The organism is Streptomyces sp. NPDC012510, from assembly GCF_042955065.1.
In the GTDB taxonomy this organism is placed as follows: domain Bacteria; phylum Actinomycetota; class Actinomycetes; order Streptomycetales; family Streptomycetaceae; genus Streptomyces.
In genome coordinates this window covers 57,672-172,513 of the sequence record NZ_JBIBEN010000001.1, presented here as the reverse complement: position 1 = coordinate 172,513, position 114,842 = coordinate 57,672, and the positions used below count along the sequence as shown (strand labels likewise).

General features: G+C 70.8%; 102 protein-coding genes, 2 tRNA genes and 2 pseudogenes (1 of these 106 only partly in view). 57 read left to right on the top strand and 49 right to left on the bottom strand.

Annotated elements, in window-relative coordinates; all coding sequences use genetic code 11:
- Positions 1-5, bottom strand: partial view of an extracellular solute-binding protein gene (locus tag ACFY9I_RS00755; protein ID WP_390994704.1) — the 5' portion only. Its footprint begins 1,282 nt before the window's first position; 5 of the gene's 1,287 nt are visible here — the first part of the coding sequence; the start codon lies at positions 3-5; its stop codon lies off the left edge, out of view.
- Positions 6-98: 93 nt separating this feature from the next.
- Positions 99-1,121: a PfkB family carbohydrate kinase gene (locus ACFY9I_RS00750; RefSeq protein ID WP_390994702.1), complete on the bottom strand. Its 1,023-nt coding sequence runs from the start codon at positions 1,119-1,121 to the stop codon at positions 99-101.
- Positions 1,122-1,248: 127 nt separating this feature from the next.
- Between ACFY9I_RS00750 and ACFY9I_RS00745 the strand changes: the two genes are divergently transcribed.
- The 3 genes from ACFY9I_RS00745 (at position 1,249) to ACFY9I_RS00735 (ending at position 6,622) form a co-directional block, all read left to right on the top strand.
- Positions 1,249-1,998, top strand: coding sequence for a DeoR family transcriptional regulator (locus ACFY9I_RS00745; protein WP_390995677.1), 750 nt, complete (start codon positions 1,249-1,251; stop codon positions 1,996-1,998).
- Between the two features lie 103 nt (positions 1,999-2,101).
- Positions 2,102-3,442: a 6-phospho-beta-glucosidase gene (locus ACFY9I_RS00740; RefSeq protein WP_390994699.1), complete on the top strand. Its 1,341-nt coding sequence runs from the start codon at positions 2,102-2,104 to the stop codon at positions 3,440-3,442.
- Positions 3,443-3,544: 102 nt separating this feature from the next.
- Positions 3,545-6,622 (top strand): glycoside hydrolase family 38 C-terminal domain-containing protein, encoded by a 3,078-nt coding sequence (locus ACFY9I_RS00735; RefSeq protein WP_390994696.1) that lies wholly within the window; start codon positions 3,545-3,547, stop codon positions 6,620-6,622.
- A 112-nt stretch (positions 6,623-6,734) separates the two neighbouring features.
- Here the strand turns inward: ACFY9I_RS00735 and ACFY9I_RS00730 are convergent, their stop codons facing one another.
- Positions 6,735-7,886, bottom strand: a complete 1,152-nt coding sequence (locus ACFY9I_RS00730; RefSeq protein ID WP_390994693.1) for an ATP-grasp domain-containing protein — start codon at positions 7,884-7,886, stop codon at positions 6,735-6,737.
- A 275-nt stretch (positions 7,887-8,161) separates the two neighbouring features.
- Between ACFY9I_RS00730 and ACFY9I_RS00725 the strand changes: the two genes are divergently transcribed.
- Genes ACFY9I_RS00725 through ACFY9I_RS00715 form a run of 3 tightly spaced genes read left to right on the top strand, consistent with a single transcriptional unit; the run spans position 8,162 to position 10,693 of the window.
- Entirely contained in the window at positions 8,162-9,073 is a 912-nt protein-coding gene (locus ACFY9I_RS00725) for a metallophosphoesterase (RefSeq protein WP_390994692.1), read from the top strand.
- Positions 9,018-9,725 carry a 4'-phosphopantetheinyl transferase superfamily protein gene (locus ACFY9I_RS00720; protein WP_390994689.1) on the top strand — a complete coding sequence of 236 codons (708 nt, stop codon included), beginning with the start codon at positions 9,018-9,020 and terminating at the stop codon, positions 9,723-9,725. The genes ACFY9I_RS00725 and ACFY9I_RS00720 overlap by 56 nt, the downstream gene beginning before the upstream one ends.
- Entirely contained in the window at positions 9,722-10,693 is a 972-nt protein-coding gene (locus ACFY9I_RS00715; protein WP_390994687.1) for a polyprenyl synthetase family protein, read from the top strand. Before ACFY9I_RS00720 ends, ACFY9I_RS00715 begins: the two co-directional genes overlap by 4 nt.
- Positions 10,694-10,745: 52 nt before the next feature.
- Here the strand turns inward: ACFY9I_RS00715 and ACFY9I_RS00710 are convergent, their stop codons facing one another.
- From ACFY9I_RS00710 to ACFY9I_RS00690, 5 genes are all read right to left on the bottom strand, one after another.
- A complete protein-coding gene (locus ACFY9I_RS00710) occupies positions 10,746-10,973 on the bottom strand; it encodes a hypothetical protein (protein ID WP_390994684.1) in 228 nt (75 codons plus the stop codon).
- Between the two features lie 99 nt (positions 10,974-11,072).
- Positions 11,073-12,500 (bottom strand): FAD-dependent monooxygenase, encoded by a 1,428-nt coding sequence (locus ACFY9I_RS00705; protein WP_390994682.1) that lies wholly within the window; start codon positions 12,498-12,500, stop codon positions 11,073-11,075.
- Positions 12,484-13,692, bottom strand: coding sequence for an MAB_1171c family putative transporter (locus tag ACFY9I_RS00700; protein WP_390994679.1), 1,209 nt, complete (start codon positions 13,690-13,692; stop codon positions 12,484-12,486). Before ACFY9I_RS00700 ends, ACFY9I_RS00705 begins: the two co-directional genes overlap by 17 nt.
- A 37-nt stretch (positions 13,693-13,729) precedes the next feature.
- Complete coding sequence (locus ACFY9I_RS00695; protein WP_390994676.1) at positions 13,730-14,260, bottom strand: toxin-antitoxin system, toxin component; 531 nt, start codon at positions 14,258-14,260, stop codon at positions 13,730-13,732.
- 31 nt (positions 14,261-14,291) lie between these two features.
- Entirely contained in the window at positions 14,292-14,948 is a 657-nt protein-coding gene (locus tag ACFY9I_RS00690; protein ID WP_390994673.1) for a helix-turn-helix domain-containing protein, read from the bottom strand.
- A 274-nt stretch (positions 14,949-15,222) separates the two neighbouring features.
- On the opposite strand from ACFY9I_RS00690, the gene ACFY9I_RS00685 reads away from it, so the two are divergent.
- Positions 15,223-15,906 (top strand): hypothetical protein, encoded by a 684-nt coding sequence (locus tag ACFY9I_RS00685; protein WP_390994671.1) that lies wholly within the window; start codon positions 15,223-15,225, stop codon positions 15,904-15,906.
- A 51-nt stretch (positions 15,907-15,957) separates the two neighbouring features.
- Here the strand turns inward: ACFY9I_RS00685 and ACFY9I_RS00680 are convergent, their stop codons facing one another.
- Genes ACFY9I_RS00680 through ACFY9I_RS00665 form a run of 4 tightly spaced genes read right to left on the bottom strand, consistent with a single transcriptional unit; the run spans position 15,958 to position 19,293 of the window.
- Positions 15,958-16,752, bottom strand: coding sequence for an ATP-binding cassette domain-containing protein (locus ACFY9I_RS00680; protein ID WP_390994668.1), 795 nt, complete (start codon positions 16,750-16,752; stop codon positions 15,958-15,960).
- Positions 16,753-16,778: 26 nt separating this feature from the next.
- Entirely contained in the window at positions 16,779-17,555 is a 777-nt protein-coding gene (locus ACFY9I_RS00675) for an ABC transporter permease subunit (RefSeq protein ID WP_390994665.1), read from the bottom strand.
- A complete protein-coding gene (locus ACFY9I_RS00670; RefSeq protein ID WP_390994663.1) occupies positions 17,552-18,325 on the bottom strand; it encodes an ABC transporter permease subunit in 774 nt (257 codons plus the stop codon). The genes ACFY9I_RS00675 and ACFY9I_RS00670 overlap by 4 nt, the downstream gene beginning before the upstream one ends.
- Positions 18,322-19,293 (bottom strand): ABC transporter substrate-binding protein, encoded by a 972-nt coding sequence (locus tag ACFY9I_RS00665; protein ID WP_390994660.1) that lies wholly within the window; start codon positions 19,291-19,293, stop codon positions 18,322-18,324. Before ACFY9I_RS00665 ends, ACFY9I_RS00670 begins: the two co-directional genes overlap by 4 nt.
- 285 nt (positions 19,294-19,578) lie before the next feature.
- Between ACFY9I_RS00665 and ACFY9I_RS00660 the strand changes: the two genes are divergently transcribed.
- Positions 19,579-20,517 (top strand): IclR family transcriptional regulator C-terminal domain-containing protein, encoded by a 939-nt coding sequence (locus tag ACFY9I_RS00660; protein ID WP_390994658.1) that lies wholly within the window; start codon positions 19,579-19,581, stop codon positions 20,515-20,517.
- Here ACFY9I_RS00660 and ACFY9I_RS00655 read toward each other — a convergent pair.
- The 3 genes from ACFY9I_RS00655 to ACFY9I_RS00645 are packed head-to-tail and all read right to left on the bottom strand — an operon-like array spanning position 20,468 to position 22,670.
- Positions 20,468-21,430 (bottom strand): 2Fe-2S iron-sulfur cluster-binding protein, encoded by a 963-nt coding sequence (locus ACFY9I_RS00655; protein ID WP_390994655.1) that lies wholly within the window; start codon positions 21,428-21,430, stop codon positions 20,468-20,470. The two genes, ACFY9I_RS00660 and ACFY9I_RS00655, sit on opposite strands and share 50 nt — an antisense overlap.
- Positions 21,430-21,609, bottom strand: coding sequence for a hypothetical protein (locus tag ACFY9I_RS00650; protein ID WP_390994652.1), 180 nt, complete (start codon positions 21,607-21,609; stop codon positions 21,430-21,432). The genes ACFY9I_RS00655 and ACFY9I_RS00650 overlap by 1 nt, the downstream gene beginning before the upstream one ends.
- A complete protein-coding gene (locus ACFY9I_RS00645) occupies positions 21,606-22,670 on the bottom strand; it encodes a Rieske 2Fe-2S domain-containing protein (protein ID WP_390994649.1) in 1,065 nt (354 codons plus the stop codon). The genes ACFY9I_RS00650 and ACFY9I_RS00645 overlap by 4 nt, the downstream gene beginning before the upstream one ends.
- Before the next feature lie 119 nt (positions 22,671-22,789).
- On the opposite strand from ACFY9I_RS00645, the gene ACFY9I_RS00640 reads away from it, so the two are divergent.
- Positions 22,790-23,218, top strand: a complete 429-nt coding sequence (locus ACFY9I_RS00640) for a hypothetical protein (protein WP_390994646.1) — start codon at positions 22,790-22,792, stop codon at positions 23,216-23,218.
- Between the two features lie 174 nt (positions 23,219-23,392).
- Here ACFY9I_RS00640 and ACFY9I_RS00635 read toward each other — a convergent pair.
- The 3 genes and pseudogenes from ACFY9I_RS00635 to ACFY9I_RS00625 all read right to left on the bottom strand — a co-directional run.
- A pseudogene (locus tag ACFY9I_RS00635) lies at positions 23,393-24,002 on the bottom strand (transposase family protein); the annotation flags it as partial.
- Positions 24,003-25,389: 1,387 nt separating this feature from the next.
- Entirely contained in the window at positions 25,390-26,349 is a 960-nt protein-coding gene (locus tag ACFY9I_RS00630) for a hypothetical protein (RefSeq protein ID WP_390994643.1), read from the bottom strand.
- On the bottom strand, positions 26,346-26,918 hold the full coding sequence (locus ACFY9I_RS00625; protein ID WP_390994641.1) for a phosphatase PAP2 family protein: 573 nt from the start codon (positions 26,916-26,918) through the stop codon (positions 26,346-26,348). Before ACFY9I_RS00625 ends, ACFY9I_RS00630 begins: the two co-directional genes overlap by 4 nt.
- A gap of 208 nt (positions 26,919-27,126) precedes the next feature.
- Between ACFY9I_RS00625 and ACFY9I_RS00620 the strand changes: the two genes are divergently transcribed.
- Entirely contained in the window at positions 27,127-27,741 is a 615-nt protein-coding gene (locus ACFY9I_RS00620) for a TetR/AcrR family transcriptional regulator C-terminal ligand-binding domain-containing protein (RefSeq protein WP_390994639.1), read from the top strand.
- Between the two features lie 186 nt (positions 27,742-27,927).
- Here ACFY9I_RS00620 and ACFY9I_RS00615 read toward each other — a convergent pair whose 3' ends face one another.
- Positions 27,928-28,968, bottom strand: a complete 1,041-nt coding sequence (locus tag ACFY9I_RS00615; RefSeq protein WP_390994636.1) for a DUF2510 domain-containing protein — start codon at positions 28,966-28,968, stop codon at positions 27,928-27,930.
- 809 nt (positions 28,969-29,777) lie between these two features.
- Here ACFY9I_RS00615 and ACFY9I_RS00610 point away from each other — a divergent pair.
- Positions 29,778-32,450, top strand: coding sequence for an AAA family ATPase (locus ACFY9I_RS00610; RefSeq protein WP_390994633.1), 2,673 nt, complete (start codon positions 29,778-29,780; stop codon positions 32,448-32,450).
- A 20-nt stretch (positions 32,451-32,470) separates the two neighbouring features.
- Here the strand turns inward: ACFY9I_RS00610 and pcaD are convergent, their stop codons facing one another.
- The 7 genes from pcaD to ACFY9I_RS00575 form a co-directional block, all read right to left on the bottom strand.
- Positions 32,471-33,646, bottom strand: coding sequence for a 3-oxoadipate enol-lactonase (pcaD, locus tag ACFY9I_RS00605; protein WP_390994630.1), 1,176 nt, complete (start codon positions 33,644-33,646; stop codon positions 32,471-32,473).
- Positions 33,643-34,998 (bottom strand): 3-carboxy-cis,cis-muconate cycloisomerase, encoded by a 1,356-nt coding sequence (gene pcaB, locus ACFY9I_RS00600; RefSeq protein ID WP_390994627.1) that lies wholly within the window; start codon positions 34,996-34,998, stop codon positions 33,643-33,645. The genes pcaD and pcaB overlap by 4 nt, the downstream gene beginning before the upstream one ends.
- Complete coding sequence (gene pcaG / locus ACFY9I_RS00595) at positions 34,995-35,600, bottom strand: protocatechuate 3,4-dioxygenase subunit alpha (RefSeq protein ID WP_390994625.1); 606 nt, start codon at positions 35,598-35,600, stop codon at positions 34,995-34,997. The genes pcaB and pcaG overlap by 4 nt, the downstream gene beginning before the upstream one ends.
- 6 nt (positions 35,601-35,606) lie before the next feature.
- Complete coding sequence (gene pcaH / locus ACFY9I_RS00590) at positions 35,607-36,380, bottom strand: protocatechuate 3,4-dioxygenase subunit beta (RefSeq protein WP_390994622.1); 774 nt, start codon at positions 36,378-36,380, stop codon at positions 35,607-35,609.
- A 117-nt stretch (positions 36,381-36,497) separates the two neighbouring features.
- The gene (locus tag ACFY9I_RS00585; protein ID WP_390994620.1) at positions 36,498-37,724 is read right to left on the bottom strand and encodes an acetyl-CoA C-acyltransferase; all 1,227 of its coding nucleotides are present in this window, start codon (positions 37,722-37,724) and stop codon (positions 36,498-36,500) included.
- Positions 37,721-38,368: a 3-oxoacid CoA-transferase subunit B gene (locus tag ACFY9I_RS00580; protein WP_390994617.1), complete on the bottom strand. Its 648-nt coding sequence runs from the start codon at positions 38,366-38,368 to the stop codon at positions 37,721-37,723. The genes ACFY9I_RS00585 and ACFY9I_RS00580 overlap by 4 nt, the downstream gene beginning before the upstream one ends.
- Positions 38,368-39,150, bottom strand: a complete 783-nt coding sequence (locus ACFY9I_RS00575) for a 3-oxoacid CoA-transferase subunit A (protein WP_390994615.1) — start codon at positions 39,148-39,150, stop codon at positions 38,368-38,370. Before ACFY9I_RS00575 ends, ACFY9I_RS00580 begins: the two co-directional genes overlap by 1 nt.
- Before the next feature lie 232 nt (positions 39,151-39,382).
- Here ACFY9I_RS00575 and ACFY9I_RS00570 point away from each other — a divergent pair, with 232 nt between their 5' ends.
- Positions 39,383-39,844: a MarR family transcriptional regulator gene (locus ACFY9I_RS00570; RefSeq protein WP_390994612.1), complete on the top strand. Its 462-nt coding sequence runs from the start codon at positions 39,383-39,385 to the stop codon at positions 39,842-39,844.
- 181 nt (positions 39,845-40,025) lie between these two features.
- On the opposite strand, the gene ACFY9I_RS00565 is transcribed toward ACFY9I_RS00570, so the two are convergent.
- Positions 40,026-41,003 carry a DUF3048 domain-containing protein gene (locus ACFY9I_RS00565; protein WP_390994609.1) on the bottom strand — a complete coding sequence of 326 codons (978 nt, stop codon included), beginning with the start codon at positions 41,001-41,003 and terminating at the stop codon, positions 40,026-40,028.
- Between the two features lie 253 nt (positions 41,004-41,256).
- Here ACFY9I_RS00565 and ACFY9I_RS00560 point away from each other — a divergent pair, with 253 nt between their 5' ends.
- A complete protein-coding gene (locus tag ACFY9I_RS00560; protein ID WP_390994607.1) occupies positions 41,257-42,447 on the top strand; it encodes an alcohol dehydrogenase catalytic domain-containing protein in 1,191 nt (396 codons plus the stop codon).
- Between the two features lie 253 nt (positions 42,448-42,700).
- On the opposite strand, the gene ACFY9I_RS00555 is transcribed toward ACFY9I_RS00560, so the two are convergent.
- Positions 42,701-43,765, bottom strand: a complete 1,065-nt coding sequence (locus ACFY9I_RS00555; protein ID WP_390994604.1) for an ATP-dependent DNA ligase — start codon at positions 43,763-43,765, stop codon at positions 42,701-42,703.
- 119 nt (positions 43,766-43,884) lie between these two features.
- Between ACFY9I_RS00555 and ligD the strand changes: the two genes are divergently transcribed.
- Positions 43,885-44,895, top strand: a complete 1,011-nt coding sequence (gene ligD / locus ACFY9I_RS00550) for a non-homologous end-joining DNA ligase (protein ID WP_390994602.1) — start codon at positions 43,885-43,887, stop codon at positions 44,893-44,895.
- Between the two features lie 43 nt (positions 44,896-44,938).
- Here the strand turns inward: ligD and ACFY9I_RS00545 are convergent.
- Positions 44,939-47,076 (bottom strand): annotated as a pseudogene (locus ACFY9I_RS00545) (OmpL47-type beta-barrel domain-containing protein).
- A gap of 14 nt (positions 47,077-47,090) precedes the next feature.
- The gene (locus tag ACFY9I_RS00540; protein WP_390994600.1) at positions 47,091-49,571 is read right to left on the bottom strand and encodes a ThuA domain-containing protein; all 2,481 of its coding nucleotides are present in this window, start codon (positions 49,569-49,571) and stop codon (positions 47,091-47,093) included.
- A 199-nt stretch (positions 49,572-49,770) separates the two neighbouring features.
- Here ACFY9I_RS00540 and ACFY9I_RS00535 point away from each other — a divergent pair, with 199 nt between their 5' ends.
- Positions 49,771-50,805: a multicopper oxidase domain-containing protein gene (locus ACFY9I_RS00535; protein WP_390995675.1), complete on the top strand. Its 1,035-nt coding sequence runs from the start codon at positions 49,771-49,773 to the stop codon at positions 50,803-50,805.
- Positions 50,806-50,809: 4 nt separating this feature from the next.
- Here ACFY9I_RS00535 and ACFY9I_RS00530 read toward each other — a convergent pair whose 3' ends face one another.
- Both ACFY9I_RS00530 and ACFY9I_RS00525 read right to left on the bottom strand, forming a co-directional pair.
- On the bottom strand, positions 50,810-51,325 hold the full coding sequence (locus tag ACFY9I_RS00530) for a hypothetical protein (protein ID WP_390995672.1): 516 nt from the start codon (positions 51,323-51,325) through the stop codon (positions 50,810-50,812).
- Between the two features lie 64 nt (positions 51,326-51,389).
- Entirely contained in the window at positions 51,390-52,448 is a 1,059-nt protein-coding gene (locus tag ACFY9I_RS00525) for a MerR family transcriptional regulator (protein WP_390995669.1), read from the bottom strand.
- A gap of 162 nt (positions 52,449-52,610) precedes the next feature.
- Here ACFY9I_RS00525 and ACFY9I_RS00520 point away from each other — a divergent pair, with 162 nt between their 5' ends.
- Positions 52,611-53,669, top strand: coding sequence for a substrate-binding domain-containing protein (locus ACFY9I_RS00520; RefSeq protein WP_390994597.1), 1,059 nt, complete (start codon positions 52,611-52,613; stop codon positions 53,667-53,669).
- A 68-nt stretch (positions 53,670-53,737) separates the two neighbouring features.
- On the opposite strand, the gene ACFY9I_RS00515 is transcribed toward ACFY9I_RS00520, so the two are convergent.
- Entirely contained in the window at positions 53,738-54,955 is a 1,218-nt protein-coding gene (locus tag ACFY9I_RS00515) for a beta-1,3-glucanase family protein (RefSeq protein WP_390994595.1), read from the bottom strand.
- 301 nt (positions 54,956-55,256) lie between these two features.
- Entirely contained in the window at positions 55,257-56,048 is a 792-nt protein-coding gene (locus ACFY9I_RS00510; RefSeq protein WP_390994593.1) for a VOC family protein, read from the bottom strand.
- A 221-nt stretch (positions 56,049-56,269) separates the two neighbouring features.
- On the opposite strand from ACFY9I_RS00510, the gene ACFY9I_RS00505 reads away from it, so the two are divergent.
- The 4 genes from ACFY9I_RS00505 (at position 56,270) to ACFY9I_RS00490 (ending at position 58,280) form a co-directional block, all read left to right on the top strand.
- Complete coding sequence (locus tag ACFY9I_RS00505) at positions 56,270-56,518, top strand: WhiB family transcriptional regulator (RefSeq protein ID WP_390994591.1); 249 nt, start codon at positions 56,270-56,272, stop codon at positions 56,516-56,518.
- A 110-nt stretch (positions 56,519-56,628) separates the two neighbouring features.
- Positions 56,629-56,705 (top strand) — tRNA-Gly (locus ACFY9I_RS00500).
- Between the two features lie 111 nt (positions 56,706-56,816).
- Entirely contained in the window at positions 56,817-58,178 is a 1,362-nt protein-coding gene (locus ACFY9I_RS00495) for an SDR family NAD(P)-dependent oxidoreductase (protein ID WP_390994589.1), read from the top strand.
- 26 nt (positions 58,179-58,204) lie between these two features.
- Positions 58,205-58,280, top strand: a tRNA-Trp gene (locus ACFY9I_RS00490).
- Between the two features lie 33 nt (positions 58,281-58,313).
- Here ACFY9I_RS00490 and ACFY9I_RS00485 read toward each other — a convergent pair.
- The 4 genes from ACFY9I_RS00485 to ACFY9I_RS00470 form a co-directional block, all read right to left on the bottom strand.
- The gene (locus ACFY9I_RS00485) at positions 58,314-59,294 is read right to left on the bottom strand and encodes an acyl-ACP desaturase (RefSeq protein ID WP_390994587.1); all 981 of its coding nucleotides are present in this window, start codon (positions 59,292-59,294) and stop codon (positions 58,314-58,316) included.
- 224 nt (positions 59,295-59,518) lie between these two features.
- Positions 59,519-60,295 (bottom strand): dimethylargininase, encoded by a 777-nt coding sequence (gene ddaH / locus ACFY9I_RS00480; protein ID WP_390994585.1) that lies wholly within the window; start codon positions 60,293-60,295, stop codon positions 59,519-59,521.
- 169 nt (positions 60,296-60,464) lie between these two features.
- Positions 60,465-62,096 carry an ATP-binding cassette domain-containing protein gene (locus ACFY9I_RS00475; protein WP_390994582.1) on the bottom strand — a complete coding sequence of 544 codons (1,632 nt, stop codon included), beginning with the start codon at positions 62,094-62,096 and terminating at the stop codon, positions 60,465-60,467.
- 358 nt (positions 62,097-62,454) lie between these two features.
- On the bottom strand, positions 62,455-62,871 hold the full coding sequence (locus ACFY9I_RS00470; protein WP_390994579.1) for an SsgA family sporulation/cell division regulator: 417 nt from the start codon (positions 62,869-62,871) through the stop codon (positions 62,455-62,457).
- A gap of 295 nt (positions 62,872-63,166) precedes the next feature.
- Here ACFY9I_RS00470 and ACFY9I_RS00465 point away from each other — a divergent pair, with 295 nt between their 5' ends.
- The 4 genes from ACFY9I_RS00465 (at position 63,167) to mmpA (ending at position 65,613) form a co-directional block, all read left to right on the top strand.
- On the top strand, positions 63,167-64,213 hold the full coding sequence (locus ACFY9I_RS00465; protein WP_390994576.1) for a WD40/YVTN/BNR-like repeat-containing protein: 1,047 nt from the start codon (positions 63,167-63,169) through the stop codon (positions 64,211-64,213).
- An 81-nt stretch (positions 64,214-64,294) separates the two neighbouring features.
- A complete protein-coding gene (locus ACFY9I_RS00460) occupies positions 64,295-64,621 on the top strand; it encodes a plasmid stabilization protein (RefSeq protein WP_390994573.1) in 327 nt (108 codons plus the stop codon).
- 46 nt (positions 64,622-64,667) lie between these two features.
- Positions 64,668-65,357 carry an endonuclease V gene (locus tag ACFY9I_RS00455; protein WP_390994570.1) on the top strand — a complete coding sequence of 230 codons (690 nt, stop codon included), beginning with the start codon at positions 64,668-64,670 and terminating at the stop codon, positions 65,355-65,357.
- Between the two features lie 109 nt (positions 65,358-65,466).
- Entirely contained in the window at positions 65,467-65,613 is a 147-nt protein-coding gene (mmpA, locus tag ACFY9I_RS00450) for a morphogenic membrane protein MmpA (protein ID WP_390994567.1), read from the top strand.
- Positions 65,614-65,700: 87 nt separating this feature from the next.
- On the opposite strand, the gene ACFY9I_RS00445 is transcribed toward mmpA, so the two are convergent.
- Positions 65,701-66,882 (bottom strand): saccharopine dehydrogenase NADP-binding domain-containing protein, encoded by a 1,182-nt coding sequence (locus ACFY9I_RS00445; RefSeq protein ID WP_390994565.1) that lies wholly within the window; start codon positions 66,880-66,882, stop codon positions 65,701-65,703.
- A 93-nt stretch (positions 66,883-66,975) separates the two neighbouring features.
- Here ACFY9I_RS00445 and ACFY9I_RS00440 point away from each other — a divergent pair, with 93 nt between their 5' ends.
- The 4 genes from ACFY9I_RS00440 to ACFY9I_RS00425 all read left to right on the top strand — a co-directional run bounded on the left by ACFY9I_RS00440 (position 66,976) and on the right by ACFY9I_RS00425 (position 72,278).
- Complete coding sequence (locus ACFY9I_RS00440; RefSeq protein WP_390994562.1) at positions 66,976-67,356, top strand: MmcQ/YjbR family DNA-binding protein; 381 nt, start codon at positions 66,976-66,978, stop codon at positions 67,354-67,356.
- A 179-nt stretch (positions 67,357-67,535) separates the two neighbouring features.
- Positions 67,536-68,777 (top strand): CoA transferase, encoded by a 1,242-nt coding sequence (locus tag ACFY9I_RS00435; RefSeq protein WP_390994560.1) that lies wholly within the window; start codon positions 67,536-67,538, stop codon positions 68,775-68,777.
- Between the two features lie 47 nt (positions 68,778-68,824).
- Positions 68,825-70,039: an acetyl-CoA C-acetyltransferase gene (locus ACFY9I_RS00430; RefSeq protein ID WP_390994557.1), complete on the top strand. Its 1,215-nt coding sequence runs from the start codon at positions 68,825-68,827 to the stop codon at positions 70,037-70,039.
- A gap of 64 nt (positions 70,040-70,103) precedes the next feature.
- Complete coding sequence (locus ACFY9I_RS00425; protein WP_390995667.1) at positions 70,104-72,278, top strand: 3-hydroxyacyl-CoA dehydrogenase NAD-binding domain-containing protein; 2,175 nt, start codon at positions 70,104-70,106, stop codon at positions 72,276-72,278.
- A gap of 309 nt (positions 72,279-72,587) precedes the next feature.
- Here ACFY9I_RS00425 and ACFY9I_RS00420 read toward each other — a convergent pair whose 3' ends face one another.
- On the bottom strand, positions 72,588-73,427 hold the full coding sequence (locus tag ACFY9I_RS00420) for a MerR family transcriptional regulator (protein ID WP_390994555.1): 840 nt from the start codon (positions 73,425-73,427) through the stop codon (positions 72,588-72,590).
- Positions 73,428-73,508: 81 nt separating this feature from the next.
- Between ACFY9I_RS00420 and ACFY9I_RS00415 the strand changes: the two genes are divergently transcribed.
- From ACFY9I_RS00415 to ACFY9I_RS00400, 4 genes are all read left to right on the top strand, one after another.
- A complete protein-coding gene (locus tag ACFY9I_RS00415; protein WP_390994553.1) occupies positions 73,509-73,988 on the top strand; it encodes a macro domain-containing protein in 480 nt (159 codons plus the stop codon).
- 49 nt (positions 73,989-74,037) lie between these two features.
- A complete protein-coding gene (locus tag ACFY9I_RS00410) occupies positions 74,038-74,514 on the top strand; it encodes a hypothetical protein (protein WP_390994551.1) in 477 nt (158 codons plus the stop codon).
- A gap of 266 nt (positions 74,515-74,780) precedes the next feature.
- Entirely contained in the window at positions 74,781-76,745 is a 1,965-nt protein-coding gene (locus tag ACFY9I_RS00405; RefSeq protein WP_390994548.1) for a Xaa-Pro dipeptidyl-peptidase, read from the top strand.
- A 169-nt stretch (positions 76,746-76,914) separates the two neighbouring features.
- Positions 76,915-78,639, top strand: coding sequence for a BCCT family transporter (locus ACFY9I_RS00400; RefSeq protein ID WP_390994546.1), 1,725 nt, complete (start codon positions 76,915-76,917; stop codon positions 78,637-78,639).
- Between the two features lie 157 nt (positions 78,640-78,796).
- On the opposite strand, the gene ACFY9I_RS00395 is transcribed toward ACFY9I_RS00400, so the two are convergent.
- Complete coding sequence (locus tag ACFY9I_RS00395) at positions 78,797-79,747, bottom strand: FAD-dependent oxidoreductase (protein ID WP_390994543.1); 951 nt, start codon at positions 79,745-79,747, stop codon at positions 78,797-78,799.
- A 66-nt stretch (positions 79,748-79,813) separates the two neighbouring features.
- Here ACFY9I_RS00395 and ACFY9I_RS00390 point away from each other — a divergent pair, with 66 nt between their 5' ends.
- A complete protein-coding gene (locus tag ACFY9I_RS00390) occupies positions 79,814-80,842 on the top strand; it encodes an oxidoreductase (protein WP_390994541.1) in 1,029 nt (342 codons plus the stop codon).
- A 45-nt stretch (positions 80,843-80,887) separates the two neighbouring features.
- On the top strand, positions 80,888-82,528 hold the full coding sequence (locus ACFY9I_RS00385) for an ATP-binding cassette domain-containing protein (protein WP_390994539.1): 1,641 nt from the start codon (positions 80,888-80,890) through the stop codon (positions 82,526-82,528).
- Between the two features lie 176 nt (positions 82,529-82,704).
- On the opposite strand, the gene ACFY9I_RS00380 is transcribed toward ACFY9I_RS00385, so the two are convergent.
- On the bottom strand, positions 82,705-85,101 hold the full coding sequence (locus tag ACFY9I_RS00380; protein ID WP_390994536.1) for a helix-hairpin-helix domain-containing protein: 2,397 nt from the start codon (positions 85,099-85,101) through the stop codon (positions 82,705-82,707).
- 156 nt (positions 85,102-85,257) lie between these two features.
- Positions 85,258-85,401, bottom strand: coding sequence for an LPFR motif small protein (locus tag ACFY9I_RS00375; protein WP_390994533.1), 144 nt, complete (start codon positions 85,399-85,401; stop codon positions 85,258-85,260).
- Positions 85,402-85,634: 233 nt separating this feature from the next.
- Between ACFY9I_RS00375 and ACFY9I_RS00370 the strand changes: the two genes are divergently transcribed.
- Positions 85,635-86,588: a DJ-1/PfpI family protein gene (locus ACFY9I_RS00370; protein WP_390994530.1), complete on the top strand. Its 954-nt coding sequence runs from the start codon at positions 85,635-85,637 to the stop codon at positions 86,586-86,588.
- A gap of 25 nt (positions 86,589-86,613) precedes the next feature.
- On the top strand, positions 86,614-87,249 hold the full coding sequence (locus tag ACFY9I_RS00365) for a DJ-1/PfpI family protein (protein ID WP_390994528.1): 636 nt from the start codon (positions 86,614-86,616) through the stop codon (positions 87,247-87,249).
- Positions 87,250-87,261: 12 nt separating this feature from the next.
- Here the strand turns inward: ACFY9I_RS00365 and ACFY9I_RS00360 are convergent, their stop codons facing one another.
- Positions 87,262-88,005, bottom strand: a complete 744-nt coding sequence (locus ACFY9I_RS00360) for an enoyl-CoA hydratase-related protein (protein ID WP_390994525.1) — start codon at positions 88,003-88,005, stop codon at positions 87,262-87,264.
- Positions 88,006-88,327: 322 nt separating this feature from the next.
- Here ACFY9I_RS00360 and ACFY9I_RS00355 point away from each other — a divergent pair, with 322 nt between their 5' ends.
- Entirely contained in the window at positions 88,328-88,843 is a 516-nt protein-coding gene (locus ACFY9I_RS00355; protein ID WP_390995665.1) for an ATP-binding protein, read from the top strand.
- A 97-nt stretch (positions 88,844-88,940) separates the two neighbouring features.
- On the opposite strand, the gene idi is transcribed toward ACFY9I_RS00355, so the two are convergent.
- From idi to galE, 4 genes are all read right to left on the bottom strand, one after another.
- Entirely contained in the window at positions 88,941-89,534 is a 594-nt protein-coding gene (idi, locus tag ACFY9I_RS00350; protein WP_390994522.1) for an isopentenyl-diphosphate Delta-isomerase, read from the bottom strand.
- Between the two features lie 124 nt (positions 89,535-89,658).
- Complete coding sequence (locus ACFY9I_RS00345; protein WP_390994520.1) at positions 89,659-90,177, bottom strand: GNAT family N-acetyltransferase; 519 nt, start codon at positions 90,175-90,177, stop codon at positions 89,659-89,661.
- Positions 90,168-91,106, bottom strand: a complete 939-nt coding sequence (locus ACFY9I_RS00340) for a cation diffusion facilitator family transporter (protein ID WP_390994519.1) — start codon at positions 91,104-91,106, stop codon at positions 90,168-90,170. Before ACFY9I_RS00340 ends, ACFY9I_RS00345 begins: the two co-directional genes overlap by 10 nt.
- Positions 91,107-91,262: 156 nt before the next feature.
- Positions 91,263-92,234, bottom strand: a complete 972-nt coding sequence (gene galE, locus ACFY9I_RS00335; RefSeq protein ID WP_390994516.1) for a UDP-glucose 4-epimerase GalE — start codon at positions 92,232-92,234, stop codon at positions 91,263-91,265.
- Between the two features lie 402 nt (positions 92,235-92,636).
- Between galE and ACFY9I_RS00330 the strand changes: the two genes are divergently transcribed.
- From ACFY9I_RS00330 to ACFY9I_RS00235, 20 genes are all read left to right on the top strand, one after another.
- Entirely contained in the window at positions 92,637-94,478 is a 1,842-nt protein-coding gene (locus ACFY9I_RS00330; protein WP_390995662.1) for a DUF5941 domain-containing protein, read from the top strand.
- Entirely contained in the window at positions 94,475-95,227 is a 753-nt protein-coding gene (locus ACFY9I_RS00325) for a sugar phosphate nucleotidyltransferase (RefSeq protein ID WP_215454109.1), read from the top strand. The genes ACFY9I_RS00330 and ACFY9I_RS00325 overlap by 4 nt, the downstream gene beginning before the upstream one ends.
- Complete coding sequence (locus ACFY9I_RS00320) at positions 95,215-96,279, top strand: iron-containing alcohol dehydrogenase (RefSeq protein ID WP_390994513.1); 1,065 nt, start codon at positions 95,215-95,217, stop codon at positions 96,277-96,279. Before ACFY9I_RS00325 ends, ACFY9I_RS00320 begins: the two co-directional genes overlap by 13 nt.
- A 28-nt stretch (positions 96,280-96,307) precedes the next feature.
- Complete coding sequence (locus tag ACFY9I_RS00315) at positions 96,308-97,036, top strand: CDP-alcohol phosphatidyltransferase family protein (protein ID WP_390994510.1); 729 nt, start codon at positions 96,308-96,310, stop codon at positions 97,034-97,036.
- Between the two features lie 8 nt (positions 97,037-97,044).
- On the top strand, positions 97,045-97,917 hold the full coding sequence (locus ACFY9I_RS00310; RefSeq protein ID WP_390995659.1) for a glycosyltransferase: 873 nt from the start codon (positions 97,045-97,047) through the stop codon (positions 97,915-97,917).
- A 95-nt stretch (positions 97,918-98,012) separates the two neighbouring features.
- On the top strand, positions 98,013-98,942 hold the full coding sequence (locus ACFY9I_RS00305; protein WP_390994508.1) for an ABC transporter permease: 930 nt from the start codon (positions 98,013-98,015) through the stop codon (positions 98,940-98,942).
- The gene (locus ACFY9I_RS00300) at positions 98,935-99,702 is read left to right on the top strand and encodes an ABC transporter ATP-binding protein (RefSeq protein WP_319362874.1); all 768 of its coding nucleotides are present in this window, start codon (positions 98,935-98,937) and stop codon (positions 99,700-99,702) included. The genes ACFY9I_RS00305 and ACFY9I_RS00300 overlap by 8 nt, the downstream gene beginning before the upstream one ends.
- A 416-nt stretch (positions 99,703-100,118) precedes the next feature.
- Positions 100,119-101,021: a squalene synthase HpnC gene (gene hpnC / locus ACFY9I_RS00295; protein WP_390994505.1), complete on the top strand. Its 903-nt coding sequence runs from the start codon at positions 100,119-100,121 to the stop codon at positions 101,019-101,021.
- The gene (hpnD, locus tag ACFY9I_RS00290; RefSeq protein WP_390994502.1) at positions 101,018-101,968 is read left to right on the top strand and encodes a presqualene diphosphate synthase HpnD; all 951 of its coding nucleotides are present in this window, start codon (positions 101,018-101,020) and stop codon (positions 101,966-101,968) included. Before hpnC ends, hpnD begins: the two co-directional genes overlap by 4 nt.
- Positions 101,965-102,108: a DUF6380 family protein gene (locus ACFY9I_RS00285; RefSeq protein WP_390994499.1), complete on the top strand. Its 144-nt coding sequence runs from the start codon at positions 101,965-101,967 to the stop codon at positions 102,106-102,108. The genes hpnD and ACFY9I_RS00285 overlap by 4 nt, the downstream gene beginning before the upstream one ends.
- A complete protein-coding gene (gene hpnE, locus ACFY9I_RS00280; RefSeq protein ID WP_390994497.1) occupies positions 102,105-103,532 on the top strand; it encodes a hydroxysqualene dehydroxylase HpnE in 1,428 nt (475 codons plus the stop codon). Before ACFY9I_RS00285 ends, hpnE begins: the two co-directional genes overlap by 4 nt.
- Positions 103,533-103,621: 89 nt before the next feature.
- Positions 103,622-104,674 (top strand): polyprenyl synthetase family protein, encoded by a 1,053-nt coding sequence (locus ACFY9I_RS00275; protein ID WP_390995657.1) that lies wholly within the window; start codon positions 103,622-103,624, stop codon positions 104,672-104,674.
- 138 nt (positions 104,675-104,812) lie between these two features.
- Entirely contained in the window at positions 104,813-106,807 is a 1,995-nt protein-coding gene (gene shc / locus ACFY9I_RS00270) for a squalene--hopene cyclase (RefSeq protein WP_390994495.1), read from the top strand.
- Between the two features lie 5 nt (positions 106,808-106,812).
- Complete coding sequence (locus ACFY9I_RS00265) at positions 106,813-107,451, top strand: 1-hydroxy-2-methyl-2-butenyl 4-diphosphate reductase (protein ID WP_390994492.1); 639 nt, start codon at positions 106,813-106,815, stop codon at positions 107,449-107,451.
- 5 nt (positions 107,452-107,456) lie between these two features.
- The gene (gene hpnH / locus ACFY9I_RS00260) at positions 107,457-108,488 is read left to right on the top strand and encodes an adenosyl-hopene transferase HpnH (protein ID WP_390994489.1); all 1,032 of its coding nucleotides are present in this window, start codon (positions 107,457-107,459) and stop codon (positions 108,486-108,488) included.
- Positions 108,489-108,492: 4 nt separating this feature from the next.
- Complete coding sequence (gene ispG / locus ACFY9I_RS00255) at positions 108,493-109,650, top strand: flavodoxin-dependent (E)-4-hydroxy-3-methylbut-2-enyl-diphosphate synthase (RefSeq protein WP_390994486.1); 1,158 nt, start codon at positions 108,493-108,495, stop codon at positions 109,648-109,650.
- A 39-nt stretch (positions 109,651-109,689) separates the two neighbouring features.
- Entirely contained in the window at positions 109,690-111,591 is a 1,902-nt protein-coding gene (gene dxs, locus ACFY9I_RS00250) for a 1-deoxy-D-xylulose-5-phosphate synthase (protein WP_390994483.1), read from the top strand.
- Complete coding sequence (locus ACFY9I_RS00245) at positions 111,592-113,001, top strand: aminotransferase class III-fold pyridoxal phosphate-dependent enzyme (protein WP_390994481.1); 1,410 nt, start codon at positions 111,592-111,594, stop codon at positions 112,999-113,001.
- 107 nt (positions 113,002-113,108) lie between these two features.
- Positions 113,109-113,741, top strand: a complete 633-nt coding sequence (locus ACFY9I_RS00240) for a helix-turn-helix domain-containing protein (protein WP_390994479.1) — start codon at positions 113,109-113,111, stop codon at positions 113,739-113,741.
- Positions 113,738-113,860, top strand: coding sequence for a DUF6126 family protein (locus ACFY9I_RS00235; protein ID WP_326574524.1), 123 nt, complete (start codon positions 113,738-113,740; stop codon positions 113,858-113,860). Before ACFY9I_RS00240 ends, ACFY9I_RS00235 begins: the two co-directional genes overlap by 4 nt.
- A 31-nt stretch (positions 113,861-113,891) precedes the next feature.
- Here the strand turns inward: ACFY9I_RS00235 and ACFY9I_RS00230 are convergent, their stop codons facing one another.
- A complete protein-coding gene (locus ACFY9I_RS00230) occupies positions 113,892-114,689 on the bottom strand; it encodes a tyrosine-protein phosphatase (protein WP_390994475.1) in 798 nt (265 codons plus the stop codon).
- Positions 114,690-114,842: the final 153 nt, after the last annotated feature.

The window sequence follows — 114,842 nt, the reverse complement described above, 5'->3', positions numbered from 1 at the left end:
CGCAACGCTCCCACCGCCTTTCGGATCTTTTCGACGTACGCGTTCGACGTACGAGGTGGATCAGGGGGACCAGCAAGGAGATGTGGGGGAGGGGTGGTTCAGCGGGGTGCGGGGTCCGGAGGAGTGACCGGGGCGTACCGCACGGGCGGGCCCGGGTCGCCCGGCAGACGGTCGGCGAGGAAGCCGTAGGCACGCCTGACATCGGGTTCCGTGAGCGAGCGCCACCACCGGTCGACGCCGTACCAGCCGGGGGCCGCCGACCCCCCGCCGTGGTGGCCCACGGACAGGCCGGCCGACAGCACGGCGAACCGCAGCCGTTCCGCCAGCGGCCAGCCGCCGAGCGAGGCGGCGACGAAGCTCGCGCCGAAGACGTCGCCGGCGCCCGTCGCGTCGAGCACGTCGACGTCCAGGGCCGGCGCCTCCGCGTACTCCCCGGTCGTCTGGTCCACCGCGATCGCGCCCTCGCCGCCGCGGGTGACCACCGCCACCGGCACCAGCTCGCTCAGTGTGCCGAGCGCGGCCACCGCGCTGTCGGTCCGCGTGTACGCCATCGCCTCGGTCTCGTTGGGCAGGAAGGCGTGGCACAGGGCGAGTTGGTCGAGCAGGTCGCGGGACCACCGCTGCGTGGGGTCCCAGCCGACGTCTGCGTAGATGTGTGTGCCGTTCGCGGCGGCCTTGGCGAGCCACTCGCGCGGCTCGGCCTCGATGTGCACCAGGGCCGTGCGCGACTCGGGCGGATCGCCCATGAGCACGTCCTGCGAGTACGGCGGTTCCTGGCCGTGGGTGACCAGGGCCCGGTCGTGACCGTAGGACAGGGAGACGGTGACGGGGGTGTGCCAGCCGTCCGCGGTGCGTGAGAGGGAGAGGTCGACGCCCTCCTGTCCGGCGAGGACCTCGCGGCAGTACGCGCCGTAGTAGTCGTCGCCGAAGACCGTGGCCAGCGAGGTGTTCAGACCGAAACGGGCGGCGGCCACCGCCAGGTTGGCGATACCGCCGGGACCGCAGCCCATGCCGTCGGTCCAGATCTCCTCGCCGGGTGTCGGCGGCCTTCCCAGCCCCGTGAGCACGAGGTCGTAGAAGAGCAGCCCGGTCAGCAGCACATCGGGCCGGTCGTCGTCCACGTGTGCACCTCTCGTCAGAACTCTTCAAATTCAATGCCGGGAATCGTGCGCCGATCCGAGAGATTGGTCAATACCCGAGCAGAAGTGAGCATGGAAATGATTGGGAATGACGAGTACTGTTCAGCGCGTGCTGGCAGAGAGACGACACCAACTCATCCTCCGGGCCCTGCGGTCAGGCGGCCCCGCGGCCGTCACCGACCTGTCCGAACAGCTCGGCGTGAGCCCCGCCACCATCCGGCGTGACCTCGTCCGGCTGGAGGAGGAGGGGCTGCTCACCCGTGTGCACGGCGGCGCGGTCGTGGAGGAGGGCGACCAGCCCTTCGCCGAGGTCGCCGAGGTGCGGGTGGCCGAGAAGGACGCGATAGCGGCGAGGGCCGCGTCGATGGTCCGCGACGGCCAGTCCGTCCTGCTCGACATCGGGACCACCGCGTACCGCCTCGCCCGGCAGCTGCACGGCCGCCGGCTCACCGTGATCACCAGCAATCTGGTCGTCTACGAGGAGCTGGCCGACGACGAGGGCATCGAACTGGTGCTGCTCGGCGGCATGCTGCGCCGCGAGTACCGTTCCCTCGTCGGCTTCCTCACCGAGGACAACCTCCGGCAGCTGCACGCCGACTGGCTCTTCCTCGGCACCAGCGGGGTGCGGCCCGGCGGTCAGGTGATGGACACGACCGTCGTCGAGGTTCCCGTCAAACGCGCGATGATCAGGGCGAGCGACAGGGTCGTCCTGCTCGCCGACTCCGCGAAGTTCCCCGGCACGGGGATGGCGCGGGTCTGCGGACCCGGGGAACTCGACGTACTGGTGACCAACGGACAGGTGGAGCCGGCGACCCGGTCTTCGTTGGAGGACGCGGGGGTCGACGTGGTCACCGCATGACCGCTCCCGGGACGGAAGGGCTGACACGTGTCGGAACGTCCCGCGCACTCCCCCACTCGGCTTCGTCCGGGGGACCCCACAGATCGACGAAGGTGGTACTTGCGTGAAGCTGACGATTCTGGGCGGCGGAGGATTCCGGGTGCCCCTCGTGTACGGAGCGCTCCTCGGGGACCGCGCCGAGGGCCGGGTCACCCATGTCGTCCTGCACGACCTGGACGCCGAACGGCTCTCCGCCGTCACCCGCGTCCTCGCCGAGCAGGCCGCCGACGTGCGGGGCGCCCCCGAGGTGACCGCCACCACCGATCTCGACGAGGCCCTGCGCGGCGCCGACTTCGTCTTCTCCGCGATCCGCGTCGGCGGCCTGGAGGGACGTGCGAACGACGAACGCGTCGCCCTCGCCGAAGGAGTCCTCGGCCAGGAGACCGTCGGCGCGGGCGGCATCGCCTACGGCCTGCGCACGGTCCCGGTCGCCGTGGACATCGCCCGGCGCGTGGCCCGGCTCGCTCCCGAGGCCTGGGTCATCAACTTCACCAACCCGGCGGGCCTGGTCACCGAGGCCATGTCCCGCCACCTCGGCGACCGCGTCATCGGCATCTGCGACTCACCCGTCGGCCTCGGCCGCCGCATCGCCCGCGTCCTCGGGGTGGCGAACCCCAAGGAGGCCTGGATCGACTACGTCGGCCTCAACCACCTCGGCTGGGTCCGCGGACTGCGTGTCGCCGGCCGGGACGAACTCCCGCGCCTCCTCGCCGACCGCGACCTCCTCGGCTCCTTCGAGGAGGGCAAGCTCTTCGGTGTCGACTGGCTCCAGTCCCTCGGCGCCATCCCCAACGAGTACTTGCACTACTACTACTTCAACCGCGAGGCCGTACGGGCCTACCAGGCGGCCGAGAAGACCCGGGGTGCCTTCCTCAAGGACCAGCAGGCCCACTTCTACGAGGAGATGCGCCGCCCCGACGCCCACGCGCTCAAGGCCTGGGACCGCACCCGTGCCGAGCGCGAGGCCACCTACATGTCGGAGAACAGGGAGACGGCCGGCGCCGGCGAACGCGACGCCGACGACCTCTCCGGCGGCTACGAGAAGGTCGCCCTCGCCCTGATGCGGGCCATCGCCCGCGACGAGCGCACCACCCTCATCCTCAACGTCCGCAACAAGGACACCCTCTCGGTCCTCGACACCGAGGCCGTCATCGAAGTGCCCTGCCTGGTCGACGCCAACGGCGCCCACCCGGTCTCCGTCGCCCCGCTGCCCGACCACGCCACCGGACTGGTCTGCGCGGTCAAGGCCGTCGAGCGCGAGGTCCTGGCCGCCGCCGAATCGAGTTCCCGTGCGACCGCCGTGAAGGCGTTCTCCCTGCATCCGCTGGTGGACTCGGTGAACGTCGCCCGCCGCCTGGTCGAGGGCTACACGGCGGTGCACCCTGGCTTGGACTACCTGAAGTAGGCTCGCGCCCGGAAAGCGCTTTCGGCGTCTCTGTCCCCTCCCTCCGCTCCCCTCCCTCCGCTCCTCCTGCTTTCTGCTCCGCCCTCTTCCTGGAGACCTCACATGCATGACGAACGCCGCCGGATCGAGGAACGCGTAGAGCGCGTCCACACCCAACGCATCAAGCCCGCGATCTACGCGGCCTCCGTCCCCTTCACCGTCGAGGCCTGGCAGGCGCCGGGGGAGCCCGTCCCCTTCGCGGAGGCCGCGGCCGCCTCGTACACACCGTTCGCCATGGACACCCCCTGGGGCCCGCCGTGGGGCACCACCTGGTTCCGGATGCGCGGACAGGTCCCCGCGGAGTGGGCGGGCCGCCGTGTCGAGGCGGTCATCGACCTCGGCTTCGTCGGCGACTGGCCCGGCAACCAGGCCGAGGCCCTGGTCCACCTCGCCGACGGCACCCCGCTGAAGGCGGTCAACCCCCTCAACCACTACGTCCCGATCGGCAACCCCGTCCGGGGCGGCGAAACGATCGACTACCTGGTCGAGGCCGCCTCCAACCCGGACATCCTCGCCGACAACTTCTCGAAGATCACGCCGCTCGGCGACATCCTCACCGCCGGCGACAAGCCCCTCTACACCTTCCGGCGCGCCGACATCGCCGTCCTCGACGAGGAGGTCTTCCACCTCGACCTGGACCTGCAGGTGCTGCGCGAACTGATGGTCCACCTCGCCGAGCACGAGCCCCGCCGCCACGAGATCCTGCACGCCCTGGACCGGGCCATGGACGCCGTCGACCTCGACGACGTCTCCGGCAGCGCGACGGCCGTCCGCGAGATCCTCGCCCCGGTCCTCGCCAAGCCCGCCCACGCCAGCGCCCACACCATCTCCGGCGTCGGCCACGCCCACATCGACTCCGCCTGGCTGTGGCCCATCCGCGAGACCAAGCGCAAGACCTCCCGCACCTTCTCCAACGTCACCGCCCTGGCCGACGAGTACGAGGACTTCATCTTCGCCTGCTCCCAGGCCGTGCAGTACGAGTGGGTGCGCGACAACTACCCGCAGGTGTGGGAGCGCATCAAGAAGGCCGTCGACAAGGGCCAGTGGGTACCGGTCGGCGGCATGTGGGTCGAGTCCGACGGCAACCTGCCCGGCGGTGAGGCCATCGCCCGCCAGCTCGTCCACGGCAAGCGGTTCTTCATCGAGCACTTCGGCATCGAGACCAAGGGCGTCTGGCTGCCGGACTCCTTCGGCTACAACGCCTCCTACCCGCAACTCGCCAAGCTCGCCGGCAACGAGTGGTTCCTCACCCAGAAGATCTCCTGGAACCAGACCAACAGGTTCCCCCACCACACCTTCTGGTGGGAGGGCATCGACGGCACCCGCATCTTCACCCACTTCCCGCCCGTCGACACCTACAACGCCCGCTTCAGCGGCGAGGAGATGGACCGCGCCGTCCGCAACTACCAGGAGAAGGGCGCCGGCACCCGTTCCCTCGCCCCCTTCGGCTGGGGCGACGGCGGCGGCGGCCCCACCCGCGAGATCATGGAACGGGCCCGGCGCCTCGCCGACCTCGAAGGCTCACCCAAGGTCGTCGTCGAACACCCCGACGAGTTCTTCGCCAAGGCCCGAGCCGAGTACGAGGACGCCCCCGTCTGGAACGGCGAGCTGTACCTGGAGCTGCACCGCGCCACGTACACCTCGCAGGCCCGCACCAAGCAGGGCAACCGACGCAGCGAGCACAAGCTCCGCGAGGCCGAACTGTGGGCCACCACCGCCGCGCTCCACGCGCCGGAGTACGCCTACCCCCACGAGAAGCTCGACCGCCTCTGGAAGACGGTCCTCCTCCACCAGTTCCACGACATCCTGCCGGGCTCGTCGATCGCCTGGGTGCACCGCGAGGCTGAGGCGGAGTACGCGCGGGTGGCGAAGGAACTGGAGGAGCTGACGGCAGAAGCGGTGGCGGCATTGGCGACCGCCGGTGCGGCGGCTACCGCTGTGCCGGGCGCCCATGTCTTCAACACCAGCCCCACGGCCCGCGCGGAAGTCGTCCGCACACCGGAAGGCACCCCCATCTACACCAAGGTGCCCGCGAACGGCATCGCCCCCCTGGTAGCCGCCGAGCCCGACCACCTGGTGACGGTCTCAGGCCGAGTCCTCGACAACGGCCTGGTCCGAGTCGAACTCGCCGAGGACGGCACTCTGGCGTCCGTACGGGACCTCGTCGCCGACCGCGAGGTCCTGGGCGACAAGGGCAACCTCCTCCGCCTCCACACCGACCTCCCCAACTACTGGGACGCCTGGGACGTCGACAAGCACTACAAGAACCGCTACACGGACCTGCTGGCCCCCGAGTCGATCACCGTGGTCGAGGACACCCCGCTCCTCGCCGCCCTCCGCGTAGAGCGATCGTTCGGCAAGGGCTCACGCGTCACCCAGACGATCACCCTCCGCGCCGGCAGCGCCCGGATCGACTTCGAGACGGACATCGACTGGCACGAGGCCGAGAAGTTCCTCAAGGCCGGTTTCCCGATCGACGTCCGCGCCGCCCACTCCTCCGCCGAGATCCAGTTCGGCCACATCCAGCGCCCGACCCACACCAACACGAGCTGGGAGGCGGCCCGCTTCGAGGTCTCCGGCCACCGCTGGGTGCACGTCGGCGAACCCGGCTACGGCGTCGCGGTCATCAACGACTCGACGTACGGCCACGACGTCTCCCGCACGGTCCGTGAGGACGGCGGTACTACCACCACGGTCCGCCTCAGCCTGGTCCGCGCCCCGCGCATCCCGGACCCCGAGGCCGACCAGGGCAAGCACCGCTTCACCTACTCCCTCCTCCCCGGCGCGAGCATCGAGGACGCGGTCGCCGAGGGCTATGCCCTCAACCTGCCGCTGCGCGTCGCGGACGCGGCGGGCGCCCCCGAACCGGTCGTGTCCGTGGACGGTGAGGGCGTCACCGTGGAGGCGGTCAAGCTCGCCGACGACGCCTCGGGTGACGTCGTGGTCCGGATCTACGAGTCGCGCGGCGGCCGGGCCCGGGGCGTCCTGCGCACCGGCTTCCCGCTCGCCGGAGCCCAGATCACCGACCTGCTGGAACGCCCGCTGTCGGAGGCGGCCACGGACGGCGACGGCGTCCCGGTGACGCTGCGTCCGTTCGAGGTGCAGACCCTACGGCTGGCGGTGGACCGGGCCGACGGCTGACCGCGGTTCCCCGCGCCCCCGCGCCCTCCAGGGGGCGCGGGGGCGCGGGGAACCGCGCGAACGGGGGCCGGGGGCGGAGCCGCGGGGACGGGAAAGGGCGGGGGCGAAACCCTCAGACGGCGAGCGGCCGGTCGGCGGCCGTGGGCTTGCAGGCCACAGGCGGCGCGACAGACACAGGCCGCGCATCCACGGCGACCGGCACCTCCTCGGCCGCCACCTCGGCAACCTGGTGCGGCAACAACACCGGCCGCACCGGCCGCGCCCCCGACACCACCGTGTAGTCCTGCCCCAGCCGCGCCGGCACGACATCCCCCGGCTCCTCACCCAGAGCCAACCGCACAGCGGCCCAGGGTGCGTTGATCCCGCACAGCGCGAGCTGGTGCAACCCGCCCGCCGGGCGCGTGTTGACGTCCATGAGGACCGGCTGTTCGCCGTACATCCGGAACTGGATGTTCGTGAGGTGGTGCAGCCCGAACCGCTCGGCGATCCGCCGCGCCGGCTCGATCCACGCGGGGTTGAGCGTAAAGCCGCGCCGTCGGCCGTTCTTGGTGCGGCCCACGGCCATCCGGACCCGCCCGTCGGGTCCGGTGAGACAGTCGACGGACACCTCCGGCTGTTCGAGGCGCGGCATCACCATCCAGTCGACGGGCTCCTCGGCCGCCCGGACCGCTTCGACGACCATGTCGAGCTGCACATACGGGGTCGGGAATCCACTGAGGTGCGCCAGCGAGAAGGGGGCGCGCGTGACGACACGGAAGCCCACACCCCCCGCCCCGGCCGCCGGCTTGAAGCACGCCCTGTGCCCGCCGTCTTCCAACTCCTCGACGGCGGCGACGAGTTCGTCGGCGTTCGTCACCCGGAACCACGGCGGCACGGGAACCCCGTGCTCCCGGACCGCCTCGTAGGCGGTCACCTTGTCCTCGAAGACCTCGATGGCCTCGGCGAGCGGCGCCAGCAGGGCCGTACCGACGGCCGCGAACTCCTCGCGGTGCGCGGCGATCGCCGCCTGGTGCAGCCGGGGCACGAACACGTCGATGCCGCGCCTGACGCACTGGTCGAGCGCGTACTCGACGTACGCGGCGGGGGAGAGGCCCTCGGGCTCCAGGTCGGCGGTGTCGGCGGCGGCCAGTACGGGGGAGTCGGCGTCGCCGTGCGTGGCATGGATGTCCACCGGACGAGCGTGCGGATTATGCCGCAGCTGATCCATGAAGAAGACGTTCTCCGCGTACGTGCGGTTGAGCCAGACGCGTACGCGAGAGACCATGCAGGCCGCCTTTCCAGGGTTCGCGGGCACGGCGGAGCAGGCCGTGCCCGGCCAGGGGGGATGGAGGTACGCCGAACCGCCGTACGCGAAGAAGGGGCGTGGCGGTGGTGTAGGACGGATCATACGGCCACCGGGGCCCATGTTTCTGTCACGCGCGTGTTAATCCTCGCGCGGCGCGTTTGCCGCGAGATGTCCGGAGCCCGGCCCGTCGGTCTTGTCCACCGGCGCGCACCTGTGTTCTCGTGTTGACGTTCGGAGTTCAGGAGGGAGTGCGGGTGGAGTCGAGGGCCGGCCGTCACGGAAATGTGCTGGCCATCAGTGATCTGCACATCGGGTATCCCGAGAACCGCGCCCTGGTGGAGAACATGCGCCCCGAGACGGATGACGACTGGCTCCTCGTGGCCGGTGACGTCGCCGAGACCGTCGCCGACATTCGCTGGGCCCTGGAGACCCTCGCCGGCCGCTTCGCCAAGGTCGTGTGGGTGCCGGGAAACCACGAGCTGTGGACCCATCCGAGTGAGACCGTCCCGTACCGGGGCGTCGAGCGGTACGAGCACCTCGTGGCCCTCTGCCGGGAACTGGGTGTCGTCACCCCCGAGGATCCGTACCCCCTCTGGGAGGGGCCTGGAGGCCCGGTGGTGATCGCGCCGTTGTTCCTGTTGTACGACTACTCGTTCCTGCCCAAGGGCTGCACCACGAAAGCCGAGGGACTGGAGTACGCGTACGGCACGGGTGTGGTGTGCACCGACGAGCACGTGCTGTTCCCCGACCCCCATCCGAGCCGCGACGACTGGTGCCGGGCCCGGGTCGCCGAGACCGAACGCAGGCTCGCCGAACTGCCGGCCGATGTGCCCACGGTGCTGGTCAACCACTATCCCCTGGACCGGCACCCGACGGATGTCCTGCGCTATCCCGAGTTCGCGATGTGGTGCGGTACCGAGCTGACCGCCGACTGGCACCGGCGGTTCAACGTCGAGGTCATGGTCTACGGCCATCTGCACATTCCGCGGACGACCTGGCTGGACGGCGTGCGCTTCGAAGAGGTGTCCGTGGGTTACCCCCGCGAATGGCGGCCGCGCCCGGAGCCCCCGGGCAGGCTGCGCCGTATTCTGCCGATGGAGGTCGGAGCCGGTGATCGAGGAACTGCTCCCGGGAGCGGTCGTGGTCGTGGAGGCGCACGCCCATGAAGCCGCTGCCGCCGTCGAGGGGGTCGAGCTGTACCCCGAGGAGGAGGCGGTCGTCGCCCGGGCGGTACCGAAACGGCGCCATGAGTTCACCCTCGTCCGTGCCTGCGCCCGGCGTGCCATGGAGAAGCTCGGGGTCGCCCCGCGGGCGATAGTGCCCGGCGAGCGCGGCGCCCCCGGATGGCCGGACGGCCTGACCGGCAGCATGACCCACTGCGAGGGGTACGGGGCCGCCGCGCTGGTCCGCGCCACCGACCTCGCCTCCCTGGGTATCGACGCCGAACCCCACGACGCCCTGCCCCGGGGCGTCCTCGCGGCGATCGCGCTCCCCGCGGAGGAGACCCGACTGCGCCGTCTGACCGCCGACCACCCCTCGGTCCACTGGGACCGGCTGCTCTTCAGCGCCAAGGAGTCCGTCTACAAGGCGTGGTTTCCGCTCACCGGACGGTGGCTGGACTTCTCGGAGGCCGACATCGAGCTGTCGGTCGACCCCGGCGGCCGCTCCGGCGGACTGCGCGCCGAACTCCTCGTGCCCGGACCGGTGGTGAACGGTCGTCGCCTGGGCGTCCTCACCGGACGCTGGACCGTCCGGGGGGGACTGGCGGCGACGGCGGTTTCGGTTCCCTTCCCCACGGAAGACGAGGGCGCCGGATGAACTCCCTCTCCTATGTGGATCTGCACCGACGGGTCTCGTCGGACATCGACGCGGAGATCACGGCCGCCCTGGAGAGACTCGGGCCGTCGGCCGCGCAGGTCCGGCGGTCCATTTCCGGGCTGCTGGGACATCAGCAGATGAAATACCCGCTGTCCGTACTTCCGCTCCTCGTGCACGCCGCCGAGACGGGTGCTGTGGAGCCGGCCGTTCCCCTGTCGGCCGTGCACGTCCTGTGGTGGACCTCCGCGTGCTACCTCGACGACCTCGCCGACGGGCACGGCGCGCACGCCCCCGAGGGACTCGGGACCGACGAGGCGCTGTTGGCGTCCGTCCTCAGCGGACAGGCCCTTCCCATCAGGGTCGTCCAGGCCCAGCCGGTCCCGGACGCGGTGCGCAACGCCCTCACCGGTGAGATCGTCAACTGCTGGATCGACGCCGTGGAAGGTCAGTTGCGAGACCTGCGGGGCGATGTGGAGAACGCCTCGCGGGACGCGGTCGCCGCCGCCTATCGCGGGAAATCCGGCGCGCCTTTCGCAATGATCACGGCGATGGCCGCGATCCTTTCCGGCGCGCGGACCGAACGCACCGAGTTATGGCGGGAGTTCGGTGATGTCTTCGGCGTTCTCTGGCAGCTCTTCAACGACCAGGAGGACCTTCTCTCCGGGCGCGACGAGGATCTGCGGAACGGCACGGTGACCTATCTCCTCGCCTGCGCCCTGGAGGAGGCATCACCCGGATCGAGAGCACGCGTCCTGGAACTCGGTGTCGCCGCACGCCGTTCGGAACAGGCGCGTTCGCAACTGCGCGCGCTGTTGCTCGCCCCCGCCGTTCTCCGGCGTTTCGAGAAGGACCTCATGGCGTTCCGTGACGAGGCGTACCGCTCGCTCGATGAACTGGGCGGCGGCGAGCCGTATCTGACGACCCTGCGGCAACTGGTGGACCAGGCCGCCGGGATGCACCTGAGCTGAACCCAGGTCGGCGACGGCCCGCCGGGGACACCGTCGGGCCGTCGGGCCGTGTTCAGATTTCCGGACACCAGCTCCGCAGCAGCCGGAAGAACTCCTCCTCGTTGCCCGCGAGCCCGGCCGCCGCCAGCGCACGCTCCGCCTCGGCGAGCGCGCCGGGCGGCACCACGGGTGGTCGGCGTGACTCCGGCGCCCCGTCGAAGGCGGCTCGTACGGTCCCCAGCAGCCGCAGATAGGCCTGTACGGCGGCGCGCTCGCGGTCGGTCAGTACGGCGGTCGGCATCGAACGGCTCTCCCCTGGTCGGATCGGTGAAACTCCGTGCCCACCCCGGTCACGGGTGGCACACCCCCAGCTTGCCGTCCGCCACTGACAATCCCGTGTCTACCGAGGTGACGCGTCCAGCACCGTCTCCCGCTCATGGTCCGTCAGCGGTGGCTCGGCCGGGGGCGTCCTGAGCGGACCGCGCAGTACCGACAGGACGATCTGGGGCCGGACGAGGGCCGCCACCGGCTCGGAGAGCGTGACCACACCGAGGTACGCCTTGCAGACCAGGGGCCGACCCAGCGCGGTCCGTACGAGCCGGTCCACATAGCGTCCGAAGAGCTTGCGCACCGCGTTCGGCCGCTTGCCGATGGCCTCGGGGTAACGGATGTCGACGCCGGTGGCCAGTTCCCAGGCAAGGGTGACCGGACCCGCCACCGCCTTCTGCGTCCGGCGCGCGAGCCCCGGCGCCATGAGACCGTGCGACGCGACCCGTGCCCGCAGTACGAGGGCGCTCTGGGCGGCGACGGACATGCCGTGTCCGTATATGGGGTTGTACGTGGCGACCGAGTCGCCGATCGCGACGAACCCGTCGGGCCAGTCGGACACCTTCTCGAAGAACCGCCGGCGGTTGATCGTGCTGCGGGTGACCACGATGTCCGTCAAGGGCTCGGCACGGGAGATCAGCTCGCCGACGACCGGGTGTCTGACGCCCCGCGCGAACTCCTCGAACTCCGCGTCCGCACCGGTCGGTTGCCCCCCTCGGGTGCCCGACAGCGTCACCAGCCAGCGCCCGCCTTCGATGGGCACGAGGGTCGCGCTCCGCCCCGGCACCGGCTGCGAGGCGTCCGGCTGCACATTGACCACCGGGAACTCCTCCGTTCCGGGGGGCGCCCGGAAGATCCGGCTGGCGTACACCAGCCCGGAGTCGACCTCCTCCATCGGCGCCGGCGCCACACCCAGCGCGTCCAGCCAGGCGGTGCCCCGCGAGCCACGCCCGGCGGCGTCCACCACCAGGTCGGCGGTCAGGACCCGCTCCTCGCCCCCGGCGGGACGGACCCGTGCCCCGGTCACCCGCGAGGCGTCGCCCTCCAGGCCCAGGATCTCGGTGCGGTCGAGGACGGTGACCCCGGGGCCGGCGAGCAGCCGGGCACGGACGACCGACTCCAGCAGATCCCGGCTGCACGCGATCATGAACTCCATCTCCGGCCAGCGCCGCAACCAGCCCTGCGCCGACATCGACACCAGACCGGTCGGCAGCGGAAGGCGCCGGGCCCCCGCCGCCAGCCAGGCCTCCGTCACCCCCGGCAGCAGCTCCTCCATCGCCCGGACCCCGCCGGACCACAGCAGATGGGCGTGCCGGGCCTGCGGGAGGCCCTTGCGGGGCTCCGGCCCCTCGGGCAGGGCGTCGCGCTCGACGACGGTGACCTCGGCGTGGTCACGCAGCGCGGCGGCGGCCAGCAGGCCGGCCAGGCCCGCGCCGACGACGACGGCATGCCGGGGAGTGGTGACCGACGCGTCACGTGGGCCGCTAACGGGTTCGCTCATGGAAGTCGCTCTCTGACCTGGTCGCGGCGGCCCATTCGCGGGCGGCCGCTACGACGGGGGACTGACGCAGCGCCATGGACATCCGCACGAGGTCACGGGGGTTCTCGGCGGGCGGGGCCGGGGCGTCGGCGACCGCGGAGTCGAGAACCCGGCCCTCCGGGTCGTCCGCCCTGGCCCGCACCGCGGCCGTCACCATCGCCGCGTCGGCCTCGGCCCGCGCCTGGAGGGGCTCGGAGCCCGCCGCGACCGCGGCGTCGTACGCCTTGGCGCGCACCTCGGAGTCGAAGTACGGATACAGGCTGAGCATGCCGTCGTGGATGTCGGACTCCCGCTGCGTCATCTGCAGTTGCGCCGGCGCCCACCAGGAGATCCGCACCTCGTGACTGGCCCGGGCCCACACGGGGCGCAACTCCCGCCACAGCGGGCCGAGCCGACGGTACATGGACCAGGTGGTCCAGGAGTCGCCGATGCGCTCCCCGGCCAACGGCAGACAGAAGCCGACGGCGCAGATCTGCGCGCCGACGGAGGACAGCAACGGCGCGACGTAGGTGCTCAAACGGTCCAGGTCGCCGCCCTGCCAGCGGGCCGCCACGGCGATCAGCTTGACCGCCGCGAACGGCACGTTCAGCAGGAAGCCGCACGCGATGATCAGCAGCCCGGCACGGAGCCAGCCGCGCACCTGGAGCGCCCAGCGCCAGCACATGACGTGCATGGCCACGCCCGCCACGGTGAACCCGGTCAGGTACAGCACGATCATCTCGCGCAGATACGGGGTGTTGGCGTAGTACGTGTCGAAGTCCCGCACCCGCTCCACAGGGGCGTCGCCGAGCGTGAACAGCACCACGATCGCCGCGCACACCGCGCCGTATCCGGCGATCCAGCGGCGCGCGAGACGGCGGGTCGTCTCGCGCGGGCCGCCGCGCCAGTAGGTGATCAGCACCAGGCAGGAGCCGCTGAAGGCGCTCAACAGGAGGTAGACGAGGGCCGCCGAGATGTTGGTGACCCCCGTGGCACGGTTGACCTCGGTGATCGTCGGTGGCGCGGCGAAACAGAAGACCAGGGCGGCCAGCGTTATCAGCGCGCACACCGACCTGATCAGATGATCGCCCCAGTTCCGCAGCAGCGCGGGCACCTTGAGGGTGAGTGCGATAGTCATCGCGACGGCCGGAAGGTAGTAGCTGGACCCGTCCATGTCTTCAGCGTCTCGGCGTTTCCGCGGCCCCGGCCGCTCAGCCCTGCGGCCCGCGGTAGCCCAGCGAGGCCCCGATACGGCCGGCCAGGTGATCGCGGCCCACGGGCCCGCGCAGCGCCGAACCGGCGAGCCAGGTACGGCACTTGCTGGCCAGCAGCAGTCCGAAGCTCTCGGCGTCCTGCTCGTCCGCCAGGTCGAAGCGGGTACGGGCGGCGACCTTGAGCACGGTGGCCCGCAGATCGGCGTCCCCGTGCAATAAGCGTGCCGCGACCGCGGCACCCTCCACGGCGTGGCCGCAGTGCCCGGCCTGCATGTGCCACAGCTCGTGGCCGAGGATCACCAACTGGTGGTCGGGGGCGGTGCGTTCCTCGATGACGACCAGGTCCTGCTCAGCCATGTCCAGCCACAGTCCGCTGGCCGTACCGGGTGGGAAAGCGGCCGTGCGGTAGTGGACGGGGCGGCCGCGGCGTCTGCTCATGGCGTCGCACAGGGCGCTGTAGAGGTCGGCGGGGTCCGCCGGTGCCGGCAGGGTGAGTTCGCCGACCAACTCGCCGCACAGACGGCGCATTTCCTTTCCGATGCCCACAGATCTCCCCCGGTCAGGACTCGGGCCGCTTGACGCTCTCCAGCAGCATGTCCAGCCACTCCGCCACCTTGTCGCGGTGCTGGTCGGTGGGCAGCTGGGCCGCCCGCCAGGCGATGGAGCGCACACCGTGGTTCTGCAGCAGCCGCTGCAGCGGGTCGTCGGCGGCCTCGGCCGCCGCGCGCTCGCGGTCGGCGAGCTGCTGGAGCAGTTCCTGCTCGGTCCGCATCAGGGCGCTCGCCAGCGCCTCGGGATCCTCGGCGGTGAGGAAGCCGGCGTGCACTCTGAAGAAGCGCTGGATGGCGTCGCAGTGCTCCATCGTGGGACGCCGGTCACCGTTGATCAGGGCGCCCGCCTGCTGGCGCGACATCCCCGCGCCGTCCGCGATCTCCTGTTGGGTGTATCTGCGGCCGTTGGGCTTGAGCCGCGTGCGGCGCAGCAGGTCCAGGCGCTGGAGGAAACGGGCCTGGACATCCGGCTCACCGGCGCGCTGGCCGCTCAGCAGCGCCTTCACCACGGCTTCCGGCACTCCGGAGGCGACCGAGAGACGTCGGGTGTCGAAGACCTCCGCGTGCGCCACACGCAGCTTGTCCGCCAGCGCGGTGACACGGGCCACGACGGCCGGCAGCAGAACCGTCGCCGCGGCGTCCGGGACCTCGAAGTCATCCGTCACCGACAGATCTCCTACGTCTCTCTCAGGCCAATCTCGCGGTACTGCGGAATCCGTGGATCCAAGCCTGACGCGAGACCCTGGTCCCGGCAAGTACACCGTGAACTGCGGGGAGACTAGCGGTTGTGTCGAACTCACATCCAGGTCTCGCCACAACTGTGGCGGGATTCAGCCGTCAACCGACGCCAAATGCCACGATAGTTGACACGACTCCGCCCGGGGCAGGAGGATCAAGGCGCCGCGTGAAGGCCGCATAGGCAAGAGGGGTGACCTCCCGATGGCATATCAGGCAGGAGGGCAGCGGTCGGTACCGCGGCCCGTCCCCGACACTCTCGAAGCCCAGGAAGCACAGGCGTACCTCCAGGACTACGCCACGCTGCTGGAGTCCGTCCCGTTCCCGTCCGTCGTCCTCGACCACCGCTGGGACGTCGTCCTGGCCAACTCCGCGTTCCAGGCGCTCTTCGGCGGCGTGGGACCGCACCCGACAGCCATGCCCGGCGACAACTTCCTCCGCTTCGTGCTCTTCCACCCCGACGCCGCGACGGTCCTCGGCGACCACGAGTCCAGTTGGTGCCTGCCGATGCTCGCCCACTTCGCCACCGCCGTGGAGCGGCACGCCCAGGACCGTGGCCTGCAGTCCATCCGCCGGGACATCGCCCAGGACCCCATCATGGACGCCGCCTACCGCCACGGCGTCCCGCACTGGCTGCGCACGGTCGGCCCGGCCGCCGGCCGGCACGACGGCGCCGTACGCCCCCTGGTCCACCCGGACCCGCGTCGGGGCACCATCGACTGCCGCGTCGTCGGCGAGACCCCCGACACCCTCCGCGACATGGGCTACAGCCGGATGACCCTGGTCCTGCGCGAGGCCGGCCGCCCCACCGAGCCCGCGCGCAAGCCCCGCCGTCCCCGGCGGGCCACATCGAGCCACCTGACCGTGGTGCCCTCACCCCACCGGTGACCGCGCCCCCTCCGGCGCCGCCGGCGTTCAGGTCGCCGACGGCGCCGGAGGTCACTCCTTCCCCGGCGGAGCTCCCCGCTTGGCCGCCTGGATCTGCTCGTACACATGGGTCCGCAGCTCCGCGAAACGTGGGGCCACGCGGGTGTGCAGCTGGTCGCGTCCGGGCGGGAGGTCGATCTTGAGCTGTTCCCGCACGACCGTGGGGGAGGCGGAGAGGATCAGGACGCGTTCGCCGAGGTAGACGGCCTCGTCGATGTCATGGGTGACGAAGAGGATCGTGATGCCCCGCTCTCGCCACAGCCCCCGCACGAGGTCCTCCAGATCGGCGCGGGTCTGCGCGTCGACCGCCGCGAACGGCTCGTCCATCAGCAGGATCTCCGGTTCGTACGCAAGCGCGCGGGCGATGGCGACCCGCTGTTGCATACCGCCGGACAACTGCCAGGGGTACGCGCCTGCCGCGTCGGCGAGGCCCACCGACGCGAGCGCGTCGTCGACCAGTTCGCGACGGCGCGACTTGCTCAGCCTCTTCTGCCGCAGCGGGAGTTCGACATTGTCACGGACCCGCATCCAGGGGAACAGGCTGCGGCCGTACTCCTGGAAGACGACCGCCATGCCCGGCGGCGGCCCGCTCACCGGCCGTCCGCCCAGGAGGACCTCACCGGCCGACGGGTCCAGCAGGCCGGCCACGCACTTCAGCAGGGTGGTCTTGCCGCAGCCCGACGGACCGACCAGACAGACGAGTTCACCGGCATCGACGGTGAAGGTGAGGTTCCGGACCGCCTCCACCCGGCGCCCGGAGCCCTCGTAGACCTTCTTCAGGCCCGATACGTCAAGCAAGGCGTGCATCGCCCGCCGCCCCTTCTCGAGTTGCACTATGACCGCCGGGAGGACGCGCGCAGACCGTGGTACCAGCCGAGGACACGCCGCTCGACCAGCCGGAGGACGACGGACAGCAGGAACCCCAGCAGACCGAGGACGAGGATGCCGGTCCACATGTCGGGGACGGCGAAACCGCGCTGGAACTGGACGATGGTGTAGCCCAGTCCGTTGCTGGAGGCGGTCATCTCGCTGATGACCATGAGGATGATGCCGATGGACAGAGCCTGGCGCAGCCCCGCGAAGATCTGCGGGCTCGCCGAGCGCAGCACGACGTTCCGCAGCCGGGCGGCACCCGCGATGCCGTAGGACCGGGCCGTCTCCGCCATCACGGAGTCCACCGCGCGGACGCCCTCGACCGTGTTGAGCAGAATAGGCCAGACGCAGCCGCTGGCGATGACGGCGATCTTCATGGTGTCGCCGATGCCCGCGAACAGCGTGATGACCGGGACGAGGACGGGCGGCGGCACGGCCCGCAGAAACTCCAGGACCGGTTCGCACACCGCCCGCACCCGGCGGTAGGAGCCGATGACCGTTCCCAGGGCGACGCCGGCCACGGCCGCGAGGGCGTAGCCGGCGGACAGCCGCAGCAGGCTGGGCAGGACGTCGGCGCGCAGCCGCTCGGCCGTCCAGACGTCCGGGAAGGCGGTGAGGATGGTACGCAGGGGCGGCCAGTACACATCGGTGCTGTCGTCGGACGCGAACCACCAGACGGTGAGCAGGACGAGGGGGAGCGCGACGACGAACAGCAGCCGGAGCAGGACGCGGCTCACACCGCCACCTCCCCGCGCACCGACTGGTGCCAGGCCAGCGCCCGCCGCTCCACCGCGCGGGCGCCCACGTTGATCAGCAACCCCAGCAACCCGGTGACCACCACCAGGGCGTACATCTCCGGCACCGCCTGCGAGGTCTGGGCGACCGCGATGCGCTGGCCCAACCCCGGAGCGCCGATGACCAGTTCGGCGGTCACGGCCAGGATGAGCGCCACGGCGGCGGCCAGCCGTACGCCCGTCATGACGTACGGCAGGGCGGTCGGCCACAGCACGTGCCGGACCCGCGCCCAGGTGCCCAGCCCGTAGGAGCGGGCGGTCTCCTCGGCGACCGGGTCGACGTCCTGGACGCCGTACAGCGTCTGGATCAGGATCTGCCAGAAGGACGCGTAGACCACCAGCAGCAGTACCGACCGCAGCTCGGTGCCGTACAGGAGGACTGCGAGGGGGATCAGGGCGACCGAGGGGATCGGGCGCAGGAACTCGATCGTCGAGGCAGTCGCCTCGCGCAGATACGGGACGACGGCGATGACGACGCCCGCCAGGATCCCGGCGGTCACCGCGATCAGGAGCCCCACCGACCAGCCGGTGAGCGTGTCCCCGAGCGCCGTCCAGAACGTTTCGTCGGCGAGTTCGCCGACCAGGGCGTCGGCGACCGAGCCGACCGGCGGGAAGTGGTCGTCCTCGACGAGGCCGAGCCTCGGGACCGCCTCCCACAGGGCGAGGAATCCCGCGAGCCCGGCCGCGCCGAGAGCGACGTTCGAACCCCTCACGGCAGCAGCTTGTCCAGGTCCGGTGCCTTCTCGAACAGTCCGTCCCGCTGCCCCAGTTCGGCCAGGCGCTCGATGGAGGCACGGTCAGGGTCGGCGGGCCAGCGGGGGAGGGTGACCGTCTTCAGCAGGTTGTCCGGGATCTTCGTGTACGTGGTGATGATCTCGCGGACCTCGTCCGGGTGTTCGTCGGCGTACGCGAGCGACTCGGCCGTGGCCTCCTGGAACTTCTTCACCAGCTCCGGGTTCTTGGCGGCGTATTGCTGGGAGGTGAAGTACATCGCGACGGTGAGGTCCGGCGACACGTCCACGAAGTTCGACGCGAGCACCGTCCCGCCCTGGGACTTGATCGTGGCGAGCGCGGGCTCCACCACACAGGCCGCGTCGACCTGGCCCTGGGAGAGGGCGGCCGGCATCTGGTCGAAGGGCATCTCCACGTACTCGACCTTCGAAGGGTCACCGCCGTCCTTGCGGACCGACTCGTTGACGGAGGTGTCGCAGATGTTGCCGAGGGTGTTGGCGGCGACCTTCTTGCCCTCCAGGTCCTTGGCGGACTTCAGGGGGCTGCCCTTCGGCACGGCGATCTCGGCGAAGTCGGCGCCCGCCTTGCCGGTGGACGCCACACCGTTCACCACGGCCTTGACCGGCACGTTCTTGGAGTTCGCGACCAGCAGGGACGTCATGTTGCTGAAGCCGAAGTCGAACTGGCCGGAGACGACACCGGGCACGATCGCCGCGCCGCCCTGGGCGAGCGAGGGTTCCAGCTTCAGACCGCGCTCGCTGTAGAAGCCCTTCTTCTGGCCGAGGTATATCGGGGCGACATCGATGATGGGGATGACGCCGATCTTGAGCGTGGTGGTGCCGCCCGATTGCTGGCCCCCGCCGTCCGACCCGGAGGAGCCGGACGAACCGCAGGCCGTCACGGCGACCGATAACGTGCCGGCCACGAGGCCGATGAGCAGACGACGCATGACTCCCCCTGATGGGACCGTTCTTCGACGGGCTTCTTCGACATGCTGTGCGCACACCGCACAGAAGTGCTCAGCGGGAAGGTAGAACGCTGCCGGTTGCGGGTCAATGGCCTTGCCGTGCAGGGTCGTTGACAGTTGCAGAAGTGTGCTCCTAGCGTGCGCAGAGCGCACCGTCGTGCGTACGGAGCGCACGCGCGACCGTACGGAGCGCACGCGCGACACGTCATTCGTGCGTTGTACGTGCATCTTTCGTGCGTTTTTTCGTGCGTCTTCCTGGAGGCGACGATGCCAGATCGAGACGGGTTCGGCGGAGCCCGCGCACCGCACTTCGTCCGGTCCTTCGAGCGGGGCCTCGCGGTCATCCGGGCCTTCGACGCCGAGCGTCCCGCGCTGACGCTGAGCGAGGTCGCCCGGGCCTGCGAGCTGACCCGGGCCGCCGCCCGCCGCTTCCTGCTCACCCTCGTCGACCTCGGATACGTCCACACCGACGGCCGGCTGTTCCGGCTGACCCCGCGCGTGCTCGAACTCGGCTACGCGTATCTGTCCGGCTGCACGCTCTCCGACCTCGCCGAGCCCCACCTGGAGCGGATGGTCGAGCAGGTCAGGGAGTCGTCCTCGCTGTGCGTGCTGGACGGCGACGACATCGTGTACGTGGCGAGGGTGAGCGCGGGCCGCATCATGACCGCCACCATCACCGTCGGCACCCGCTTCCCCGCCCATGTCACCTCGGTCGGCCGGGTGATCCTCGCGCATCTGCCGGACGAGGAGATCGACGCCCGGCTCGCCCGCGCCGACCTCAGACCCCTCACCCCGCGCACCCTCGTCTCCGCCGGCCGGCTGAAGGCCGAGCTGCACCGCGTACGACGGCAGGGGTACGCCGTCGTGGACCAGGAGTTGGAGGAGGGGCTCCGATCGGTCGCCGCCCCGGTGCGGGACCGGAACGGCGAGGTGGTGGCCGGCGTGAACATCCCCGTCCACGCCGGCCGCAACTCCGTGGAGTCGGTACGCCGCGACCTGCTGCCCCACCTGCTGGCCACGGTCGCCCGGATCGAGGCCGACCTGTGCGTGGCCGACACGGCGTTGTGCCGGGGGCGAGCCGTGGCCCCCGACACGGATACCCGTCGAGCACCGGCCGTGGCCCCCCAGCGGGGACCGGCCGCGCTCCCCGGGTCCTCTACAGGTCCAGCACCAGCCGTGCCCCCCGGCACCGGGACACACAGATGAGCATGGTCTCGCCGGCCTCGCGCTCCTCGTCGCTGAGCACCGAGTCCCGGTGGTCGGGCGTGCCCTCCAGGACGTCCGTCTCGCAGGTCCCGCAGGTGCCTTCGGCGCAGGAATAGAGCACCTCGACCCCGGCGGCCCGCACGGTGTCGAGGACGGAGACCCCGACGGGCACGGTGACGGTCTTCCCCGTCCGCTCCAGCACGACCTCGAACTCGCTGTCCGGGCCCGTCTCCTGCTCCTTGGGCTGGAACCGCTCGACCCTGAGCACCTGCCCCGGACACCGCTCCTCGACCGCGTCCAGCAGCGCGCCGGGCCCGCAGCAGTAGACCAGAGTCCCCTCCGGCAGGTCGTCCAGGACCGAGGCGAGGTCGAGCAGCCCGGTCTCGTCCTGCGGCGCCACCGTCACCCTGTCCCCGTACGCCCCCAACTCCGCCTGGAACGCCATGGACCCACGGCTGCGTCCGCCGTACAGCAGGGACCACTGCGCGCCCGCCGCCTCGGCCGCCGCCAGCATCGGCAGGATGGGGGTGATGCCGATGCCGCCGGCCACGAACCGGTAGCGGGGTGCCGGCTCCAGGGCGAAGTTGTTGCGCGGCCCGCGCACACGGACCTTGTCGCCCCGCGTCAACTCCGTGTGCACATACGCCGATCCGCCCCGCCCGTCGGGCTCGCGCAGGACCCCGATCCGCCACGCCGTGCGGTCCGCCGGGTCGCCGCACAGGGAGTACTGGCGCTCCAGGTCCGGGCCCAGCAGCACATCGATGTGCGCTCCGGGCTGCCAGGCCGGGAGTTCCTCACCCAGCGGATGCCGCAGGGTGAGGGCGAGCACGCCGTCGGCGGCGAACTCCCGGCCGTCGACGACGAGTTCGGCCTCGTACGACGACGAAGGCGACAGCGACGGGGACGAGGTCATCAGAGGTTTCCTTGCGGCTCGTGTCCTTGGGGGTGGGCGAGCATCCACTCCCACATCTCGATCGGGTCCTGCGCTGTGTGCTCGCGTCCGCAGTGACAGGTGCCGTGCAGGATGTCCGTGCCCGGCAGCCAGTCGATGCGGTAGACCTCTCCGGTCTCGAAGGTGGGCGGTGTGCTCACTGGACCTTCTCCACCGGCTTCTCACCCTGCTCGACCAGCCGGGCGAGGATACGGCGGGCGGCCAGACCACCGGTGTCGATGTTGATGCTCAGCTCCTGGTAGCCGGTGCGCTCCGTGCCCAGCGTCTGCTGGAGCAGGTTCAGCGCGTCGACGTCCTGCATGACGACCGTGTGGTTGTTGCCCTTGAGGAACTCGGTGACCTCGTCGTCCTCGGTCGCCCAGTCCCGCGAGACCATCCAGAAGTCGTACACCTTGCCGTCCGACGACGGCGTGATCGCGTAGGTGATCTCGGTGTGGAAGCCGTTCGGGTCGCTGCCGTCCGCCTCGGGCACCACGCCCACCGGGGCGATCCGGCTGTGCAGCAGGTAGAGGCAGGGGGCGAAGTACTCGATGTCCTGCCACCGGGTGATCCGGCCGTCGATACCGGTCGACCTGGCGTAGAACGGCGGGCACTCGGCGTCGTCCATGTGCCGGCTCACCCGCACGATGCCCGCGCCCTCGTCGACCTCGGTGGTGATCGGGGTCTCCGCGACCTCGGGGGTGCCGATGTAACCGCCGTGCAGGTACGTCTCGTGCGACAGGTCCAGGAGGTTGTCGACGAGCAGCCCGTAGTCGGCGTCGATCGGCTCCATGCCGCGCACGGTGACCCAGCCGGGCGCCGCCAGGTGCTTGGCGCGCGGGATGGTCTGCGGGTCCGCGAGCGCCGGGTCGCCTATCCACACCCAGATCAGCGAGTCCTGCTCGACCACGGGGTACGAGGCGACCCTGGCCGTCCGGGGGATGCGCTTCTGCCCCGGCACATACACACAGGCGCCCGTCGTGTCATAGGTGAAGCCGTGGTACCCGCACACGATCCGGTCCCCGTCCAGCCCGCTCTCCGACAGCGGGTACCGGCGGTGCACACACCGGTCGTGCAGCGCCACCGGCGTCCCCTCCTCCTTGGTGCGGTAGAAGACGAGCGGCTCCCCGAGAATCGTCCGGCCGAGCAGTTCCCGCCCGACCTCTTCGGCGTAGGCGGCGACGTACCACTGGTTCCTGGCGAAGGCGGTCATGTGAGGCATGGGGTTCCCGTCCCTGTCGGCGGGGCGCCGTCGCCCCGCGTGCCGTGGTTGGGAACAGGTTCCTGACGGCCGCGGTGGCCGCGCAAGGCGGCTTCTGTCAGACGGAAGCGTCTCTGCGAATGGGCTGCTCAGGGCCTTGCTGTGTCTTCTACCGCACGACCTTCGGCTTCCACCTGCGCGCGGTCGGGGAGATGCCGGACGCCGCCGCGTCGGCCGGCATCCCGGTACGACGCGTCCAGTCCGCCGGACTCGCCCTCAGCGGCGCGCTCGCCGGACTCGCCGGTCGTGAGCGCCTCGCCGAGCAGGGCATGGATCCCGAGAGCAGCGGCTGGGGGCGGCTTGAGAACGTGCTCTGGTGCATTGCGCACCACGGGCCTGTCACCCCGGAGTACCGCCGTCGGCACAAGGAGGCTGTCGCGCTGGGCGGCTTCCGGCTGCTCAACTCGCACCTGTTCTTCACCAAGGCCGACATGGTGCCGTTCCTGTCTGGACAACGAGGTCCGCGCGGTCTGTCTCCGCGGGCCAGGCCGCTCTCATGTCAGTCGTGACGCGGGGGAATGGATGGCCCGCCACAGGATCGACCAAGAACACATGCGGCACTCCGGGGAGAACGTCACTGTCCTGCCGGCCCTCAGCCTGCCCTCACCCTGACCGGACGTCTTACCCGCCGGTTCGCCCCTGTTCACCGGCGCGACCAAGGTGAGTTCGCCTCCCCTGGGCTATTTGACCGGGTGGCGGAAGCCGTCGGCGGCGTTCTCGTGGCCGAGGTCGGTCAGAGTGGGGATGCCCAGGGTGACGGCGAGCCGGTTCAGGACGTCGACCAGGCCGTGGGCGCGGGCGCAGGTGGTGTCGTGCTCGCGGCCCGGGCGGACCGGGGAGACCCAGATGGGCCAGCCGTCCGGGGCGGCGACGACCTGCACGTTCCCTCCGTGGTGCTCGTGCTTGCCCGACCACCACAGGTCCGCGCCGTTGGGGCCGGCGGCGGCCACCCGGTCGGTGCGGATGACCGTGCCGTCCAGATTGAGGTGGGTGTACCCGGCTGTCGCCGCCCGCTCCAGGGCGGTGGACAAGTCGGGCGCATGGTCGGCGAGTACCGTCAGCCCTTCGTGCAGGTAGCGGTAGCCGGTCGGCACCGAGATGCCGTTGTCCCGGGCGAGCTGGGCCAGCCGGGTGCCGTCGACGAACCAGCGCAGCACGAGCACCGCCTGCCTGAAGACGCCCAGCGCGCGAGTGCCCCCTGCGGGTCCCGAGCAGCGCACGATGCCCGCGCAGCAGCTTCGCGAGATGCTCGGCGGTCGCCCTGCGGACATCCAGGACAGCGGTGTAGGTGATCTGGAGGGCACGTGGAGCCTCTGGTTGTACGGAACGTGATCTTGGCAGACTCGTTCCTATCAAGGGCACCACGCATATCTGACGCCAGGTCACCATCCCGCGCACGCTGGGCGATCACGCACCGCAACCATCGCGTTGCTGAGAAGACCTCAATGCCTGATCGTCGCTCCGAGCGGCGGCATTTGGCCGGCGGAACTTGCTCAACCCCGGTGGCAGTACGCAACCGTCGATCAGATGCTGCTCTCCGCGGCACTGACCGACCTGCACGCCGGTGAGGTTTCCCGGCCTTCCCCGTGATCGTGGAACACTCAATGGCTATGCCACGAGGGCGCGTGTAGAGCCAGCGACTCACTGAGGGCTACCGCGCGGCCCGTCATCGGCCCGGTCGGCGCGCTGGGGACGACCAGTCCCGTGCCCTTCCTGCCGACGAGGCCAGGGCTACGGCACCCTGCTGATAGACATCGAAACCGGCCGCCGGGCTACCGGCGATCGAGGGCGAGCGGGGTGGCGAACACCGGCCGCGCCCCGTGCCGTTCTGCTGGACAACGGGTGACGTACGGCCCCATGAGCCGCGTGTAGGCAGTGCTGGCCAGGTACCACTGGCCGCCGCCAGCGCCAGGGCGTGGTACGGATCCTGGGGTCGACATCGACGAGGGATGGATCGAGGCCACACAAGACGTCCATGGCGAATCGTTCTCCGAGGTGCTCCGCCGATCGGCAGGCGCGCTGAGGCATCCGATCCGGCGACGGACGGCACCGCCCCGTACCCACCAGAGCGATGGGTACGGGCATCGGACCGTCCAGGCCCCACCAATAACCTCGGGGCGTAAGGATTCCCGCCCCCGCATTCCCGAACCACGGACACGATCCGTGCGCGCCGGACGCGGAGCGAACGCGGAGACCAGAACGCCCAACACCGTTCGGGCGCCCGGCTGAGCATGAGTCCTGGCGACAGGACTCACTCCCGCTGAGCCTTGAGGAATGGTTCACCTCGGCCTTGACTGTCGGGTACGCAAGGGAGGCGGCCCCGCCCGGGGCACCGAGCCGACGGTAGAGTCGGTGAGCCGGACGGTGCTCGTCGAGACGCTGGAGCGCGGTCTCGCCATTGCCGAACGTCAGTGGTCCGCCCGGCTCGCCGCCATTCTCAAAGCCCGTACTGGCACATGCCCGTACTGGCACATGCCCGTACTGGCACATGCCCGTACTGGCACATGCCCGTACTGGCACATGCCCGCACTGGCACATGCCCGCACTGACACATGCCCGTACTGACACATGCGACGGCGGGGAGGTGACCGGCGTGCGTTCTCCGTAGGCGTGCATCTCCGCTGGGCGGCACGGGTGGGCGCGGCGGCGCCCTGTCAGCGCCGGTAAGCGCATCCCGGTCTCAGAGAGGGGTGAGGTGGCCCGGCGCCGGTGTCGGTGCCCCCGGTCGCTGTGGGAGGAGTGAGGGTTCCGCCGGGGCGTGGCGGGGTTCCAGGGCCAGTACCGCCGCCACCGGGTGGTCGTCGTCCACCGGCGCCGGCGCCGTGTGCGTCACCCGGGTCAGCAGGACCACGCCTCGCGCGGCCACCACCGCCCCCGTCAGGGCGAGCAGCACTCCCGCGGCGCCACCGCGCAGGCCCTCGCCGAGGAGGGAGAGGCCGATCACGGCGGCCGCCAGGGGGTTGGCGAGGGTGACGACCGCGAGGGGGGCGCCGAGTCCACCCCGATACGCGGTCTGGGAGAGCAGGAGGCCGCCCACGGCGAACGCCGCGACCAGGAGGGCCACCCCGATCACCTGGACGCCGAGCAGGGCGCCCGAGCGGTCCGTCGCGGCGACCGTCACCGTCTGAGTGAGGGCGGAGGCGACCCCCGAGGCCATACCGGACGCGGCGGCGTGACGCAGCCCGGGCCTGGTGCCGGGACGCGACAGGAGACCGATCAGGGCAGCCGTGGCACCGGCCACGGCGAGGGCCTCCGCGACGCTCAGCACGTCGTCCGGGGCGGGCCCCGACGCCGCGATCAGGATCGCCCCGAGCCCGGCCAGGGTGAGCGCGGTGCCCCGCCACTCCGTCGCGGTGACCCGCCGCCCGGCCATCCGAGCCCCGAGCGGCACCGCGGCCACGAGCGTGAGCGCGCCGAGGGGCTGCACGACGGTGAGGGGGCCGTACTTGAGGGCCACCACGTGCAGCAGCGCGGCACCGGCGTTCAGCGCGACCGAACTCCACCAGGCACCACTGGCAAACATGCGCCGCACACCCGTGTCGGCGCTGCGGGAGGCGAGCCGTTCCTGGGCCACGGCTGCGGCCGCGTAAGCGACGGCGGAGACCAGGGACAGGGCGACGGCGACCGCGGTGGCGTTCATCGGCCCGCTCCGACCAGGACGGGCTCCTCGGCCGGTACGAGGACCTCGGCGCGCCGCCCGGCCGTCGTGGCCGTCCGGTGCGGGTGCTGGACCACGGCCGGGGCGACGGCCAGCAGGACGCCCGCCACGACCGAGTCCAGCCAGTAGTGGTTCGCGGTGCCGACGATCACCAGCAGGGGCACCAGCGGGTGCAGCAGCCAGAGCCACCGACACCGGGGGACACGGCGCGCCCGGACGTAGTGTGCCGGGCGCCGCAGACAGAGCCAGATCAGGAAGGCCGCGGTGGCCGGGAAATGGACGGGCGCGTAGGAGACGTTCGCGAGGTGGACCAGGGTGTCGCCGTGCAGCAGCGCCGACTGTACGGATCCCTCGCCCGGCAGATGCAGGGCCCGCTCCCAGTCCCACACCCGGTGGGCGTTGCCCAAGGCCTCGGTGGTGTGGCCGTCGGCCAGCCTCCGGCCGAACTTGTAGACGAGGAAGAGCCCTGCGACGAGCAGGAACTCACCGACGACGGGCGGCCGCTCCATGGCGGCGCCCCGCTCTCGCGCAGGCTCGGTGCGGCATTCCATCCCCCGGCCCTTTCACTGACGGCGCTGGTGGCGCTGGTGGCGCTCGTTCCGTTGGCGGTACAAGCGATCGATACGCGGCAGTACCGATACGCCGCTGTACCGAAACGAATTTGTATCGATACGCCACTGTACCGAAACGATGGCGTTCCGGTACAGTGGCGTATCGACGGGCTTTTCGGCATGGGGACGACCGAAGGAGACAGGAGCCATGACGTCGCAGGCAGCGGACAGGCCGGAGACGGCCGTCGCCTCGCGCCGCTCCAAACTCACGCCCGAGCGTGAGCAGGAGTTCTTCGACGCCGTGCTCGAACGGATCCGTGAGTGCGGCTACGACTCGGTGACCATGGAGGGCGTCGCAGCGAGCACACGCTGCAGCAAGTCGACGCTCTACCGGCAGTGGAAGACGAAGCCGCAGTTCGTGGCGGCAGCGCTGCGCGCGCGCCGCAACGTCCGCTTCGGGGGAATCGACACCGGCACCCTCGCCGGTGACCTGCGGGAAGTGGCCCGGCACGCCGGGGAGGGCTACTTTCTGGAGGGTCGGCTCTTCCAGGCGCTCGGCCATGCCGTCGTCCAGGACGAGGAGCTGAATGCGGCCCTGCGGGACGCGCTGGTCGAGCCTGAGATAGAGGCCCTCAGGACGATGATCGGCCGAGCGGTGGCCCGCGGCGAGGTACCCGCGGACCACCCGGCGCTGGAGTTCATTCCGGCCCAGATCTTCGGCGTCCTGCGGGCCCGCCCGGTCCTGGAGGGGCAGGACGCGGACGAGGCGTACATCACCAAGTTCATGGAGGCGGCCGTGCTCCCGACGCTCGGCCTCGCGTGAGACTCAGGCCGGCGTCCGTTGACCGACCGGACGACGACCTGATCGCGCCGCACCGTGGGGACGGGGGCGGCGCGTACCCCGGCCGGGTGGGGTTCCTCTGGAGCGGAGGGGAACCCCACCCGGCCGACTCGTGCGGGGTGGGGCATTCGGTCCTCTCCGGGCGGGGGCGTACCGGGGCGGGAAGGATCACACGTCCTGGCCGCTGCCCCCGCCGCTGATCGCCGCCTCCTTGATGCCCTGGGTGATGGTGTCGATGATCGACTGCTTGGGTGCCTCGTCGCTGACGTCGATGCCGAAGCGGACCACGACGAGCTTCGACGAGTCGGCCGGGGACGGGAAGGCCAGCGACTCGACATAGCCGTCGTCACCCTTGCCCGTGATCACCTTCCAGCGGACGTAGTAGCCCTTCTCACCGGCCACCGTCACCGCCTTGGAGGCCAGCTCCTCGTGCGAGGTGATCTTCCCGTAGCCCTCGCTGCCGTAGGCGTCCTCGGCGTTCGCGGAGATGTCCTCCTTGGCCGCCGCCTCCGCCGTGGTGGCCTTCAGCTTCAGCAGCTCGGCGGGCATCGAGTAGGCGCCGCCCCGGGTGCAGGTCTTCGAGGGGTCGGCCGGGCACTCGTACGACGCCTCGGTCGTCACCTGGGCGCCCTGCGGGAGGGGCGAGGTGACCCAGCCGTCGGGCACCGGGATGCTGATGCCGCTGGCCGCGTCGGTGGCGTACCCCTTCTCCTGGGGCGGCAGCGACTGGTCGGGGGGCGGACTCTGTCCGCCGGAACCGCCCGACCCGCCCGGTCCGCCCTGGCCCCCGGAGTTGTCGCCCGGCCCGCCCTGCCCGCCGTCACCACCGCCGCGGCCGTTCTGCCCGCCGGTGCCCTGTGACGTCGTACTGCCGTCACTGCCACCGTCGTTGCTGGTCAGCGCGTACACACCTACTCCGATGCTGGCCAGGACCGCCGCCGCCACGGCGACGGCTATCCCGGTGCGCAGGCCGCGCTTCGGAGCCGCGACCGGGTACGCCGGGTATGCCGGGTACCCGGGATGGGCCCCGGCCCCCGGCGGGTACGGCCCGGCCCCCGGCGGATAGGCCGGTGGGCCGAATCCGGCGGCCGAACCGACGGGCCGGATCTGGTCCGTCCACGCCTTGCCGTCCCACCAGCGCTCGGTGGCGGGCGCGTCACTTGTCTGCCCGGGATCGGGATACCAGCCGGGAGGAGTCACCTGCGTCATGGGGCCACCGTATGAGGCCGGAGTGAAAAGCGGATGAGAGGGCCCGCGATTCACCCCGTCCACTGCCCGATTCGGCCACCGGCCGCCCGATTTCCTCGCGGCCGCCCCGCCGGTTTCCCCGCCCCGTCGGATTCCCGTCCCGCCACCGAGTCCCGCCCCTCACGCGATTCCCGGCCCACCGACCGGGCTCCGTCCACCGACCGGGATACGTCCACCGCCGAAGCTCCGTCGGCGGACACCAATCCGTCCGCCGACACGGACTCCGTCCGCCGACACGGACTCCGTCCGCCGACACGGACTCCGTCCGCCGTCCGATTCGCTGCCACCGACGATTTCCCGTCCACCGACCGATCCCCCGTCCGCCCCGCTGCCCCGCTGCCCTGCTGACCGACCGGGTGGCCGCCCCCGTCGCCCCTGCCCCCCGTTTGATCACTGCCCGCGGCCGGACGCCCGGCCCACCGCTCGGATCGGACCACGACAGTCGCCCGTGGCTCCACCGGATGGTGCGCCGCACTCGGCGCAGGCCGTGGCGACCCGGTGTCACCGCCCCCAGGACACCCCCCACGTCGTCGCCCGCGGCGGTACACCTCCCGGCTCCGCGCCATGCCTCAGTGAAGGGGGCCCACGACACACGCAGTTGACCGGTCATCACGTTCTACGCCCGAGGTGAGCGGCCGAATGCGTCGCCTCCGAGCCCTGCGGTGTCACCCGACACGGCAAGAGGTGCCCTGACCGGCCTCCACTTCGGCTGCCGGAGGGCTACGCTCGATGACCAGTACGTCTTTTGGGCGACCTGGGGAGGTAGCGGGATGACGGAGGCACGGCCCGGTGCGGCCGCCTCGGCTTCCCTGTGGGAGCGCGAAGCGGAGATCGACGCCATCACCCAGGCGATCGACGAACTCCGGGTCGACAAGGCGTCCCCGGGCAGCGTCCTGGTGATCAGCGGTGAGGCGGGCATCGGCAAGACCGCGCTCCTCGCCGAGGCCCGCCGGATCGCCGAGGAGCGCGGCTGCACCGCCTGGTACGCACGCGGCGGCGAGACCGTCACCTCCGTCCCCTTCAACGTCGTACGGCAGTTGCTGCAGCCCGCGCTGCTGGGCCTGATGGAAGAGGAGAGGCGCGAGTACCTGGGCGACTGGTACGACATCGCCGGACCCGCTCTCGGACTCACCGAGCCGGGCGAGGGCCAGACCGATCCGCAGGCCGTGTGCGACGGGCTGGTCGCCGCGGCGAACCGGCTGGCGAGGCGGACCTGGCCGCTCGTGCTGCTCATCGACGACGCCCACTGGGCGGACCAGGAGACCCTGCACTGGCTCTCCGCCGTCGCCGACCGCCTGACGGAGATGTGCGTCCTCGTCGTCGTGGCCCGCCGTCCCGGGGAGGCGACCGGGGAGCGGGCTCGCCACCTCACCCGGATCGCAGCCAAGGCCCGCCCGGTCACCACGCTCAACGCGCTCACGCCCGACGCCACCGCCGGGCTCACCCGCGCCACGGTCGGCCGGCACGCCGACGACCCGTTCTGCCGCGAGGTGTGGGCGGTGACCGGCGGCAACGCGTACAACACCGTCGAACTCCTCGCCAAGGTGAAGGACAGCGGACTGCCACCGGTCGAGGACTCGGCCGGCGAACTGCGCGCCCTGAACCGCTCCGCCCGGGGCCACGGCCTGGTCGCCCGCCTGGAGGAACTCGGCGTCGAAGCCACCCGCTTCGCCTGGGCGGCGGCCATCCTGCACACCGGCATCACGGTGGACATCGTGGCCCGCCTTGCCAGTCTGCCCCGGGAAAGGGCGGTGCTCTGCGCCGAGTTGCTGACCTCGGCCCGCATCCTCACCGAGCCCGATCCCTCCAACCGGCGGGCGGACGACGGGGATTTGGAGTTCGTTCACCCGCTGATCGCCACCGCTGTCTACGACTCGATCCCGTCCGGCATCCGCACCGCGTTCCACGGCGTAGCCGCGACCGCCGTCACCGAGTCGGGGCGTGGTGCGGCCGCGGCCTCCCGCCACCTCATCGAAGTACATCCGGACGGCGAGGCCGATCTGGTCGAGCAGTTGCGGGCCGCCGCGGCGGAGCACCTCGCCGTGGGCGCCCCGGACGCCGCCCGCCGCTGTCTGGAGCGAGCCCTGAAGGAGCCGCCGCTGCCGGACATCCGGGTCCGCGTGCTCTACGAGCTGGGCTGCGCCACCCTCCTCACCTCACCTGGCACCACCGTCGACTATCTCCGCGCGGCCCTCGCCGAACCGGGCCTCGACAGCACCGAACGAGTGGACGCCGTCTTCCGCCTCTCCCAGGCGCTGCTCCACAACGACCAGTTGGGCGAGGCGATCCGTACGGTCGATGCCGAGATCGCCAGGCTGGAGCCCGGATCCGCCAGGATGCGGCTCCAGGCCGCGCGCTATATGTGGGAGGGCGTGCACGCGGGCGAGGAGCTCCCGGCGACGCACTCCCAGGAGCTCGCCGCACTCGCGGCGACCTGTACGGGAAGGGACAACTCCGAACGCGCACTGCTCATCCTGCGTGGCTTCGACGCGATGACACGAGGTGAGAACGCCGAGGAGGTCATCGCGTTCTGCGACCGCGCCCTTGTCAACGGCCGCCTCGCCCCCGGTCTCGGCTGGACCGACACCGAGTGGGGCATCGAGCTCCTGCTGATGCTGGCCACCGCGTACGCCTACGCGGACCGGCTCGACCGGGCGGAGAGCCTGTACACCGACGCTCTGCGCACCTACGAGTCCGCCGGGTGGAGCGGCGGTCACCTCGCCCTGGCCCACGCCTATGTCGGGCTCGGACACCGATTGAGGGGCCGCCTCAAGGACGCCGAGAGTTCCCTGCGCACGTCGCTGGTACTCGCCGAGGAAGTCGGTCGCGGACTGCCCCTGTACTGGAGCACGACCTGCAACCTGGTCGACACGCTGCTCGTCCGCGGACACGTCGAGGAGGCATGGAAGGTCGCCGAGCAGTACAACTTCGCGCCGCCGTACCCCTCCACCATCGTGCTGCCCGAACCCCGCTCCGTCCGGGGACGCCTGCTCCTGGCCGTGGGCCGCACCGCGGAAGGCATCAACGAACTGGAGGCCGCCGAGAAGGCGACCGCGGCCCGAGGTCACCACAACACGGTCACCGCCACCTGGGGTGCCGCCCTCGCCAGGTCCCTGGCCACCGAGGATCCGCGCCGCGCCGCAGAACTCGCCGCGAGCATCCGCCGCCGTGCCGAGCGCTTCGGCACGGACACCGCCATAGGTGAAGCCATTCGTCTTGAGGCGGCCCTCGCCACCGGCCGCAAGGCCGCCTCCCTCTACGCCCAGGCGGTCACCTACCTGGCCGCCTCTCCCTCCGGGTACGAGCATGCGGCCGCCCGCGTCGAGTACGGCATCACCATCCGCTCCGTCTCCGAACTCGAGCGGGGCCTGACCCTGGCCGAGTCCTGCGGCGCCGACGGGTTGGCCGGGCAGGCGCGAGAGGCGCTCGACCGCATCGGCTGAGCGGAGCGGTACGGGCGGCCTCAGGCCTCGCCCGTCTCCTCCGCCGCCGTCTCCTCCGCCTTCGTCTCCGCCTCCTCCTCCGTCTCCTCCTCCGCCAGGACCCGTTGAGCCGTCGCGAAGGCCGAGTTGGCCGCGGGGACACCGCAGTAGACGGCGGTCTGCAGGAGTACGGCGGCGATGTGTTCCGGGGCGAGGCCGTTGCGGCGGGCCGCCCGGATGTGCATGGCCAGTTCGTCGTAGTGGCCGTGGGCGACCAGGGCGGTCAGGGTGATCATGCTGCGTTCGCGCCGGGAGAGCGTGGGGTCGGTCCAGATCTCGCCCCAGGCGTAGCGGGAGATGAAGTCCTGGAAGCGGGCCGTGAAGGGGGTCTGCCGGGACTGGGCGCGGTCCACATGGGTGTCACCGAGGACCTGGCGGCGCACCTCCATACCGCGCTCGGCGAAGCCGTCGAAGTGCCCGCGCAGCGCCGCCAGTACGGCCTCCGGGCGCTCGGCGGGGGCGAGGTGGGAGGCCCCCGAGATCTCCGTGAGCGATGCCCCCGGCACCGCGTCCGCGATCTCCCGCAGATGTGCCGGCGGCGTCGCCGGGTCCTGGCGGCCGGCGACGAGGAGCGTGGGCGCGGAGATCCGCGGCAGCTCCTCCCGGATGTCGAACGCGGCGAGCGCGTCGCAGCAGGCGGCGTACGCTTCCGGGTCGGCGTTGCGGTGGTCCTCGACCAGCTCCGGGACCGTGAAGCCGGGGGTGAACCAGCGGGAGTCGGCCGTCTCGGCGAGCCCGCCCAGCCCCTCCCCGCGCACCAGCTCGGCACGCTCCTGCCAAGGCTTGGCCCCGTTGAAGTGGGCGGAGGAGCAGATCACGGCGAGGGATGAGATCCGCTCGGGGTGGTGCGCGGCCAGGTGCAGACCGACCGCGCCGCCGAGGGACACACCGGCGTACCCGAACCGCTCTACGCCCAGCGAGTCCGCCAGGGCCAGCACGAGTCCGGCCAGGTCGGCGACCGTCGCCCCCGGCGCGATCAGGTCGGCGGCCGAGTCGCCGTGTCCCGGCAGGTCCCAGCGGATCACCCGGTGCGTGATCGACAGCTCTGGTGCCACCCTGTCCCACAGCTTGGCGGAGGTGCCGAGGGAGGGGCCGAGCAGCAACGGGGGAGCGGAGGCAGGGCCCTCCGCACGGTGGTAGAGCAGCTTCTCGGTCAAGGTCGCTCCAGGGCACGGTCGGTGAGAACTCCGGCGCAGCCGGTGTAGCGGGCGGGGTCGGTGAGGTCCACGAGGTCGAGATCCTGCAACTCAGGCTCCTCTGCCAGCAGTTCACCCAGCGGTCGGCCCTCGGAGTGGACACGCCGGGCCGCGCGTGTGAGCAGTTCCCCGGCGCGGGCGCGGCCGAGTACGGGGGCCAGCTCGGCGGCCAGCCGCTCGGAGACGATCAGCCCCTGGGTGAGGTCCAGGTGACGGCGCATCATGTCGACGTTCACCCGGAGTCCCCGGGTGAGCTCCACCGCGTCCCGGGCGGCGCCACCGACCAGTCGGAGCAGATCGCGCAACGGCTCCCACTCGGCGTGCCATGCCCCAGCCGGCCGTTCGTCCTCGGCGGTCGGCGCACCGTACAGCGTCGCCGCCAGTTGGGGCGCCCGCCGAGCCGCCGCCGCGATCAGCGTCGACCGTACGGGGTTGGCCTTGTGCGGCATCGCCGACGAACCACCGCCGCTGCCCTCGGAGACCTCCGCGATCTCCGTACGGGTCAGAGTGAGCACATCCACCGCGATCTTCCCCAGGGCACCCGCGGCGAAGGCCAGCCCTCCGGCGAGGTCCGCGATCGGGGTGCGCAGGGTGTGCCAGGGCAACTCGGGCTCATGGAGGCCGAGTTCGCGGGCGTAGGCGGCGACGAGGGCGAGCGGGTCGACGGGGGCGTGGGCCTCGGTCGGTCGGAAGACCGTGAAGGCCGCCAACGTCCCCGCCGCACCCCCGAGTTGGGCGGGCAGAGTGGCCCGTACGACCGTGAGTCGGTCCCTGGTGTCCAGGACCAGGGAGCGCCAGCCCGCCGCCTTCAGCCCGAAGGTGGTCGGCACAGCGTGCTGGGTGAGGGTGCGGCCCGGCATCACGGTGTCCCGGTGCGCGGCGGCCAGCCCGGCCAGCGTGGACTCCGTACGGCAGAGGTCGGCCAGCACGAGGTCGAGCGTGCGCGCGGCGACCAGCATCGTCGCCGTGTCCATGATGTCCTGGCTGGTCGCGCCCCGATGGACGTACGGCCCGTACTCCGTGCCCACCGCCTTGGTCAGGTCAGCGACCAGCGGGATCACGGGGTTCCCGCCGGCGCGGGCCCGCTCCGCGAGCGACCCGACGTCAAGGGCACCGGCGGCGGCGTCCGCCGCCGAGGTCACGGCCCTCCCTGCCGCGGCGGGGACCAGTCCGAGCGAGGCCTGGGCGCGGGTCAGCGCGGCCTCGGCGTCGAGGAGCGCCCGGAGGTAGGCGGTGTCGCTCGTCGCGACCGCGGCCGGGGAACCGGTCCACCCGGGGGCGAGCAGACCGGCGTCGGCGTCGGCGGAAGTCACTGGAACTCCAGGAAGACCGTCTCGCCCTCGCCCTGGAGGCGGATGTCGAAACGGTAGGTACCGTTGCCCTGGTCCTCGGCGATCAGCGTGCTCCGGCGCGCCTCGTCCACGCGTGAGAGCAGCGGGTCCGCGGCCAGCGCCGCCTCGTCGCCCGGCAGATAGATGCGGGTGAACAGATGGACGAGCAGGCCGCGCGCGAAGACGCACACGCTGATGTACGGCGCGTTGCGGCCCCGCGCGCCCGGCCGCAGCGTGCGCGCCGTCCAGTGCCCGCTCATGTCCGTCTCGCAGCGCCCCCAGCCGGTGAACTCCACACCGTTGCGGCCCATGAAGCCACCGCTCGCCGTGTCGCGCCGCATCGAGCCGTCGACCCGGGGCAGGTTGCCGTCCGGGTCGGGGCCCCACAGCTCGACGAAGGCGTCCGGCAGGGGGTTGCCTTCGCCGTCGAAGATGTGTCCGTGCAGGGCGATGGTGCCGGGGTGGCCGACCGGGGCGATGTCGCCGCCACCGGGGAACGGCAGGGCGTGGCCGAAGAAAGGGCCCACGGTGTGCGACGGGGTCGGGAGGACCGTCTCCGGACGGCTTGTGTCGATCTTGGTCATGGCAGGTCAGCGCCCTTCTTCGATCCAGGTGGCCCGGGGCCCGTCGAGCACGATGTCCCAGTGGTAGCCCATCGAGAACTCCGGTACGGACAGGCTGTGGTCGTACGTGGCGACGAGCCGCTGCCGGGCCGCGTCGTCCGTGACCGACTGGATGATCGGGTCGTAGGGGAACAGCGGGTCGTTCGGGAAGTACATCTGCGTCACGAGCCGCTGCGTGAACGCCGAGCCGAAGAGCGAGAAGTGGATGTGGGCCGGCCGCCAGGCGTTGAGGTGCTGACGCCACGGGTAAGGGCCCGGCTGGATGGTCGTGAAGTGGTAGTGCCCGTTGTCGTCGGTCAGCGTGCGGCCGACGCCCGTGAAGTTCGGGTCGAGCGGCGCGTCGTGCTGCTCGCGCTGGTGGGCGTAGCGGCCGGCCGAGTTGGACTGCCAGATCTCTACCAGTTGACCGCGCAGCGGGCGCCCGTCGCGGTCCAGGAGCCGGCCGGAGACGGTGATGCGCTCGCCGATCGGTTCGCCGGCGTGCTGCCGGGTCAGGTCGTTGTCGATCTCGGTGATGTCCCGTTCGCCGAAGGCGGGCGAGGACAGCTCCACCAGTTCCGGGTCCTTGGTGACGTCGATGGGGATCGGCGGCTGCTTCGGGTGCCGCAGCACCGATGACCGGTAGGGGGCGTAGTCGCGGCGCGGCTGGTGCTCCACCGGGGCGCCGTCGGCGACCCGCTTCTCGTAGGCGGCGTGTTCTGCCGCGATTTCCTGGTCGATGTCGTGCTGGGTGAGGGTCATGGGGAGTCCTGGGAGTTCCTGACGTTCATGTCATGAGTCGGGGTCGATGTCGTGCCCCGTCAGGGGTGCGGGGAACTGCGCGACCAGCCACATACGGCCCGCGGTCGCAAGCGGTGCTCAATGCTCCAGAACGAGGGCGAGTCCTTGCCCCACACCGATGCACAGCGTGGCGACACCGACACCCGAGCCCTTTCGCGCGAGCTGATGCGCGACGGTCCCGGCCAGCCGAGCACCCGACGCACCCAGCGGATGGCCGAGAGCGATCGCACCACCTTGCGGGTTGAGGATCGCCGGGTCGAACTCGGGCCACTCGGCGACACAGCCGAGCACCTGTGCGGCGAACGCCTCGTTCAGCTCCAGCACGTCCAGGTCGGCGAAGCTCCTGCCGGCCTTGGCGAGCGCCCGGTTGACGGCTTCGACGGGGGCGAGGCCGAAGTAGTGCGGGTCGACGGCGTGGACGCCGGTGGCCGAGACGCGGGCGAGGGGTTCACGGCCGGTGGCCTTCAGGCCTTCCTCGTCGACCAGGAGCAGGGCGGCGGCGCCGTCGTTGAGCGGTGAGGCGTTGCCGGCCGTGACCGTCCCGTCAGGGATGCGGAACGACGGCTTCAGCTTCGCCATGGCCGTGAGGGAGGCGTCGGCCCGTACGCACTCGTCGGCGCCGAAGACGACCGGGGCACCCTTGCGCTGCGGAAGGGAGACCGGCACCAGCTCGCTGTCGAACCGGCCCTCGGCCCGCGCCTCGCCGGCCTTCTGGTGGGAGGCGAGGGCGAACTCGTCCTGCTGCTCACGGGTGATCTTGTGCTTGTCGGCGATGAGCTCGGCCGACTCGCCCAGCGGGATGGTCCACTGCGGGTCCATGCCCGGGTTGACCATGCGCCAGCCCAGGGTGGTGGAGTACAGCTCGGTGTGTCCGGCGGGGTAGGGCCGGTCGCTCTTGGGCAGGACGTACGGGGCGCGGGTCATGGACTCGACCCCGCCGGCCAGGGCGATGGAGGCGTCGCCGAGCGCGATGGCGCGGGCGGCCTGGATCACGGCTTCGAGGCCGGAGGCGCACAGCCGGTTGACGGTCACGCCGGGCACGGAGGTGGGCAGACCGGCCAGCAGCGCGGCCATACGGCCGACGTTGCGGTTCTCCTCGCCGGCGCCGTTGGCGTTGCCGAAGTACACGTCCTGGATGCGGGCCGGGTCCAGGTCCGGTGTGCGGGCGAGCAGCTCACGGATGGCGTGCGCGGCCAGGTCGTCCGGGCGCACGCCCGCCAGCGCGCCGTTGTAGCGGCCGATCGGGGTGCGGACCGCGTCGACGACGTAGACGTCCTTCGGACCGTTGCTCGGACCGTTGCTCATGACGGGATCTCCTCGGGGATGCGCACCTCGGCGGCGGTCTTCGCGACGATCTCCTCGACGGTGACACCGGGCGCGGTCTCCACCAGTACCAGGCCCTCGTCCGTCACATCGAGCACGCCGAGGTCGGTGATGATCCGGTCCACGCACGCCTTGCCGGTCAGCGGCAGCGCGCACTCCTCGAGGATCTTCGCCGAGCCGTCCTTGGCGGTGTGGGTCATGACCACGATGACCGTGCGGGCACCGTGGACCAGGTCCATGGCACCGCCGATACCGGTGATCATCTTGCCGGGGACGGCCCAGTTGGCCAGGTCGCCACCGGCGGAGACCTGCATCGCGCCGAGGACCGCGACATCGATGTGACCGCCGCGGATCATGGAGAACGACAGTGCCGAGTCGAAGAAGGAGGCACCCGGCAGGACCGTCACGGTCTCCTTGCCCGCGTTGATCAGATCGGGGTCGACCTGGTCCTCCGTCGGGTACGGGCCGGTGCCCAGGATGCCGTTCTCCGACTCCAGGACCACCTCCACGCCCTCGGGGAGGTGGTTCGGGATCAGCGTCGGCAGACCGATGCCCAGATTGACGTACTGGCCGTCCTCGAGTTCGCGCGCGGCGCGGGCGGCCATCTGCTCGCGTGTCCAGGCCATCACTCGCTCACCGTTCCTCGCGGCGCGGGCACGGAAACCGTGCGCTGCTCGATCTTCTTGTCGGCCGCCTGCTCGGGCGTGAGGGCGATGACGCGCTGGACGAAGACGCCGGGCAGATGCACCGCGTCCGGCTCGATCTCGCCCGGCTCCACCAGCTCCTCCACCTCGGCGATCGTGACCTTGCCCGCCATCGCCGCGAGCGGGTTGAAGTTACGGGAGGACTTGTTGAACACCAGGTTGCCGTGCCGGTCGCCCTTGGCGGCGCGGACGAGCGCGAAGTCGGTGCGGATGCCGCGCTCCAGCACGTACTCGACGCCGTCGAACTCGCGGACCTCCTTCGGCGGCGAGGCCAGGGCGACGCCGCCGTCGCCGTCGTAGCGCCAGGGAAGGCCGCCGTCCGCGACCTGGGTACCCACGCCGGCCGGGGTGAAGAACGCCGGAATCCCCGCGCCGCCCGCGCGCAGCCGCTCGGCGAGCGTGCCCTGCGGGATCAGCTCGACCTCCAGTTCACCGGCGAGGTACTGCCGCGCGAACTCCTTGTTCGCCCCGATGTACGAACCGGTCACCCGGGCGATGCGGGCCGCCGCGAGGAGGACGGCGAGGCCGGACTCCATGGCCCCACAGTTGTTCGACACCACTCCGAGCCCCGAGACCCCGCGCTCGTACAACGCCTGGATCAGTACGTTCGGCACACCGCTCAGCCCGAACCCCCCGACGGCGAGTGTCGCGCCGTCCGGCACATCGGCCACCGCCCCCAGGGCTGTGGCGACCACCTTGTCCATCCGTGAGGCCCCATCTCGTCCGAGCACCCGGTGACCAGTTAATCAGGGCACTGAGTATTGGGTGAAGTTTCCTTCACGCTGCCACTGGTCGGCTTCCCCGTCAAGGCCCGAGAAGCCAGGCGGAACGAGTGCGTGCACGGCCATGGACATGCCGCGCGAGATGCCGGATATTATTCCGTGCACAAACGAATTGCCCATACATCGTCCGACTGAGCCGAACCGAGGAGCGAGCATGGCCGCGGTGGACCTCTCCACCCATCCCGGGCACCTGGCCCGACGGTTGCAGCAGGCCCACTACCTGATGTGGAACGTGATGGTTTCCGAGGAGATCACCTCGCCGCAGTTCGCGGTCCTCAACACGCTCGTCGCCGAGCCGGGGCTGGACCAGCGCACCGTGGGGGAGCGCGTCGGGCTCGACCGGTCCACGATGTCCGAGGTCATCACCCGGCTCGGTCGCCGGGGACTGCTCGACAAGGTCCGCGACCCCCAGGACGGGCGGCGGTTCCTGCTGCGGCTCACGGAGGACGGAGTGCGCACACATCGCAGGCTCACGGTGCGCACGGCCCGGATGAACCAGGTGTTCCTCGCGCCCCTGTCGGCGGAAGAACGGGAGGTGTTCTTCGAGCTGATAAGGCGGGTCGCGGACGCGGCGGAGGAGCTGCGCAGCCCGACCGCGTCCATGGACGCCCGGTAGCTTCGGGTTCGGTGGCTTCGTGTCCGTTGGCTACGGCCCCGGTGGGTTGCGGCTCAGGTCGCTTCCGCTCAGGTCGCTTGGGCTCAGGTCGCTTCGGCTCCGGGGGCTTCCGCCCCGGGGGGCTTCGGCGTGCCGCGGCGGATGCGGGCTCCGGCTGTGTCCGTGATGCCGGGTGCCCGCCTCATGCCCTCGCGTACACCACCCATACCTGGCCCTCCGCGAAGTTCAACGCCTTGCCGTCGGGTGCGGTGAAGGTGGTGCCGTCGGTGGGGGTCGCGCGCTCCCAGTTCGCCTCGAAGGCACGGCCGTCCCGCAGGATCTCCGCACGGCCCGAGCCCACGGTCTCCGTGTACGGGGTGTTGTTGCCCAGGAAGTCACGGAACTGGGACTCGCGGACCGTGACGTGCTGCACGACCACCGTGGCCGGGGCGACACGGGTGTCGTCGGTGGTGATCGTCGGCGCGCCGTCCATGGAGACAAGCCAGCCCCGGCGGTCGTCGGACCAGGTGAAGGTGAAGCGGGCCGCCGGGTAGCGGACGGTGCGGGAGGCTTCGGGGCTCCCGCCGTCGGGTGCGGGGCCGTAGCGGAAGCCGGTGGTGAGGGCTTCGGTGCCGGGCGGGGAGTCGAGCAGCTTCTCGGGGCGCAGGTAGAGGTTGTGCGGGGCGGGCCTGTCGTCGGCGCGGGAGTATGCGTCAATGGCGTCCTGAGGGGTCTCGGCTCGCAGGGGTGCACGGTCTATGAGGGGTAGCAGCTTGCCCTGTGCGCCGGAGAAGGCGAGGGTCGGCTCGTCGAACTGGCGGAGGAGTTCCAGATCGGATTCGCGGGCGCTGCGGACCGGGCCGACGGTCTCGGGGAACTTCGTCGCGTACACGGCCATCAGCCGGCTCAGACCGCCCTCCACCTGTTCGGCGTAGACGATGTCCGCGGCCTCGATGCCGGTCTGGGGCCGGGCGGGGCGGACGTTGTCGATCTTCACGGCGAGCACGGAGCCCGCCGGGGCACTGCTGACCTGGTCGTCCCGCCGGTCGTCGCCCCCGCGTCCGTCGTCGTCGTCCGGGCCGCTCACGGTGCAGCCCGCCAGGACGATGCCCACGGTCAGGGCGGCCAGCAGGGATCTCTTCACCCTGCGCTGCCGTGGCCCCCGCGTCCTCAGTGTCATGTTCACTCCGCCGGTCCATCAGATGGTGCCTTCGATTGTGCGCTTATCTGCCAATAGATGGCCATAGCTGTTTTTTTCTGATTGTGCGCTTTCTGTTGGGCTGATCAGGGCCCTCCGCTGATGAGGGCCCTCCGGGCTCTCCGGGCTCTCCGGGTGATCCGGGTAATCCGGGCGATCCGGGCGGTTCGGAAGTCGGGCACCGGGTACCCGTGCGCGACCTGCTGGCCGAGGCGAGAGACGGAGTGTGGGCGCGATGAAGGCAGTGACGTGGCAGGGCAAGCGGGACGTACGCGTGGAGACCGTGCCCGATCCGGTGATCGAGGAGCCGACGGACGCGATCATCCGGATCACCTCCACCGGGCTGTGCGGTTCCGACCTGCATCTGTACGAGGTGCTCACCCCGTTCATGACGCCGGGCGACATCCTCGGCCACGAACCCATGGGCGTCGTCGAGGAGGTGGGCGCCGCGGTCCCCGATCTGGCGGTCGGCGACCGGGTCGTCGTGCCCTTCCAGATCGCCTGCGGCAACTGCTGGATGTGCCTCACCGGACTCCCCACCCAGTGCGAGACCACCCAGTGCACCGGCGAGGGCATGGGCGCGGCCATCTTCGGCTACACCCGGCTGTACGGCGCCGTCCCCGGCGCCCAGGCGGAGTACCTGCGGGTCCCGCAGGCCCAGTTCGGACCGATCAAGGTGCCGGAAGGGCCGCCCGACGACCGGTTCGTCTATCTTTCCGACGTCCTCCCCACCGCCTGGCAGGCGGTCGAGTACGCCCACATCCCGCTCGGCGGCAGCGTCGCCGTGCTCGGCCTCGGCCCCATCGGGGACATGGCCTGCCGGGTGGCCGGGCAACGCGGTGCCGAGCAGGTGTTCGGAGTCGATCTGGTGCCCGAGCGGCTGCGCCGGGCACGTGAGCGGGGCGTCGAGACGTTCGACCTCAGGGACTTCGAGAACGAGAAGGACCTGGTCACCGCCATCCATGACCGGACCGCCGGACGCGGCCCCGACGCGGTGATCGACGCCGTCGGCACCGAGGCCCACGGCAGCGCGGCCGCCCGCCTCGCCCAGAACGCGGCCGGACGGCTGCCCCGTGCCCTCGGCTCGAAGTTCGCGGAACACTTCAGCGTGGACCGGCTGGCCGCCCTCTACACGGCCATCGACCTCGTACGACGCGGCGGCACGATCTCCCTCTCCGGCGTCTACGGCGGCATGGTCGACCCGCTGCCCCTGCTCACCCTGTTCGACAAGCAGATCCGGCTGCGCATGGGCCAGGCCAACGTCCGCACCTGGAGCGACGACATCCTGCCGCTCCTCACGGACGACGATCCCCTGGGCGTCGACTCCTTCGCCACCCACCGGGTGCCGCTCGCCGACGCGCCGCACGCCTACGAGATGTTCCAGCGCAAGCAGGACGGCGCGGTGAAGGTGCTGATGGAGCCCTGAGCCGACCCGCGCCTTGGCCACGGGTGGGCCGAGGCATCACACCAGGTCTGACCAGGTCCGACCAGGGCCGGGTTCAGTGGCAAGTGCCTGGTTCGGTGGCCAGGGCCGGGCTGCGGGTCAGTAACCGGCGGGGATCGGAACCAGGCGTCAGGGCGGGGATCAGAGCCAGGCGTCAGTGCCGGACGCCCAGGGCCGACTGTCAGCGCCGGGCGCCCAGTGCCTGCCGTCAGAACAGGGCGCCCAGGGCCGGCCTTCACGCCCCCAGGATCTCCGCCAGGTCGTAGGTGACCGGCTCCTCCAGTTGGGCGTAGGTGCAGCTCTCCGCCGTGCGGTCCGGGCGCCAGCGGCGGAAGCGGGCCGTGTGACGGAAGCGGACGCCGTTCTCCATGTGGTCGTACGCCACCTCGGCGACCTGCTCGGGCCGGAGCGGCACCCAGGAGAAGTCCTTCTTCGCCGACCAGCGGCTCGGCGCCCCCGGGAGCCGCGCCGTCTCGTGCGCCGCCTCGTCCGACCAGGCCGCCCACGGGTGCCCCCCGACCTCCGTCATCCGCAGCGGCTCCAACTCCGCCACCAGCTCCGCGCGCCGTCTCATCGGGAACGCGGCGCACACGCCCACGTGCTGGAGCGTGCCCCCGTCGTCGTACAGGCCCAGCAGCAGCGAACCGACCACCGGTCCGCTCTTGTGGAAGCGGTAGCCGGCGACGACCACGTCCGCCGTGCGCTCGTGCTTGATCTTGAACATGGCGCGCTCGTCCTGCCGGTAGCGCAGATTGAGCGGCTTGGCGATCACTCCGTCCAGACCCGCCCCCTCGTATTGCTCGAACCACTGCTCGGCCAGCTCGCGGTCCGTGGTCGCCGGGGCGAGGTGGACGGGTGCGGTGACCTCGGAGAGGGCCAGTTCAAGGAGCGCGCGCCGATCGGTGAGCGGGACCTGGAGCAGCGACTCGTCATTCAGGGCGAGCAGGTCGAACGCGACGAAGGAGGCCGGGGTCGTCCCGGCCAGCATCCGGACGCGGGAGTCCGCCGGATGGATGCGTTCGGTCAGGGCGTCGAAGTCCAACCGCCCCTCCCGGACGATCACCACCTCGCCGTCCACCACGCAGCGCTCCGGCAGCCGCTGCCGCAACGCCTCGGCCAGCTCCGGGAAGTACCTGGTCAGCGTCTTACCGGTACGGCTGCCGATCTCCACCTCCGGCCCGTCGCGGAACACGATCGCCCGGAACCCGTCCCACTTCGCCTCGTAGTGCATGTCCGGCGGGATCTTCGCCACGGACTTGGCGAGCATCGGTTTCACGGGCGGCATCACCGGGAGATCCATGCTCCGATTCTGCGACCACGCGGTGAGATTCGCCCGGTATCGAGCGATACGCACCCGATGCAGCGGATGTGATTCGCCCGGGTATGCGGCATCTGGCTGTTCCGCCTACGGTGGCTCGCATGGGTGAAGCGGTGGAACTGGACGTGGCGGGGCGGACGGTACGGCTGTCCAGCCCGGACAAGATCTTCTTCCCGGAGCCCGGCCTCACCAAGCTGGACCTCGCCCGGTACTACATCGCCGTCGGCCCCGGCATCCTGCGGGCCCTGCGCGACCGCCCCACCACCCTGGAGCGCTACCCCGAGGGTGTGACCGGCGAGAACTTCTTCCAGAAGCGGGCCCCCAAGAACATGCCCGACTGGATCCCGACCGCCCACATCACCTTCCCCAGCGGCCGCAGCGCCGACGAGATGTGCCCCACCGAGGTCGCCGCCGTCGTGTGGGCCGCCCAGTTCGGCACCCTCACCTTCCATCCGTGGCCGGTCCGCCGCGACGACGTGGACCGACCCGACGAGCTCCGGATCGACCTCGACCCCCAACCCGGCACCGACTACGCCGACGCGGTCCGCGCCGCCCATGAACTCCGTGAACTTCTGCACGAGTACGGCGGCCTGCGCGGCTGGCCCAAGACCTCCGGCGGCCGTGGCCTGCACGTCTTCGTCCCGATCCGGCCCGACTGGACCTTCACCCAGGTACGCCGCGCCGCCATCGCCGTCGCCCGCGAACTGGAGCGCCGGATGCCGGACCAGGTGACCACGGCCTGGTGGAAGGAGGAAAGGGGCGAGAAGATCTTCGTCGACTACAACCAGACCGCCCGCGACCGCACCATCGCCTCCGCCTACTCCGTACGGCCCCGCCCACACGCCCCCGTCTCCGCGCCTCTCACCTGGGACGAGGTGGGCGTCGCCGTCCCCCGCGACTTCGATCTGGCGACCATGCCGCCGCGTTTCGCCGAGGTCGGTGACGTCCACGCCGACATGGACGACCACGCGTTCTCTCTCGAAGCCCTGCTGGAGCTGGCCGCCCGCGACGAACACGACCACGGGCTCGGCGATCTGCCGTACCCGCCGGAGTATCCGAAGATGCCGGGGGAGCCGAAGCGGGTGCAGCCGAGCAGGGCGAAGAAGACATGACGGTGGCCCGCGCCCCTCGCGGGACACGGGCCGCCTGAGTTCCCTACAGTTCCTTGATCCGGATGTCCCGGTAGGAGACGACATCCGTGGTGCCGTGCACCTGGAGTCCGAGGTGACCGGAGGCGAAGCGTCGCCCGTCCGTGCCCGGGTCGTCCGAACGCGGTGGGGCGAACTCCTGGCCGCCGGTGTTGTCGAACTCGTTGATCAGGACGCCGTTGCGGAAGACCGAGTAGTGCTGGTCGACCACCCTGATCTCGTAGTCGTTCCAGGTGCCCTTCTGGGTGACGCCCGCACCGGCGAGCCCCACCCGGTCGAAGCCGTAGACCGACCCCGTCTTGTACATGTCGCCGTCGGGGCGGTCGAGGACCTGCACCTCATGGCCGTACTTGATGGCCACCCACTCCGGCCGCGACTCCTCCGGATGGTCGTGGACCGAGGGGAAGCGGACGAACACACCGGAGTTGGCGTTGCCCGTGCCCGGCGCGTCGTCCCGCCACTGCAGGCGCAGCGAGAAGTCGCCGTACTTCCGCTCGGGGAACCACAGCATGCCGAGCCCGGCCTTCGTCGTCCCGGAGGTGATCGAGCCGTCATTGTTCAGGCCGAACGAACCGCCGCCCACCTGCTGCCACTTGGCGAACGACTCGGCCGTGCCGTCGAGGATCGTGCGGTAGCCCTCCGTCTGGCCGGGCCTGCCGATCCCGGACTCCTCCGCCGCCTCCTTCACGGCGGTGTACTCGCGCAGGTCGACGACCCCTTCCCGGAACAGCTTGTCGAGGACGGTGTCCACGTGCTTCAGGAACAGCGCGTGCGACGTCCACTCCTTCTCGTCCTCGATCAACTCGTTGATCCGGCAGCGGCTGTTCGTGACCCGGTTCGGCACCCCCGAGTCGACCGTGCCGACGAAGACCGTCAACCTCTCGTCGTACTCGGCGCAGTTGGGCGCGGGGACCCCGCCGCCCGCGACGACGGTGAAGCTGACCGAGCGCGCGGCGGCCGTGTTGCCCGCCTTGTCGCTAGCCCGGTATGCGACCGTGTGGGTGCCCGCCCGGTCGACCACCACGGGGGCGGTGTAAGCGAGATAGGGGCCGCCGTCCAGCGAGTACTCGACGGCGGCGACACCCGATCCGCCGTGGTCCGTGGCACCGACGGTGACCTTCGCGCTCCTCAGGTACGCGCCGGCGGAGTTCCGGTCGCCCTCGACGGTCACGCCCGTCACCGGGGGTGTGGTGTCGTCGGCCGGTGGGGCGACGACGGTGAAGCCGACGCTCTTCTCGGCGGCGACGTTGCCCGCCTTGTCCGTGGCCCGGTAGCGCACCTTGTGCGTGCCGACCTCGTGCACCATCACGGGCGCGGTGTAACGCTGCCAGGCCCCCGAGTCGCCGAGGGCGTACTCGATGGTGTTGACCCCCGACCCGGTGTCCGACGCGGAGACGGTGACCGTCGCCATGGCGACGTACTCGCTCTGGTGGCGGTCACTGTGGCCTTGACCCGTCGGCGGGGCGGGGTCCCCAAGAACCGAGTGGTCGAGGGGACGCCCCTGCCCTACCCATGCCGGGGATCGTGCAGTATTGGCGCCCTCGCCTGCCGCAGCAGGCGATTCAGGTCCGTACCGCGATGCGGTACCTCCACGGGTTCCTGCTTCACAGGCCCTTGCCTCTCCCAAGGGGAGCCGGTCTCACATGGGCCTCCACAAGCGTCACTTTCCGCCCGCCCGGCGGTAGGTTCGCCAGTAGAACTGACGGACGTCACGAAGCTAGCAACTCAGAACCGCCACGCGGGAACTATGGCGGTTCAGTCACCCAAAGGAGTGATGTGGTCGCGTGTGGTACCGGTCAGGATGAGCGTCACCTCGGCCGTTTACCGGCCGCCCTGGTCGTCGCCGGGGTTGGCGAGGATGTTGAGCGGCACGTCGTTGTTGTACTCGGGGTCGGAGACGTCGAACGTCAACGTGTGCGGCATCCCCATGGTGTTGCCGGTCGCCTTGCTGTTCTCGAAGACCAGGGTGGCCGGACCCGCCACGGCGGTCTGCGGCGCGGTCAGGTACTTGGTGATGTCGTCACCGGCGGTCCAGGTGAGCACCTGGGCGGCGGCCTTCTCCCGCACCCCGTCCGTACCGCCGGACGCGGGCGTCGACGTGAGCCCGAGGACCATCAGCAGGGCCGCCAACAGGGCCGCCCACAAACGCCTTTGTCGCATCACTCCGCCTTCCTCGCCAGCTCGTCGGCCGCCGGTGTCGGGCCGCCGCCCGTGTAGGTGACGCGCCACAGCGCCGACTTGGCGTCCGAGGTGAAGAAGCCGCGTCCGTAGTCCAGGACGTACAGCGCGCCGTCCGGACCGAACTTCCAGTCCATGAGGTTGCTGATGCCGTCGGCCCCGACCGGCACGATCTTCTTCAGCGACTCCGCGTGGACCGGGAGTCCGCCGCTGCCCTGGTTCTTCGGGTCCATGACCACCGCGTGGCGCGGCTGGTCGGAGTCGTAGAAGTCGCCGACGAACCACTTGCCGTCCCAGTAGGCGGGCCAACGGACGGAGTTGTCGCCCGACGCGGAGTAGCGGTAGACCGGGCCGTTCATCGTGGCCTGGCCGCCGCCCTTGAGCCACGGCAGCAGGTACTTGGCGTCCTCGTTCTTGTAGGAGGGGATGCCGCTCGTGTCCCGGGGGAAGTCGGGGGCGCCGCCCTGCGGTGAGTACCAGATGTTGTTGCCGGTCACCGGGGGCAGGTTGACGAGTCCGTCGTTGTTCGGGGACTCGTTCTTCGGGTGGTCGCAGTCGTACCACCCGAGCGGCTTCGACGGGTCCGGCAGGTCGCGGTCCCGGTAGGGCTGCTTGTTGCCCATGCAGTACGGCCAACCCCGGTTGCCCGCCTCGGTGATGGCGGCGAAGGTGTCGTACTTGGCGGGGCCCCAGGTCGTCGAGGGCGCGCTCGCGTCCGGGCCGACCCAGCCGGCGTAGAGGACGTCGGTCTGCCGGTCGACGAAGATCCGGGCGGGGTTCCTGACCCCCATCACATAGATCTCGCCGCGGGTCTTGCCGCCGCCCTCGGCGGTTTCCCTGCCCGTGAAGAGGTTCCCGACGGGCAGTGTGTAGGTGCCGTCGGGCTCCGGATGGATGCGGAGGATCTTGCCGTTGAGGTTGTTGGTGTTCCCGGCGGTGCGGCGCGCGTCGGCGAAGGAGACGCCCTTGTAGTCGGGCTCGGGGTTGTTGCCCGAGTAACCGGCGCTGAAGCCGCTGGAGTTGTTGTCGCCGGTCGCGATGTACAGGTTGCCCTTGGAGTCGAAGCTCATGCCGCCGCCCGCGTGACAGCAACTATGGATCTGCACCGGCCACTTGAGCAGGACCTTCTCGCTGCTCGGGTCGAGCTTGTTGCTCGCGAGGTCGAGGGTGAAGCGGGAGACGCGGCGCTCGGCCATCCGGGTGTCACGGTTGATCTCGGAGTGCGGCGTGTAGTGCAGGTACACCCAGCCGTTCTGCTGGAAGCCGGGGTCCAGCTCGATGCCCAGCAGGCCCTCTTCGACCTTGATCAGCTCGTCGCCGCCGCCCTTGTTGCCGAAGACGGTGAGCGCGCCCGCGAGGGTGACCTTCTTCGTCATCGGGTCGTAGACGTGGATCTCGCCGTTGCCCTTGCCGATGTCAGGGTTGTTCCAGTCGGTGACCACGGGCTGGGAGGAGTCGGCGCCGCCCCGGCCGATGTACAGCACCCGCCCGTCGGGTGCGGTGACCAGGCCGTGCGGTTCACCGATCTGGTCGTTCTGCCCCGGCTGGTTGGGCCGGGTGAGCCGCTCCGCCTTGTAGTGGGCGGTGATGGTCGCCTTGCAGTCCGCCTGCGCGAGACGGGAGGTCCAGAGCAGGGCGCCGCGCAGATGCGCACGGAAGTCGGACTCGTCGTACGCGGAGACGGTCCCGCCCATGCCCGTGTAGAAAGAACGGCCGCCGTCGTAGTCGCGGCACCAACTCACCGGGTGGTCCCAGCCGTTGGCGCCGGTGCCCGGCTGGTAGGTCGACTCGCGGACCCGGGCCACCGTGTGCACGGAACCCGACGGGTTCTTGGTCCAGTTGAGCCACTTGTCGGGCCGCTTCCACTGCATCGGCAGGTCCTTGGTGGCCGGGTGCCGCCGGTCACCGACCTCGACGGTCGCCCGCTGCACGGTCGTGGGACTGGACGCGGCAGGACGGGCACCGATCAGTCCGGTGAACCAGTCCGAGTACGGTTCGGCGCGCGCCGCGTCATGGACGCCGACGAATCCGCCGCCCGCCTCCATATAGGTCTCAAGCCCCGCCTCCTGCTCGGGATCCAGGACGTCACCGCCGCCGGTCAGGAAGACGACGGCGTTGAACCCGCTCAGCCGGGTCTCGTCGGTGAAGACGGAGGCGTCGTCGGTGGCGACGACCCCGAACCGCTCGGCGGCCGGCCCGGACAGCCCGATCCGTTCGATCGCCTCGATCCCGGCGTTCACCACGGGCGACTCGTCCCCGGCCGCCGCGGAGCCGTGGAAGATCAGCACCCGCGGGCCGGAGCCGCCCGGCGGCGACTTGATCGACATCGTTGTCAGCGATGGCTCCGGCGCTGGTCGCGCCTGGGCCGCGGGGCCCGACAGGAGCCCCGCCGTGACGACCGAGGCGGTCAGGGTGGCCGCCCAGGCCCGTCTCTTCGCGTCGCTCAACCCTCGTAAGTACATGGGCACCTCCTCGGTCACAGCAACAGCGCCAAGGAAGCTAGCCCGCTTTGACACGACTCGCCAATAGCTATGACCGGAATGGTCTGAACTTTGTCCTGGGTGTGGATAAACGATCGTGCGGCCGCTACCGTCTCACAGGTTGATCACAGCTGCGTCTGAGCAAGATCCGTATCGGCGTGGGGAGTTCCGCATGGGCGGGATGGACAGACGAGGGTTCAACCGGCGGGTGCTGCTGGGTGGCGCGGCCGCCGCGACATCGTTGTCCGTGGCCATCGAGACCGTCGGCACCTCCGGGGCCGCGAGCGCCGCCACGCAGGCGAGGACGGCCCCGGCGGGCGGCGTGGTCCGGCACATCAAGATGTACGCCGAGAAACTGCCCGGCGGGCAGATGGGTTACGGCCTGGAGAAGGGCAAGGCCTCGATACCGGGCCCACTGATCGAACTCAACGAGGGCGACACCCTGCACATCGAGTTCGAGAACACGATGGACGTGGCCGCGAGCCTGCACGTCCACGGCCTGGACTACGAGATCTCCAGCGACGGCACCAAGCAGAACCGCAGCGACGTCGAACCCGGCGGCACCCGCACCTACACCTGGCGCACCCACGCCCCCGGAGCCCGCAAGGACGGCACCTGGCGTGCGGGCAGCGCCGGTTACTGGCACTACCACGACCATGTCGTCGGCACCGAACACGGCACGGTCGGCGTCCGCAAGGGTCTCTACGGTGCCGTCATCGTCCGGCGCAAGGGCGATGTGCTGCCCGACAAGACCGTCACAGTCGTCTTCAACGACCTGCTCATCAACAACAAACCCGCGCACTCCGGCCCCGACTTCGACGCGACCGTGGGCGATCGTGTCGAGTTCGTCGTCATCACCCACGGCGAGTACTACCACACCTTCCACCTGCACGGTCACCGCTGGGCCGACAACCGCACCGGCATGCTCACCGGCCCCGACGACCCCAGCCAGGTCATCGACAACAAGATCGTCGGCCCCGCCGACTCCTTCGGCTTCCAGGTCATCGCGGGCGAGGGCGTGGGAGCGGGTGCCTGGATGTACCACTGCCACGTCCAGAGCCACTCCGACATGGGCATGGTGGGACTGTTCCTGGTGCGCAGGACGGACGGCACGATCCCGGGGTACGAGACGCACACGCCGCACAGTACGGACGGGTCGGACGGGTCGGACGGGTCGGACGGGTCGGCCGAGTCCGGCGAGGCGCACCAGCACTGAGGTCTCAGCGAACGGCAGGCCGCCCCGGCCGCCGCCGCTCGCCGGTGTCCCGTCGGCCGATGGCCTCGGCCACCTCCTCGATCGCGGTACGCAACAGGTCGCCGTACGCGTTCTGCCCGAGGTTCGGGGCGTACCGCCTGGCCGCGTCGATGTGCTCGGTGGCGGCTTCGAAGGAGGCGAGCCGACGGTGGTCGTCCGCGAGGTTGAGGTGCAGGGACGGGTAGAAGCCCGCGCGGCGCAGACCGGCGCCGTGCTCCCGCACGCGTTCCTCGGTCGCGGCGTCGGCGGCGTCCAGGGCCCGCACGTTCCAGGTCAACGCCCGGGCGGGGTCGGAGGGGAAGAGATCCGCCAGGTGGTGCGCGAGGACGCAGCGGTGCAGCGCGTCACCGGTGACGCCGATCGTGGACCACAGGTCCAGGAGCTTCCGGCGGGCCGATTCGATGTCCCCGGCATGTCCTTCGGCGACGGCTCCGCCGATGGCCTCCATGATCGGATCGGAGCCGGCGGGAATGGTGTGCACGGGGGTGGTGCTCGTGGGAGCGGTGTTCACGGAAGTGGTGTTCACGGGAGTGTCCTCGTCGTCATCATTCGGTCGCGGGCTGCGGCCGGACGGGCATGGCCAGGGTGGTGAGGTCGCCGCGGTCGGCCGAGCGGACCGTGACCGGCTGATCGGACCCTCGTAGATCGAGCATCACGTCGGGACCGACGGCGGTGCTCACGGCCGGGTAGAGCGTCGTGAGTTCGAAGCAGATGTCGAGTTCTCGTCCCACCACGGTGGCGGGGAGCCGCCGCCTGCCGGGCCGCCCGCCACCGGACACCCGGAGCTCCGTCCCGTTCTCGGCCACTCGCAGCGCGACCCGTTCACCGAGGTCCTCCTCCAGCGCGCGCAGGAGCGACCCCTTCGCGACCGTCACGCGGGTGCCCACCTCGGGCAGCGCGTCGAGCATCGCCCGGAAGTCCGGGAACTCCGCTGTCAGCGACCGGCAGTACTGGTCCTCCCGGCCCTTCAGACGCAGCCGGACCCCCTGCGCCGTCGCCTCGACGCGCACCAGCGTGCTCCGGCGGACCTCGACCACCGCCGCCCGCAGTTCGTCGCCGGCGACCGTGGCTGCCCAGGTCGCGGCCGGGGGCTCGGACGGGACGAGCGTCCGGGTCGAGAGCCGGTAGCGATCGGTGGCGGTCAGGGTGACGGCCTCCCGGTCCACCTCGACGCGCAGGCCGCCCAGCACCGGCAGCTCCGGATTCCGGGCGGTCGCGGTCAGGACCTGCTCCACCGCGTCGGCCAGCACGGGACCCTGCAACGCGACGACCGGCAGACCCGGCACGGCACGGAGGGACGACTTGACGAGCCCGGCCGTCCGCTGCGCGGCCACGGCCTCCCCGAGGACGCGTGCGACATGGTCGTCGATCAGCCGTGCGGCCTCCTCGGGGCCGGCGTCGAGGACCGCCTCGACGGCCGTGAGCGGCATGGCGATCTCGCGCAGCCGCCGGAGGGCGGTCGCCCGGCCCACCTGGTCGGCGGTGTAGTAGCGGTAGCCCGACGCCGGGTCGACCTCGGCGGGAGACAGCAGCCGAGAGTCGGCGTAGAACCGCAGCGCGCTGGAGGTCAGACCGGTGCGGCGGGCGAAGACGCCGATCGGCATCAGTTCGGGATTCGGATTCGGTTCGGAAGGGGGCACCCGGCCATCCTCGGCCTTCAACCAACTCGAAGGTCAACACCGGCGGGACGGGGGCCGGGGAGCGCTCTCAACGGGTTCTTCTCCAGGGCTATCCTGAGCGGAGCCGCACCGGAGGAGTGTTCCGCAGTGACCGAGACAGCGTCGCGTCCCACGTTGGAGGCCGTGGCCGCGCGGGCCGGGGTGTCCAGGGCGACGGTGTCGCGGGTCGTCAACGGGGGCGAGGGCGTCCGCGAACCCCTGGTCGAGCGGGTACGGAAAGCCGTCGAGGAGCTCGGATACGTGCCGAACCAGGCGGCCCGCAGCCTCGTCACCCGGCGGCACGACGCCGTGGCCGTGGTGATCGCCGAGCCGGAGACCAGGGTCTTCGCCGATCCCTTCTTCGCCCTGCAACTCCGGGGAATCAGCAAAGAGCTCACCGCGCACGACTCACAGCTCGTGCTGCTGCTCACCGAAGGACCCGAGGACTACGCCCGGGTGGGACGGTATCTGGCGGGTGGACACGTCGACGGGGCGCTCGCGTTCTCGCTGCACCTCGACGATCCGCTGCCCGCGCTGATCCAGGGCGCCGGCGTACCCACCGTGTTCGGCGGCCGTCCCGGCTGGGCCGACGGCGCGCGCGGCGACACGGCCACCGTGTACGTCGACAGCGACAACCGGGGCGGCGCGCGGGACGCCGTACGCCATCTCGTCGCCCTCGGCCGCACCCGGATCGCCCACATCACCGGGCCCCCCGACCAGACCTCCGCCGTGGACCGGCTCGACGGGTTCCGGGACGTCATGGTGGACGCCGACCCCCGGCTGATCGTGGAGGGTGACTTCACCCCGGCGGGCGGGGAGCGGGCGATGCGGGAACTCCTCGGCCGCTGCCCGGAGTTGGACGCGGTGTTCGCCGCCAACGACGTGTCCGCGTCCGGCGCGCTGCGTGTGCTGCGTGAGCTCGGGCGGCGGGTTCCCGAGGACGTCGCCGTGGTGGGCTTCGACGACATGCTGCCGGTGGCCGAGCAGTCCGATCCACCGTTGACGACGGTCCGTCAGGACATAGAGGGGATGGGCCGGTTGATGGCCCGGCTGCTGCTCCGGGGCCTCGAACGGCGAGCCCCCGAGGAGCAGGGTGGTCAGGGCCCGGCAGGCACGCCGTCCAGTGTGGTCCTGCCGACCACCCTGGTACGACGCGCCTCCGCGTAGTACCCCGGCCCGTGCGACCAGCCACGACGTCGCCGGGCACGGGAATCGCGGCTTCACCGGCGGAGCGCTCAGGCGCCCACCGTCACAGTGAACCGCCGCGGGTTCCCGTCGTGGGCCGCGCCCGACACGTCCGGCCGGCCGTCGGGGCGTACGTCGTCGTACGGGAACGCGTACCCGATGGGCGAGTTGGCGTGCACCACGCGAGCCCAGTGGTTCGTCACCGGCCCCTGGTAGTAGTCGGCCGCCGTCGCCCCGTTCGGCTGGGAGGGGTGACTGAGCATGAGCGAGCGGTTGAACCCGGCGGCGAGACGGGCGAGGAGCGCCTTCTTGTCGTCGGGGTCACCGGGGTTGTTGGCGAACGGACCGTGGTCGCAGGTGAAGATGTCCTTCGAGGTCGGCCTGGCGAAGGAGTGGCCGCCGGCGAAGGTGAGGGTGTCGCCCGAGACCCGGCCGGTGAGGACGCCACGGCCGCCCTGGAGGTCGATCCGCAGGTCCGTCCCACGGTACTTCTCCCACACCTGACCGACATAGGAGTCCCAGTAGGCGCGGAACGGCATCCGGTCGGGCTGACCGAAGTACGGCGCCATCAGGCTCTGCGGTGAGATGACCCGCAGCACCTCGCCGTCGCCGCCCCGGATGACGAGCCGGTCCCACGGCTGTCCGTCCCGCGCCGTCTGCGCCACCAGATCGGCGGCGATCCGGTCCACCGCCCCGTCGGGCAGCGGGGCGACGGTGTGCGTGGCGTCGCCCTCCAGCGTGAGACCGATCGGCAGGGCCGTCACCAGGTCGACATAGCTGATGTTCGCGAACAACTGCGTGGGATCGAAGGTGAACTCGCAGAACGACCAGATCTTGCCGTAGTTGGCATCGGCGGGCGTGGCGAAGGCGGGCTCGACCAGCGCTGGACCCGGATTCACGAAGAAGTCCAGGGTGTTGTCCCGTACGAAGTAGACGCGCGCACCGAACATTTGAGGAAGCGTCAGCACGACAGGCGCCGAACCGGCCGCGCCGAGCGGGATGGCGCAGTCCACCGGCAGTGGGGTCTGCGGTGCCGAGGGCGAGGTCGGCCGGTAGAGGCCGCCGTCGGCCCGCAGCAGCACCCAGGCGCCCGTCGACTGCTCGTGGCCGGTGACGTACGCCCGGACCGTGCCCGGCAACGAGGCGTTGCGCAGCGCGAGTTGACAGGTGGTGGGCGCGGCGTGGGCGGGAGAGCCGAGTGCGCCCCCGATGGCGGACGCGCCGGCGACGGCGGCGGTCGTGGACAGGAACATACGGCGGGAAATCACGGTGGGCCTCCTGGAACGTGGGGGAGTGGAGGCACAGCGGATGGGGCGCCCCTGCTGTGGTGCCCCCACTGTTCCCAGGGGACCTCCAGGCGTCAAGAGTTATGACTGAGAGCGCTCTCAAAAAGAGTGGGCGTTCATGAGGTGACGACGGATCGAGACGGCCGCAGGGGCAGCGGGGTGGCGCAGGGGCAGCGGGGTGGCGCAGGGCCAGCGGGATGCCGCAGGGGCAGAGGGATGCCGCAGGGGGCAGCGGGATCCTCCCTCCCCTCGGGGGCCCCTGGGCGGGGCGAGATCCGGCCCCTCAGCTCCCCGGCTGCTCGCTCTTGATCACCGCGAACCGTGCCCCGTACGGGTCGGACAGCTTGGCGAACCGCCCCGCACCCGCCAGGTCCATGGCCGGCGCACGCACATCGCCGCCGCGCTCCCGCGCCCGGCTCACCGCCGCGTCCGTGTCCGGGACCTCGAAGTACGGCAGCCAGTACGGTCCCGACCCGGACTCGCTCGGGTCCTCGTCGAGCGGGACGATGCCGCCGAACATGAACCTCGGTTCCGTCCCCGCCGGGTTCACACAGGTGTAGCTGCCGCCCGCGATGTCGATCGCGGAGGTCTCCCAGCCGAACACGGCGTTGAAGAACCCGGCGGCAGCGGGCAGATCCGGCGTGTACAGCTCCAGCCAGCACAGCGAACCGGGATCCATGACGACGTCCAGGCCCGTGATGCGGCGGGGCTGCCAGACGCCGAAGGGCACGCCCGCCCGGTCGGCGAGGACGGCCATACGGCCCTCGTCGGCGACGTCCATGGGCCTCATCAGCACGGAGCCGTGGGCGTGCTCGGCCGCCTCGGCGGTGGCGTCGGCGTCCGGGGTCTGGAAGTAGACGTTCCAGGACGGCGGGCCCTGCTCCGGGGGATTCTGCATGCCGGCCGCGGCGGTGCGGCCGTCGAGCCGGAAGAAGCCGTAGCCCCCCATCTCGGGGCCGGCCGACTGGAACTGCCAGCCGAAGAGATGCCGGTAGAAAGAGGCGGCACCGTCGATGTCGGGAGTGCCGAGGTCGATCCAGTTCGGGGCGCCGGTGACATAACGCGTGGTGAGCATCGCTGCCCTCCTCCGAGGGGGCCCAGGGGCTGTACTGCCGAGTCTGGCACCGGGTGCCGGTGATCGCGCGTGGGGTGGCTTGCGGGACGTCCCTGTGCGCGAGCGCGCGACATCACCTTGAGTGATCGGACGACTGTGCGGACGAGCGGTCAGACACATCGCGCGCGTCTGTTGATGTCGCGTTGATCGAACGTTTTTCGGTGCCCGGCACGATCCTCGGTATGCACAATGACACGATCACCCCGGTCCACAGCGCCTGGCAGGAGCGTGCGCTGTGTGCGCAGACGGGGGCAGACTTCTTCTTCCCCGAGCCCGGAAGCTCGGTGCGTGAGGCGAAGCGCATCTGCGGCATGTGCGAGATGCGTACCGCCTGTCTCGAGTACGCGCTGGCCAACGACGAACGGTTCGGCGTCTGGGGCGGACTCTCCGAGAAGGAGAGACTGCGACTCCGGCGCACCGAGAACGGCTGACGGGTCGGTGACGAACGCGGTGCGGCGCCGGGGCCGGCCGGGGTCACCGTCCGGTCCGGTCATAAATCGGTGGGCCTCGGCCGAAGCGGGCGCATAGGATCCGCGGGCGCGGTCCGGCCGTAGCGCAGAGGCAGGCGCACCGCCTTGCCAGGGCGGAAACGCCGGTTCGAATCCGTCGTCCGGACGGCGTTTCACGGTGGCGCACCGCGCCCGACGCACGGCGCCGCGCTGCTTCGGTGACCGCGTGGGCCGAGGGGGCAGCCGTCACACGGCACGGGACACGCGGGGCGGGGCACACATGAGCGACGACGACGGCAGCGGCGCCGACGGCGGCATCATCACCGAGGACGAACTGGCGGCCTTCCACCGCACGGTCGGCCGACTGAGGGCGCTGCCCGTGGACGACCCCGTGCGCCTACGTGCCGAGCGGGTCGCCGCGTCCTTCGCACGCGACGGATGGAAGCGTCGCCGTAAGGCACTCGGCGCCGAGAAGTCCGCCGCGGACGCCGCCGTGATGGCCGCGACCGCCACCGGGGCCCTGGGCCGGCGCGAGGACGCCCCGCTGTCGCAACGAGCGGCGGGCGGCGGGGGAGTTCTGCTGAAGTCGCGGCACTGCTATGTCTGCAAGGCGACCTATCGACAGGTCGACTCCTTCTACCACCGGCTGTGCCCGGACTGCGCCGCCGACAACACCGCCCGCCGCGCCCTCGGCACCGATCTCAGCGGGCGCCGCGCGCTGCTCACCGGCGGCCGGGTGAAGATCGGTTTCCAGCTGGCGCTGATGCTGCTGCGCGACGGCGCCGAGCTGCTCGTCACCAGCCGATTCCCGCACGACACCGTGCGCCGCTTCCGCGCCGAGCCCGGCAGCGGGAAATGGCTCGACCGGCTGACCGTCGTCGCCGTCGACCTGCGTGACCCGCGCCAAGTACTGGGCCTGTGCGATCAGTTGCGGCAGGAGGGCGAACCGCTCGACATCCTGGTCAACAACGCGGCCCAGACCGTACGGCGGCCGCCGGAGTCGTACGCGCTGCTGGCCGCCGGGGAGTACGACGCGCTGCCCGAAGGAGCCCGGCAGGCACCGGGGTTCACCCCGATGCGGATGCTGGGGGCCGGCGCCGCGACCCTGCCCGTCGTGCTGCGCGAGGCCGACGAAGCCGGGCTGCTGCCCGACCCCGCCCCGGAGAACTCCTGGTCGGCGCGGCTGGGTGAACTCGACCCCGCGGAGGTCCTGGAGACCCAGCTGGTCAACTCCCTCGCCCCGGCGCTCCTCTGCGACCGCCTGCTGCCGCTGCTGCTCGCCGCTCCGCGCCCCCGCCGCTACGTGGTCAACGTGACCGCTGTCGAGGGCCGCTTCGCCGTGCGGAACAAGACGGCCGGGCATCCGCACACCAACATGGCCAAGGCCGCCCTCAACATGCTCACCCGCACCAGCGCCGCCGAACTCGCGGAGCAGGGCGTCCACATGTGCGCGGTAGACACCGGCTGGATCACCGACGAGAACCCGGCCCCCAAGAAACACCGTATGGCCGACGCCGGCTTCCGCACCCCGCTCGACATCATCGACGGAGCGGCCCGCGTCTACGACCCGATCGTGCGCGGCGAGGCGGGCGACCCGGTGTCGGGAGTGTTCCTCAAGGATTATCGGGAGGCGGAGTGGTGAGGGGAACGGCTAGGCTCCCCGCAAGGGCGGGGCCGTAGCGCAGAGGCAGACGCGCCGGTCTCCAAAACCGGAACACGCTGGTTCGAATCCAGCCGCCCCGCCCCCCTGCGCCACAGCGCCGACGGTGAGGGGCCGTTACGCCCCGGCGCCCCGCGCCGCCATCCGTGCCTTGCGCGCCGCCAGCTTCTCGTCGAACTTGCGGGCCTCCGCGTCGAGTCCACCCATGTAGAGGCCGAGCTCTTCCTGGGCCTTCATGCCCTCGGGGCCGAGGCCGTCGATCTCCATGATCTTCAGGAAGCGGATGACGGGCGCGAGGACGTCGTCGTGGTGGATGCGCATGTTGTAGACCTCGCCGATCGCCATCTGCGCGGCGGCGCGCTCGAAGCCGGGCATGCCGTGGCCGGGCATACGGAAGTTCACCACGACGTCCCGCACGGCCTGCATGGTGAGGTCGGGAGCGAACTCGAACGCGGCCTTCAGCAGGTTCCGGTAGAAGATCATGTGCAGGTTCTCGTCGGTCGCGATGCGCGCCAGCATGCGGTCGCACACGGGATCACCGGAGTGGTGGCCGGTGTTGCGGTGCGAGACGCGCGTGGCGAGCTCCTGGAAGGCGACGTACGCGACGGTGTGGAGCATCGAGTGCCGGTTGTCCGACTCGAAGCCCTCGCCCATGTGCGACATACGGAACTGTTCGAGCTTGTCCGGGTCCACCGCGCGCGAGGCGAGCAGGTAGTCGCGCATCACGATGCCGTGCCTGCCCTCCTCCGCGGTCCACCGGTGCACCCAGGTGCCCCAGGCGCCGTCACGGCCGAAGAGGGTGGCGATCTCGTGGTGGTAGCTGGGCAGGTTGTCCTCGGTGAGCAGATTCACCACGAGGGCGATCCGGCCGATCTCGGTGACCTTCGACTGCCCCTTCTCCCAGGCCTCGCCGTCCTCGAAGAAACCGGGGAAGTTGCGGCCGTCGCTCCACGGCACGTACTCGTGCGGCATCCAGTCCTTGGTGACCTTCAGATGCCGGTTGAGTTCCTTCTCGACGACTTCCTCCAGCGCGTACAGCAGCCGCGCGTCGGTCCATTCGGTGGACGGGCTGCCGAGGTGAGGAGAAGTGATCGACACAGACGCTCCAGGGGACGTACAGGGGACGGGACTTCGTGGCCGGCCGCGGGCGGGCGACCTGAACCTACGGCATCGTAGGCTACGAATCCGTAGGTTACGATGCCGTAGGTTAAGTGTGCTGTAAAGCCCGCTGATCAGCGAGGGTCCCGGAAACGGCCGAGGGTATGCCGAAGGCCCCGTGGACCCGCAGGTCCCCGGGCCGGACGGGCGAGTGGCTCACCTGATCAGGCGTACAACTCCCGCAGTCGCACCGAGAGGCATGTCACACAGCCCTCGAGCTTCTCGAACTCGCTGATGTCCACCACCACGGGCTCGTAGCCGAGATCGGAGTACAGCTCCGCCGTCTTCGGCGCGCTCGCCGCCATCAGCAGTTTGTGGCCGCCGAGCAGCACCACATGCGCCCCGGCCTCCTCCGGCACCGGCAGGAAGCGCCCGAACAGCGACGGCGCGTCCATCTTGGGGATGTGCCCGACGACCGTGCCGTCGGGCAGCGCGGTGACCGCCGACTTCAGATGCAGCACCTTGCTCACGGGCACCGACACCACCCGCGCCCCGAGCGGCTCGAACGCGGCCCGAAGCTGCTGGACCCCGGCCGCGTTGGTGCGCCCGCCCCGGCCCACGAACACGGTGTCGCCGACCTTGAGGACATCGCCGCCCTCCAGCGTCCCCGGATCCCAGACCCAGTTCACCGAGCAGCCGAGCGCGGCCACGGCCTCCTCGATCCCGGCGGTCTCGTCGCGCCGGGACTCGGCGCCGGGGCGCGCGATCAGCGCCACGTTCTTGTACATCACCACGGTGTCCTCGACGAACACCGAGTCCGGGCAGTCGTCGGCCGGGTCCACCTCGATCGTCTCCCAACCGTGGGCGCGCAGGGCCTCCCCGTACGCCTCCCACTGCTCGCCCGCGAGGTCGACGTCCACCTTCGTGCGTTCGACGTGTGTGACGAGGCCTTCGGCCAGGCGAGGGCTGGGACGGCGGACGAGGGCCTTCTTGCTGGGCACGTGGGAGACTCCGAATCGAACGAGGGTTTTCCGGCGCCCGTGGAGCGACGCCGGTCAGCCATCATGCAACCCCGGCCCACGTGGACAAAACCCCCGAGGGCAGGCTGTGGCCCTCCTGAGATACTCGGCGGTAGCAAAGCCCTCGGCGGCGGCTCCGGCGAGGAAGTGGTCAGTCGGTCACTCCGACCTCCTCCGGTGTGGTCGCCCGCAGCTCGCCCTCCTCCATCAGCAGCCACCGGGTGATCCCGATCGACTCCAGGAACGGCAGGTCGTGGCTGGCCACGATCAGCGCGCCCTCGTACGACTCCAGCGCCGACGTCAACTGCCGCACGCTCGCCATGTCCAGGTTGTTCGTCGGCTCGTCCAGCATCAGCAGCTGCGGGGCGGGCTCGGCGAGCATCAGGGCGGCGAGGGCGGCCCGGAAGCGCTCCCCGCCGGACAGCGTCGCCGCCGGCTGGTCGGCCCGCGCGCCCCGGAACAGGAAGCGGGCCAGCCGCGCCCGGACCCGGTTGTTCGTGGCCTCCGGAGCGAACCGGGCCACGTTCTCGGCGACCGTCAGCTCGTCGTCCAGGACATCGAGCCGCTGCGGCAGGAACCGCATCGGCACATGTGTCCTCGTCTCGCCGCCGACCGGCTCCAGCTCGCCCGCGATCGTCCGCAGCAGCGTGGTCTTGCCCGCGCCGTTGCGCCCGATCAGCGCGATCCGCTCCGGGCCGCGCAGGTCGAAGCCGCCGCGCACCCGGGCGCCGTACTTCAGCTCCAGGTCCAGGAGTGTGAGGACCGTGCGGCCCGGCGGCACGGCCGTGTACGGCAGCTCCACGCGGATCTCGTCCTCGTCCCGTACCGCCTCCACCGCCTCGTCGAGGCGCTCCTTGGCCCCGGCGAGCCGCTCCTCGTGCAGGACGCGGTGCTTGCCCGCGGACTCCTGGGCGGCGCGCTTGCGCAGCCCCGCGACGATCTTCGGTACCCGCTTCTGATCCTGCATCTTCTGCCCGAACCGCTTGCGCCGGGCCAACTTGACCTGGGCGTCGACGAGTTCGCGCTTCTGCTTCTTCAGATCGGCCTCGGCGACCCGCAGCATCCGTTCGGCGGCCTCCTGTTCGGTGGCGAGCGCGGCCTCGTAGGCGGAGAAGTTGCCGCCGTACCAGGTGACCTCGCCGGCGTGCAGATCGGCGATCTGGTCGACCAGGTCCAGGAGTTCACGGTCGTGGCTGACCACGATCATGACCCCGGACCACGACTCCACGGCCTCGTACAGGCGGCGCCGCGCGTACAGGTCGAGGTTGTTGGTCGGCTCGTCCAGCAGGAGGACGTCGGGGCGGCGCAGCAGCAGTGCGGCCAGGCGCAGCAGCACCGACTCGCCGCCCGAGATCTCCCCGATCGTGCGGTCCAGATCGATGTGACCCAGACCGAGTTGCCCGAGGGTCGCCAGGGCGCGCTCCTCCACGTCCCAGTCGTCCCCGACCGCCGCGAAGTGCTCCTCGGCCACGTCGCCCGCCTCGATCGCGTGCAGCGCGGCGCGGGCGGTGGCGATACCGAGCGCCTCGTCGACCTTCAGGCCGGTGTCGAGCGTGACGTTCTGCGGAAGGTAGCCGACCTCGCCGGCCGCACGGACGGCGCCGTCGGTCGGGGAGAGTTCACCGGCGATCAGCTTCAGCAAGGTGGACTTCCCCGACCCGTTGACCCCGACGAGACCGGTGCGGCCGGGGCCGAACGCGATCTGCAGATCGTCGAACACGGGGGTGCCGTCGGGCCAGGCGAAGGACAGGGACGTGCAGGTGAGGGACAGGGGAGTAGACATGAGGAACCTCGCGGGTGTGCGGGAAGCGGCCAGGGGCGACGCGTTCGAAACACCGCGAGGGGCGACACGACGAGGGGCAAGAGAAGAGCCCGCTGCCGAGGACGGCTCGTACGCCGAGGTCGCACGCAACGCACACAGGAAGGCCGTGATACGGCACGGTGTGTGACGCGGTGTCTCAGGACCTCAGACGAGCAACGTCCTTCTCCAATCGACGGCAACAGGACCGTGGAACAACGTACGGAGGGTCTCGGAGGGGTGTCAACGGATTAACGCGACGCCCGGACCCACCCCGCTTCAGCAGGCCGCCTCGGTAGACGTCCCGCCTCAGTAGACGTCCCGCCTCAGTAGGCGTCGCGCGTCAGTAGGCGTCCCGCATCAACTCCGCCAGATCGTGGTCCAGATCGACCTGGTGGTGCTCCAGGCCGAGCGGCACCAGGTCGGTCGTACTCTCCAGGAAACGCCGCACCTCACCGGCGTGGACGTGCACCACGGCGGTGCCCTCCGGGGCGTGGAACTCCAGGACCAGCCGCTCGTAGCCGTACGGACGCACGCGTACGTCCCCGTGGCCGACCGACTCCTCCATACCGGTGACGAGGAGTTCGCGGGCGAAGGTCCAGCAGACCTCGACACCCTCCAGCGTGGCCGGGGCGGGGAAGGTCATACGGACGGCGAAGGGATCCCGTCGGTCGTAGTGGAGCGTTGCGGGAATGCTCGGCATCCGCGGCGCGGCGGCGACGAGACGGGCCTCTACGGGCTGCTCGATGACGGTGGACAACGCCTTGCTCCCTTGTGACGGCTGGACGGACTCCGGATGGCTGAGACCGGGCATTTCAAGAGACGCGGGATCGGGCCGATCCGTGCACATGAGGGCCGAGTGACCTCTGTCACCGGGCCCAATCACTGAGGTGATCCATTTCTCATCCCGTGTCACGGGACATGGGAGAGGACACCGAACGCCACCCCGTGGTTCCCGGCCGAGGGCATCTGGACGGCACCGGACGGGTGGACTAACTTCGCCCGCCATGAGGGGCTTGGGGCAGTCGAGACGCAGGATTCGGACGAGTCGGACGATGGCGATGGGCCTGGCCGCGGTGGCGCTCGCCGCCGCCCTGGCGGTGCCCGCACAGGCGCATGGGGAGGGCCGTCCACCGCACTGGGAACTGAAGCAGACCGGTACCGACGTGCGCTTTCGCGGGCTCGCCGCCGTCAGCCGGAACAGCGCGTGGCTGGCCGGCTCGGCGGGGACCGTGCTGCGCACCGACGACGGGGGCAGGACCTGGCGCGACGTCTCACCGGCCGGCGCACAGGATCTGCAGTTCCGGGACGTCGAGGCATTCGACGCGCGCAGGGCGGTCGTGCTGGCCATCGGCGAGGGCGAGGCCTCCCGCGTGTACCGCACGGACGACGGCGGTGCGACCTGGACCGAGTCGTTCCGTAACACCGACCCGCGCGCCTTCTACGACTGCCTCACCTTCTTGGACCCTCGCCACGGGCTCGCCATGAGCGACCCGGTGGACGGGAAGTTCCGGATCCTGTCCACCAAGGACGGCGGCCGGTCCTGGAAGGTCCTGCCGAACGAGGGAATGCCCCCGGCGCTGGAGGGCGAGGCAGGGTTCGCGGCGAGCGGGCAGTGCCTGGTCGGCGCGGGTCCCCGCGATGTCTGGCTGGCCACCGGAGGGGCGGCACGCGCGCGTGTGCTGCACTCCGCCGACCGGGGGCTGACCTGGACGGCCGCCGACACCCCGGTCCCGGCGGGCGACCCCGCCCGGGGCATCTTCGCGCTGGCCTTCCGGGACCGGGCGCACGGCATCGCCGTCGGCGGCGACTACCGCGCCGACCAGCCGTCCCCGCAGGCCGCGGCCACCACCGGCGACGCCGGCCGCACCTGGGCGGCCGCCGCACAACCGCCGCCCGCCTACCGCTCCGGCGTCGCCTGGCTCCCGTACAGCCGTACGGCCGCGCTCGCCGTGGGTCCCACCGGCACCGACCTCACCACCGACGGCGGCCGCACCTGGCGCACGGTCGACACCGGCTCGTACGACACCGTCGACTGCGCCCCCGACCGGGGCTGCTGGGCGGCGGGGGAGAAGGGGCGCGTGGCCCGGCTGGAGAACTGAGCGGACAGCGACTTCCATGGGTTGCGGCTGATGAAAGGGGATACTTGAGACGTGTTCGCATCACGAAGGGAGTGATCGGCCATGCCACGCGGTTCGAGCCCCAAGAGGGAACGCCAGTACGAGCACATCAAGGAGAGTGCCCAGGACCGCGGAGAGAGCGAGTCGCGGGCGAAGGAGATCGCCGCGCGGACCGTCAACAAGGAACGCGCCCGGTCCGGTGAGTCCAGGACGGCGAGCCGCACCTCCACCAAGGACATGTCGTCGAGCAAGCGCGGCGGCCAGCGCTCGCACAAGGGCTCCGAGGGCCCCACCTACGACCAGCTCTACGAAGAGGCCAAGCGGAAGGGCATCCAGGGCCGGTCGGACATGAACAAGAGCCAGCTCCAGCGCGCCCTCGGCAACAAGTAGCCCCGGGCCGCGCCCCCGCGCCGGGATGCGTACGCTCGTCAGCACCATGACGACCGTACGCATCCCGGCGGGCTGGCCCGCCACCGAAGAGCAAGCCCTCGCCGTGCAGGACGAGTTGCGGGACAAGGTGATCCTCGACGAGTCCGGACCACCGCCCGGCACCGGGTACGTCACCGGAGTCGACGTGGCGTACGACGACGAGCGGGACGTGGTCGCGGCGGCGGCCGTGGTGCTGGAGGCGGCGACGCTGGACGTGGTCGCCGAGGCCACGGCGATCGGTCAGGTCTCCTTCCCGTACGTCCCCGGACTGCTGGCCTTCCGCGAGATCCCCACCGTGCTCGCCGCCCTCGACGCACTTCCGCGCGACCCCGGACTCGTCGTCTGCGACGGCTACGGCCTCGCCCATCCCCGCCGCTTCGGTCTCGCCGCCCATCTCGGCGTCCTCACCGGACTCCCCACGATCGGCGTCGCCAAGAACCCCTTCACCTTCACGTACGACGACCCGGACACGCCGCGTGGCAGTGCCTCCCCGCTCCTCGCGGGCGCCGAAGAAGTGGGCCGCGCCCTGCGCACCCGCGACGGCGTCAAACCCGTCTTCGTCTCCGTCGGCCACCGGGTGAGCCTCGACAACGCCTGCGCCCACACCCTCGCCCTCACCCCGGCCTACCGCCTCCCCGAGTCCACCCGCCGGGCCGACTCCCTGTGCAGACGGGCGCTGCGGGCCACCACCGACTGAACCCACGGCCGCGTCGGTCGCCACGGCGCGAAACGCGTACCCGATACCTGAGTACGAACTGAGTAGGAGTGCGGATGCCGGTGCGCGTCATGATCGGCAGGCTTGCCGCATGACGACGCACCGAGCCCCGAAGCCCGCCCCCAGCCCCACCCAGTCCGTCGAGCGGGCCGTGACGGCCGGACTGCTGCTCGCCGTGATCGCCGGGCTGGCCTGGATCGCCGGCATGGTCTACACGCTCACCGGTTGGGCCCAGTAGGGGCTCACCCGGTGAGCGCAGCAGGGCCCCGTCAGCCGGTGGCCCGAGAACGGCTTCCACCCGCTCGCACCGCGCGGCCGTGCCGCACTACCGGGACGCCGCCACCCGGAACGTGATCCCCGCCGCGCGCAGCCGCTCGATCAGCGCGTCACCCATTGCGACCGCCGTCGTGACCTGCCCCGATGTGGCCGGGAGGTCGTCGAGGGCCAGACACAGCGCGGACTCTGCGAACATCTTCGCCGTCTCGCCGTAGCCGGGGTCGCCGCCCGCGACCTCCGTGAAGACCCGGCGCCCGCCGCCCTCGCCCACGAACCGCACCGAGAACCAGCTCTTCGCCCGCTTCTCCGAACTCGGCCCCTCACCCGGCTTCAGCCGGTCGCCCAACCAGCGCCGCGCGGGCGATACCTGGGCGGCGGCGAACACGGCGCCGACCAACGCGACCCCGCCCACCGCGAACGACAGGGTCTTCACGGCCGCGTATTGGCGGTAACGGAAGTCCGGACCGTAGCGCGGCAGGGCGCGCGCCGAACGCTGCACCACAGCCGCGTCGATGGTCGGCAACGGCAGCGCCCACGCACCGACCTCCTTGGCGTACCGGGGCGCGCTCACCGGCGCGTACGCCCGTCGCCCCACCGTGCGCGGCTCATGCCGTTTGCGGTCCTGCGCCGCGGCCGCCGTCTGGCGGGTGCGGGAGAACCCGGTGAGCGCGGAGTGGAACGTCCCGCCCGAGACCCTGCCCCCGGCACGCACGAACCCGTCCACGGTGATCGGCACGTCCTCCGGGAGCTGCCGCACCGTGAAGTACACGCCCAGGTCGTGCGGTATCGAGTCGAAGCCCGCCGCGTGGACGATCCGGGCGCCGGTCTCGCGAGCGCGTGCGTCGTGCCGGACGAAGGTCAGGTCGACGAACTCGGGCTCACCGGTGAGATCGAGGTAGTCGGTGCCCTCGTCGGCGCAGGCTGCCACCAACTCCTCGCCGTAGGTGATGTACGGGCCTACGGTCGTGGCCACCACCCGCGCCTGCCGGGCGAGTTCGCGCACGGCCTCCGGGTCGGCCCCGTCCGCCTGGACGACTCCGATCTCCGCGCCGCCGGGCAGTCGCTCGCGCAGCGTGGCGAGCTTCTCCGCGTTGCGCCCGGCGATCGCCCAGCGCAGCCCCTCGGGCGCGTGTTCCGCGAGATACTCCGCGGTGAGCTGCCCGACGAACCCCGTGGCCCCGTAGAGCACGATGTCGTACACCCGATCCGCCCTGCCCTGCCCACTGCTCAATGGAACCCCTCAGCACTCGGCACCGTGCCGTTGTCGGTGGCTGAGGCTAGCGTGAGGAACGAGCAGCCGAACGCGCGGGATCCGGAGGTGGTCGTGACCGTACCCAGGAACGCCCTGAAAAAGTGGGAGAAGGTGCGCGGGTTCGCCCTCGGGATGCCCGGTGCGGTCGAGGAGTTCCCCTGGGGGGAGAGCGTCGCGAAGGTCAACAAGAAGGTGTTCGTGTTCCTCGGCGTCGACGACGGCAGCTATGCGTTGGGTGTCACCGTGAAGCTCAAGGACGAGGAGACCCACGCCCACGCCCTGAGCTGCCCCGGCGCCGAGCCTGCGGGATACGGCCTGGGCAAGGCCGGCTGGGTACGCGTTCCGCTGGAGGAGAAGGGCGCCCCGGGCGCGGAGCTGCTGTGCGACTGGGTCGAGGAGAGTTACCGCGTGATCGCCCCGAAGAGACTGATAGCCGAGCTGGAGGCCCGCTGAGCACGGCGCGGAGGCCCGGCGCCGGAGGCCCGGCGAGGCCGGGCTGACGTGCGCCGCGACTGCGGGCACAATGACGGGGCGCACGACTAAGCGTTTGCTCACTCAGGGCTTGTGCGCGGTGGAACGCGTTCTTAGCATCGCTGGTGTTACATCATTGGTGTCACAGAGCTGGGGGCTCGATGTCAGTGGCGAAAACGCCCGGACACGGTCCGCTCGCCGGTGTGCGCGTGGTCGAACTCGCGGGCATCGGCCCCGGACCGTTCGCCGCCATGCTCCTCGGCGACCTCGGCGCCGATGTCGTCCGCGTCGACCGGCCCGGCGGCGTGGGACTCGCCGTCAACCCCCTGTACGACGTCACCAACCGCAACAAGCGGTCCGTGATCGTCGACCTGAAGGCCGCGGACGGCCCGGACACCGTCCTCGACATGGCCGCACGCGCCGACATCCTGATCGAGGGCTACCGGCCGGGCGTCGCCGAACGCCTCGGCGTCGGCCCCGAGACCTGCCACGCCCGCAACCCCGAGCTGGTCTACGGCCGGATGACCGGCTGGGGCCAGCAGGGCCCCCTCGCCCAGCGCGCCGGCCATGACATCGCCTACATCGCCCTCACCGGCACCCTCGGCATGATCGGCACCCCGGACACCCCGCCCCCCGCCCCCGCCAACCTCCTCGGCGACTACGCGGGCGGCTCCCTCTACCTCGTCGTCGGCGTCCTCGCCGCCCTGCACCACGCCCGTGCCACCGGTGCCGGCCAGGTCGTGGACGCGGCCATCGTCGACGGCACTTCCCACCTCTCCGCGATGCTCCACGGCATGCTCGCCGCCGGCGGCTGGCAGGACCGCCGCGCCGCCAACCTCCTCGACGGGGGCTGCCCCTTCTACGGCACGTACGAGACGGCCGACGGCAGGTACGTCGCCGTCGGCGCCCTGGAGCAGCGGTTCTACGCGGAGTTCGTCGACCTCCTGGGCATCGACGACCGGGCCCCGGCCCGCAAGGACACGGCTGCCTGGGGCGAGTTGCGCGAGACGGTCGCGGCCCGCTTCAAGACCCGTACGAGGGACGAGTGGACGGCCGTCTTCGAGGGCTCCGACGCCTGCGTGGCCCCCGTCCTGTCACTGCGCGAGGCCCCACACCACCCGCATCTCGCGGCCCGGGGCACCTTCACCGACTTCGGCGGCATCACCCAGCCCGCCCCCGCGCCCCGCTTCTCCGCCACCCACACCTCGGTCCGCGTCGGACCCGCCCAGCCGGGTGCCGACACGGCTGACGTGGCCCACGACTGGGGAATATCCCGCCTGGTGGAGGACGCCTCCCCCAAGCACGCCTCCGTCAAGGACGCCTCCGTCAAGGACGGCCGTTCGACGGACTCCTCTCCGACGGACTCCTCTCCGACGGACCCCTCCGCGCCGGACACCGACTGACACCGGCCCCCGGGCCGCACCCTCCCGCCACTGGAAAGGCCAGACTCGTGAGCACCGAAGCGTACGTGTACGACGCGATCCGCACCCCGCGCGGTCGCGGCAAGGCGAACGGCTCCCTGCACGGAACCAAGCCCATCGACCTGGTCGTCGGGCTGATCCACGAGCTCCGGCGCCGCTTCCCGGACCTTGACCCGGCCGCCGTCGACGACATCGTGCTCGGTGTCGTCGGCCCGGTCGGCGACCAGGGTTCCGACATCGCCCGGATCGCCGCGATCGCCGCCGGACTGCCCGACACGGTCGCCGGCGTCCAGGAGAACCGCTTCTGTGCCTCGGGTCTGGAGGCCGTCAACCTGGCCGCCGCGAAAGTCCGTTCCGGCTGGGAGGACCTGGTGCTCGCGGGCGGTGTCGAGTCGATGTCCCGTGTGCCGATGGCCTCGGACGGCGGAGCCTGGTTCAACGACCCGATGACCAACCTCGCGGCCAACTTCGTGCCCCAGGGCATCGGCGCAGACCTCATCGCCACGATCGAGGGATTCTCGCGGCGCGACGTGGACGAGTACGCGGCACTGTCCCAGGAGCGGGCGGCGACCGCCTGGAAGGACGGCCGGTTCGACAGGTCCGTCGTCCCCGTCCGGCACAGCTCCGGCCTCGTGATCCTCGACCGCGACGAGCACATGCGGCCCGGCACGACCGCCGAATCGCTCGCGGCGCTCAAACCGTCCTTCGCGGACATCGGCGAACTGGGCGGCTTCGACGCGGTGGCGCTGCAGGAGTACCACTGGGTCGAGGAGATCGACCACGTCCACCACGCGGGCAACTCCTCCGGCATCGTGGACGGCGCCTCCCTCGTCGCCATCGGCACCCGGGAGGTCGGCGAGCGCTACGGTCTGCGCCCCCGTGCCCGCATCGTCTCCGCGGCCGTCTCCGGCTCCGAGCCCACCATCATGCTCACCGGCCCCGCGCCCGCCACCCGCAAGGCCCTCGCCAGGGCCAGGATGACCATCGACGACATCGACCTCGTCGAGATCAACGAGGCGTTCGCGGCCGTCGTCCTGCGCTTCGTGAAGGACATGGGCCTCTCGCTGGACAAGGTCAACGTCAACGGCGGTGCCATCGCCCTGGGCCACCCGCTGGGCGCCACCGGCGCGATGATCCTCGGCACGCTCATCGACGAACTGGAGCGGCAGAACAAGCGGTACGGGCTGGCCACGCTCTGCGTGGGCGGCGGTATGGGCGTCGCGACGATCGTCGAACGCGTCTAGACATTCCCCCCGGCACGTTACCCCGGCGGCACCGACTCTGATACTTCACGGAGACCCTCACATGATGACCGAGAGCACCACCATCCGCTGGGAACAGGACCGCACGGGCCTCGTCACCCTCGTCCTCGACGACCCCAACCAGTCCGCGAACACGATGAACCAGGCGTTCCGCGAGTCCCTCGCGGTGGTCACCGACCGGCTGGAGGCCGAGCGGGACACCATCCGCGGCATCATCGTCACCTCCGCCAAAAAGACCTTCTTCGCCGGCGGCGACCTCCGCGACCTCATCAAGGTCACCCCCGAGACCGCGCAGGAGCTCTTCGACGGCGGCATGGAGATCAAGCACCATCTGCGCCGCATCGAGACCCTGGGCAAGCCGGTCGTCGCGGCCATCAACGGCGCGGCCCTCGGCGGCGGTTACGAACTGGCCCTCGCCTGTCACCACCGCATCGCCCTCGACGCCCCCGGCTCCAAGATCGGCTGCCCTGAGGTCACCCTGGGCCTGCTCCCCGGAGGCGGTGGCGTCACCCGTACCGTACGGCTGCTGGGCATCGCCGACGCCCTGCTGAAGGTGCTGCTCCAGGGCACCCAGTACTCCCCGCGGCGCGCCCTGGACAACGGCCTCATCCATGAAGTGGCCACTACACACGACGAGTTGATGGCCAAGGCCCGCGCCTTCGTCGACGCCAACCCCGAGTCGCGCCAGCCCTGGGACGAGCCCGGCCATCGCATCCCCGGCGGCACCCCCGCCCACCCGAAGTTCGCGGCCAACCTGCCCGCCTTCCCCGCCACTCTGCGCAAACAGACGGGCGGCGCGCCGTATCCGGCACCGCGCAGCATCCTCGCCGCCGCCGTCGAGGGTGCCCAGGTCGACTTCGAGACGGCCCAGGTCATCGAGGCCCGCTACTTCGTGGAGCTGGCCGCCGGCCAGACGTCCAAGAACATGATCCAGGCCTTCTTCTTCGACCTCCAGGCCGTCAACTCCGGCGCGAACCGTCCCAAGGGCATCGAGCCCCGCCAGGTCCGCAAGGCCGCCGTCCTCGGCGCGGGGATGATGGGCGCCGGCATCGCGTACGCGTGCGCCCGCGCGGGCATCGAGGTGGTCCTGAAGGACGTGTCGCCCGAAGCGGCGGCCCAGGGCAAGGCGTACTCGGAGAAGCTGTGCGCCAAGGCAGTGTCTAGGGGCCGCACGACCCGGGACAAGGCCGACGCGCTCCTCGCCCGCATCACTCCCACCGCCGACGCGGCCGACCTCGCGGGCTGCGACGCCGTCATCGAGGCCGTGTTCGAGAACACCGAGCTCAAACACAAGGTCTTCCAGGAGATCGAGTCCGTCGTGGCACCGGACGCGTTGCTGTGCAGCAACACCTCCACCCTGCCCATCACCGAACTCGCCGAGGGCGTCACCCGCCGGTCCGACTTCATCGGCCTGCACTTCTTCTCACCTGTCGACAAGATGCCCCTCGTCGAGATCATCAAGGGCGAGCGGACGGGCGACGAGGCCCTGGCCCGCGCCTTCGACCTGGTCCGCCAGATCAAGAAGACCCCGATCGTCGTCAACGACTCACGCGGCTTCTTCACCTCCCGTGTCATCGGCCACTTCCTCAACGAGGGGGTGGCGATGGTCGGCGAGGGCATCGAGCCGGCGTCCGTCGAACAGGCGGCGGCCCAGGCCGGCTACCCCGCCAAGGTCCTCTCCCTCATGGACGAGCTGACCCTCACCCTGCCGCGCAAGATCCGCGCCGAGTCCCGGCGGACCGTGGAGGAGTCGGGCGGCACGTGGGTGGAGCACCCGGCGGACGCGGTCATCGACCGGATGGTCGACGAGTTCGGGCGGCCGGGGCGCAGTGGTGGCGCCGGGTTCTACGACTACGCCCCCGACGGCCGCCGCGCGAAACTCTGGCCAGGCCTCCGGGAACACTTCACCAGGCCGGGGCATCGGATCCCCTTCGAGGACATGCGGGAACGCATGCTCTTCGCCGAAGCCCTCGACACCGTCCGCCTCCTGGAGGAGGACGTCCTCACCTCGGTCGCCGACGCCAACATCGGCTCCCTCTTCGGCATCGGCTTCCCCGGCTGGACCGGCGGCGTCCTCCAGTACATCAACGGCTACGAGGGCGGCCTCCCCGGTTTCGTGGCCCGCGCGCGGGAACTCGCCGCCCGCTACGGCGAGCGGTTCGCGCCCCCGGCATTGCTGCTGGAGAAGGCGGAGAGGGGGGAACGCTTCAACGACGCGTGATCCCCGGGATCCTGCCGAGCGCCTCATGGCTCGGGGGTGCGGGGGTATGGGCGGGTGCGGGTGACCTCATGGTTGCTCGCGCCGTTCCTGGCGCCCCTGGAAGATCGGACCCCGCGCCCTGAAGAACACGGGGGTAGCCCGTGTTCTTCAGGGGCGCGGGGAACTGCGCGAGCAACCCCCACTCACCCGCACCCGCCGACGAACCGCGTCCCCCGCTCTCCGACGCGTGGCGGGGTCGAAGGGGCGCAGCCCCTGGGGATGAGAAGGGTAGGGGTGGCCGGGGGCGATCGGCATGCCTGCGACCGTCGTTCAGGACTCCGCCGGCCACTGCCTCAGCTCTTCCCGCAACGACCGCTGAAAGGTCGTCAACAACGCCTGCACCACCAGCGGCCCCATGTGGGCGGACAGAGACCTCACCGCCTGCGGATCGCGTCCGGCCACGGCGTCGCGGAAGAGCAGGGACAGCTCCTGGGCCGCCAGCCGAGAGTGCTCGATCAGGACGTTCCGCGCGGCGAGGATCGACCCCTCGGACAGGGGTGCGTCGATCAGCTCCACACCGAGCCGCAGCAGCCCGGGATCGACACGGAGCCCGTCGCCGTCCCGCTCGACCACGCCCATGGCCACCAGCCGCTCGAACTCCCGCTCGCCCAGGGACCGCCCGGCCCGCCGGTCGAGCTCGTCCCGTGTCACCGTCTCCACCGTGTCCGGCGCCCACGAGGCCACGACCGCGCGCTGGAGGGCGAGGTCGCGCGGGGTGAGGTCCGGCGGTAGCTGCCCCAGATACCGCTCGATGGCCGCGAGGGTCATGCCCTGCCGCTGCAGCTCCTCGATCAACGCGAGCCGCGCGAGATGGTCGCGCCCGTAGTGCCCGACCCGGCGCGGACCGATCACCGGTGGCGGCAGCAGACCCCGGGTGCCGTAGAAGCGGACCGTGCGCACCGTGACACCCGCCCGCGCGGCCAGTTCGTCGACGGTGAGGACGATGTCGTCAACGCCTTCCCCGGAGCCGGAGCCGGAGCCGGTGCCGGAGCCGGAGCCGGTGCCGGAGCCGGTGCCGGTGCCGGAGCCGGTGCCGGAGCCCGAGGCGGTGCCGGAATCCGAGCCGGAGCCCGAGCCGGTGCCGGTGCTCTCTCCGGTGTCCGTCGTCATGCACAGCAGTATCGCCGTCCCACCAGTGCTGCAACACCTCGGACGGCGTCGATTGTCAGTGCCGCCCCGTACGGTGGCGTCATGTCGGGGATCACATATGTCCGGGGTGACGCCACCGTGCCGCTGGGCAAGGGAGTCAAGGTGATCGCCCATGTCAGCAACGACATCGGCGGTTGGGGCAAGGGCTTCGTCCTCGCCCTCTCCCGTCGCTGGCCGGAACCGGAGGCCGCCTACCGCGCCTGGCACCGTGACCGCGCGCACAACGACTTCGGTCTCGGCGCCGCCCAGTTCGTCCAGGTCGGCCCCTACACCTGGGTCGCCAACCTGATAGGCCAGCGCGGCACCCGCACCGGCAGCAAGGGCGTCCCCGTCCGCTACGAGGCCATCGACACGGCCCTGGGCCGGCTCGCCGACAAGGCCCTGCAGCTGGAGGCCTCGGTCCACATGCCCCGCATCGGTTGTGGCCTCGCGGGCGGTAAGTGGTCCCGGGTGGAGCCGCTGATCATCGACCGGTTGGTGGGACGGGGGATATCCGTGACGGTGTACGACCACGGGGACTGATCAGCGACGAGTGCGGTACCCCGCGTGTGCGAGCGGGTAAGGCACCCGTATGGATCTTCTCCCGATGGACATCGGCCCGTTGAACCCCGTCGTCGGGGAACTAGTCGTCGCATCGGTGCTGTTCGCACTCGTGTTCCTCATCTTCGTCCGACTCGTGCCCCGGATCGAGCGAGTCCTGGACGAACGCGAGGCCGCGACCAAGGGAGCCGAGGCACAGGCTGAAGCCGTACGGCAGGAGGCGGAGGCCAAACGGGCCGAGCTGGCAGCGATCCTCGCCGAGGCCCGCCACGCCGCCGCCCGCATCCGCCAGCAGGCCTTCGAGGAGGGCACCGCCCTGGTCTCCGCCGCCCGCGCCGAGGGCCTGCGTGAACAACGGAGAATCATCACCGAGGGCCACGCCCGCCTCGCCTTCGACCGCACCACGGTCGAACCCGAACTCCGCACCTACGCCTCGGAACTGGCCTCGAACCTGGCGAGCAAGGTCCTCGGCGAACCCATCGAAGCCAAGGTCCAGCCCCGCCCCTGAGGGAAAGGAGGCATGCGGCCCCTTTCCCTCAGGGGCCGGGTGGAACTGCGCGATCAGTGCGCCGACGGTGCAGGCGTGGCACAACTCGAAGCATCTTGAGTCCCTGGAGGCCCGGACGGGTTCATGGCCGCCCCTGTCACACGATCACCGCTCGGCCGACACAGGAGACCCCGCCCCACGCCTCTTTCCAGCCACACCGTGGCCGAAGTCCCGCGCACCCCAAGGGCCCTCTTTTGCACAGGAGTTGACCGCAGTACCGTCCGCGCATGCCGATACCTGCGCGACGTATGCGCTTCACGACCTGGAGATCGCTCGCGACGGCGGCCACGGCCGCCGCCCTCACGGCCTCGTTCCTCACCCCGGCGGTGGCCGGCACCCCGGCCCCCCGGAAGAGCGAGCCGGTCTACTCGTACGACAAGGCCGTCCGCGAGGCCGTCTGGGTCGACACCGGACTCGACGGTGACCGTGACGGCCGGACGGACCGGGTCGCCGTCGACATCGTCCGCCCGAGTGAACCCGCCCTGCGGGGGCGCAAAGTGCCCGTGATCATGGACGCCAGCCCGTACTACTCCTGCTGTGGACGGGGCAACGAGGGTCAGCGCAAGACGTACGACGCCAACGGGAACGTCGTCCAGATGCCGCTGTTCTACGACAACTACTTCGTGCCCCGCGGCTACGCCTTCGTCGCCGTCGACCTCGCCGGCACCAACCGCTCCGACGGCTGTGTCGACGTCGGCGGCCGCTCCGACATCCAGTCCGCCAAGGCGGTCGTCGACTGGCTCAACGGCCGAGGCAGGGCGTACACCACCCGCACGGGCTCGAAGAAGGCCAAGGCCGGCTGGACCAACGGCAGAACCGGCATGATCGGCAAGAGCTACGACGGCACGGTCGCCAACGGTGTGGCCGCCACCGGGGTCGAGGGCCTGGAGACCATCGTCCCGATCGGCGCGATCTCCTCCTGGTACGACTACTACTTCGCCCAGGGCGCCCCCCTCTACGACTCCGGCCCCGAGTGGCTGTCCGACTACGTCGAGAGCCCCGACGCCCGCGCCAAGTGCGCGGCCGTCCAGCGGGAACTGGTCGACGGCGCGCCGCGCACCGGCGACTGGACCCCGCTGTGGACCGAGCGGAACTACGTCAAGGACGTCCGGAAGATCGACGCCAGCGTCTTCGTCATCCACGGACAGCAGGACCTCAACGTCCGGCCCAAGCACTTCGGCCAGTGGTGGGACGCCCTCGCGAAGCACGGTGTCGAACGCAAGATCTGGCTCTCCCAGGTCGGCCACGTCGATCCGTTCGACTTCCGCCGAGCGGAGTGGGTCGACACACTGCACCGCTGGTTCGACCACGAACTCCTCGGCTACGACAACGGCATCGACGACGAGCCCATGGCCGACATCGAACGCCACCCCGACCAGTGGGAGACCGCGAAGGTCTGGCCGCCGCGCGCCACACGGACCACGACCCTCCGCCCGGCCGAAGGCGCCCAGGCCGGCGTCGGCACCCTGGGTCTGCGCAAGCGGACCGGCACCGAGACCTTCACCGACGACCCGTCGCTGAACGAGACCGACTGGGCCGCGCACATCGACCGGTCCACGCCCGAGAAAGCCGGCTTCGTCACCCCGCCGCTGACCGAGGACGTGCGTCTCTCCGGCTCCTCGAAGGTGACCGTCACCGCCACCCCCACCACCTCCACCGCCCATCTCTCGGCGGTCCTCGTGGATCTCGGCCCGGACACCATCCGCGACTACGCCACCGCGGGAGAGGGCATCACGACCCTCACCGAGCGCACCTGCTGGGGCCCGAGCACCACCGGCGACAGCTCCTGCTTCCGGGAGACCACGGCCAAGACGGCCGACGTCGACTACACGATCTTCAGCCGGGGCTGGGCCGACCTCGGCAACCACTCCTCCACCACGGGAGCTCCGCTGACGCCCGGCACCCCGTACACCATCACCCTCGACCTCCACGCGAGCGACCACGTCGTCCCGGCGGGGCACCGGCTCGCACTGATCATCGCGGGCACCGACAAGGACCTCATCGACCCGCCGTCGACCACGCCCACGCTGACCCTCGACCTCAAGCACACCTCCGCCAAGGTCCCGCTGGTCGGTGGTGCCGCCGCCTTCGAGAAGGCGACCTCGGGCGCCACCGCCGCTCCGGAGTCGTCAGTCCTCGACGGCGTAGGCGACCCGAGCCGGGCCGACCGTGTCCCGGACGGCGGCGTATGAGGACCCGTGTCGCGACGCTGATCGCCACCGCCCTCGCCGCGCCCCTGCTCTCCACACCGGCACAGGCGGCGGACACCACCTGTTGAACAAGTAAGCATCGCGTCACATGGGGAAGAGCTTCCTGGGCAGGAGAGTGGCAGTTCCAGCCACTCGCTGAAAGGTTCCCCCTGTGACGCACGATCAACGCACCACCCACCACGGGGGAGGCGCGCTTCCAGGTTCGGAGGCGGGTCTCCCCGGCGGCGGGCGGCCCCGCACGGACCGCGTCGTGTTCGGTGTGACGGCGGCGCTCACCCTGGCCTTCGTGCTCTGGGGCGCCATCTGGACCGACTCGCTCGAAACCGCCTCCGGCACGATGCTGAGCGGCCTGCTCCACAACGGTGGCTGGGCCTTCATGCTGGCCGCCTCCTGCTTCGTCGTCTTCGCCCTCTGGCTCGCGGTCAGCCGCTACGGCCGGATCCACCTCGGGGTCGAGGGAGAGAAGCCCGAGTTCCGCACGGTGTCCTGGGTCGCCATGATGTTCAGCGCCGGCATGGGCATCGGCCTGATGTTCTACGGCGTCAGCGAGCCCCTCGCCCACTACACCGCGCCCCCGCCGGGCACCAACCCCCAAGGCCCCGGCGAGCGCATGGAAACGGCGATGGCGACCACCCTCTTCCACTGGACGCTGCATCCTTGGGCGATCTACGCGGTGGTCGGCCTGGCCATCGCCTACAGCACGTTCCGCAAGCAGCGCCGCCAGACCATCAGTGCCGTCTTCACCCCGCTGATCGGCGAGAAACACGCCAACGGCACCGCGGGCCGGGCCATCGACATCCTGGCGATCATCGCCACGATCTTCGGCTCGGCGGCCTCCCTGGGCCTCGGCGCCCTCCAGATCGGCTCCGGCTTCCAGGAGCTGGACTGGATGAACAAGGCGAGCACCGGCCTGCTCGTCGGGATCATCGCCGTCCTCACCCTGGCCTTCGTGGCCTCCGCCGTCTCCGGTGTGGAGAAGGGCATCCAGTGGTTGTCCAACACCAACATGGTGCTGGCCCTGCTGCTCGCCGTCTTCGTCTTCGTCGCCGGCCCGACCATCCTCGTCCTCGACCTGCTGCCCACCTCGGCCTTCTCCTACCTCGGCGACCTGACCCAGCTCGCGGGCCGCACGGAGGCGTCCGGCGGCAAGGGCGTGGCCGACTGGCTCGGCAGCTGGACCGTCTTCTACTGGGCGTGGTGGATCTCCTGGACGCCCTTCGTCGGCATGTTCATCGCCCGCATCAGCCGCGGCCGCACCATCCGTCAGTTCGTCGGCGGCGTCATACTCGTCCCCAGCTCGGTCAGCCTCGTCTGGTTCGCCGTCTTCGGCGGCACCGCGATGAAACTCCAGGGGCAGGGTCGGCTCGGTGAGGAGGCGACCCCGGAGGGCCAGCTCTTCGCGGTGTTGCACGAGTTCCCGATGGCCACGGTCTCAAGCCTGCTCGTGATGATTCTCGTCGGCATCTTCTTCGTCTCCGGCGCCGACGCCGCGTCCATCGTCATGGGCACGCTCTCCCAGCGCGGCGCGCTGGAACCCGGCCGGTTCGTCGTCGTCTTCTGGGGTGTCGTCACCGGAGCGGTCGCCGCGATCATGCTCCTCGTCGGCAGCGGTCAGGGCGACGCCCTGACCGGCCTGCAGAACCTCACGATCCTGGCCGCCGCGCCGTTCGTCCTCGTCATGATCGGCATGTGCGTCTCCCTGATGCGCGACCTGCGTCGCGACTCGGTGATCGTCCGCGAGGAAATGGCCTCCGAAGCGGTCGAACTCGCCGTCATCGAGGGCCACAAGCGTTACGACGGCGAGTTCGAGATCAGGGTCGGCCCGGGTCAGGGAACGGAGATCGAGGGGGACCCGATCGGCCATCGCGCGGAGTGAGGGCGGCCGTACCGAGCGCCGCCGGGGCGTGGGGAGTGGGCAGCGCGGCCCGTCGGTGGCCGGTAGCGCGGTTCCCCGCGCCCCGTCGGTGGCCGGTAGCGCGGTTCCCCGCGCCCCGTCGGTGGCCGGTAGCGCAGTTGCCCGCGCGCCCCGACGGTCATCCGGTGGCGAGTCGTGCCGCCTCCCGCGCACAGCCCCACGCCACCGTGACGCCGGCCCCACCGTGGCCGTAGTTGTGGACCAACACCCGCCCGTCCGGAAGGATTTCGCGTTCCAGACGCACCGCCGGGCGGGTGGGCCGCAACCCCACCCGATGCTCGATCACCCGTGCCCCCGCGATCTCGGGCCGGACCGCCGCACACCGCTTCACGATCCTCTCGGCGATCAACGGGTCCGGCGTCAAGGACCACGCGTCCTCCTCCGCCGTACCGCCCAGGATCAGCCCACCCGGCTGCGGAAGGAAGTACGTGCTCTCGGCTCCGGAGTGATCCACCGACGTGCGCCACGTGGTGACCCCCGGGTTCTCCACGACGACCAGTTGCCCCCGCACCGGCCGCACGGAAGGATCCGGCACCAGCTCCCGCGCGCCGAGCCCCGTGCAGTTGACGACCACCCGCGCGTCGACCGCCGTCAGGTCCGTGACCGTACGCTCCTCGACCGCCCCGCCCGCCGCGACGAACCGCTCGCGCAGCCACCGCAGATGGGTCGTCATGTCGATCAGCGGCAGTCGCGCCCACAGCCCGACCCCCCGATACTCCTCGGCCGTCGCCGCCCGCAGCCCCGCCACCCGCGAGGCCCACGCACCGAGCCCGTCCAGCGCCGTCTCACCATGTACGCCCTCGACCAGGCGTACGCCCGTCTCGTCCGGCAGGGACGCCAATTCCTCGTACACGGCCAGCGACTCGAGCGCCCACGCGCCGACCAGTTCCTCCGGTTCGATCCGGTACGGCCACCACAGGCCGCCCGCGACGGCGGACGTGGTCCGCTCGCCGGGCTCGCGTGCCCAGATCCGGACCTGCCCGCCGCTCTCCGCCAGCACCACGGCCGTCGTGAGGCCGACGACTCCGCCGCCGACCACGATCACCTCGCTGTTCGATTCATTGGTCACGCAGGGACGTTAGCGGAATATGTCATGTGGTGCTCACAAGTCAGCTTTTGTGGGGATACTCACACCATGTCTGCCGAGTACGCGACCTTCGGCCTGGCACCGGCGATGCGAGCCGGTGGCGTCCTCGCCAACGGTGACTACCAGGCGCACCGGGACTTCGTGGACTTCATCGTCGACGGACGCCCGCTGCTGTTCCAGCTCTCCGACCTCGATGCCGTCTCCCCACTCGCCTCCGACGTGCCGCCTTCGATCTTCACCGCCCAGGTGCGCAGCCTGCTCCTGGAGGCCGAGCCACCCCTGGCCCGTGGCCGTTACATCATCTACGGCTGCCCCGAATGCGCCGACCTCGCCTGCGGAGCGGTGACCGCGGTGATAGAGCGGGACGGCGACGACTACGTGTGGCGGGACTTCGCCTGGCAGACGGAGGAGGAAGCCGACCTCAAGCTGAACGCCTACACGGGCATCGGTCCTTTCCGGTTCCACGGTGCCGAGTACCGCGGCGCACTGGGGTCCCTGCTGAGCGAGTCCGCCGCCGGGCCGTCGACGGGCCGCCGGGTCCTCCTCATCGGTGCCCGGGTCGCGGTCCTCGCCAAACTCGCCGCCGCCCTGCGTGCCATCGGCATCGGCGCCGACATAGCGCAGGACGCCACCGGCGTGCCCCCGGAGGAGCTGCGCGCCTACGGTGCCGTGGCCTTCGGACGGGCCGTCGGCGAGGCGGACCGCGCGGCCGTGCGGCTGGCCTTCGACCGGGCCGGGGTCCAGGTCGCCCACGTCGACGGACTCGCCCCGATCATCCCGCTCCTCGTCGCCCAGATCGAGAACGCCCTCGACCACAGCCCGGCGGACCGACGCCGCCTCACCCGTCTCGTCGCCGCCGACGGTCAGGCCGGCATCGAGGTCACCTCCACCTGCCGGGTGGAGCTGACCGCATACCGCCTCGACCGGCTGTACCGCACGCACACCTACAGATTCTTCGACGGCATCCTCCCGGCGGGGCGGCACCGGATCGGGCTGGACCCGAAGTCCGTGAAGGGAGAATCGTTCATCGTGGCCAGGGCCTCGGGGACGGTGTTGGTGGAGCCGATGGGGAGGTGACCTGAGGGGACCGTCTGGTGCGGTCTGTCGTTAGGATCGCCCCCTGTGACCGCAACCCTCGTCGTCAAGAACCTCGCCGCCGGCCACGGCGACCGCTCGCTCTTCTCCGGGCTGGACCTCGTCGTCGCCCCCGGTGATGTGATCGGGCTGGTCGGCGCCAACGGCGCGGGCAAGTCCACGCTGCTCCGACTGCTCGCCGGACTGCTGCCGCCGGAGCAGGGGGAGCTGCGGCTGTCCCCGCCCACGGCGACCGTGGGTCACCTGCCGCAGGAGCCGGAGCGCCGGGAGGGCGAGACGGTACGTGAGTTCCTCGCCCGGAGGACGGGAGTGGCCGAGGCCCAGCGGGTGATGGACGAGGCCACCCAGGCACTCGTCGACGGCGCGCCGGGCGCCGACGACGCCTACTCGACCAGCCTGGAGCGTTGGCTGGACCTCGGCGGCGCCGATCTGGACGAGCGGGCGGAGGAGGTCGCCGACTCCCTCGGCCTCGGCGTCGACCTGGACCAGCCCATGACCGCCCTCTCCGGCGGCCAGGCCGCCCGCGCCGGATTGGCCTCCCTCCTCCTGTCCCGCTACGACGTCTTCCTCCTCGACGAGCCCACCAACGACCTCGACCTGGACGGCCTGGAACGACTCGAACGCTTCGTCTCCGGGCTGCGCGCGGGCACGGTGGTCGTGAGCCACGACCGCGAGTTCCTCACCCGCACGGTCACCAAGGTCCTGGAACTCGACCTCGCCCAGAACCAGATCAACCTCTACGGCGGTGGATACGAGGCGTATCTGGAGGAGCGGCAGACGGCCCGCCGGCACGCCCGTGAGGACTACGAGGAGTACTCCGACAAGAAGGCCGCCCTCCAGGACCGCGCCCAGATGCAGCGCTCCTGGATGGACAAGGGTGTCAAGAACGCGCGCCGCAAGGCGAGCAACGACAACGACAAGATCGGCCGCAAATTCCGCAGCGAGGCGAGTGAGAAGCAGGCCGCGAAGGCGCGGCAGACCCAGCGCATGATCGAACGGCTCGATGTGGTCGAGGAGCCGCGCAAGGAGTGGGAGCTGCGCATGGAGATCGCGGCGGCCCCGCGCTCCGGCGCCGTGGTCGCCACCGTGCGCGACGCGGAGGTGCGGCGGGGCGACTTCGCCTTCGGGCCGGTGTCCTTGCAGATCGACTGGGCGGACCGTGTCGCCATCACCGGCGCGAACGGTGCGGGGAAGTCGACGCTCCTGGGCGCGCTGCTCGGCAGGATCCCCCTGGATTCCGGCCACGCCGCCCTGGGGTCCGGGGTCCTCGTCGGCGAGGTCGACCAGGCCCGGGGGCTCTTCCACGGCCCCGAGACCCTGCTCGACGCGTTCACCACGGCCGTCCCCGACACCGAGCCGGCCGAGGTCCGCACGCTCCTGGCCAAGTTCGGCCTGAAGTCCCACCACGTGCTACGTCCGGCGGTGACCCTGTCCCTCGGCGAACGCACCCGCGCGGCCCTGGCCCTGCTCCAGGGCCGGGGCGTCAACCTCCTCGTCCTCGACGAGCCCACCAACCACCTCGACCTTCCCGCGATCGAACAGCTCGAATCCGCCCTCGACTCCTACGAGGGCACGCTGCTCCTGGTCACCCACGACCGCCGGATGCTGGACGCGGTGAGGGTGAACCGCCGTCTGGCCGTGGAGGCGGGCAAGGTGACGGAGAACTAGGGACGTCGTACCGGCTGCGGCCCTGCTTTTTCAGGGGCGCGGGGAACTGCGAGACCAGCCCCCACCGGACCCGCGGTCGGGGGTCAAAGGGGCACAGTCTCTTGCGGATGGGACGTGGACGGGACGTGGACGGGACGGGTAGGGGCGGCGGGGGCGAAAAGCCCCCGCCGACACCCTCAGCCGCGCTTCTTGTCCACCAACCCCGCCCGCCGCAACGCATCCGCCATCGCACTGTTCGAAGGAGCCGGTGCCGAACCCCCCTGCCGGGCCCCGCCTCCACCCCCACGCCCCTGCTGCCGAGGCGGCTGCCCGCCACGCGCCCCGCGCTGAGGCCGCGCCCCGCCACCCCCACGCCCCTGCGGCGCCCCCTTCGGCGCCGCCTCGTCGTCCAACCGCAGCGTCAACGAGATCCGCTTCCGCGGAATGTCCACCTCGAGCACCTTCACCTTGACGATGTCCCCGGGCTTGACCACATCCCGAGGATCCTTGACGAACGTCCTGGACAACGCCGAGACATGCGCCAGCCCGTCCTGGTGGACACCGACGTCGATGAACGCCCCGAACGCCGCCACATTCGTCACCACGCCCTCCAGCACCATCCCGGGGGCGAGGTCGGAGATCTTCTCGACGCCCTCCTTGAACGTGGCCGTCCTGAAGGCGGGCCGAGGGTCACGCCCCGGCTTCTCCAGCTCCTTCAGGATGTCGGTCACGGTCGGCAGACCGAACGTCTCGTCCACGAAGTCCCCAGCCCGCAGCGACCGCAGGACCCCCGTGTTGCCGACGAGCGCCGCCACCTCCTGACCGGAGGTCTTCACCATCCGCCGTACGACGGGGTACGCCTCCGGGTGCACACTCGACGCGTCCAGCGGGTCGTCGCCGCCCCGGATCCGCAGGAAGCCCGCGCACTGCTCGTACGCCTTGGGACCGAGTCGCGCCACCCCCTTGAGTTGGGCGCGCGACTTGAACGGACCGTTGGCGTCACGGTGGGCCACGATGTTCTCGGCGAGCCCGGAGGAGATGCCGGAGACGCGGGCCAGCAGTGGGGCGGACGCCGTGTTCACGTCGACGCCGACGCCGTTCACACAGTCCTCGACCACCGCGTCCAGCGACCGCGACAGCTTCACCTCGGACAGGTCGTGCTGGTACTGGCCGACGCCGATCGACTTCGGGTCGATCTTCACCAGCTCGGCGAGGGGGTCCTGAAGGCGCCGCGCGATGGAGACGGCGCCGCGCAGCGACACGTCCATGCCCGGCAGCTCCTGCGAGGCGAACGCCGATGCCGAGTACACGGACGCGCCGGCCTCGGACACCATGACCTTGGTCAGCTTCAGCTCCGGGTGCTTGGTGATCAGTTCACCGGCGAGCTTGTCGGTCTCACGGGAGGCCGTGCCGTTGCCGATGGCGATCAGTTCGACCGCGTGCTCCTTGGCGAGCCGCGCCAGCTTGGCGATGGCCTCGTCCCACTTGTTGGCCGGCACGTGCGGGTAGATCACGTCGGTGGCGACGACCTTGCCCGTCGCGTCGACCACGGCGACCTTGACGCCCGTACGGAAGCCGGGGTCGAGGCCGAGCGTCGCGCGGGTGCCGGCAGGGGCGGCGAGGAGCAGGTCGCGCAGGTTCGCCGCGAACACGTTCACCGCCTCGTCCTCGGCGGCCGTACGCAGCCGAAGCCGGAGGTCGATGCCGAGGTGGACGAGGATGCGGGTCCGCCAGGCCCAGCGGACCGTGTCCGTCAGCCACTTGTCGGCGGGGCGCCCGCGATCACTGATCCCGAACTTGTGGGCGACGATCCCCTCGTACGACGACGGCCCGGGCTGCTCGGAGGGCTCCTCCGGCTCCAGCACCAGGTCGAGGACGTCCTCCTTCTCACCGCGCAGCATCGCCAGGATGCGGTGGGAGGGCAGCTCGGTGAACGGCTCGGCGAAGTCGAAGTAGTCGGCGAACTTGGCGCCCGCCTCCTCCTTGCCGTCCTTCACCTTGGCGGCCAGCCGGCCCCGTACCCACATGCGTTCGCGCAGCTCACCGATCAGGTCGGCATCCTCCGAGAACCGCTCGGTGAGGATCGCCCGAGCACCGTCCAGCGCGGCCTGCGGATCGGCGACGCCCTTGTCGGCGTCCACGAACGCGGCGGCGGCGGCCAGAGGATCCACGGTCGGGTCACCCAGCAGGCCCTCGGCCAGCGGCTCCAGACCGGCCTCGCGGGCGATCTGCGCCTTCGTGCGCCGCTTCGGCTTGAAGGGGAGGTAGATGTCCTCCAGCCGCGCCTTCGTCTCGGCACCACGGATCTGCGCCTCGACCTCCGGTGTCAACTTGCCCTGCTCGCGCACGGAGTCCAGGATCGCTGTCCGCCGCTCCTCCAGCTCCCGCAGATAGCGCAGCCGCTCCTCGAGCGTGCGCAACTGCGCGTCGTCGAGCATCTCGGTCGCTTCCTTGCGGTAGCGGGCGATGAAGGGCACGGTCGAACCGCCGTCGAGCAGTTCCACCGCGGCCTTCACCTGCCGCTCCCGTACGCCGAGCTCCTCGGCGATCCTGCCTTCGATGGACCCTACTTCGATGGACCCGGGTGTCGTCACGATCCCGTACCGCCTTCTCCACTGAGGTTGCGCGGCAATTGTGGCAGGTGGCACCGACAGCGGGGGATCGACCCGGCAGATCCGAGGGGCCGGACACACGGGCAGCCGGACGCGTGGTCGCGTCCGGCTGCCCGTCCTGTCAGCGCTCGGCGTTCCTCAGGCCCGGCGGGTCCGCCCGGAGCCGCGCGTGGAGCTGGACGCGCCGCCGAAGAGGCGGGCCAGGGCCCGGAACGGCAGTGTCACCACCGTCGCGATGGCCCCACCGATCTGGCGCAACACGTCTGCGATCGCACGGAACACGTACTTCTCCTTTCCTCTCCCGGCTGGCTGGGCCAGGACTGGGCGAGTACCGCACTCCGCGTTGTTCATGCCTGACCGTGGGGAGCACCCCCTGGTTTGACCATCCGTCGGCTCCGCGAGCCGCCCGACGCCGGGCGCGCCCGGATGCCCACCCGCGTCTTCCCCCGTCCATGGCAGGAAAGGTGGGGTACCCGGCATTGCGGCCATGGTCCGCTCGCCCAAGAATCGATGGCATGCGAACCGTTCTGGTGATCCTCTTCGACGGCGTGCAGAGTCTCGACGTCACGGGCCCGATGGAGGTCTTCGCCGGCGCGGAGCAGTACACGCCCGGGACGTACCGCATCAGCACGGCCTCCCTGGACGGCGCGCCCGTACGCACCTCCAGCGGCCTCACCCTCGTCCCGGACCACCCCCTCGCCGACACACCCACCCCGCACACCCTGCTCGTCCCGGGCGGCCAGGGCACCCGGCATCCCGCTGCCGACGTCGTCGACTGGCTGCGCGAGCACGGGCCGCGCGCGAAGCGCCTGGTCTCGGTCTGTACGGGCGCGATCCTGCTCGCCGAGGCGGGGCTCCTGGACGGCCGCCGGGTGACCACCCACTGGGCCTACTGCGACAAGCTGGCCCGTGACCATCCGTCGATCGACGTCGACCCCGACCCCATCTACATCCGCGACGGGTACATCGCCACCTCCGCCGGCGTCACCTCCGGCATCGACCTCGCTCTGGCGCTCGTCGAGGAGGACATCGGCCGCGACGCCGCCCTCACCATCGCCCGGCATCTCGTCGTCTTCCTTCGCCGACCGGGCAACCAGGCCCAGTTCAGCGCCCAGCTCGCGGCCCAGACCGCCCGGCGGGAACCGCTGCGTGAGGTCCAGCAGTGGGTCAGCGAGCATCCCGAGGACGACCTGAGCGTGGAGAACCTGGCCGCCCGCGCCCGGCTCTCGCCCCGCCACTTCGCCCGCGCCTTCCGGACCGAGACAGGGATGACCCCCGGCCGGTACGTCGACCGCGTCCGCCTCGAACACGCCCGCCGCCTCCTGGAGGACACCTCCTACGGCGTCGAGGAGATTTCCCGCACCTGCGGCTACGGCACCTCCGAGGCCATGCGCCGCGCCTTCGTGAAGGCCCTCGGCACAGCCCCGGCGGAGTACCGCCGCCGCTTCCGTCCCGTCCTGGCCGACTGAGCCGCCCCCACCGAAAGGACCTCCGATGCAGATCGCCATCCTCCTGTTCGACCGCTTCACCGCCCTCGACGCGGTGGGCCCCTACGAGACCCTCGGTCGCGCCCCGGACGCGGAGCTGGTCTTCGTCGCCGAGGAGGCGGGCCCGGTCCGTACCGACCAGGGAAACCTGGCGATCACCGCCGACAGGACCCTGGCCGAGGTGCCGAGCCCCGACATCGTGATCGTCCCCGGCGGCCCAGGCCAGAGCGCGCAGATGGAGAACGAGGCACTCCTGAGCTGGCTGCGCACGGCCGACACCACCAGCACCTGGACCACCTCCGTGTGCACCGGTTCCCTGCTGCTCGCCGCCGCGGGCCTGTTGGAGGGCCGCCGCGCTACTTCGCACTGGCTGGCCCTCGACGAACTGCCGCGGTTCGGCGCGAAGCCGACGGGGGACCGGGTCGTGTTCGACGCGAAGTACGTCACCGCGGCCGGTGTCTCCTCCGGCATCGACATGGGGCTGACCCTGCTCGGGCGGATCGCGGGCGACGACCAGGCCCGCGCGATCCAGCTGGCCACGGAGTACGACCCGCAGCCGCCGTACGACGCGGGCTCGCCGGAGAAGGCCCCCGCCCACCTCGTCGCCTGGTTCCGCGAGAACAGCCGCTTCGTTCTGCGCTGAGGCCCGGGTGGTTCAGACGTTCCAGGTGAACCGGGGCGCTCTGCGTTCCAGGAACGCGGCGACACCTTCCGCGGCGTCGCCGCTGCCGCGCGCCTGCTCGGCCCAGTGCGCGTCGCGGTCGTCGCGGCCGTTCGAGAACTCCTTGGCCGCCGCCTGCGTCAGCCGGGAGCGGGAGATCAGCACCCGGGTGAACTCCGCGACCCGCTCGCCGAGTTCGCCCGAGGGCAGCACCTCGTCCACCAGTCCCGTACGCAGCGCCCGCTCCGCGTCGATCAACTCGCCGGAGAACAGCAGGTACTTGGCGGTGCCCGGCCCGACCAGCGACACCAGCCGCCGGGTGGAGGAGGACGGATAGACCAGACCCAACTTCGCGGGAGTGATCCCGAACAGCGCCCCCTCCTCCGCGAACCGGAGATCGCAGGCCGCCGCCAGTTGTGCGCCACCACCCACACAGTGCCCACGGATCGCCGCGAGGGTCGGCTTGGGGAAGGCCGCGAGGGCCTCCTCGGCCCGGAGGGCCGACCCCTGGGCCTCGCCCGGCGACTCTCGTAGCGTGGAGATGTCGGCCCCCGCGCAGAACGTCCCGCCCTCCCCGGTGAGTACCAGTGCCCGCACGGCGGGGTCGGCGGCCAGCCGGTCGAGAAGCGGCGGCAGCGCCCGCCACATCCCGGCCGTCATGGCGTTGCGCTTGGCCGGGTGGTGGACGACGACGGTCGCGACCCCGTCCGTGACCGAGTCCAGCAGCTGAGGCTCCATGCACGGGATGCTAGCCACCCCCGGCGCCCATACGATCATGAAGGGGCTGCCGAAGGGTCGTCGGACTGGTCTCCGAGCGGATCACGGAGAGTGAACGGCCGGGTCAGGAAGCGGGCGGGTCCGGCGACAAACCCGTACAACCCGAATAGTTCTCAAAGCGGCACGCCTCGAACGGAAGTAGTCATCGGGCTGCCCGACCCGGACGTGAGAAACCCGAAAGTCGTCGATACATGCTGACTTGTGTTCAGTTCTCCGCGAGCAGCGCCGAGTTACCAACACTCGACATGTGGTGACAATCGAGCGCAAGGGTGGCGACCGGACCATGGACGACCAAGGGCGCGGGAGCGACCCACGTCCTGGCGTCGGCGGGCGCGAGCCCGACGGCCCGAGGCCGCCGGGGCCACTGCCTTACGAAGGGGTCTGGCGGTTCACCGCTGCCACCGTCGACGCCTCGGTGCCGCAGGCGCGGCGCGCCGTCCGGGAACTGTTCGCCCGACAGGGCGTCCCGATCTCGGACGACCTCGTCCAAGGGCTTCTGCTGATCGTCTCCGAGCTGGTGACGAACGCCGTCAAACACGCGGCGCTCCTGTCGCCCACGCTCGCCGTCGAGGTCGCCGTCGGCGCCGAGTGGGTTCGCGTCTCGGTGGAGGACGACCACCCCTACCGCCCGACCGCCCTGGAAGCCGACCACGGCCGGCTCGGCGGCCGTGGATTGCTCCTGGTGCGCGAGATCACACGGGAGGCGGGCGGGGCCTGCGACGTCGAGCACACCGCGAGCGGCGGCAAGGTGATCTGGGTCGCCCTGCCGCTCGTGCCCGCACAAGTGAACCAGGGGTGAGGTGCCGCGCCCCGGGGGAGAAAGCGGTGACCCCGGGGCGGCGGAGCGTGGTCACCCGTCGGGAGAGGCAGCGGTCACCCGTCGGGAGAGGCCGCGGTCACCAGCCCGCGGCCGGGCCCGTCAGTTCCCTGACCGCCGGTCGGGCGGCGTCCAGGACCGTCATGAACCAGGACGAGAACGTGTCCTTGGCGTGCCGCTCCGACAGCTCGGCCGGGGTCACGAACGCGGTGGCCCCGACCTCCTCCGGATCCGGCCGCGGCGGGGACTGCAGCAGCCCGACGAACAGATGGTTGAACTCCTGCTCCACCAGGCCGGAATCCGGGTCCGGGTGGTTGTAGCGGACCGTGCCCGCCTCGCCGAGCAGGGCCGGGGAGACCCCCAGTTCCTCGTGCGTCCGCCGCGCGGCCGCCGCGAAGGGGGACTCGCCGGGGTAGGGGTGCCCGCAGCAGGTGTTCGACCAGACGCCGGGGGAGTGGTACTTGCCGAGGGCCCGCTGCTGGAGCAGCAGCCGCCCCCGCTCGTCGAAGAGGAAGACTGAGAACGCCCGGTGCAACTGCCCGGGCGGTTGATGGGCGGCCAGCTTCTCCGCGGTGCCGATCGTGGTGCCGTCCTCGTCGACCAGTTCCAGCAGGATCGCTTCCGTGGTGCCGTTCTGCGAACTGTGCATCGCGGTGGCAGGTGTGATCGGCATGCCCGTCCTTCGCCTCGTTCTTCGAGCCTCAAGTCTGCCGCACGAAACCGGCACTCCCGGCCTTTCGCGCCAACCCGCATGTCCTACCCGCGCACCCCGCCCGAGGACACCCGTCGCCCGATCCTCAGACCCCGAAGGCGGCCGGATACCTGATGGTGCCGGGCGCCACCGACACGGAACCGTCCAGCACCAGGGCCATCATCGCCTCGTCCGGCGCGTCGAAACCCGGCCGGATGCCGTACTCGGACGCATGTGCGAAGCCGAAGCGCGGGTAGTACTCGGGATGCCCCAGGACGAGGACGAGCCGCTCCCCACACACGCGTGCCGCGTCCAGCACCGCGCGCACCACGGCCCCGCCCGCCCCACGGCGCTGATGGTCCGGCAGCACCGCGACGGGGGCCAGCGCCAGCGCGGGCGCCTCGTCCACATGGCATCGGGTGATCAGGGCGTACGCCGCGATCGTGCCGTCCGGTGCCTCGGCCACGTACGACAGTCCGGGCAGCCAGGCGTCGGGGTCCTCGCGCAGCGCGTCGACCAGCTTCGCCTCCGCGTCGGTCTCGAAGGCGGCGGCGTTGACGCCGTACACCCCCTTCCGGTCCGCGGATGTCTCCGGGCGGGTCGTCCAGTCGGTCGTCAGTGACACAGCTTCGCCTCGTGTTCTGCGTGGCCGCTCGGCTCCAGTTGGAACGTGCAGTGCTCGACGTCGAAGTGGTCGCCGATGCAGCCCTGGAGTTCGTGCAGCATCTTCTCGTTGCCTATGGAGTCCAGCGTCTCGGAGCCGACCACCACATGGGCGGAGAGCACCGGCATGCCGGAGGTGATGGTCCAGGCGTGCAGATCGTGGACGTCCTCCACACCCGGCAGCGCCAGTATGTGGGCTCGCACCTCGGCCATGTCGACGTTCTTCGGTGCCGCCTCCAGCAGGACGTCGAGGGTCTCGCGCAGCAGCTTCACCGTGCGTGGGACGATCATCAGGCCGATGACCAGGGAGGCGATCGGGTCGGCGGCCTGCCAGCCGGTGAGCAGGACGATGGTCGCCGAGATGATCACCGCCACCGAGCCGAGCGCGTCGGCGGCCACTTCCAGGAAGGCACCCCGTACGTTCAGGCTCTCCTTCTGGCCCCGCATCAGCAGGGTCAGCGAGATCATGTTCGCGACCAGGCCGACCGCGCCGAACACGACCGTCAGGCCGCCCTCGGTGCCCACCGGCGTGACGAACCGCTGGATCGCCTCGTAGAGCACATAGCCGCCGACGCCGAGCAGCAGCAGACAGTTGGCGAGCGCCGCGAGGATCTCGGCGCGGGCGAAACCGAAGGTGCGGTTGCCGCTCGGAGGACGGTTCGCGAAGTGGATCGCGAGGAGCGCCATGCCCAGGCCCACCGCGTCCGTCGCCATGTGCGCCGCGTCCGCGATGAGCGCCAGCGAATCGGCGAGAACACCGCCGACTATCTCGACCACCATGACGGTGAGCGTGATCGACAGCGCGATCCGAAGCCGCCCGCGGTACGCCGCTGCCGCCGTACCGCTGGTCGGCGCGTGATGCGCGTGCCCGTGATCGTGCCCAGCCCCCATGGATCCGCCCCTTCGGTCGCGTTCGTGTGTTCGGCTCGCGATCACAGTGAACTACGGGTAGGGGGTACCCGGCAACGCGGCACTGAACACCGTTGTCATGTGCCCTGACCTGCGGAAACGATACGCAGGTCAGGGCGCTGTCATGATCGGCAAGGGTCAGAGGCCGTGGTGCAGCCGCCAGCCCGCCCAGGCCGACTCGACCATCTCGCGCACCCCCCGCCTCGCCGTCCAGCCGAGCTCCCGCTCGGCCAGCGCGGCCGAGGCGACCGCGCGCGGCGCGTCACCGGCGCGGCGCGGCTCGACGAGCGCGGGCCGGTGGTCGCCGGTCACCTCACTGATCAGATCGACGAGTTCGCGGACCGAAACGCCCTCGCCACGGCCGATGTTCACAGTCAGGTCGCCCGTGGCGTCCCCGGAGGCGAGTCGTCGGGCGGCCGCGAGGTGCGCGTCGGCGAGGTCGGCGACGTGGATGTAGTCGCGGACACAGGTGCCGTCCGGGGTCGGGTAGTCGTCCCCGAAGATCCGCGGGGCCTCGTCGCGGGTGAGGCGGTCGAAGACCATCGGGATGACGTTGAAGACGCCGGTGTCGGCCAGCGCCGGGCCCGCCGCACCCGCCACGTTGAAGTAGCGCAGACACACGGTCGCGATGCCGTGCGCCGCGCCCGCCGCGCGGACCAGCCACTCACCGGCGAGCTTGGTCTCGCCGTACGGGCTCATCGGGGCGCACGGGGTGTCCTCGGTGATGAGGTCCACGGCCGGGTTGCCGTAGACGGCGGCGGAGGAGGAGAAGAGGAAGCGCCCGACCCCGGCCCCGGCCGCCGCCTCCAGGAGGGTGGCGAGACCGCCGACGTTCTCCTGGTAATAGCGGGTGGGCTGGGCGACCGACTCGCCGACCTGCTTGCGGGCGGCGAGGTGGATCACACCGGTCACGGCGTGCCCGGCGAGCACGCGCTTGAGGAGGTCCCCGTCGAGGGCGGAGCCGTGGATCAGGGGGATGTCTTCGGGAAGGCGGCCGCGGACACCTGCGGAGAGGTCGTCGAGTGCGATGACCTGTTCGCCGGCGTCGGTCATGACCTTCGCCACGTGTGCGCCTATGTAGCCGGCTCCGCCTGTGATCAGCCATGTCATGGGGTCACCTTATGCGGGGTGCCCGTTGTGCCCATTCGTTGCAGGGGATGTGCAGGGTTGGCGGGTGCGGGTGTTGGTCGAGGCTGGTCGCGCGGTTCCCCGCGCCCCTCGTGAGGCGCGGAACCGCGGCCCGCCGCCCAGGAGTGGCCCCGTCTCTTTGCCCCCTATTAACCGATATCCGCGCCGGAGTTTGTGGCACGACCCCCACATCCCCGATGATGATCGCGGCGGAGGGCCCAAGGCCTGAGCAGGTTGAACCGATCGGGCCATGAACGGGTGGTGAACGCCCGCTTCTCTTCATCCGATAACCTCTGCCGACACGCCGCCGGGTCGTCAGCCGGGGCGTCCTGAACCACGGACATGCCCGGCGCCATCGCGTCGGCACCCAGGGAGTGAGTTCGTCTGTCGACCGCCATCCTCACCGGTCAGCCGGTGCCCGGATCGTCGCTGGAGGGCGATCTGCGGTCGCTCGGCTTCGACGTGCGGGTCGCCTCCGACGCCGGTGACGCCGAGACGCTCCTCGCGACGGTCCCCGCCGGCGAGCGGGTCGCCATCGTCGACGCCCGGTTCGTGGGCCATGTGCACGCCCTGCGCCTGGGACTCGCCGACCCCCGCTTCGAGGCCGCCGCGCTCCCGGGCGCCGTGACCGTACGGGCCGCCGCCCGCCAGGCGCTGACCCGGGCACTGGCCCGCGAGAACTCCGCCGCGAGCGGTACCACCGCGGTCACCGTCGACACCATCGCCGACCGTGTCGTCGCCGCCCTCGACGCCGACGGCGTCCCTCTGCACCGGCCCGACCTGGGCACCCTCGTCGCCGTCGTCCCCGACGATCCGCAGGCCCGCAACGAGGCCCGTCAGGCCGTCGCGGCCGTCGACGACGAGGCCGTACGGCTGCGCACGGCGGTGAAGTCCCGTGACGGCTTCTTCACCACCCACTTCATCAGCCCGTACTCCCGCTATCTGGCCCGCTGGTGCGCCCGCCGGGGTCTGACCCCCAACCAGGTCACCACGGCCTCGCTGATCACCGCCCTGATCGCGGCGGGCTGCGCGGCCACCGGCACCCGCGGCGGCTTCGTCGCGGCGGGCCTGCTGCTCATCTTCTCCTTCGTCCTCGACTGCACCGACGGCCAACTGGCCCGCTACTCGTTGCAGTACTCGACGCTCGGCGCCTGGCTCGACGCCACCTTCGACCGCGCCAAGGAGTACGCCTACTACGCGGGCCTCGCCCTCGGCGCCGCCCGGGGCGGGGACAGCGACGATGTATGGGCCCTCGCGCTCGGCGCGATGGTCCTGCAGACCTGCCGCCATGTCGTCGACTTCTCCTTCAACGAGGCGAACCACGACGCCACCGCCAACACCAGCCCCACCGCCGCCCTCTCCGACAAGCTCGACAGCGTCGGCTGGACGGTCTGGGTCCGGCGGATGATCGTGCTGCCGATCGGCGAGCGCTGGGCGATGATCGCCGTCCTCACGGCGGCCACGACCCCTCGCATCACCTTCTACGCGCTGCTCGTCGGCTGCGCCTTCGCCGCGACGTACACCACGGCGGGCCGCGTACTGCGCTCCCTGACCCGCAAGGCACAGCGCACGGACCGCGCCGCCCAGGCGCTGGCGGACCTCGCGGACTCGGGCCCGCTCGCCGAGATCGCGGCGCGACCCCTGCGCCGCAAGGGCCGTGAGGCGGACCGGACGACCGGCAGGTCGCTCTCCCGGCTGTCCGGCGTAGCGGGCGCCGTCGTCCTCCTCACGTTCTGGACCTGGGCGGAGCCCTACGGCAGCTGGCTGCCCGTCGTCTTCGCGGTGATCTACGTGCTCAACGCGGGCGCCGCCGTCGCACAGCCCCTCAAGGGCGCTCTGGACTGGCTGATCCCCCCGCTCTTCCGCGCCGCCGAATACGGCGTCGTCCTGCTGCTCGCGGCCAAGGCCGACGTGAACGGGGCCCTTCCCGCGGCTTTCGGGCTGGTGGCGGCCGTCGCCTACCATCACTACGACACGGTGTACCGCATCCGCGGTGACGCCGGAGCGCCGCCGCGGTGGCTGGTGCGGGCGATCGGCGGTCACGAAGGCAGGACCCTGCTGGTCACCGTCCTGGCCGCGCTGCTCGCGCCCACAGAGTTCGCAGTCGCGCTCATGGCTCTCGCCGTGGTCGTGGCACTGCTGGTGCTCGTCGAGAGCATCCGCTTCTGGGTGACCGCTCACAAGACCGGCGCACCCGCCGTACACGATGAAGGAGAACCCGCATGATCGGCCTCGTGCTGGCGGCCGGCGCCGGACGGCGTCTTCGCCCCTACACCGACACCCTCCCCAAGGCTCTGGTGCCGGTCGGCCCCGAGGGCGACGAGGAGAGCCTCACGGTTCTCGACCTCACCCTCGGCAACTTCGCCGAGATCGGCCTGACCGAGGTCGCGATCATCGTCGGGTACCGCAAGGAGGCCGTGTACGAGCGCCGCGAGGCGCTGGAGGCCAAGTACGGGCTCAAGATCACGCTGATCGACAACGACAAGGCCGAGGAGTGGAACAACGCCTACTCCCTGTGGTGCGGCCGTGACGCCATCAAGCACTCGGTGATCCTCGCCAACGGCGACACCGTGCACCCGGTGTCCGTCGAGAAGACCCTGCTCGCGGCCCGCGGCGACGGCAAGAAGATCATCCTCGCCCTGGACACGGTGAAGTCCCTCGCCGACGAGGAGATGAAGGTCGTCGTCGGCCCCGAGGGCGGCATGACCAAGATCACCAAGCTGATGGACCCGGCCGAGGCGACCGGCGAGTACATCGGTGTCACCCTCATCGAGGGCGAGGCCGCCGATGAGCTGGCCGACGCCCTGAAGACGGTCTTCGAGACGGACCCGCAGCAGTTTTACGAGCACGGCTACCAGGAGCTCGTGAACCGCGGCTTCCGGATCGACGTCGCGCCCATCGGTGACGTCAAGTGGGTCGAGATCGACAACCACGACGACCTCGCCAAGGGACGTGAGATCGCGTGCCAGTACTGACGAGGCTCATCCCCTCGCCGGTCGTCGTGGACATCCGTCCCGGCGCGCTCGATGATCTGGCGACGATCCTGTCGGACCAGCGCATCGCGCCGTCGGGCCGGCTGGCCTTCGCGATCAGCGGCGGCTCCGGGCGCGCGCTGCGCGAGCGGTTCGCCCCCGCACTGCCGGAGGCGGACTGGTTCTGCGACGCCGACGGCACCATCGACGGCGCGGTGCGACTCGCCGACTCGATCAAGAAGGGCGGCCACTACGACGCCGTGGTCGGGCTCGGCGGCGGCAAGGTCATCGACTGCGCCAAGTACGCGGCCGCCCGTGTCGGTCTGCCGCTGGTCGCGGTGGCCACCAACCTCGCCAACGACGGTCTGTGCTCCCCAGTCGCCACACTCGACAACGACGCGGGCCGCGGCTCCTACGGTGTGCCGAACCCGATCGGCATCATCATCGACCTGGACGTCATCCGCGAGGCCCCGACGCGCTTCGTACGGGCCGGCATCGGCGACGTGATTTGCAAGATCTCCGCCGTGGCCGACTGGGAGCTGTCCAGCCGGGAGACCGGCGAGAAGGTCGACGGACTGGCCGCCGCCATGGCCCGCCAGGCCGCCGAGGCCGTGCTCCGCCACCCGGGCGGGGTCGGCGACGACGACTTCCTGACCACGCTCTCCGAGTCCCTCGTCCTGTGCGGGATCTCCATGTCGGTGGCCGGTGACAGCCGCCCCGCCTCGGGCGCCTGCCACGAGATCAGCCACGCGTTCGACCTGAGCTTCCCCAAGCGCAACGCCCTCCACGGCGAGCAGTGCGGTCTCGGCGGAGCGTTCGCCACCTTCCTGCGGGGCCACCACGAGATCGCGGGCCAGATGACCGAGGTCCTCCGTCACCACGGCCTGCCCGTCCTCCCGGACGAGATCGGCTTCACCGTGGACGAGTTCGTCCAGGTCGTGGAGTTCGCCCCGCAGACCCGGCCGGGCCGCTACACCATCCTGGAACACCTCGAACTGAGCACCGAACAGATCAAGGACGCCTACGCCGACTATGCCAAAGCCATCAGTAGCTGAACTCCGCCCGGTCGTTCACCCCCCGGGTGTGAAGGACCGGCGGAGCGGTGAGCACTGGGCCGGCCGGCTCTACATGCGCGAGATCTCGCTGCGCATAGACCGGCACCTGGTCAACACCCGGGTCACGCCCAACCAGCTGACCTACCTGATGACCGTCTTCGGCGTCCTCGCCGCCCCGGCCCTGCTGGTGCCGGGCGTCCCGGGCGCCGTCCTCGGTGTGCTGATGGTCCAGCTGTACCTGCTGTTCGACTGTGTCGACGGCGAGCTCGCCCGTTGGCGCAAGCAGTACTCGATGACCGGCGTCTACGTCGACCGCGTCGGCGCCTACCTCTGCGACGCCGCCGTCCTCGTCGGCTTCGGGCTGCGCGCCGCCGATCTGTGGGGCACCGGCCGGATCGACTGGCTGTGGGCCTTCCTCGGCACGCTCGCCGCCCTTGGAGCGATCCTGATCAAGGCCGAGACGGACCTCGTCGGCGTTGCCCGACACCAGACCGGGAAGCCGCCGGTCCAGGAGTCGGCCGCCGAGCCGCGCTCCTCCGGCATGGCGCTGGCCCGCAGGGCCGCCGCCGCCCTGAAGTTCCACCGGCTGATCCTCGGCGTCGAGGCCTCCCTGCTGATCCTGGCCCTCGCGGTCGTGGACGAGATCCGGGGCGACCTCTTCTTCTCCCGGCTCGGCGTCGCCGTACTCGCCGGCATCGCCCTGCTGCAGACCCTGCTGCACTTGGTGTCGATCCTCGTCTCCAGCAGGCTGAAGTGAGCGGCGCCATGAAGGTCGGCGCGGTGATCATCACCATGGGCAACCGCCCCGACGAACTGCGCGCCCTCCTCGACTCGGTCGCCAAGCAGGAGGGCGACCGGGTCGAGGCGGTCGTCGTCGGCAACGGCTCGCCCGTCCCGGACGTCCCCGAGGGCGTCCGGACGGTCGAGCTGTCCGAGAACCTCGGTATCCCCGGCGGCCGCAACATAGGCATAGAGGCGTTCGGCCCCAGCGGCCGGGACGTCGACGTGCTTCTCTTCCTGGACGACGACGGCCTGCTCGCTCACCACGACACCGCAGAACTGTGCCGCAAGGCCTTCGAGGCCGACCCGAAGCTCGGGATCGTCAGCTTCCGGATAGCCGACCCGGAGACCGGCCAGACCCAGCGGCGCCACGTGCCCCGGCTGCGGGCCGCCGACCCGATGCGCTCCTCCCGGGTCACCACCTTCCTCGGCGGCGCCAACGCCGTACGCACCCAGGTCCTCGCCGAAGTCGGCGGGCTCCCGGACGAATTCTTCTACGCCCACGAGGAAACCGACCTGGCATGGCGGGCCCTCGACGCGGGCTGGATGATCGACTACCGGTCCGACATGGTGCTGTACCACCCCACGACCGCCCCCTCCCGGCACGCGGTCTACCACCGAATGGTCGCGCGCAACCGCGTCTGGCTTGCGCGCCGCAACCTGCCGGCCCCGCTCGTCCCGGTCTACCTGGGCGTCTGGCTGCTGCTGACCCTGCTCCGCAAGCCCTCGGGACCGGCACTGAAGGCCTGGTTCGGCGGCTTCAAGGAGGGCTGGACGAGCCCCTGCGGTCCCCGTCGGCCCATGAAGTGGCGTACGGTGTGGCGGCTGACCCGGCTGGGACGGCCTCCCGTCATCTGACAAGCTCGAAATCTGAGAGCATGCGGCCGTACCCGGTCCAGGTTTCCGCCTCGGCCCGACCAGCCTGCGCACTTTGAGGACGAAAGTTTCCATCTGTGAGTGAGACAACGCATGACGGCAGGGTTGTGGTGAGCGACCGCCCGTCGCCCGACGACGGGCTCTCCGCGACGGAACTGGCCGCCAAGTACGGGCTCGCGGTGAGCGGCGCCCGGCCCGGACTCGTGGAGTACGTCCGCCAGATGTGGGGGCGGCGCCACTTCATCCTCGCCTTCTCCCAGGCGAAGCTCACCGCGCAGTACAGCCAGGCCAAGCTCGGCCAGCTGTGGCAGGTGGCCACCCCGCTGCTCAACGCGCTGGTGTACTTCCTGATCTTCGGTCTGATCCTCAACGCCGACCGGGGCATGGAACGCGAGGTCTACATCCCGTTCCTGGTCACGGGTGTGTTCGTGTTCACCTTCACGCAGAGCTCGGTGATGGCCGGAGTCCGCGCGATCTCCGGCAACCTGGGCCTGGTGCGCGCCCTGCACTTCCCGCGCGCCTCCCTGCCCATCTCCTTCGCGCTCCAGCAACTCCAGCAGTTGCTGTTCTCGATGATCGTGCTGTTCTGTGTCGCGGTCGGCTTCGGCAGCTACCCGCGCCTGTCCTGGCTGCTGATCCTGCCCGTGCTGGTGCTGCAGTTCCTCTTCAACACCGGTCTCGCGCTGATCATGGCCCGCATGGGCGCCAAGACCCCGGACCTCGCGCAGTTGATGCCGTTCGTCATGCGGACCTGGATGTACGCCTCCGGCGTCATGTTCTCCATCCCGGTGATGCTCGAGGGCCACCCCGAGTGGATCGCCGACGTCCTCCAGTGGAACCCGGCGGCGATCTACATGGACCTGATGCGCTTCGCGCTGATCGACGGCTACGGCTCCGAGAACCTGCCCCCGCACGTGTGGGCGGTCGCCGGCGGATGGGCGGCGCTGATCGCGTTCGGCGGCTTCGTGTACTTCTGGAAGGCGGAGGAGAGGTACGGCCGTGGCTGAGTCACTCATCCCCACCGTCATCGCGGACGAGCTGCACATCGTCTACCGCGTCAACGGCGCCAAGACCGGCAAGGGCAGCGCGACCGCCGCCCTGAGCCGCATCCTCAAGCGTGGCGAGGAGCGCGGGGTGCGCAAGGTGCACGCCGTGAAGGGCGTCTCCTTCGTCGCCTACCGGGGCGAGGCCATCGGGCTGATCGGCTCCAACGGCTCCGGCAAGTCCACCCTGCTGCGCGCCATCGCCGGTCTGCTCCCGGCGGAGAAGGGCAAGGTCTACACCGACGGCCAGCCCTCCCTGCTCGGCGTCAACGCCGCCCTGATGAACGACCTCACGGGCGAGCGCAACGTCATATTGGGCGGGCTCGCGATGGGCATGTCCCGCGAACAGATCCGGGAGCGCTACCAGGGGATCGTCGACTTCTCCGGCATCAACGAGAAGGGCGACTTCATCACCCTGCCGATGCGCACCTACTCCTCCGGCATGGCGGCCCGGCTGCGCTTCTCCATCGCCGCGGCCAAGGACCACGACGTGCTGATGATCGACGAGGCCCTCGCCACCGGCGACCGCGCCTTCCAGAAGCGCTCCGAGGCCCGCATCCGCGAGCTGCGCAAGGAGGCCGGCACGGTCTTCCTTGTCAGCCACAACAACAAGTCCATCCGCGACACCTGCGACCGCGTCCTGTGGCTGGAGCGCGGTGAACTGCGCATGGACGGCCCGACCGACGAGGTCCTGAAGGAATACGAGAAGTTCACGGGCAAGTAACCCAAATGACCGGGGCCCCACCGGAACTGTTCCGGTGGGGCCCGGCGTCTGCAAGGGACACCGTTCGCCGGTGCGGAGCGGCGGCATACGCAAAGGAAACGCCAACTCCGGCAAGGAAGCGTCAACTCCGGCTGCCCATAGGAATCTTGGGGACAATCGGTGCGTTCTTGTGATGTGCAGGACACCCGACGGAGCATGGTGCGTTGTAGAACGTAAGCTGTACCGGTGCCGAATCGCGGCAAGTAGGTCCATAATGCGCGACACCCGGCATCAGCCGCAGACGCCGCCCACTGGGCGGCGTGTCCGAAATAGTGCGTATTGGGTCGGCAGTGTAGAACGGGAGATGTGACGGCCATGGCTATGGAGACTCCCCAGCTCAACCACGCTTCTGCCGTTCCCGCGCCGGGTGACGCGCGGTGACCGAAACCGGGACGGCGCGCACCGGGGACCCGGAGCGCGGCACCCTCGCCAAGGCCGGGACCGAGAACTTTCCCGTCGCCCCGTTCTTCCTGCCCAGGGCCTGGCGCGAGGACCTCATGGCCGTCTACGGCTTCGCCCGCCTCGTCGACGACATCGGCGACGGCGACCTCGCCCCCGGCGGCGCCGACGCCCGTCTCCTGGGCGTCGCCCCGCAGGACGCCGACGACCGACTGCTCCTCCTGGACGCCTTCGAAGCCGACCTCGGCAGGGTCTTCGACGACACCCCGAACCACCCGCTGCTGCGCCGACTCCAGCACACCGTCCGCCGCCGCGACCTCACCCCGGAGCCGTTCCTCGCCCTGATCGCCGCCAACCGCCAGGACCAACTGGTCAAGCGGTACGAGACCTACGACGACCTGCTCGCCTACTGTGAGCTGTCCGCCAACCCGGTCGGCCATCTGGTCCTCGCCGTCACCGGCACCGCCACCCCCGAGCGGATCCGGCACTCCGACGCGATCTGCACCGCCCTGCAGATCGTCGAACACCTTCAGGACGTGGCCGAGGACCTCGGCCGCGACCGGGTCTACCTGCCCGCCGAGGACCTGAAGCGTTTTCACGTCCAGGAGGCGGATCTCGCCGCCCCCACCGCCGGAGCGTCGGTGCGCGCGCTGGTCGCGTACGAGGCGGAACGCGCCCGAGATCTCCTGGACGAGGGTGCGCCCCTCGTGGGCAGCGTCGACGGCAGGCTGAGGCTGCTCCTCGCTGGGTTCGTGGCGGGAGGTAGGGCGGCCGTCCACGCGATCGCCGCCGCCGGATTCGACGTACTTCCCGGCCCGCCCAAGCCCGGCAAGCTCCGGCTGCTGCGCGAGGCGGGCGCGACCCTGCGAGGAGAGGGGTGATCCGGATCGTGGAGTCGGAACCACACGCGTCCGCACCGGTACTCGCCGCCTACAGCTACTGCGAGGCCGTCACCGGGCGGCAGGCCCGCAACTTCGCCTATGGCATCAGGCTGCTGCCGACGCCCAAGCGCCGCGCGATGTCCGCGCTGTACGCGTTCTCCCGACGCGTCGACGACATCGGTGACGGCGCGCTCCCCGTCGACGTGAAGACGGCCCGCCTGGAGGAGACCAGAGCGCTGCTCACCCGCGTCCGGGCCGGCTCCGTCGACGACGACGACACCGACCCCGTCGCGGTCGCCCTCGCCCACGCCGGGAGGGCCTACCCGATCCCGCTCGACGCGCTCGACGAACTCATCGACGGCGTCCTCATGGACGTACGCGGGGAGAGCTACGAGACGTGGGACGACCTGAAGGCCTACTGCCGCTGTGTCGCCGGGGCCATCGGACGGCTCTCGCTCGGCGTCTTCGGCACGGAACCCGGAGCACGCGGTGCGGAACGAGCGCCGGAGTACGCCGACACCCTCGGGCTCGCGCTCCAACTCACCAACATCCTCAGGGATGTTCGGGAAGACGCCGAGGACGGGCGCACCTATCTGCCGACCGACGACCTCGCCAAGTTCGGCTGCTCGGCGGGGTTCACCGGGCCGCTCCCGCCGGCCGACTCCGACTTCGCGGGGCTGGTGCACTTCGAGGTGCGCCGGGCCCGCGCCCTCTTCGCCGAGGGCTACCGGCTGCTGCCGATGCTCGACCGGCGCAGCGGAGCCTGTGTCGCCGCCATGGCCGGCATCTACCGTCGGCTCCTCGACCGCATCGAACGAGAGCCGGAGGCCGTGCTGCGCGGCCGGGTCTCGCTGCCCGGTCGAGAGAAGGCCTACGTCGCCGTGCGCGGCCTCTCCGGTCTGGACGCCCGCCATGTGTCGCGCCGCACCGTCAGGAGGCGCGTGTGAGGAACAATCCGGTCCAAGGCGGTTCCACCGGGGAAAAGCGGTACGCAACCCTCCGCGACAGGGGGGCGTCCCTGTCTGCGACGACCGGCCGCGCATCGATCCGGCACCGCGGCCGACCGGCGGGGGAGGGTGCACGATGACCGACGGCGCACAGTCCGATGGGCTGGCCGACGCGGACCGTACGAGCCGCCCCGGCAGCACGGCCGTGGTGGTCGGCGGGGGACTGGCGGGCATCGCCGCCGCACTCTCACTCGCCGACGCCGGTGTACGGGTCACGCTCGTGGAAGGGCGGCCCCGTCTCGGGGGGCTCGCCTGCTCCTTCCGGCGCGGCGATCTGACCGTGGACAACGGACAGCATGTGTATCTGCGCTGCTGCACCGCCTACCGCTGGTTCCTCGACCGCGTCGACGGGGCAGCGCTCGCACCGCTGCAGGATCGTCTCGACGTGCCGGTTCTCGACGTCGGCGGCAGGCCCGGACGGCGCCTCGGCAGGCTGCGGCGCGACGCGCTGCCGGTGCCCCTGCATCTGGGGCGCAGCCTGGCCACGTACACCCATCTCTCGCTCGGTGAGCGCGCCAGGGTGGGGCGGGCCGCGCTGGCGCTCAAGGCGCTCGACCTCGCGGATCCCGCGCTGGACGAGCGGGACTTCGGCGGCTGGCTGGCGGCACACGGTCAGTCCGCGCGTGCCGTCGAGGCGCTGTGGGACCTCGTGGGCGTCGCCACCCTCAACGCGGTGGCCCGCGAGGCCTCCCTCGGGCTCGCCGCCATGGTGTTCAAGACGGGCCTGCTGTCCGAGCCGGGCGCGGCCGACATCGGCTGGGCCCGTGTCCCGCTGGGGGAACTGCACGACCGGCTGGCCCGCAAGGCGCTCGACTCGGCGGGCGTCCGTACCGTACTCCGTAGCCGCGTCTCCGCCATCTCCCCTTCGGAGAACGGGAGATGGCGGGTCGAGGTGCCCGGCGAAAGCCTCGACGCCGACGCGGTCGTCCTCGCCGTCCCGCAGCGCGAGACGTACGACCTGCTGCCCGAGGGCGCGCTCGATGACGCCGGGCGGCTGCTGGACATCGGCACCGCGCCCATCCTCAACGTCCATGTGGTGTACGACCGCAAGGTGCTGAGCCGGCCGTTCTTCGCGGCGCTCGGCTCGCCGGTGCAGTGGGTCTTCGACCGGACCGAGGCGTCCGGGCTGATCGAGGGCCAGTACCTGGCGCTCTCGCAGTCGGCCGCGCGGGACGAGATCGACGTACCCGTGTCCGTACTCCGCGCACGCTATCTGCCCGAGCTGGAGCGGCTGTTGCCCGCCACGCGCGGCGCTCAGGTCAAGGACTTCTTCGTGACCCGGGAGCGCACCGCGACCTTCGCTCCCACCCCCGGCGTCGGACGGCTCAGGCCTGGCGCCCGCACCAAGGCACCCGGCCTTTACCTGGCCGGAGCGTGGACCGCCACCGGGTGGCCCGCGACCATGGAGAGTGCGGTCCGCAGCGGCATCGGAGCGGCGGACACCGCCCTCGCCGCTCTGGGCCGACCACGGGACCACCTCTTCGACCTCGAGGAGGCGGCGTGACGCTCGAAGCGCACGAAGCCGGTTCCCGCACTCTCGGTACCGCGAACACATCGACATCTGGAGAGACTGTGCCCACTGTGCCCCCGGCCGTGACGGCCGCTGCGAGGACCGCGGTGGACGTGACCGCGCTTCTGGAGCGCGGGCGGACCCTGGCCACGCCCGTGCTGCGGGCGGCCGTCGAGCGGCTGGCGCCCCCCATGGACACCGTCGCCGCCTACCACTTCGGCTGGATCGACGCCCACGGCAACCCGGCGGACGGCGACGGCGGCAAGGCCGTACGCCCCGCGCTCGCCGTCATGTCCGCCGAAGTCACCGGCGCCGCACCCGAGGTCGGCATCCCCGGCGCGGTCGCGGTGGAACTGGTGCACAACTTCTCGCTGCTGCACGACGACCTGATGGACGGCGACGAACAGCGTCGCCACCGCGACACCGTCTGGAAGGCCCACGGCCCCGCCCAGGCCATCCTCGTTGGCGACGCCCTGATGGTCCTCGCCAACGAGATCCTCCTGGAACTGGGCACCGCCGAGGCGGCCCGCGCCACCCGACGTGTCACCACGGCGACCCGCGCCCTCATCGACGGACAGGCCCAGGACATCTCCTACGAGCACCGTGAGCGGGTCACCGTCGAGGAGTGCCTGGAGATGGAGGGCAACAAGACCGGCGCCCTGCTCGCCTGCGCCTGCTCCATCGGTGCCGTCCTCGGCGGTGCGGACGACCACACCGCCGACACGCTGGAGAAGTACGGCTACCACCTCGGCCTCGCCTTCCAGGCCGTCGACGACCTGCTGGGCATCTGGGGCGACCCGGTCTCCACGGGCAAGCAGACCTGGAGCGACCTGCGTCAGCGTAAGAAGTCCCTGCCGGTCGTCGCCGCGCTCGCCGCCGGCGGCCCGGCCTCCGAGCGGCTCGGTGAACTCCTCGCCGCCGACGCCAAGGCCAGTGACTTCGAGAACTTCTCCGAGGAGGAGTTCGCCGCCCGCGCCGCTCTCATCGAGGAGGCGGGCGGCCGGGACTGGACCGCCGAGGAGGCGCGCCGCCAGCACGGCAAGGCCATCGAGGCACTCGACTCCATCCGGATGCCCGAGCGCGTGCGGGACCAGTTCGCGGCGCTCGCCGACTTCGTCGTCGTACGAAAGAGATGAGCGCCATCCCGCAGGAGCCGACCACCATCGGTCCCATAGCCCTCGCGTAGTCGCCGGCCGGTGCCTCGTCACCGGAGACGCACCGGCCGACGGCTGACCCACCGCAGAGAGATCCGTCCACTGCACGAAGGGGAAGCCATGACAGCGACGACCGACGGAAGCACCGGGGCGCTCCCGCCCCGCGCTGCCGCGGCCAGCGACACCGCCCACGACACCCCGTCGGCGGCAGGGGTCCAGGACGCCGCCGCGCACGCCATACGGCGCGCCACCGACTTCCTGCTCTCCCGACAGGACGCCGAGGGCTGGTGGAAGGGCGACCTGGAGACCAACGTCACCATGGACGCGGAGGACCTGCTGCTCCGTCAGTTCCTCGGCATCCGCGAGGAGGAGACCACACGGGCCGCCGCCCTCTTCATCAGAGGTGAGCAACGCCCCGACGGCACCTGGGCCACCTTCTACGGCGGCCCGCCCGACCTCTCCGCCACCATCGAGGCGTACGTCGCGCTGAGGCTGGCCGGGGACGACCCCGCCGACCCGCACATGGCGAGGGCGTCCACGTGGATCCGCGGGCGGGGCGGGATCGCCGCCGCCCGGGTCTTCACCCGTATCTGGCTGGCGCTGTTCGGCTGGTGGAAGTGGGACGACCTGCCGGAGATGCCGCCGGAACTCATCTACTTCCCGAAGTGGATGCCGCTGAACATCTATGACTTCGGGTGCTGGGCCCGGCAGACGATCGTGCCGCTCACGATCGTCTCCGCGAAGCGTCCGGTGCGTCCCGCGCCGTTCCCGCTCGACGAGCTGCACACCGACCCAGACCGGCCGAACCCGCCCAAGTTCCTTAATCCGCTGGGCAGTTGGGAAGGAGCCTTCCAGCGACTGGACAAGGCCCTGCACGGGTTTCACAAGGTCGCGCCGAAGCGGCTGCGCAAGGCGGCGATGAACAGCGCGGCCCGCTGGATCATCGAGCGGCAGGAGAACGACGGCTGCTGGGGCGGCATCCAGCCCCCGGCCGTGTACTCGATCATCGCGCTGCACCTGCTCGGCTACGACCTCCGGCATCCCGTGATGCGGGCCGGGTTGAAGTCCCTCGACCGGTTCGCGGTGTGGCGCGAGGACGGGGCCCGGATGATCGAGGCCTGCCAGTCCCCGGTGTGGGACACCTGCCTCGCCACGATCGCGCTCGCCGACGCGGGTCTGCCCGCCGACCACCCCCAACTGGTCAAGGCCGCCGACTGGATGCTCGGAGAGGAGATCGTCCGGCCCGGCGACTGGGCCGTCAAACGGCCACAACTGCCGCCCGGGGGATGGGCGTTCGAGTTCCACAACGACAACTACCCCGACATCGACGACACCGCCGAGGTCGTCCTCGCGCTGCGCCGGGTCAAGCACCACGACCCGGAGCGGGTGGAGAACGCCATCCGGCGCGGGGTGCGCTGGAGCCTCGGGATGCAGTCGAGGAACGGGGCGTGGGGTGCCTTCGACGTCGACAACACCAGCCCGTTCCCCAACCGGTTGCCGTTCTGCGACTTCGGTGAGGTCATCGACCCGCCGTCCGCCGATGTCACCGCGCACGTGGTGGAGATGCTCGCGGTCGTGGGCCTGTCCCGCGATCCACGCACCCGGCGGGGCATCGAGTGGCTGCTCGCCGAACAGGAGCCGAACGGCTCGTGGTTCGGCCGCTGGGGCGTCAACTACGTCTACGGCACCGGGTCGGTGGTGCCCGCCCTGACGGCCGCCGGGCTGCCCGCCGCCCACCCCGCGATCCGCCGGGCCGTGGCCTGGCTGGAGACCGTGCAGAACGACGACGGCGGCTGGGGCGAGGACCTGCGTTCCTACCCCGACCCCGCCGAGTGGGGCGGCAAGGGCGCCTCGACCGCCTCCCAGACCGCGTGGGCCCTGCTCGCGCTGCTGGCGGCGGGGGAGCGGGACGCCAAGTCCACCGAACGCGGCATCGAGTGGCTGGCCCGGACCCAGCGGGAGGACGGCGGTTGGGACGAGCCGTACTTCACCGGCACCGGCTTCCCCTGGGACTTCTCGATCAACTACCACCTCTACCGGCAGGTGTTCCCGCTCACCGCGCTCGGCCGGTACGTCAACGGCGAGCCGGCCGTCCTGAAAGCGGTAGGGAGCTGAGGAGCATGGCCACCGCCCCGGCACCGCTGCTGATCGCCTGCGCGCTCGGCATCGAGCAACTCGCCCTGCGCAGCGGCGACCGGGGCGGCGCCGGGGGCCCGGTCACCGTACTGCGCACCGGAATGGGACCGAGGGCCGCCGAGCGGTCCGTCACCCGATTGCTGGCCGACCCGGGGCTGCGCGACGCGGCCGTGCTGGCCACCGGCTTCTGCGCCGGGCTCGCCCCCGGCATGCACCCCGGTGACCTGGTGGTCGCCGAGGAGACCCGGGGGCCCGACGGCGCCGTCACCCCCTGTGTGGGCACCGAACTCCTGGTCAAGGAGCTGGGGAAGGCCGTGCCCGGGCGCACGGTCCACACCGGCCCGCTCACCGGATCGGATCACGTCGTGCGTGGTCAGGAACGGTCGGACCTGTTCGCGACCGGCGCTATCGCGGTCGACATGGAGTCCGCGGTCACGCTCCACTGCGCCGTGAGACCGGACGTGCGCCCGGTTGCGGCCGTCCGGGTGGTCGTGGACGCTCCTGAACATGAACTGGTCCGGATCGGCACGGTACGCGGTGGAATATCGGCTTTCCGCGTCCTTCGTGCCGTCCTTCCCGCTTACTACGAATGGCACCGTTCCTTGCTGCTCCCCCGGAGGTGAGCCAGATGGCCATGCCGCTCCGCCAGTCCATCAAGGTGGCGACGTATCTCGCCGAACAGAGGCTCCGCAAGCGGGACAAGTTCCCGCTGATCGTCGAGCTGGAACCGCTCTACGCCTGCAATCTCAAGTGCGAGGGCTGCGGCAAGATCCAGCACCCTGCAGGTGTGCTCAAGCAGCGCATGCCGGTGGCGCAGGCCGTGGGCGCCGTCCTGGAGTCCGGTGCGCCGATGGTCTCGATCGCCGGCGGCGAGCCCTTGATGCACCCTCAGATCCACGAGATCGTGCGGCAGTTGGTGGCCCGGCGGAAGTACGTCTTCCTGTGCACCAACGCCATGCTGCTGCGCAAGAAGATGGACAGGTTCAAGCCCTCGCCGTACTTCGCGTTCGCGGTGCACATCGACGGGCTGCGGGAGCGGCACGACGAGTCGGTGGCCAAGGAAGGGGTGTTCGACGAGGCCGTGGCGGCCATCAAGGAGGCCAAGCGGCGCGGCTTCCGGGTGACCACCAACTCGACCTTCTTCAACACCGACACCCCGCAGACCGTCATCGAGGTCCTCGACTACCTCAACGACGACCTCCAGGTCGACGAGATGATGATCTCGCCCGCGTACGCCTACGAGAAGGCTCCCGACCAGGAACACTTCCTCGGCGTCGAGCAGACCCGTGAGCTGTTCAGGAAGGCATTCTCCGGCGGCAACCGGCGCCGCTGGCGTCTCAACCACTCGCCCCTGTTCCTCGACTTCCTGGAGGGCAGGGTCGACTTCCCCTGCACGGCGTGGGCGATCCCCAACTACTCGCTCTTCGGCTGGCAGCGGCCCTGCTACCTGATGAGCGACGGGTACGTCACGACGTACCGGGAGCTGATCGAGGACACCGACTGGGACGCGTACGGCCGGGGCAAGGACCCGCGCTGCGCCAACTGCATGGCCCACTGCGGCTACGAGCCCACCGCGGTCCTCGCCACCATGGGATCGCTGAAGGAGTCGCTGCGCGCCCTGCGGGAGACGGTCTCCGGCAACCACGGGAACCAGGGGTGATGTCATGACCGCCGTGTCCCTCGGTGTCCCCGCGATTCCCGCGCGGCCGGTCGCCGGGCGCCGCCCCTCGCGGCGGATCGAGGTCGGTCCGGTGGCCGTGGGCGGCGGGGCCCCGGTGTCGGTGCAGTCCATGACGACGACCCGCACGTCCGACATCGGCGCCACCCTGCAGCAGATCGCGGAACTCACCGCGTCCGGCTGCCAGATCGTCCGCGTCGCCTGCCCCACACAGGACGACGCGGACGCCCTCGCCACCATCGCCCGCAAGTCGCAGATCCCGGTGATCGCGGACATCCACTTCCAGCCGAAGTACGTGTTCGCGGCGATCGAGGCGGGCTGTGCGGCGGTGCGGGTGAACCCCGGCAACATCAAGCAGTTCGACGACAAGGTCAAGGAGATCGCGCGGGCCGCGAAGGACCACGGGACGCCGATCCGGATCGGGGTCAACGCCGGCTCGCTAGACAAGCGCCTGCTCCAGAAGTACGGCAGGGCGACGCCGGAGGCGCTGGTGGAGTCCGCGCTGTGGGAGGCGTCGCTGTTCGAGGAGCACGACTTCCGGGACATCAAGATCTCGGTCAAGCACAACGACCCGGTCGTGATGATCGAGGCGTACCGGCAGTTGGCGGCCCGGTGCGACTACCCGCTGCACCTCGGGGTGACCGAGGCCGGTCCGGCGTTCCAGGGCACGATCAAGTCCGCGGTGGCCTTCGGGGCACTGCTCGGAGAGGGGATCGGCGACACGATCCGGGTCTCGCTGAGCGCGCCGCCCGTGGAGGAGATCAAGGTCGGCATCCAGATCCTGGAGTCGCTGAACCTGCGGCAGCGACGGCTGGAGATCGTGTCCTGCCCCTCGTGCGGGCGGGCGCAGGTCGATGTGTACCGGCTGGCGGACGAGGTGACCGCCGGTCTGGAGGGGATGGAGGTGCCGTTGCGCGTCGCGGTCATGGGCTGCGTCGTCAACGGGCCCGGGGAGGCACGGGAGGCGGACCTGGGGGTCGCCTCCGGCAACGGCAAGGGACAGATCTTCGTCAAGGGCGAGGTCATCAGGACCGTGCCCGAGTCGAAGATCGTGGAGACCCTCATCGACGAGGCGATGAAGATCGCCGAGCAGATGGAGAAGGACGGCGTCGCGTCGGGGGAGCCGGCGGTCACCGTGAGCTGACGACACGGCTGGGAAAGCACCGACGAGAGGGGGCCCGACGTGACCATTCTGGAGAACATCCGGCAACCACGCGACCTGAAGGCGCTGACCGAGGCGGAACTCGGTGAACTGGCGGAAGAGATCCGGGAGTTCCTCGTGCACGCGGTCGCCAGGACCGGTGGTCACCTGGGGCCCAATCTGGGGGTGGTGGAACTCTCCATAGCGCTCCACCGGGTCTTCGAGTCACCCGTCGACCGCATCGTCTGGGACACCGGTCACCAGAGCTATGTGCACAAGCTCCTGACCGGGCGCCAGGACTTCTCCAAGCTGCGTGGCAAGGGCGGCCTGTCCGGCTATCCCTCGCGCGAGGAGTCCGAGCACGACATCGTCGAGAACAGCCACGCCTCCACTGCCCTCGGCTGGGCCGACGGACTCGCCAAGGCGCTCCAGGTCCAGGGGCAGAAGGGACACGTCGTCGCGGTGATCGGCGACGGCGCGCTGACCGGCGGCATGGCCTGGGAGGCGCTGAACAACATCGCGGCCGCCAAGGACCGACCGCTGATCATCGTCGTCAACGACAACGAGCGCTCGTACTCCCCGACCATCGGCGGCCTCGCCAACCACCTCGCGACCCTGCGCACCACCGACGGCTACGAACAGTTCCTCGCCTGGGGCAAGGACGTCCTGCTGCGCACCCCGGTCGTCGGCAGGGAGGTCTACGAGGCGCTGCACGGGGCGAAGAAGGGCTTCAAGGACGCGTTCGCGCCCCAGGGCATGTTCGAGGACCTGGGCCTGAAGTACCTCGGCCCGATCGACGGGCACGACACCAAGGCGGTCGAGTCGGCGCTGCGCCGCGCCAAGCGCTTCCACGGGCCCGTCCTCGTCCACTGCCTGACGCAGAAGGGCCGCGGCTACGAGCCCGCGCTCGCCGACGAGGAGGACCACTTCCACACGGTCGGCGTGATGGACCCGCTGACCTGCGAACCCCTCGCGCCCGCCGGGGCCCCCTCCTGGACCTCGGTCTTCGGTGACGAGATCGTACGGATCGGGGACGAGCGCGAGGACGTCGTGGCGATCACGGCGGCCATGCTGCACCCGGTGGGGCTCGGCAGATTCGCGGAGAAGTACCCCGACCGGGTCTGGGACGTCGGCATCGCCGAGCAGCACGCGGCCGTGTCGGCGGCCGGACTGGCGACGGGCGGACTGCATCCGGTGGTGGCCGTGTACGCGACCTTCCTCAACCGGGCCTTCGACCAGCTTCTGATGGACGTGGCGCTGCACCGGTGCGGGGTCACCTTCGTCCTTGACCGGGCCGGGGTCACCGGAGTCGACGGCGCGTCGCACAACGGCATGTGGGACCTGTCCGTCCTCCAGGTCGTGCCCGGCCTGCGTATCGCCGCTCCCCGCGACGCCGAACAACTGCGCGCTCAGCTACGGGAGGCCGTCGCCGTGGACGACGCGCCCACGCTGATCCGGTTCCCGAAGGAGTCGGTGGGGCCCAAGATCCCGTCCCTGGAACGGGTGGGAGGCATGGACGTCCTGCACCGCCCTCCGTCCTCGGACGGTCCGCGGGTGCTCATCGTGGCCGTCGGCGTCATGGCGTCGGTCTGCCTGCGGGCCGCCGAGCTGCTGCAGGCGCGGGGCATCGGCTGCACCGTCGTCGACCCGCGCTGGGTCAAGCCGGTCGACCCGGCGCTGCCGTGGCTCGCCGACGGACACCGGCTGGTGGCCGTGGTCGAGGACAACAGCCGGGAGGCCGGGGTCGGTTCGGCGGTCGCCCTCGCGCTGGGGGACGCCGAGGTCGACGTACCCGTGCGGCGGTTCGGGATCCCCGAGCAGTTCCTCCCGCACGCCAAGCGTGGGGAGGTGCTGGCCGACATAGGTCTGACGCCGGTCGACATCGCCGGGCGGATCAGCGCCTCTCTGGCCGCCAAGAACGCACTGCCCAAGGAGAAGCCGTAGATGTCCACAGCGGAACCAGCCGCCGGCACCGAGCGGTTCGACCTCGGCAGACTCCTGGCCGAACGCGGCGCCGAGCGCTACGAACTGCACGCCCGGCACCTCAACCACCAGCTCCCGCGCATGCTGCACACCATCGGCTTCGACAAGGTGTACGAGCGGGCCGAGGGTGCGTACTTCTGGGACGCGGAGGGCGACGACTACCTGGACATGCTCGCCGGGTTCGGGGTGATGGGGCTCGGCCGTCACCACCCCGTGGTCCGCAAGGCGCTGCACGACGTGCTCGACGCGCAGCTCGCCGACCTGACCCGCTTCGACTGCCAGCCCCTGCCCGGTCTGCTCGCCGAGAAACTGCTCACCCACAGCCCGCACCTGGACCGGGTGTTCTTCGGCAACAGCGGCACCGAGGCCGTCGAGACCGCGCTGAAGTTCGCCCGGTACGCCACCGGCAGACCACGCGTCCTGTACTGCGCGCATGCCTTCCACGGCCTCACCACCGGCTCGCTCTCCGTGAACGGCGAGGACGCCTTCCGGGACGGCTTCGCGCCCCTGCTGCCCGACACGGCCGTACCCCTCGGTGATCTCGACGCCCTGGCGAGGGAGGTGAAGAAGGGCGACGTCGCCGCGCTCGTCGTCGAGCCCATCCAGGGCAAGGGCGTGTACGAGGCTCCGCCGGGATATCTGCGCGCCGCCCAGGAGTTGCTGCGGCGGCACAAGGCGCTGCTGATCGTCGACGAGGTGCAGACCGGGCTCGGGCGGACCGGGGACTTCTACGCCTACCAGTACGAGGACGGTGTCGAGCCGGACCTGGTGTGCGTGGCCAAGGCGCTCTCCGGCGGCTATGTCCCGGTCGGGGCGACGCTAGGCAAGGAGTGGATCTTCAAGAAGGTCTACTCGTCGATGGACCGCGTCCTCGTCCACTCGGCGAGCTTCGGCTCCAACGCCCAGGCCATGGCCGCCGGCCTCGCCGTTCTGTCGGTGATGGAGAACGAGGAGATCGTCGCGGGCGCCCGGGCCACCGGGGAACTGCTGAAGACCCGGCTCTCCGCCCTGGTCGACAAGTACGAGCTGCTGAGCGACGTACGGGGCCGGGGGCTGATGATCGGCATCGAGTTCGGCAGACCGAAGTCGCTGAGGCTGCGCAGCCGTTGGACGATGCTCCAGGCGGCCCGCAAGGGTCTGTTCGCACAGATGGTCGTCGTACCACTGCTGCGACGTCACCGCATCCTCACGCAGGTCTCCGGCGACCACCTGGAGGTGATCAAGCTGATCCCGCCGCTGATCATCGGGGAACGGGAGGTGGACCGGTTCGTCGGGGCCTTCACCGAGGTGATGGACGACGCGCACGGCGGGAGCGGGCTGATGTGGGACTTCGGCAAGACGCTGGTGAAGCAGGCCGTGGCCGACAGATAGCGCGGCGCGACACGAGAGCCGTGGGGGCGGCGTGGCGCTCAATGCGGGCACTTTGCCTCTGAGGCAAGAAATTTGCCGCAGAGGCAAAGCTACGGCTGAATGAAGGCATGAGCCCTTCCGAGGGTACGAACCCTCACGATCCCCCGGTGGACGGGGAACTGCCCACCGTCGCTCCGCGGTTGCGGGCCCTGCGCCGCCGGGCCTCCCTCACGCTGGAGGCCGCGGCCCGCGCCGCCGGGCTGTCACCCGCACACCTCTCCCGGCTGGAGACCGGGATGCGCCAGCCTTCGCTGCCGATGCTGCTTGCGCTGGCCCGTGTCTACGGTACGACCGTCTCGGAACTGCTCGGTGAGACCGTGTCCGAACGGGACGCCGTCATCCGCGCGCCCGACAGGGAACCGAGTGCGGCGGGCGGCTGGACGTACTGGCAGGCGGGCGCGCCCGGACGCGGGATGCAGGCCTTGCGTGTCCATGTGCCGTACGGCTCGCAGGGCGACATCGTGCGGGTGCACCCCGGTGAGGAGTGGCTCTACGTCCTGAAGGGGCGGCTGCGGCTGCGCCTCGGGGACACCGCGCATCTCCTGGCGTCCGGCGACAGCGCGCACTTCGACTCGCTGACCCCGCACCGCATCGCCGCCGCCGACCAGGACGGCGTCGATCTGCTGTTCGTCCACACCCTGCTGCAGAGCCCGACCGCCGCGCTCTGCCTCGGGCCGACCGCTCCCGGAGAGATCCTGTGACCGACCTGGAAGAGAAGTTCCCCCGCGCCCTGTGGGTGCGGCTCATCATCTACATCGCGGTCGGCCACGTGTTCGCCGCCTTTGTCTATCTGCTGTTCGAGGTGGGCGCCAAGCAGTAGCCGAGGGGGAGGGGGCTGGAGGACAGGAGGTCTAGTCGAGCAGGTGCTCGCGCAGCAGCTCCCTGGTCTGTGGGGTCACCTTCAGACCCTGCTCCAGATAGGTGTCCACATCGCCCCAGGTCTCGTCGATGGTGTCGAAGGCCGCCTGGAGGTACTCGGCGCGGGCGTCGAAGAGGGGGCTCAGCAGCTCCATGACCTCCGGGGAGTAGGCGCTGGCGGAGGTGCTGCTGCGGTGCACCTTGTAGCGTCGGTGCTTGGCGTTCGACTCCAGGTAGTCGGCGAGGACGGCCTCGCGCTCCACGCCCAGGGCGAGGAGGGTGACGGCGATGGAGAGTCCCGCGCGGTCCTTGCCCGCGGCGCAGTGCATCAGCGCGGGCACGCTGTCCTCGGCCAGTGAGCGCAGCACGCGGGAGTGCTCGGCCGTGCGGTGCCTGATGATCGTCCGGTAGGAGGCGATCATGCGGTCGGCCGCCTTGCCGTCGTCCAGGATCGCGCGCAACTGGTCGAGGTCGCCGTCGCGGACCAGCTTCCAGAACTCGGCGCCGTCCGCCGGGTCGCTCAGCGGCAGGTTCACATTGCGCACACCCGGTAGCTCGACGTCCGGACCCTCCAGTTTCTGGTCGGCCGCGTTACGGAAGTCGAAGACCGTGTGCAGGCCGAGCGAGGTCAGGAACGCGGTGTCCTCGTCGGTGGCGTGGGCGAGATGACCGCTGCGGAACAGCACTCCGTGACGCACCCGGCGGCCGTCCACGGTCGGCAGACCACCCACGTCGCGGAAGTTGCGCACTCCGGTCAGCTCGGGCTCGGTCGACGGGATCTGCTGCGTCACTGGGGCTCCTCCCATCCGGCCGTCGGCGCCGTCCGCCCACGGGCGCGCACTCGACACCGAGGCGCGCACACGACGATACGACATCGGTGCGTACGCCAATGAGTTGTCCACAGGCGGCGGGGAGGGCTTGCCGACAGTTGTCCACAGGCCCGG

What these genes read in the sequence shown, in the direction of transcription:
- ACFY9I_RS00735 (WP_390994696.1), top strand. Translation starts at nt 3,545, where the DNA reads ATGCATGACGAACGCCGCCGGATCGAGGAACGCGTAGAGCGCGTCCAC.
- ACFY9I_RS00730 (WP_390994693.1), bottom strand. Translation starts at nt 7,886, where the DNA reads ATGGTCTCTCGCGTACGCGTCTGGCTCAACCGCACGTACGCGGAGAAC.
- ACFY9I_RS00715 (WP_390994687.1), top strand. Translation starts at nt 9,722, where the DNA reads ATGAACTCCCTCTCCTATGTGGATCTGCACCGACGGGTCTCGTCGGAC.
- ACFY9I_RS00710 (WP_390994684.1), bottom strand. Translation starts at nt 10,973, where the DNA reads ATGCCGACCGCCGTACTGACCGACCGCGAGCGCGCCGCCGTACAGGCC.
- ACFY9I_RS00705 (WP_390994682.1), bottom strand. Translation starts at nt 12,500, where the DNA reads ATGAGCGAACCCGTTAGCGGCCCACGTGACGCGTCGGTCACCACTCCC.
- ACFY9I_RS00700 (WP_390994679.1), bottom strand. Translation starts at nt 13,692, where the DNA reads ATGGACGGGTCCAGCTACTACCTTCCGGCCGTCGCGATGACTATCGCA.
- ACFY9I_RS00695 (WP_390994676.1), bottom strand. Translation starts at nt 14,260, where the DNA reads ATGCGCCGTCTGTGCGGCGAGTTGGTCGGCGAACTCACCCTGCCGGCA.
- ACFY9I_RS00685 (WP_390994671.1), top strand. Translation starts at nt 15,223, where the DNA reads ATGGCATATCAGGCAGGAGGGCAGCGGTCGGTACCGCGGCCCGTCCCC.
- ACFY9I_RS00680 (WP_390994668.1), bottom strand. Translation starts at nt 16,752, where the DNA reads ATGCACGCCTTGCTTGACGTATCGGGCCTGAAGAAGGTCTACGAGGGC.
- ACFY9I_RS00665 (WP_390994660.1), bottom strand. Translation starts at nt 19,293, where the DNA reads ATGCGTCGTCTGCTCATCGGCCTCGTGGCCGGCACGTTATCGGTCGCC.
- ACFY9I_RS00660 (WP_390994658.1), top strand. Translation starts at nt 19,579, where the DNA reads ATGCCAGATCGAGACGGGTTCGGCGGAGCCCGCGCACCGCACTTCGTC.
- ACFY9I_RS00655 (WP_390994655.1), bottom strand. Translation starts at nt 21,430, where the DNA reads ATGACCTCGTCCCCGTCGCTGTCGCCTTCGTCGTCGTACGAGGCCGAA.
- ACFY9I_RS00645 (WP_390994649.1), bottom strand. Translation starts at nt 22,670, where the DNA reads ATGCCTCACATGACCGCCTTCGCCAGGAACCAGTGGTACGTCGCCGCC.
- ACFY9I_RS00640 (WP_390994646.1), top strand. Translation starts at nt 22,790, where the DNA reads ATGGGCTGCTCAGGGCCTTGCTGTGTCTTCTACCGCACGACCTTCGGC.
- ACFY9I_RS00630 (WP_390994643.1), bottom strand. Translation starts at nt 26,349, where the DNA reads ATGAACGCCACCGCGGTCGCCGTCGCCCTGTCCCTGGTCTCCGCCGTC.
- ACFY9I_RS00625 (WP_390994641.1), bottom strand. Translation starts at nt 26,918, where the DNA reads ATGGAATGCCGCACCGAGCCTGCGCGAGAGCGGGGCGCCGCCATGGAG.
- ACFY9I_RS00620 (WP_390994639.1), top strand. Translation starts at nt 27,127, where the DNA reads ATGACGTCGCAGGCAGCGGACAGGCCGGAGACGGCCGTCGCCTCGCGC.
- ACFY9I_RS00615 (WP_390994636.1), bottom strand. Translation starts at nt 28,968, where the DNA reads ATGACGCAGGTGACTCCTCCCGGCTGGTATCCCGATCCCGGGCAGACA.
- ACFY9I_RS00610 (WP_390994633.1), top strand. Translation starts at nt 29,778, where the DNA reads ATGACGGAGGCACGGCCCGGTGCGGCCGCCTCGGCTTCCCTGTGGGAG.
- pcaG (WP_390994625.1), bottom strand. Translation starts at nt 35,600, where the DNA reads ATGACCAAGATCGACACAAGCCGTCCGGAGACGGTCCTCCCGACCCCG.
- pcaH (WP_390994622.1), bottom strand. Translation starts at nt 36,380, where the DNA reads ATGACCCTCACCCAGCACGACATCGACCAGGAAATCGCGGCAGAACAC.
- ACFY9I_RS00585 (WP_390994620.1), bottom strand. Translation starts at nt 37,724, where the DNA reads ATGAGCAACGGTCCGAGCAACGGTCCGAAGGACGTCTACGTCGTCGAC.
- ACFY9I_RS00580 (WP_390994617.1), bottom strand. Translation starts at nt 38,368, where the DNA reads ATGGCCTGGACACGCGAGCAGATGGCCGCCCGCGCCGCGCGCGAACTC.
- ACFY9I_RS00575 (WP_390994615.1), bottom strand. Translation starts at nt 39,150, where the DNA reads ATGGACAAGGTGGTCGCCACAGCCCTGGGGGCGGTGGCCGATGTGCCG.
- ACFY9I_RS00570 (WP_390994612.1), top strand. Translation starts at nt 39,383, where the DNA reads ATGGCCGCGGTGGACCTCTCCACCCATCCCGGGCACCTGGCCCGACGG.
- ACFY9I_RS00565 (WP_390994609.1), bottom strand. Translation starts at nt 41,003, where the DNA reads ATGACACTGAGGACGCGGGGGCCACGGCAGCGCAGGGTGAAGAGATCC.
- ACFY9I_RS00560 (WP_390994607.1), top strand. Translation starts at nt 41,257, where the DNA reads ATGAAGGCAGTGACGTGGCAGGGCAAGCGGGACGTACGCGTGGAGACC.
- ACFY9I_RS00555 (WP_390994604.1), bottom strand. Translation starts at nt 43,765, where the DNA reads ATGGATCTCCCGGTGATGCCGCCCGTGAAACCGATGCTCGCCAAGTCC.
- ligD (WP_390994602.1), top strand. Translation starts at nt 43,885, where the DNA reads ATGGGTGAAGCGGTGGAACTGGACGTGGCGGGGCGGACGGTACGGCTG.
- ACFY9I_RS00540 (WP_390994600.1), bottom strand. Translation starts at nt 49,571, where the DNA reads ATGTACTTACGAGGGTTGAGCGACGCGAAGAGACGGGCCTGGGCGGCC.
- ACFY9I_RS00535 (WP_390995675.1), top strand. Translation starts at nt 49,771, where the DNA reads ATGGACAGACGAGGGTTCAACCGGCGGGTGCTGCTGGGTGGCGCGGCC.
- ACFY9I_RS00525 (WP_390995669.1), bottom strand. Translation starts at nt 52,448, where the DNA reads ATGCCGATCGGCGTCTTCGCCCGCCGCACCGGTCTGACCTCCAGCGCG.
- ACFY9I_RS00510 (WP_390994593.1), bottom strand. Translation starts at nt 56,048, where the DNA reads ATGCTCACCACGCGTTATGTCACCGGCGCCCCGAACTGGATCGACCTC.
- ACFY9I_RS00505 (WP_390994591.1), top strand. Translation starts at nt 56,270, where the DNA reads ATGCACAATGACACGATCACCCCGGTCCACAGCGCCTGGCAGGAGCGT.
- ACFY9I_RS00495 (WP_390994589.1), top strand. Translation starts at nt 56,817, where the DNA reads ATGAGCGACGACGACGGCAGCGGCGCCGACGGCGGCATCATCACCGAG.
- ACFY9I_RS00475 (WP_390994582.1), bottom strand. Translation starts at nt 62,096, where the DNA reads ATGTCTACTCCCCTGTCCCTCACCTGCACGTCCCTGTCCTTCGCCTGG.
- ACFY9I_RS00465 (WP_390994576.1), top strand. Translation starts at nt 63,167, where the DNA reads ATGGCGATGGGCCTGGCCGCGGTGGCGCTCGCCGCCGCCCTGGCGGTG.
- ACFY9I_RS00460 (WP_390994573.1), top strand. Translation starts at nt 64,295, where the DNA reads ATGCCACGCGGTTCGAGCCCCAAGAGGGAACGCCAGTACGAGCACATC.
- ACFY9I_RS00455 (WP_390994570.1), top strand. Translation starts at nt 64,668, where the DNA reads ATGACGACCGTACGCATCCCGGCGGGCTGGCCCGCCACCGAAGAGCAA.
- mmpA (WP_390994567.1), top strand. Translation starts at nt 65,467, where the DNA reads ATGACGACGCACCGAGCCCCGAAGCCCGCCCCCAGCCCCACCCAGTCC.
- ACFY9I_RS00435 (WP_390994560.1), top strand. Translation starts at nt 67,536, where the DNA reads ATGTCAGTGGCGAAAACGCCCGGACACGGTCCGCTCGCCGGTGTGCGC.
- ACFY9I_RS00425 (WP_390995667.1), top strand. Translation starts at nt 70,104, where the DNA reads ATGACCGAGAGCACCACCATCCGCTGGGAACAGGACCGCACGGGCCTC.
- ACFY9I_RS00420 (WP_390994555.1), bottom strand. Translation starts at nt 73,427, where the DNA reads ATGACGACGGACACCGGAGAGAGCACCGGCACCGGCTCGGGCTCCGGC.
- ACFY9I_RS00415 (WP_390994553.1), top strand. Translation starts at nt 73,509, where the DNA reads ATGTCGGGGATCACATATGTCCGGGGTGACGCCACCGTGCCGCTGGGC.
- ACFY9I_RS00410 (WP_390994551.1), top strand. Translation starts at nt 74,038, where the DNA reads ATGGATCTTCTCCCGATGGACATCGGCCCGTTGAACCCCGTCGTCGGG.
- ACFY9I_RS00405 (WP_390994548.1), top strand. Translation starts at nt 74,781, where the DNA reads ATGCCGATACCTGCGCGACGTATGCGCTTCACGACCTGGAGATCGCTC.
- ACFY9I_RS00390 (WP_390994541.1), top strand. Translation starts at nt 79,814, where the DNA reads ATGTCTGCCGAGTACGCGACCTTCGGCCTGGCACCGGCGATGCGAGCC.
- ACFY9I_RS00370 (WP_390994530.1), top strand. Translation starts at nt 85,635, where the DNA reads ATGCGAACCGTTCTGGTGATCCTCTTCGACGGCGTGCAGAGTCTCGAC.
- ACFY9I_RS00365 (WP_390994528.1), top strand. Translation starts at nt 86,614, where the DNA reads ATGCAGATCGCCATCCTCCTGTTCGACCGCTTCACCGCCCTCGACGCG.
- ACFY9I_RS00360 (WP_390994525.1), bottom strand. Translation starts at nt 88,005, where the DNA reads ATGGAGCCTCAGCTGCTGGACTCGGTCACGGACGGGGTCGCGACCGTC.
- ACFY9I_RS00355 (WP_390995665.1), top strand. Translation starts at nt 88,328, where the DNA reads ATGGACGACCAAGGGCGCGGGAGCGACCCACGTCCTGGCGTCGGCGGG.
- idi (WP_390994522.1), bottom strand. Translation starts at nt 89,534, where the DNA reads ATGCCGATCACACCTGCCACCGCGATGCACAGTTCGCAGAACGGCACC.
- ACFY9I_RS00340 (WP_390994519.1), bottom strand. Translation starts at nt 91,106, where the DNA reads ATGGGGGCTGGGCACGATCACGGGCACGCGCATCACGCGCCGACCAGC.
- galE (WP_390994516.1), bottom strand. Translation starts at nt 92,234, where the DNA reads ATGACATGGCTGATCACAGGCGGAGCCGGCTACATAGGCGCACACGTG.
- ACFY9I_RS00325 (WP_215454109.1), top strand. Translation starts at nt 94,475, where the DNA reads ATGATCGGCCTCGTGCTGGCGGCCGGCGCCGGACGGCGTCTTCGCCCC.
- ACFY9I_RS00310 (WP_390995659.1), top strand. Translation starts at nt 97,045, where the DNA reads ATGAAGGTCGGCGCGGTGATCATCACCATGGGCAACCGCCCCGACGAA.
- hpnE (WP_390994497.1), top strand. Translation starts at nt 102,105, where the DNA reads ATGACCGACGGCGCACAGTCCGATGGGCTGGCCGACGCGGACCGTACG.
- shc (WP_390994495.1), top strand. Translation starts at nt 104,813, where the DNA reads ATGACAGCGACGACCGACGGAAGCACCGGGGCGCTCCCGCCCCGCGCT.
- ACFY9I_RS00265 (WP_390994492.1), top strand. Translation starts at nt 106,813, where the DNA reads ATGGCCACCGCCCCGGCACCGCTGCTGATCGCCTGCGCGCTCGGCATC.
- hpnH (WP_390994489.1), top strand. Translation starts at nt 107,457, where the DNA reads ATGGCCATGCCGCTCCGCCAGTCCATCAAGGTGGCGACGTATCTCGCC.
- ispG (WP_390994486.1), top strand. Translation starts at nt 108,493, where the DNA reads ATGACCGCCGTGTCCCTCGGTGTCCCCGCGATTCCCGCGCGGCCGGTC.
- ACFY9I_RS00245 (WP_390994481.1), top strand. Translation starts at nt 111,592, where the DNA reads ATGTCCACAGCGGAACCAGCCGCCGGCACCGAGCGGTTCGACCTCGGC.
- ACFY9I_RS00240 (WP_390994479.1), top strand. Translation starts at nt 113,109, where the DNA reads ATGAGCCCTTCCGAGGGTACGAACCCTCACGATCCCCCGGTGGACGGG.